This window comes from uncultured Alsobacter sp. (assembly GCF_945952055.1).
GTDB lineage: Bacteria > Pseudomonadota > Alphaproteobacteria > Rhizobiales > Beijerinckiaceae > Alsobacter.
The window spans coordinates 56,761-168,800 of sequence record NZ_CAMFHB010000007.1; the positions used below are offsets into that span (position 1 = coordinate 56,761).

The 112,040-nt window shown below is 68.2% G+C and carries 104 protein-coding genes and 2 tRNA genes (2 of these 106 only partly in view); 47 read left to right on the forward strand and 59 right to left on the reverse strand.

The genetic code is table 11. The features are described 5' to 3' along the window. Positions 1 to 899, reverse strand: partial view of a bifunctional acetate--CoA ligase family protein/GNAT family N-acetyltransferase gene (locus Q0Q47_RS07400; RefSeq protein ID WP_293856777.1) — the 5' end (the start) only. 1,810 nt of this gene lie to the left of the window's left edge; only the first 899 of its 2,709 coding nucleotides appear in the window; it begins with the start codon at positions 897 to 899; its stop codon lies beyond the left edge, outside the window. A gap of 126 nt (positions 900 to 1,025) precedes the next feature. Further along, positions 1,026 to 4,253 (reverse strand): ATP-binding protein, encoded by a 3,228-nt coding sequence (locus Q0Q47_RS07405; RefSeq protein ID WP_293856780.1) that lies wholly within the window; start codon positions 4,251 to 4,253, stop codon positions 1,026 to 1,028. Positions 4,254 to 4,508: 255 nt separating this feature from the next. On the opposite strand from Q0Q47_RS07405, the gene Q0Q47_RS07410 reads away from it, so the two are divergent. Beyond that, on the forward strand, positions 4,509 to 4,973 hold the full coding sequence (locus Q0Q47_RS07410) for a phasin (RefSeq protein ID WP_293856783.1): 465 nt from the start codon (positions 4,509 to 4,511) through the stop codon (positions 4,971 to 4,973). A 187-nt stretch (positions 4,974 to 5,160) separates the two neighbouring features. Continuing rightward, positions 5,161 to 5,916 (forward strand): phasin family protein, encoded by a 756-nt coding sequence (locus Q0Q47_RS07415; protein WP_293856786.1) that lies wholly within the window; start codon positions 5,161 to 5,163, stop codon positions 5,914 to 5,916. A gap of 107 nt (positions 5,917 to 6,023) precedes the next feature. On the opposite strand, the gene Q0Q47_RS07420 is transcribed toward Q0Q47_RS07415, so the two are convergent. Beyond that, positions 6,024 to 8,234 (reverse strand): CHASE2 domain-containing protein, encoded by a 2,211-nt coding sequence (locus Q0Q47_RS07420; protein WP_293856788.1) that lies wholly within the window; start codon positions 8,232 to 8,234, stop codon positions 6,024 to 6,026. A gap of 238 nt (positions 8,235 to 8,472) precedes the next feature. On the opposite strand from Q0Q47_RS07420, the gene Q0Q47_RS07425 reads away from it, so the two are divergent. Next, positions 8,473 to 9,249: an SDR family oxidoreductase gene (locus Q0Q47_RS07425; RefSeq protein WP_293856790.1), complete on the forward strand. Its 777-nt coding sequence runs from the start codon at positions 8,473 to 8,475 to the stop codon at positions 9,247 to 9,249. Between the two features lie 128 nt (positions 9,250 to 9,377). Here the strand turns inward: Q0Q47_RS07425 and Q0Q47_RS07430 are convergent, their stop codons facing one another. Further along, the gene (locus Q0Q47_RS07430; RefSeq protein WP_293856793.1) at positions 9,378 to 10,406 is read right to left on the reverse strand and encodes a glutamine synthetase beta-grasp domain-containing protein; all 1,029 of its coding nucleotides are present in this window, start codon (positions 10,404 to 10,406) and stop codon (positions 9,378 to 9,380) included. A 427-nt stretch (positions 10,407 to 10,833) separates the two neighbouring features. Between Q0Q47_RS07430 and Q0Q47_RS07435 the strand changes: the two genes are divergently transcribed. The 4 genes from Q0Q47_RS07435 (at position 10,834) to Q0Q47_RS07450 (ending at position 13,281) form a co-directional block, all read left to right on the forward strand. Continuing rightward, on the forward strand, positions 10,834 to 11,028 hold the full coding sequence (locus tag Q0Q47_RS07435; protein WP_293856796.1) for a DUF2735 domain-containing protein: 195 nt from the start codon (positions 10,834 to 10,836) through the stop codon (positions 11,026 to 11,028). 157 nt (positions 11,029 to 11,185) lie between these two features. Beyond that, the gene (locus tag Q0Q47_RS07440) at positions 11,186 to 11,782 is read left to right on the forward strand and encodes a hypothetical protein (RefSeq protein ID WP_293856799.1); all 597 of its coding nucleotides are present in this window, start codon (positions 11,186 to 11,188) and stop codon (positions 11,780 to 11,782) included. Between the two features lie 161 nt (positions 11,783 to 11,943). Continuing rightward, positions 11,944 to 12,555, forward strand: a complete 612-nt coding sequence (locus tag Q0Q47_RS07445; protein WP_293856802.1) for a hypothetical protein — start codon at positions 11,944 to 11,946, stop codon at positions 12,553 to 12,555. A 90-nt stretch (positions 12,556 to 12,645) separates the two neighbouring features. Continuing rightward, the gene (locus tag Q0Q47_RS07450; RefSeq protein WP_293856805.1) at positions 12,646 to 13,281 is read left to right on the forward strand and encodes a hypothetical protein; all 636 of its coding nucleotides are present in this window, start codon (positions 12,646 to 12,648) and stop codon (positions 13,279 to 13,281) included. On the opposite strand, the gene Q0Q47_RS07455 is transcribed toward Q0Q47_RS07450, so the two are convergent. The 9 genes from Q0Q47_RS07455 to Q0Q47_RS07495 all read right to left on the reverse strand — a co-directional run bounded on the left by Q0Q47_RS07455 (position 13,246) and on the right by Q0Q47_RS07495 (position 21,010). Continuing rightward, positions 13,246 to 14,196 carry a glutaminase gene (locus Q0Q47_RS07455; RefSeq protein WP_293856808.1) on the reverse strand — a complete coding sequence of 317 codons (951 nt, stop codon included), beginning with the start codon at positions 14,194 to 14,196 and terminating at the stop codon, positions 13,246 to 13,248. The genes Q0Q47_RS07450 and Q0Q47_RS07455 overlap by 36 nt on opposite strands. Positions 14,197 to 14,482: 286 nt before the next feature. After that, positions 14,483 to 15,322: a GntR family transcriptional regulator gene (locus tag Q0Q47_RS07460; protein WP_293856811.1), complete on the reverse strand. Its 840-nt coding sequence runs from the start codon at positions 15,320 to 15,322 to the stop codon at positions 14,483 to 14,485. Between the two features lie 4 nt (positions 15,323 to 15,326). Beyond that, positions 15,327 to 16,040 (reverse strand): ABC transporter ATP-binding protein, encoded by a 714-nt coding sequence (locus Q0Q47_RS07465; protein ID WP_293856814.1) that lies wholly within the window; start codon positions 16,038 to 16,040, stop codon positions 15,327 to 15,329. Continuing rightward, the gene (locus tag Q0Q47_RS07470; RefSeq protein ID WP_293856817.1) at positions 16,027 to 16,806 is read right to left on the reverse strand and encodes an ABC transporter ATP-binding protein; all 780 of its coding nucleotides are present in this window, start codon (positions 16,804 to 16,806) and stop codon (positions 16,027 to 16,029) included. The genes Q0Q47_RS07465 and Q0Q47_RS07470 overlap by 14 nt, the downstream gene beginning before the upstream one ends. Continuing rightward, positions 16,803 to 17,789: a branched-chain amino acid ABC transporter permease gene (locus tag Q0Q47_RS07475; protein ID WP_293856820.1), complete on the reverse strand. Its 987-nt coding sequence runs from the start codon at positions 17,787 to 17,789 to the stop codon at positions 16,803 to 16,805. The genes Q0Q47_RS07470 and Q0Q47_RS07475 overlap by 4 nt, the downstream gene beginning before the upstream one ends. Before the next feature lies 1 nt (position 17,790). After that, positions 17,791 to 18,666 (reverse strand): branched-chain amino acid ABC transporter permease, encoded by an 876-nt coding sequence (locus Q0Q47_RS07480; protein WP_293856823.1) that lies wholly within the window; start codon positions 18,664 to 18,666, stop codon positions 17,791 to 17,793. Positions 18,667 to 18,680: 14 nt separating this feature from the next. Further along, entirely contained in the window at positions 18,681 to 19,820 is a 1,140-nt protein-coding gene (locus tag Q0Q47_RS07485) for an ABC transporter substrate-binding protein (protein WP_293856826.1), read from the reverse strand. A 35-nt stretch (positions 19,821 to 19,855) separates the two neighbouring features. After that, positions 19,856 to 20,236 carry a hypothetical protein gene (locus tag Q0Q47_RS07490; protein ID WP_293856829.1) on the reverse strand — a complete coding sequence of 127 codons (381 nt, stop codon included), beginning with the start codon at positions 20,234 to 20,236 and terminating at the stop codon, positions 19,856 to 19,858. A gap of 27 nt (positions 20,237 to 20,263) precedes the next feature. Further along, positions 20,264 to 21,010, reverse strand: coding sequence for an SDR family NAD(P)-dependent oxidoreductase (locus tag Q0Q47_RS07495; protein ID WP_293856832.1), 747 nt, complete (start codon positions 21,008 to 21,010; stop codon positions 20,264 to 20,266). Between the two features lie 84 nt (positions 21,011 to 21,094). On the opposite strand from Q0Q47_RS07495, the gene Q0Q47_RS07500 reads away from it, so the two are divergent. From Q0Q47_RS07500 to Q0Q47_RS07540, 9 genes are all read left to right on the forward strand, one after another. Further along, the gene (locus tag Q0Q47_RS07500; RefSeq protein WP_293856835.1) at positions 21,095 to 22,300 is read left to right on the forward strand and encodes an alpha-hydroxy acid oxidase; all 1,206 of its coding nucleotides are present in this window, start codon (positions 21,095 to 21,097) and stop codon (positions 22,298 to 22,300) included. 320 nt (positions 22,301 to 22,620) lie between these two features. Continuing rightward, the gene (locus Q0Q47_RS07505) at positions 22,621 to 23,667 is read left to right on the forward strand and encodes a DUF2778 domain-containing protein (RefSeq protein ID WP_293856838.1); all 1,047 of its coding nucleotides are present in this window, start codon (positions 22,621 to 22,623) and stop codon (positions 23,665 to 23,667) included. Between the two features lie 74 nt (positions 23,668 to 23,741). Next, positions 23,742 to 24,629 (forward strand): LysR family transcriptional regulator, encoded by an 888-nt coding sequence (locus tag Q0Q47_RS07510; protein WP_293856841.1) that lies wholly within the window; start codon positions 23,742 to 23,744, stop codon positions 24,627 to 24,629. A gap of 246 nt (positions 24,630 to 24,875) precedes the next feature. Continuing rightward, positions 24,876 to 25,847: an ABC transporter permease gene (locus tag Q0Q47_RS07515; RefSeq protein WP_293856844.1), complete on the forward strand. Its 972-nt coding sequence runs from the start codon at positions 24,876 to 24,878 to the stop codon at positions 25,845 to 25,847. Then, positions 25,847 to 26,761 (forward strand): ABC transporter permease, encoded by a 915-nt coding sequence (locus Q0Q47_RS07520; RefSeq protein ID WP_293856847.1) that lies wholly within the window; start codon positions 25,847 to 25,849, stop codon positions 26,759 to 26,761. Before Q0Q47_RS07515 ends, Q0Q47_RS07520 begins: the two co-directional genes overlap by 1 nt. A 3-nt stretch (positions 26,762 to 26,764) precedes the next feature. Then, on the forward strand, positions 26,765 to 27,739 hold the full coding sequence (locus Q0Q47_RS07525; RefSeq protein ID WP_293856850.1) for an ABC transporter ATP-binding protein: 975 nt from the start codon (positions 26,765 to 26,767) through the stop codon (positions 27,737 to 27,739). Between the two features lie 115 nt (positions 27,740 to 27,854). Then, entirely contained in the window at positions 27,855 to 28,883 is a 1,029-nt protein-coding gene (locus tag Q0Q47_RS07530; protein ID WP_293856853.1) for an ABC transporter ATP-binding protein, read from the forward strand. 12 nt (positions 28,884 to 28,895) lie between these two features. Beyond that, complete coding sequence (locus Q0Q47_RS07535; RefSeq protein ID WP_293856856.1) at positions 28,896 to 30,467, forward strand: ABC transporter substrate-binding protein; 1,572 nt, start codon at positions 28,896 to 28,898, stop codon at positions 30,465 to 30,467. Positions 30,468 to 30,478: 11 nt separating this feature from the next. Next, complete coding sequence (locus tag Q0Q47_RS07540; protein ID WP_293856859.1) at positions 30,479 to 32,383, forward strand: CocE/NonD family hydrolase; 1,905 nt, start codon at positions 30,479 to 30,481, stop codon at positions 32,381 to 32,383. A 214-nt stretch (positions 32,384 to 32,597) separates the two neighbouring features. Here Q0Q47_RS07540 and Q0Q47_RS07545 read toward each other — a convergent pair whose 3' ends face one another. The 5 genes from Q0Q47_RS07545 to Q0Q47_RS07565 form a co-directional block, all read right to left on the reverse strand. Beyond that, positions 32,598 to 33,767: a CapA family protein gene (locus tag Q0Q47_RS07545; protein ID WP_293856862.1), complete on the reverse strand. Its 1,170-nt coding sequence runs from the start codon at positions 33,765 to 33,767 to the stop codon at positions 32,598 to 32,600. A gap of 14 nt (positions 33,768 to 33,781) precedes the next feature. Continuing rightward, positions 33,782 to 34,999, reverse strand: coding sequence for an FAD-dependent oxidoreductase (locus Q0Q47_RS07550; protein WP_293856865.1), 1,218 nt, complete (start codon positions 34,997 to 34,999; stop codon positions 33,782 to 33,784). 109 nt (positions 35,000 to 35,108) lie between these two features. Beyond that, complete coding sequence (locus tag Q0Q47_RS07555; RefSeq protein WP_293856868.1) at positions 35,109 to 36,593, reverse strand: tripartite tricarboxylate transporter permease; 1,485 nt, start codon at positions 36,591 to 36,593, stop codon at positions 35,109 to 35,111. Further along, on the reverse strand, positions 36,593 to 37,111 hold the full coding sequence (locus tag Q0Q47_RS07560) for a tripartite tricarboxylate transporter TctB family protein (protein ID WP_293856871.1): 519 nt from the start codon (positions 37,109 to 37,111) through the stop codon (positions 36,593 to 36,595). The genes Q0Q47_RS07555 and Q0Q47_RS07560 overlap by 1 nt, the downstream gene beginning before the upstream one ends. Further along, a complete protein-coding gene (locus Q0Q47_RS07565) occupies positions 37,108 to 38,058 on the reverse strand; it encodes a tripartite tricarboxylate transporter substrate binding protein (protein ID WP_293856874.1) in 951 nt (316 codons plus the stop codon). Before Q0Q47_RS07565 ends, Q0Q47_RS07560 begins: the two co-directional genes overlap by 4 nt. Before the next feature lie 116 nt (positions 38,059 to 38,174). Between Q0Q47_RS07565 and acnA the strand changes: the two genes are divergently transcribed. From acnA to prpB, 4 genes are read left to right on the forward strand one after another with little or no spacing between them, the layout of a single operon-like run. Further along, a complete protein-coding gene (gene acnA / locus Q0Q47_RS07570; RefSeq protein WP_293856877.1) occupies positions 38,175 to 40,835 on the forward strand; it encodes an aconitate hydratase AcnA in 2,661 nt (886 codons plus the stop codon). Then, the gene (locus tag Q0Q47_RS07575; protein WP_293856880.1) at positions 40,832 to 41,974 is read left to right on the forward strand and encodes a 2-methylaconitate cis-trans isomerase PrpF family protein; all 1,143 of its coding nucleotides are present in this window, start codon (positions 40,832 to 40,834) and stop codon (positions 41,972 to 41,974) included. The genes acnA and Q0Q47_RS07575 overlap by 4 nt, the downstream gene beginning before the upstream one ends. Positions 41,975 to 41,987: 13 nt before the next feature. Continuing rightward, on the forward strand, positions 41,988 to 42,899 hold the full coding sequence (locus Q0Q47_RS07580; protein ID WP_293856883.1) for a GntR family transcriptional regulator: 912 nt from the start codon (positions 41,988 to 41,990) through the stop codon (positions 42,897 to 42,899). Continuing rightward, entirely contained in the window at positions 42,896 to 43,795 is a 900-nt protein-coding gene (prpB, locus tag Q0Q47_RS07585; protein WP_293856886.1) for a methylisocitrate lyase, read from the forward strand. Before Q0Q47_RS07580 ends, prpB begins: the two co-directional genes overlap by 4 nt. Before the next feature lie 89 nt (positions 43,796 to 43,884). Here prpB and Q0Q47_RS07590 read toward each other — a convergent pair whose 3' ends face one another. Further along, on the reverse strand, positions 43,885 to 44,787 hold the full coding sequence (locus tag Q0Q47_RS07590) for a LysR family transcriptional regulator (RefSeq protein ID WP_293856889.1): 903 nt from the start codon (positions 44,785 to 44,787) through the stop codon (positions 43,885 to 43,887). A gap of 111 nt (positions 44,788 to 44,898) precedes the next feature. Here Q0Q47_RS07590 and Q0Q47_RS07595 point away from each other — a divergent pair, with 111 nt between their 5' ends. The 4 genes from Q0Q47_RS07595 to Q0Q47_RS07610 all read left to right on the forward strand — a co-directional run bounded on the left by Q0Q47_RS07595 (position 44,899) and on the right by Q0Q47_RS07610 (position 48,030). Beyond that, entirely contained in the window at positions 44,899 to 45,993 is a 1,095-nt protein-coding gene (locus Q0Q47_RS07595) for a 4-oxalomesaconate tautomerase (RefSeq protein ID WP_293856892.1), read from the forward strand. Between the two features lie 83 nt (positions 45,994 to 46,076). Continuing rightward, complete coding sequence (locus Q0Q47_RS07600; RefSeq protein ID WP_293856895.1) at positions 46,077 to 47,048, forward strand: tripartite tricarboxylate transporter substrate binding protein; 972 nt, start codon at positions 46,077 to 46,079, stop codon at positions 47,046 to 47,048. Positions 47,049 to 47,202: 154 nt separating this feature from the next. Then, complete coding sequence (locus Q0Q47_RS07605; protein WP_293856898.1) at positions 47,203 to 47,529, forward strand: polyhydroxyalkanoic acid system family protein; 327 nt, start codon at positions 47,203 to 47,205, stop codon at positions 47,527 to 47,529. 114 nt (positions 47,530 to 47,643) lie between these two features. Next, positions 47,644 to 48,030 carry a PRC-barrel domain-containing protein gene (locus tag Q0Q47_RS07610; RefSeq protein WP_293856901.1) on the forward strand — a complete coding sequence of 129 codons (387 nt, stop codon included), beginning with the start codon at positions 47,644 to 47,646 and terminating at the stop codon, positions 48,028 to 48,030. Between the two features lie 43 nt (positions 48,031 to 48,073). On the opposite strand, the gene Q0Q47_RS07615 is transcribed toward Q0Q47_RS07610, so the two are convergent. Then, positions 48,074 to 48,150, reverse strand: a tRNA-His gene (locus Q0Q47_RS07615). An 86-nt stretch (positions 48,151 to 48,236) separates the two neighbouring features. After that, positions 48,237 to 48,521: a Spy/CpxP family protein refolding chaperone gene (locus Q0Q47_RS07620; RefSeq protein WP_293857112.1), complete on the reverse strand. Its 285-nt coding sequence runs from the start codon at positions 48,519 to 48,521 to the stop codon at positions 48,237 to 48,239. Between the two features lie 665 nt (positions 48,522 to 49,186). On the opposite strand from Q0Q47_RS07620, the gene Q0Q47_RS07625 reads away from it, so the two are divergent. The 3 genes from Q0Q47_RS07625 to Q0Q47_RS07635 all read left to right on the forward strand — a co-directional run bounded on the left by Q0Q47_RS07625 (position 49,187) and on the right by Q0Q47_RS07635 (position 53,295). After that, a complete protein-coding gene (locus Q0Q47_RS07625) occupies positions 49,187 to 51,811 on the forward strand; it encodes an ABC transporter ATP-binding protein/permease (protein ID WP_293856904.1) in 2,625 nt (874 codons plus the stop codon). A 33-nt stretch (positions 51,812 to 51,844) separates the two neighbouring features. After that, positions 51,845 to 52,300: a Crp/Fnr family transcriptional regulator gene (locus tag Q0Q47_RS07630; RefSeq protein WP_293856907.1), complete on the forward strand. Its 456-nt coding sequence runs from the start codon at positions 51,845 to 51,847 to the stop codon at positions 52,298 to 52,300. A gap of 77 nt (positions 52,301 to 52,377) precedes the next feature. Next, positions 52,378 to 53,295: an MBL fold metallo-hydrolase gene (locus tag Q0Q47_RS07635; RefSeq protein WP_293856910.1), complete on the forward strand. Its 918-nt coding sequence runs from the start codon at positions 52,378 to 52,380 to the stop codon at positions 53,293 to 53,295. A gap of 13 nt (positions 53,296 to 53,308) precedes the next feature. On the opposite strand, the gene Q0Q47_RS07640 is transcribed toward Q0Q47_RS07635, so the two are convergent. From Q0Q47_RS07640 to Q0Q47_RS07685, 10 genes are all read right to left on the reverse strand, one after another. Continuing rightward, positions 53,309 to 54,022: a DUF1028 domain-containing protein gene (locus Q0Q47_RS07640; RefSeq protein WP_293856913.1), complete on the reverse strand. Its 714-nt coding sequence runs from the start codon at positions 54,020 to 54,022 to the stop codon at positions 53,309 to 53,311. A 10-nt stretch (positions 54,023 to 54,032) separates the two neighbouring features. Next, a complete protein-coding gene (locus tag Q0Q47_RS07645) occupies positions 54,033 to 55,826 on the reverse strand; it encodes a gamma-glutamyltransferase family protein (protein WP_293856916.1) in 1,794 nt (597 codons plus the stop codon). 42 nt (positions 55,827 to 55,868) lie between these two features. Continuing rightward, positions 55,869 to 56,744 carry an ABC transporter permease gene (locus Q0Q47_RS07650; RefSeq protein WP_293856919.1) on the reverse strand — a complete coding sequence of 292 codons (876 nt, stop codon included), beginning with the start codon at positions 56,742 to 56,744 and terminating at the stop codon, positions 55,869 to 55,871. After that, complete coding sequence (locus Q0Q47_RS07655) at positions 56,744 to 57,688, reverse strand: ABC transporter permease (protein ID WP_293856922.1); 945 nt, start codon at positions 57,686 to 57,688, stop codon at positions 56,744 to 56,746. The genes Q0Q47_RS07650 and Q0Q47_RS07655 overlap by 1 nt, the downstream gene beginning before the upstream one ends. Positions 57,689 to 57,965: 277 nt before the next feature. Further along, positions 57,966 to 59,504, reverse strand: coding sequence for an ABC transporter substrate-binding protein (locus Q0Q47_RS07660; RefSeq protein ID WP_293856924.1), 1,539 nt, complete (start codon positions 59,502 to 59,504; stop codon positions 57,966 to 57,968). A 24-nt stretch (positions 59,505 to 59,528) separates the two neighbouring features. Further along, complete coding sequence (locus Q0Q47_RS07665; protein ID WP_293856926.1) at positions 59,529 to 60,653, reverse strand: ABC transporter ATP-binding protein; 1,125 nt, start codon at positions 60,651 to 60,653, stop codon at positions 59,529 to 59,531. Then, a complete protein-coding gene (locus Q0Q47_RS07670; RefSeq protein WP_293856928.1) occupies positions 60,653 to 61,681 on the reverse strand; it encodes an ABC transporter ATP-binding protein in 1,029 nt (342 codons plus the stop codon). Before Q0Q47_RS07670 ends, Q0Q47_RS07665 begins: the two co-directional genes overlap by 1 nt. A gap of 193 nt (positions 61,682 to 61,874) precedes the next feature. Further along, positions 61,875 to 62,558, reverse strand: a complete 684-nt coding sequence (locus Q0Q47_RS07675; RefSeq protein ID WP_293856931.1) for a TerC family protein — start codon at positions 62,556 to 62,558, stop codon at positions 61,875 to 61,877. A gap of 33 nt (positions 62,559 to 62,591) precedes the next feature. Beyond that, positions 62,592 to 63,272: a TerC family protein gene (locus Q0Q47_RS07680; protein WP_293856934.1), complete on the reverse strand. Its 681-nt coding sequence runs from the start codon at positions 63,270 to 63,272 to the stop codon at positions 62,592 to 62,594. A 31-nt stretch (positions 63,273 to 63,303) separates the two neighbouring features. Continuing rightward, positions 63,304 to 64,383: a tartrate dehydrogenase gene (locus Q0Q47_RS07685; RefSeq protein WP_293856937.1), complete on the reverse strand. Its 1,080-nt coding sequence runs from the start codon at positions 64,381 to 64,383 to the stop codon at positions 63,304 to 63,306. 146 nt (positions 64,384 to 64,529) lie between these two features. On the opposite strand from Q0Q47_RS07685, the gene Q0Q47_RS07690 reads away from it, so the two are divergent. The 3 genes from Q0Q47_RS07690 (at position 64,530) to Q0Q47_RS07700 (ending at position 67,584) form a co-directional block, all read left to right on the forward strand. After that, entirely contained in the window at positions 64,530 to 65,012 is a 483-nt protein-coding gene (locus Q0Q47_RS07690) for a tripartite tricarboxylate transporter TctB family protein (RefSeq protein ID WP_293856940.1), read from the forward strand. Positions 65,013 to 65,024: 12 nt separating this feature from the next. Beyond that, positions 65,025 to 66,524 carry a tripartite tricarboxylate transporter permease gene (locus Q0Q47_RS07695; RefSeq protein WP_293856943.1) on the forward strand — a complete coding sequence of 500 codons (1,500 nt, stop codon included), beginning with the start codon at positions 65,025 to 65,027 and terminating at the stop codon, positions 66,522 to 66,524. Between the two features lie 85 nt (positions 66,525 to 66,609). Next, positions 66,610 to 67,584: a tripartite tricarboxylate transporter substrate-binding protein gene (locus Q0Q47_RS07700; RefSeq protein ID WP_293856946.1), complete on the forward strand. Its 975-nt coding sequence runs from the start codon at positions 66,610 to 66,612 to the stop codon at positions 67,582 to 67,584. 466 nt (positions 67,585 to 68,050) lie between these two features. Here the strand turns inward: Q0Q47_RS07700 and Q0Q47_RS07705 are convergent, their stop codons facing one another. From Q0Q47_RS07705 to Q0Q47_RS07720, 4 genes are read right to left on the reverse strand one after another with little or no spacing between them, the layout of a single operon-like run. Next, positions 68,051 to 68,527, reverse strand: a complete 477-nt coding sequence (locus Q0Q47_RS07705) for a low molecular weight phosphatase family protein (RefSeq protein ID WP_293856949.1) — start codon at positions 68,525 to 68,527, stop codon at positions 68,051 to 68,053. Positions 68,528 to 68,529: 2 nt separating this feature from the next. Beyond that, positions 68,530 to 69,024 carry a UPF0262 family protein gene (locus Q0Q47_RS07710; RefSeq protein WP_293856952.1) on the reverse strand — a complete coding sequence of 165 codons (495 nt, stop codon included), beginning with the start codon at positions 69,022 to 69,024 and terminating at the stop codon, positions 68,530 to 68,532. A gap of 3 nt (positions 69,025 to 69,027) precedes the next feature. Then, positions 69,028 to 70,323, reverse strand: coding sequence for a histidinol dehydrogenase (hisD, locus tag Q0Q47_RS07715; protein WP_293856955.1), 1,296 nt, complete (start codon positions 70,321 to 70,323; stop codon positions 69,028 to 69,030). A 28-nt stretch (positions 70,324 to 70,351) separates the two neighbouring features. After that, positions 70,352 to 70,783: a DUF2948 family protein gene (locus Q0Q47_RS07720; RefSeq protein ID WP_293856958.1), complete on the reverse strand. Its 432-nt coding sequence runs from the start codon at positions 70,781 to 70,783 to the stop codon at positions 70,352 to 70,354. 186 nt (positions 70,784 to 70,969) lie between these two features. On the opposite strand from Q0Q47_RS07720, the gene Q0Q47_RS07725 reads away from it, so the two are divergent. Further along, entirely contained in the window at positions 70,970 to 71,305 is a 336-nt protein-coding gene (locus Q0Q47_RS07725; RefSeq protein WP_293856961.1) for a hypothetical protein, read from the forward strand. Positions 71,306 to 71,487: 182 nt separating this feature from the next. Here the strand turns inward: Q0Q47_RS07725 and murA are convergent, their stop codons facing one another. After that, a complete protein-coding gene (gene murA / locus Q0Q47_RS07730) occupies positions 71,488 to 72,783 on the reverse strand; it encodes a UDP-N-acetylglucosamine 1-carboxyvinyltransferase (RefSeq protein WP_293856964.1) in 1,296 nt (431 codons plus the stop codon). A 266-nt stretch (positions 72,784 to 73,049) separates the two neighbouring features. Next, positions 73,050 to 73,220, reverse strand: coding sequence for a hypothetical protein (locus Q0Q47_RS07735; RefSeq protein ID WP_293856966.1), 171 nt, complete (start codon positions 73,218 to 73,220; stop codon positions 73,050 to 73,052). A gap of 114 nt (positions 73,221 to 73,334) precedes the next feature. Between Q0Q47_RS07735 and hemA the strand changes: the two genes are divergently transcribed. From hemA to Q0Q47_RS07750, 3 genes are all read left to right on the forward strand, one after another. After that, positions 73,335 to 74,570 carry a 5-aminolevulinate synthase gene (gene hemA / locus Q0Q47_RS07740; RefSeq protein ID WP_293856969.1) on the forward strand — a complete coding sequence of 412 codons (1,236 nt, stop codon included), beginning with the start codon at positions 73,335 to 73,337 and terminating at the stop codon, positions 74,568 to 74,570. Between the two features lie 109 nt (positions 74,571 to 74,679). Continuing rightward, positions 74,680 to 74,754 (forward strand) — tRNA-Thr (locus Q0Q47_RS07745). 201 nt (positions 74,755 to 74,955) lie between these two features. Then, complete coding sequence (locus Q0Q47_RS07750; protein WP_293856972.1) at positions 74,956 to 75,303, forward strand: hypothetical protein; 348 nt, start codon at positions 74,956 to 74,958, stop codon at positions 75,301 to 75,303. 340 nt (positions 75,304 to 75,643) lie between these two features. Here the strand turns inward: Q0Q47_RS07750 and Q0Q47_RS07755 are convergent, their stop codons facing one another. From Q0Q47_RS07755 to Q0Q47_RS31130, 4 genes are all read right to left on the reverse strand, one after another. After that, on the reverse strand, positions 75,644 to 76,168 hold the full coding sequence (locus Q0Q47_RS07755; protein ID WP_293856975.1) for a hypothetical protein: 525 nt from the start codon (positions 76,166 to 76,168) through the stop codon (positions 75,644 to 75,646). 600 nt (positions 76,169 to 76,768) lie between these two features. Further along, positions 76,769 to 77,251: a GAF domain-containing protein gene (locus Q0Q47_RS07760; RefSeq protein ID WP_293856978.1), complete on the reverse strand. Its 483-nt coding sequence runs from the start codon at positions 77,249 to 77,251 to the stop codon at positions 76,769 to 76,771. 388 nt (positions 77,252 to 77,639) lie between these two features. Next, positions 77,640 to 78,038 carry a hypothetical protein gene (locus Q0Q47_RS07765; protein WP_293856981.1) on the reverse strand — a complete coding sequence of 133 codons (399 nt, stop codon included), beginning with the start codon at positions 78,036 to 78,038 and terminating at the stop codon, positions 77,640 to 77,642. Positions 78,039 to 78,824: 786 nt separating this feature from the next. Beyond that, the gene (locus Q0Q47_RS31130; protein WP_367278217.1) at positions 78,825 to 78,953 is read right to left on the reverse strand and encodes an MYXO-CTERM sorting domain-containing protein; all 129 of its coding nucleotides are present in this window, start codon (positions 78,951 to 78,953) and stop codon (positions 78,825 to 78,827) included. Between the two features lie 210 nt (positions 78,954 to 79,163). Between Q0Q47_RS31130 and Q0Q47_RS07770 the strand changes: the two genes are divergently transcribed. Continuing rightward, on the forward strand, positions 79,164 to 79,850 hold the full coding sequence (locus tag Q0Q47_RS07770; protein ID WP_293856984.1) for a recombinase family protein: 687 nt from the start codon (positions 79,164 to 79,166) through the stop codon (positions 79,848 to 79,850). A 147-nt stretch (positions 79,851 to 79,997) separates the two neighbouring features. On the opposite strand, the gene Q0Q47_RS07775 is transcribed toward Q0Q47_RS07770, so the two are convergent. The 7 genes from Q0Q47_RS07775 to Q0Q47_RS07805 form a co-directional block, all read right to left on the reverse strand. Continuing rightward, positions 79,998 to 80,309, reverse strand: coding sequence for a hypothetical protein (locus tag Q0Q47_RS07775; protein WP_293856987.1), 312 nt, complete (start codon positions 80,307 to 80,309; stop codon positions 79,998 to 80,000). Then, positions 80,299 to 80,898: an HGGxSTG domain-containing protein gene (locus Q0Q47_RS07780; RefSeq protein WP_293857115.1), complete on the reverse strand. Its 600-nt coding sequence runs from the start codon at positions 80,896 to 80,898 to the stop codon at positions 80,299 to 80,301. Before Q0Q47_RS07780 ends, Q0Q47_RS07775 begins: the two co-directional genes overlap by 11 nt. Before the next feature lie 236 nt (positions 80,899 to 81,134). Next, on the reverse strand, positions 81,135 to 83,582 hold the full coding sequence (locus tag Q0Q47_RS07785; protein ID WP_293856990.1) for an AAA family ATPase: 2,448 nt from the start codon (positions 83,580 to 83,582) through the stop codon (positions 81,135 to 81,137). 59 nt (positions 83,583 to 83,641) lie between these two features. Further along, positions 83,642 to 83,914, reverse strand: coding sequence for a hypothetical protein (locus Q0Q47_RS07790; protein WP_293856993.1), 273 nt, complete (start codon positions 83,912 to 83,914; stop codon positions 83,642 to 83,644). A gap of 76 nt (positions 83,915 to 83,990) precedes the next feature. Further along, positions 83,991 to 84,575: a hypothetical protein gene (locus Q0Q47_RS07795; protein WP_293856996.1), complete on the reverse strand. Its 585-nt coding sequence runs from the start codon at positions 84,573 to 84,575 to the stop codon at positions 83,991 to 83,993. After that, positions 84,568 to 84,870 carry a helix-turn-helix domain-containing protein gene (locus Q0Q47_RS07800; RefSeq protein ID WP_293856998.1) on the reverse strand — a complete coding sequence of 101 codons (303 nt, stop codon included), beginning with the start codon at positions 84,868 to 84,870 and terminating at the stop codon, positions 84,568 to 84,570. The genes Q0Q47_RS07795 and Q0Q47_RS07800 overlap by 8 nt, the downstream gene beginning before the upstream one ends. Positions 84,871 to 85,077: 207 nt before the next feature. After that, entirely contained in the window at positions 85,078 to 86,334 is a 1,257-nt protein-coding gene (locus Q0Q47_RS07805) for a site-specific integrase (protein WP_293857000.1), read from the reverse strand. Between the two features lie 659 nt (positions 86,335 to 86,993). Here Q0Q47_RS07805 and Q0Q47_RS07810 point away from each other — a divergent pair. After that, positions 86,994 to 87,572, forward strand: coding sequence for a hypothetical protein (locus tag Q0Q47_RS07810; protein ID WP_293857003.1), 579 nt, complete (start codon positions 86,994 to 86,996; stop codon positions 87,570 to 87,572). Between the two features lie 307 nt (positions 87,573 to 87,879). Further along, entirely contained in the window at positions 87,880 to 88,431 is a 552-nt protein-coding gene (locus tag Q0Q47_RS07815; RefSeq protein WP_293857006.1) for a hypothetical protein, read from the forward strand. 71 nt (positions 88,432 to 88,502) lie between these two features. On the opposite strand, the gene Q0Q47_RS07820 is transcribed toward Q0Q47_RS07815, so the two are convergent. Next, on the reverse strand, positions 88,503 to 88,874 hold the full coding sequence (locus Q0Q47_RS07820; RefSeq protein WP_293857009.1) for a hypothetical protein: 372 nt from the start codon (positions 88,872 to 88,874) through the stop codon (positions 88,503 to 88,505). 171 nt (positions 88,875 to 89,045) lie between these two features. After that, complete coding sequence (locus tag Q0Q47_RS07825) at positions 89,046 to 90,233, reverse strand: AIPR family protein (RefSeq protein WP_293857013.1); 1,188 nt, start codon at positions 90,231 to 90,233, stop codon at positions 89,046 to 89,048. Positions 90,234 to 90,788: 555 nt separating this feature from the next. Between Q0Q47_RS07825 and Q0Q47_RS07830 the strand changes: the two genes are divergently transcribed. Beyond that, a complete protein-coding gene (locus Q0Q47_RS07830; protein ID WP_293857016.1) occupies positions 90,789 to 91,283 on the forward strand; it encodes a TRAP transporter small permease subunit in 495 nt (164 codons plus the stop codon). After that, positions 91,283 to 92,737, forward strand: coding sequence for a TRAP transporter large permease subunit (locus Q0Q47_RS07835; RefSeq protein ID WP_293857019.1), 1,455 nt, complete (start codon positions 91,283 to 91,285; stop codon positions 92,735 to 92,737). Before Q0Q47_RS07830 ends, Q0Q47_RS07835 begins: the two co-directional genes overlap by 1 nt. A 326-nt stretch (positions 92,738 to 93,063) precedes the next feature. Here Q0Q47_RS07835 and Q0Q47_RS07840 read toward each other — a convergent pair whose 3' ends face one another. Next, positions 93,064 to 94,809, reverse strand: coding sequence for an ABC transporter ATP-binding protein (locus Q0Q47_RS07840; RefSeq protein ID WP_293857118.1), 1,746 nt, complete (start codon positions 94,807 to 94,809; stop codon positions 93,064 to 93,066). Positions 94,810 to 95,115: 306 nt separating this feature from the next. Beyond that, the gene (locus tag Q0Q47_RS07845) at positions 95,116 to 96,054 is read right to left on the reverse strand and encodes a LysR family transcriptional regulator (protein WP_293857022.1); all 939 of its coding nucleotides are present in this window, start codon (positions 96,052 to 96,054) and stop codon (positions 95,116 to 95,118) included. A gap of 122 nt (positions 96,055 to 96,176) precedes the next feature. Here Q0Q47_RS07845 and Q0Q47_RS07850 point away from each other — a divergent pair, with 122 nt between their 5' ends. The 8 genes from Q0Q47_RS07850 (at position 96,177) to Q0Q47_RS07885 (ending at position 105,718) form a co-directional block, all read left to right on the forward strand. Continuing rightward, on the forward strand, positions 96,177 to 96,938 hold the full coding sequence (locus tag Q0Q47_RS07850) for an SDR family NAD(P)-dependent oxidoreductase (protein WP_293857025.1): 762 nt from the start codon (positions 96,177 to 96,179) through the stop codon (positions 96,936 to 96,938). After that, a complete protein-coding gene (gene rhmD, locus Q0Q47_RS07855) occupies positions 96,938 to 98,134 on the forward strand; it encodes an L-rhamnonate dehydratase (protein ID WP_293857028.1) in 1,197 nt (398 codons plus the stop codon). Before Q0Q47_RS07850 ends, rhmD begins: the two co-directional genes overlap by 1 nt. 37 nt (positions 98,135 to 98,171) lie before the next feature. Continuing rightward, positions 98,172 to 99,179, forward strand: coding sequence for a TRAP transporter substrate-binding protein (locus Q0Q47_RS07860; RefSeq protein WP_293857031.1), 1,008 nt, complete (start codon positions 98,172 to 98,174; stop codon positions 99,177 to 99,179). Positions 99,180 to 99,194: 15 nt separating this feature from the next. Continuing rightward, a complete protein-coding gene (locus Q0Q47_RS07865; RefSeq protein WP_293857034.1) occupies positions 99,195 to 99,662 on the forward strand; it encodes a TRAP transporter small permease in 468 nt (155 codons plus the stop codon). Continuing rightward, positions 99,662 to 100,933 carry a TRAP transporter large permease gene (locus Q0Q47_RS07870; protein WP_293857037.1) on the forward strand — a complete coding sequence of 424 codons (1,272 nt, stop codon included), beginning with the start codon at positions 99,662 to 99,664 and terminating at the stop codon, positions 100,931 to 100,933. The genes Q0Q47_RS07865 and Q0Q47_RS07870 overlap by 1 nt, the downstream gene beginning before the upstream one ends. Before the next feature lie 172 nt (positions 100,934 to 101,105). Next, positions 101,106 to 102,668 (forward strand): proton-conducting transporter membrane subunit, encoded by a 1,563-nt coding sequence (locus Q0Q47_RS07875; RefSeq protein ID WP_293857040.1) that lies wholly within the window; start codon positions 101,106 to 101,108, stop codon positions 102,666 to 102,668. Between the two features lie 43 nt (positions 102,669 to 102,711). Continuing rightward, a complete protein-coding gene (locus Q0Q47_RS07880) occupies positions 102,712 to 105,090 on the forward strand; it encodes a YbcC family protein (protein WP_293857043.1) in 2,379 nt (792 codons plus the stop codon). A 184-nt stretch (positions 105,091 to 105,274) separates the two neighbouring features. Next, positions 105,275 to 105,718 (forward strand): VOC family protein, encoded by a 444-nt coding sequence (locus tag Q0Q47_RS07885; RefSeq protein ID WP_293857046.1) that lies wholly within the window; start codon positions 105,275 to 105,277, stop codon positions 105,716 to 105,718. A 31-nt stretch (positions 105,719 to 105,749) separates the two neighbouring features. Here Q0Q47_RS07885 and Q0Q47_RS07890 read toward each other — a convergent pair whose 3' ends face one another. From Q0Q47_RS07890 to Q0Q47_RS07920, 7 genes are all read right to left on the reverse strand, one after another. After that, entirely contained in the window at positions 105,750 to 106,496 is a 747-nt protein-coding gene (locus Q0Q47_RS07890) for a glycerophosphodiester phosphodiesterase family protein (protein ID WP_293857049.1), read from the reverse strand. A 36-nt stretch (positions 106,497 to 106,532) separates the two neighbouring features. Further along, positions 106,533 to 107,423 (reverse strand): ABC transporter permease subunit, encoded by an 891-nt coding sequence (locus Q0Q47_RS07895; RefSeq protein WP_293857052.1) that lies wholly within the window; start codon positions 107,421 to 107,423, stop codon positions 106,533 to 106,535. Positions 107,424 to 107,429: 6 nt separating this feature from the next. Next, positions 107,430 to 108,422 carry an ABC transporter permease subunit gene (locus Q0Q47_RS07900; RefSeq protein ID WP_293857055.1) on the reverse strand — a complete coding sequence of 331 codons (993 nt, stop codon included), beginning with the start codon at positions 108,420 to 108,422 and terminating at the stop codon, positions 107,430 to 107,432. Further along, positions 108,406 to 109,719: an extracellular solute-binding protein gene (locus Q0Q47_RS07905; protein ID WP_293857058.1), complete on the reverse strand. Its 1,314-nt coding sequence runs from the start codon at positions 109,717 to 109,719 to the stop codon at positions 108,406 to 108,408. Before Q0Q47_RS07905 ends, Q0Q47_RS07900 begins: the two co-directional genes overlap by 17 nt. 141 nt (positions 109,720 to 109,860) lie before the next feature. After that, the gene (locus Q0Q47_RS07910; protein ID WP_293857061.1) at positions 109,861 to 110,808 is read right to left on the reverse strand and encodes a sugar-binding transcriptional regulator; all 948 of its coding nucleotides are present in this window, start codon (positions 110,806 to 110,808) and stop codon (positions 109,861 to 109,863) included. 7 nt (positions 110,809 to 110,815) lie between these two features. Further along, a complete protein-coding gene (locus Q0Q47_RS07915; RefSeq protein ID WP_293857064.1) occupies positions 110,816 to 111,478 on the reverse strand; it encodes an HAD family phosphatase in 663 nt (220 codons plus the stop codon). Positions 111,479 to 111,831: 353 nt separating this feature from the next. Beyond that, positions 111,832 to 112,040 carry the end of a YdcF family protein gene (locus Q0Q47_RS07920; protein ID WP_293857067.1) on the reverse strand. The gene runs 532 nt beyond the window's last position, so 209 of the gene's 741 nt are visible here — the last part of the coding sequence; the start codon falls outside the window, past its right edge — the gene reads right to left on this strand; the stop codon is at positions 111,832 to 111,834.

Consider the following 112,040-nt stretch of genomic DNA (forward strand, 5'->3'; position numbering starts at 1 on the left):
ATCCGTTCCCCCTGGAACGGCGCCACGCGCGACAGCGTCTCGGCCGCGGCGAAGAGTTCGTCGAGATCGTTCACCCGCAGCAGGCCCGCGCGCCGCACGGCGGCCTCGAACACGGCGTCGGCGCCGGCGAGCGCGCCGGTGTGGGAGCGGGCGGCCGTCGCCCCCGCCTTGTGACGACCGGCCTTGACCACCACGACCGGCTTGGCGCGGGCCGCGGCCCGCGCGGCGGACATGAACTTGCGCGGATCGTTGACGGATTCGACGTAAAGCAGGATCGCCCGCGTCCCACGGTCCTGGGCGAAGTGGTCGAGGCAGTCGCCGAAATCGACGTCGATCTTGTCGCCGAGCGAGACGATGCCCGAGAAGCCGATCCCGCGCGGCTCGGCCCAGGCGATCAGGGCCGTAGCGATCGCGCCGGACTGCGAGATCACCGCCAGGTCCCCGGCGCGCGTGGGCGTCGCCGCGAAGCTGGCGTCGAACCGCACCTTGGGAGCCAGCACGCCCAGGCAGTTCGGCCCGACGATGCGCAGGCCGTAGCGCCGCGCGGCCTGGGCCATCCGCTCCTCGGTGGACCCCGGCCCGCGGTCGAAACCGGCCGTGATCACGATTGCGACCTGGACGCCCCGCTTGCCAGCCTCCTCGAGGATGGCGGGAACCGTCGCCGGCGGCGTCGCCACGACGACGACGTCGGGGACGCCCGGAACGTCGGCCAGCGAGGCGAAGCACGGCAGGCCGTCGATCTCGGCATGCTTGGGGTTGATCGGCCAGATCGCGCCCGGAAATCCGGCCCGGCGGATGTTGCGCATCAGCGCATGGCCCATCGACCCTTCGCGCGGACTGGCGCCGAAGACCGCCACGGAGGACGGCGCGAAGAGAGTGTCGAGGCGGTAGGTGCTCATGCGGATGCTCCAGGCGATTCGTCCGGCGCGTGCCGAAGTCGTCGCTGATAGGACGTCACCCGCCATGCTGCACTGCGATATCGCAATGCACAATGCGGGAGGATCCGGAGGTCCGGATCCGTCGCGTCACTCCGCCAGAACGCGCGTGGTCGGAAAAAGCACCTCGACGAGCGTTCCGCTGTCGCGGGCACTGCGGATGGTGAGCGCCGCGCGGTTGGCCTCCACGAGCGCCTTGGTGAGCGGGAGACCGAGGCCGGTGCCGCCGGCCCGGCGGGCGGTCGCGACCTGCCGGAAGGGCTCCAGCGCGGTCTCGATCTCCTTCTCGGTCATGCCGATGCCGGTGTCGCGCACGCGGATCGCCACCTCGCCACGATCGGTCATCGCGGTCGAGACGATCACCTGGCCGCCCGGATCGGTGAACTTCACCGCGTTCGACAGCAGGTTGAGCACGATCTGGCGCAGCGACCGCTCGTCGGCCACGACCCGGGGCAGACGCTGGGCCAGGGCGGTGCGCACGACCACGCGGCCGGACCCGGCCTGCGGCTGGATGAGGGCGACGGAGCGCGCGACGCTTTCGTTCACGTCGACGCTGACGAAGGCGAGGTCGAACCGCCCGGCCTCGATCTTGGACAGGTCAAGGAGGTCGTTGACCAGGCTGATGACGTGCCCGCCGGAGGCATGGATGTCGCGCAGGTACTCCAGGTAGCGCTCGTTGCCGACGGGGCCGAAGCGCTCCTCCATCATCACCTCGGCGAAGCCGATGATGGCCGACAGCGGCGTGCGGATCTCGTGGCTCATCTTGGCGAGGAAGTCGGACTTCTGCGCGCTCGCCTCCTCGGCGGCCCGCTTGGCCTCCAGGAGATCGGCCTCGGCCTTCTTCCACGGCGTGATGTCGCGCAGCACCGCGCAGAACTTGCGCTCCGGCGGATCGGAGATCGCGCCCAGCGTCATGAACAGCGGGATGCGCCCGCCCTGGCGCACGCGGCCGACCACCTCGCGCCCATCATTGAGCACGCTGGCGACCCCGTTGGACTTCAGGCCCTCCAGGTAGTCGAGCGCGGTGGCGTGGCTATCCGGGGCGAACAGGGAGATGAAGGTCTCGCCGGCGACCTCGTTCTGGTCGTAGCCGAAAAGCGCCTCACCCGACCGGTTGATCGACAGGATGCGCCCGGCCTCGTCGAGGACGATGACCCCGTCCGTCGCCGTGTCGAGCATGGCCCGCAGCTCGCGAACCTCGCCTTCTCGGCGCCGCAGGTCGAGTTCCGTTGCCTTGAGCTTGGGGCCGAACTCGACATCGACGGCCCGCCGGAAGGTCATCAGCGTCGCGGGAAGATCGTCCCACGGCACGGTCTGCAGCCGCGCGTCCACGCCGATGATGTCGCCATCGCGCGTCGAGAGCGCCACGGTGCCACCCTCGGCGCCGATCAGCGTCGGCGTGCCGCGCCCGCGGAACAGGCGCTGCATCCCGCCCTCGCGGTGGAAGCTGTCCATGTCCTCCCAGCCCAGCAGGTCGAGCAGGGTGCGGTTCATGGTGATCGGCACGTCGCCCCGGCTGACGAGGACGCCCACCGGAAGCCGGTCGAAGATCGCGTCGGCATGCCGGGCCAGGTCGGAGAGACCGGGCTCCGCCTCCGCCGCCGCCACGGCCGCCGTGTCGTCGTGCTCGGCCCCCTGCTGCTCGGGGGCGGTGAGGTGCGCGGGCGCGGCAGGCTCGACACGATCGACGGGGACCGGCGTCGCGCCGTCGGTCGAGGACACCTCGCCGCCGTCGGTTGCCTCGTCGGCCGGCGTGGGCTCGGCGGGCGTGGCCTCGCTCGTCCGCACCGGAGCTTCGGACAGCATCGGCACGGGCTGCGCGGGCGCCTCCAGATCGCCTTCGAGGCGCGCGCCGAGGGCCCGGGCGATCTCGCGGAAGGCATGCCGCTCGCTGCGGCTGAGACCGGACCGGCCGTCGTCGGGCATGTCGGCCCGCACTCCGGTTCCCGCACGGATCGGCACGACCTTCGAGTCGGCGAGCGTGGCACGAACGGCCCCGCGCACCTGTGAGAACGGCACGACCGACGTCTCGGGCGGACGCGGCTCGATGCTCGCGGCCGGCCGCTCAGGCTGGTCGGCGGGCGCCTCCGGCTCGCGCCATTCGACGTCGATCTCCGGCGCCGCGTCGGCCGTGTCCTCCTCCTGGGCTTCGACCGGCGTCACCGCGACGGGCTCCGTCGGGACCGCCGCCTCGGCGCTGGCGTGCGGTTTGTCTTCGGGCGTCTCCTGCACGGGATCCGCCGCAGCCGTCTCGCCGGCGGAGCCTTCGACCTCCGGCCCATCCGTCATGACGGCATCGTCGGCATCCGCGACGACGGCGTTCGCCACGGGCGGCACGTCCTGGGCCTCGTCCGGGGACGGGTCCTGCGCGGGAGCCTCGACGGGATGATCCGGCTCCACCGGCTCGGCGGCCTCTTCGGTCTCGATGTCCGCTTCCGGAGCGACGGCATCGAGCGCGCGGGCGGACAGGCCCTCGATCCGCACCAGCCCGAAGCCGCGCATGCCGGGGGACACACCCTGGCGCATCGGGTCGGGGACGCCGGACAGCGCCACGGGGACGGACTGGCTGCCATCCCCCACCGGCCAGCTGACGTCGATGTTGGTGAAGGTCGTCGCCGCGTCCAGCGCCGCGCCGACGAGCCCGTCGTCCTGCACGCCGCGGGCGAAGACATCGCCCCACGTCTCTCCGGCGCGAATCGCCCAGGCGGGTCCCACCAGCTTTTCGAGAGCGGGCGCGGGCGCCACGAAGCGGCCTTCGCCGTCCGTCTGCCAGACGAAGCGCAGGAGCGGCCGACCGCCTGCCGCCGCGCGCAGGCTCTCGACCGTCGGCTGGGACGATCCCACCGGTGCGGCATCCGCCGGCAGCTCCGCCGCGAGCGGGGGCGCGGGCGGATCGAGGAGTGCGGGAAACGGCGCGGGCTCCGCCCCGGCGCGGGGCAGTCTCCGAGGCCCGGGAACGACCAGCAGGAGCAGAGGATCCTGCCCGTCCAGGAGGACGCGGCGGACGGAGAACGTCACCGTCTCCACCCGACGGCCGTTCAGCACCCGCAGCCGCTCGAGCCGTTGTCCCTGCAGGGGCGCGGCACCGGCAGCCAGTTCGGCGAAGCGGTCGACGGGCAGGCGATCGGGATGCAGGTCGGTCCCGGCCAGTTGGGCGGCGGGCACGGCGCCGACGAGATCGGCCCCCGCGGGCGTCGCCCAGACGACGCGTCGACCGTCCGCCGCCACGAGCAGCGCTGCCGCCCCCGCGGCGCCGAGGGCAGAGAGATCGGAACGGAGTCGCTCGGCAGTGGCAGACGGACGCGACGTGTCGGACACGAGAACTCCCGGCGGGCGGACTGGCCCATCATGGATAACGAACGCTTAATTCTAGGCGGGTGAACGCCGCGCGTCCATGAAGGGTCCCCCTCCCCACGGCGGCCTCTGGGGTTTACCTTAACGCCCGTTCGGAGCGCCTCTTGACCATTGTGCATCGCAACATTATGTTGCAGCGCACAATGACGCAGCACGCCGTGCCCGGGAGCCACGCCGGCGAGGTGCTTCCCACGCTGGCTCCAAGCAGGACACACGACCATGGCCAAGAGCCCGATGAACTACGAGATCCCGTCCGAGTTGCGCGACTTCGCCGAGAAGAGCGTCGAGCAGGCCAAGAAGGCCTTCGACGGCTTCCTGGGCGCGGCGAGCAAGGCCGCTTCCGCGGCCGAGACGCAGACGGTCGCCGTGCAGACGAACTCGAAGGAACTCGCCACGAAGGCCTTCGGCTACGCCGAGCAGAACGTGGGCGCCGCTTTCGAGCATGCTCAGAAGCTGGTCCGCGCCAAGGACATCCAGGAGGTCTTCCACCTCCAGCAGGAGTACCTGAAGGCCCAGGCTGCGGCGCTGCAGGTGCAGATGAAGGAACTCGGCACGCATGTGCAGAGCTCCGTCCAGAAGGCCGCCACCGAGGCCCAGGCGACCCTGCAGAAGGCGACTGTCGAAGTGCAGGAAGCTGCTGCCAAGGTGCAGAAGGCCGCCACCGACGCGACCAAGCGCAAGTAACCCGCGCATCCGCCCGTGCGGCACCGCTGCACGGGCCGGTTTGCACGACCCATTGGTCCGGACAGGCACGATCCTGCCCGGACGATCCATCGGGGCGGCTCGCGGGGCCACTCCACCTCGCCGCCGGCCCTCCCTTCCGCGCCCGTCCGGGTGACGGCCGCGAAGCCGTGTGACGAGAGGTCCGACCATGCCCACGAAGGAAAAGTCCACCCCGCCGCGCGCCGTCGCGGCGAAGCCCACCCGCAAGGCGCTCCCGAAGGCCGCGGCGCTGAAGACCGCCGCCGTGAAGCCCATCGCGGCGGTGAGCCCGGCGGCCGCCAAGGCCGCGCCGGCCGTCAAGGTCGCCCCCGCATCGAAGGCTGCCCCGGTCGTCAAGGCCTCGGCACCGGTTGTCGCCGTCGCGGCGCCCACGCCGCTAAAGCCCGCTCCGGCCAGCATCGCACCGGCCAAGATCGACGCTCCGAAGCCCGCCGTCGCCGCCAAGGTGGACATCCCCGCGAAGGCCGAAGCCCCTGCAAAGCCCGCCGCGCCCCTGGCGATCCCCGGTGCGCAGGCTCTTCCCAGGGCGCTGAAGGGCGCCGCGGACACCCCTGTCGCCAAGGCGCGTGACGCCTTCTCCGCGGCCCGCCAGTCGACCGAGGCGCTGGCCGCCGGCTTCGGCACCAGCGGCGAGGCGGCCGCCAAGGGCCTCAAGTCCTTCCAGGCCGCGCTGATGGAAGCCGTGCAGGCCAACACCGACGCGACGCTGGGCTACTTCCGCTCCCTCGGAGAGGTGAAGACCCTGTCGGACGCCATCGAGCTGCAGGTCCACACGGCCCGCAGGCAGTTCGAGGCCTTCAGCACCCAGGCCAAGACCCTCGCCGGCATCGCCAGCCGCACCGCCCAGGAAGCGACCGCTCCCGTCCGCAAGGTCCTGGATTCGTCCCTGCGCCCGGGCTCCTGAGCTCCGGTCGGCACGCGGGCCATCCGTTTCGCCAGACGCTCGCGGTCACGGCCCGCCAAGGCGGCCCGACTGCGAGTCGCCATTCGCCCGTATCGCAGCCGCCAGGCTCAGGCCACCCGTTCCACGTCGTCCGGCTGATCCTCCCAGCCGGACTTCGCCTGCGTCTCCCACACGGCATAGGTCTGGCGGAAACGCTCGGCCCATTTCGGCGAGGCACTGGCCACGCGTTCCAGCCAGCCCCCGGTCTCGCGCCCCGTGAGCGCGGCCTGAAGGGCGCGCTCATGCGCCGCGAGGAAGCCGGCGAACGCATTGCCCAGGGTGTTCGTCTCGCCCACCAGCGCGTAGATGCGCGTCGCGCGGGCCTGTCCCTTGAGCCGCAGCACGTCGAGCGGCACGAACGCAAATCCCTTGGCGGCCTCCACGATCTCCTCTGACACGACGATGGGCACCCCATATCGCTTGGTCAGCGGCTCGAGCCGCGCCGCGGTGTTCACCGCGTCGCCCACGATCGAGTAGTCGAAGCGCAGCGCCGAGCCCATGTTGCCCACGCAGGCCATCCCGGTGTGAAGACCGATGCCGAGCGTCACCGGATCGTCGTCGCACGCCGCTTCCCCGATCTCCGCGTGGAGCGCCGCAGCAATCTGGGGCAGACAGTCCTGCATGCGCAGGGCGGCGGCGCAGGCCTTGACCGCATGGTCGGGCACGTCGAGCGGCGCGTTCCAGAACGCCATCAGCCCGTCGCCGATGTACTTGTCGATGGTGCCCCTCTCGGCCAGCACCGCATCGGTCAGCGGCGTGTGCATGCCGTTGAGGAAGCGGATGACGCTTTCGGCGCTCATGCTCTCCGAACGCGAGGTGAAGCCGCGCAGGTCGCAGAACAGGATGGACAACGGCTTCGTCTCGCCGCCCAAGCGCAGGGCCGAGGGGTCCTGTGCGATCGCCTCGACGATCTCGGGCGCCACGTACTTGGCGAAGGCGTCGCGGATGCGCTGGCGTTCGTTCTCGGTGCGGCGATGTCCGCCGACCGTGGCCGCCAGGAGCGTGGCGAGCATCCCCGCGCTGGGAAACACCGGATCGAGAAGGACGCCCGCATGGCTGAACGCCAGCCAGCTCGATGCCCAGACGGCGCCCACCAGCACGAGAGACGCGGCCGCGGCCGTCAGCGGACGAAGGCTGCGCACGAGGCCGGCCGTGACGAAGCACCCGATGACGACGATCACGAGTTCCAGGCCACGGACATAGTCGGGGCGCACCAGGACCTCGCCGGAGAGGACCTGCTCGAGCAGCTCGGCATGGATGTGGATGCCCGCCACGCTGCCGTCGAGCGGGGTGGCCCGAATGTCGCCGAGGGCGGATGCGCCGGCCCCGATCAGCACGATGCGGCCCTCGATGGCTTCGCGGCTGACGAGGGCGGGGTCGAGCAGGCGCCAGGCGGGGATGGTGCGGCTGCGGTGGCCGCCGGAGAAGTGCACCCGGACCGCGCCGTCCGGGTCGGCGGGGATGATCAGCCCTCCGGCGCGCACGGCCTCGATGCCGCTTTGCTGGCCGAACGCGGCGACGGCGTTGGCATTGGAGGAGCGCACCGCGAGCGAGGGCGATGCCTGCGCCACGCGGAGCGTTTCGAGCGCCAGCGACGGCACGAGGCGGCCGCCCGCCGAGAAGAGCAGCGGGACCCGGCGGATCACCTGGTCGCGGTCGGGCCGCCAGTTGACGGCCCCGATGCCGGTGGCCGCTTCGGCGAGCTGCGACAGGGGCGGCACCGCGCCCCGGAAACGCGGGACGAAGGCGGACGCCGGATCGCCGAGTTCGGCGACGCCGGCCTTGGCGGACGGCACGCCCCCCACCGCGTCATCCGACAAGGCCAGCCCCAGCACGGACGGCAAGCGGCGCAGCGACTGGGCGAGCACGAGGTCGTGGGACTTTTCGCCGGCGGCCTTCACGATCCGGTCGCGATCCGGCCCGGGCGGCAGGCTGGCGGCGATCTCCTCTGGAGACGTCCGGTCCGGCTCGGACAGGATCACGTCGATAGCGACCGCAGCGGCGCCGAGCTCGGACAGCCTGTCGAGCATGGCGGCGAGCCGATGGCGCGGCCAGGGCCACTGGCCGAGCCTGCGCAGCGACTCGTCGTCGACGTCGATCACCCGGACCTCCCGGGACGGATCGCGCTGGCGGGGCTCGACCCGCTGGTAGGCATCGAACACGAGGTCGCGAAGTCCGTCCGACACGGAGCTGGGCGCAAGCACGAAGAGGCCGGCCACCGCGGCCGGGATGGCCGCGGATGCCAGCGCCGCGATCATGTCGGCGAGTTTTCGCGCCATCGTCCGCACCTGCCTCCACGCACTGTGAAGGCTAGCACGCACACATTCACGGAAAATGAGCGCAAACGCACAGGGCAAGTGCCATGGCGGATCGAAAGTCCTGCGAAAAACTTACCAATACATGCAAATTTTGATCTTTACGTCTTTAGGTTGCTGATGCACGTGCAGGTCCACCGGCGGCTTGACCCGCCGCGCGACAGTCTGTTCAAGCCACGCACGCGCAACGACGGAGAGAGCCATGGATCTCGGATTGAAGGGCAGGACGGTTCTGGTCACGGGCGGATCGAAGGGGATCGGCCTCGCCTGCGCGGCGCTCTTCGCGGCGGAGGGAGCGCGCGTCGCCATCTGCTCCCGCACGAAGGCCAATCTCGAAGCGGCCGCGGGGACGCTCGCTGGGGTCGTCGGCATCGCCGCCGATCTGCGCGACGAGGCGGAGGCCTTGCGGGCCGTCGACGAGGCCGAGGCCGCGCTGGGGCCGCTCGACATCCTCGTCAACTCGGCCGGGGCCGCCGCCCGCACGGTGCCCGCCGAGCTCACCCCGGCACGCTGGCGGGCCGCGTTCGATGCGAAGTTCTTCTCCTACGTCAACGTCATCGATCCGCTGGTGAAGCGCATGGGGGCGCGCGGACGCGGGGTGATCGTCAACGTCATCGGCAACGGTGGCAAGATCGCCTCGCCGACCCACATCGCCGGCGGATCGGCCAATGCGGCGCTGATGCTGGCGACGGCGGGCCTCGCCAACGCCTATGCCGCGAAGGGGGTGCGCGTGGTGGGCGTCAACCCGGGGACCACCGCGACCGACCGCGTTCGGCAGGGCCTGGAAGCCGAAGCGGCCCTTCAGAAGACGACCGTCGCGGCGGCGGAAGCCACCGCGGTGGCGCGAATTCCCCTCGGCCGCTTCGCGGCGCCGGACGAGGTCGCGCGGGCCGTCGTGTTCCTGGCCAGCGATGCCGCGTCCTACATCACCGGCGTGAACATCTCGATGGACGGCGGCACCGTTCCCTCCATCCTGTGAGAGCGCGTCGGCCCGCCGACCCCAGCGCCGAGAGGTCGCACCAGGCGTGACGGTCCCTCGACAACGGAAAAGGCGGCGGGAGACATCCCCCGCCGCCTGAAAGCGTCGTCGCGTCGGTCAAGCCTGGATCAGGCGGCCTTGGCGAGCGGAACGGTCGCGATCGTCTTCAGGATCTGCGAGGCGATCTGGTAGGGGTCGCCCTGGGAGTTCGGGCGGCGATCCTCGAGATAGCCCTTCCAGCCGTTGTTCGCGAAGCTGTGCGGCACGCGGATCGAAGCACCACGGTCCGCGATGCCCCACGAGAAGGTGTGGATCGAGGCCGTCTCGTGCTTGCCGGTGAGGCGCATGTGGTTGTCGGGGCCGTAGACCGCGATGTGGTCGGCGCGGGCCGCGCCGAAAGCCGCCATCAGGGACTCGAAGTAATCCTTGCCGCCCACCTCACGCATGTGAGTGGTCGAGAAGTTGCAGTGCATGCCCGAGCCGTTCCAGTCGGTGTCGCCGAGCGGCTTGCAGTGCCACTCCACGTCCACGCCGTACTTCTCGGTCAGGCGCTCGAGGATGTAGCGGGCGAGCCACATCTCGTCGGCGGCACGCTTGGAGCCCTTGCCGAAGATCTGGAATTCCCACTGGCCCTTGGCCACCTCGGCGTTGATGCCCTCATGGTTGAGGCCAGCCGCGAGGCAGATGTCGAGATGCTCCTCGACGATCTGGCGGGCGACGTCGCCGACGTTCTTGTAGCCGACGGCGGTGTAGTACGGGCCCTGCGGCGCCGGGTACCCGAAGTCCGGGAAGCCGAGCGGACGGCCGTTCTTGTACAGGAAGTACTCCTGCTCGAAGCCGAACCACGCGCCCTCGTCGTCGAGGATGGTGGCGCGCTTGTTCGACGGATGCGGGGTCTTGCCGTCCGGCATCATCACTTCGCACAGCACCAGGGCGCCGTTCTTGCGGGTGACGTCGGGAACGATGCGCACGGGCTTCAGCACGCAGTCGGAGCTGTGGCCCTCGGCCTGCAGGGTCGACGAGCCGTCGAAGCCCCAGTACGGCAACTGCTCCAACGTCGGGAAGCTGTCGAATTCCTTGATCTGCGTCTTGCCACGCAGGTTCGGCGTCGGGGTGTACCCGTCCAGCCAGATGTATTCGAGCTTGTACTTGGTCATCGGTCGTCTCTCACGCTTTGACGGGTCGTCGCGCCCTCGCGGTGGGTCTCGAAAACCCCGGTGACGCGCACGGTCCCCCAGTGCAAAGCAGAGAACGTGCCAGAGCTGACGATACGCCGCGCGCCATCGTCATCCTCGGAGCATCTGCATCTTGAGCCGGCCCGGGTTGCCTCACTCTCGACGCATCATGGCCGGGCCTTGGCCCGGCCACCCACGACGGGAGAATGGCGCCGGCCAAGTCGCGGGTCCCGGGCCCGAGCCCGGGGATGACGGCTGGGTGGCGGGCTTCGAACGCTATGATCACAAAATAGCCTGACAGCCTAAAAAATAGGCGCGCTCGAACTTAATAAAGATGCAATCTGGGAACCTTATGCTTGTCCGGACGTTGCCGACAGGGTCACCGATCCAGTCCGGAAGGGAGGCACACATGCCTGAGCATCCCGAGCGCAAGTCAGCCGTCATCTACCCGTTCCCGAGCCGCCCGCGCGTGGCGGGAGGTGATCTTCGCCAGAAGCTCCGCGACCCGGCCACCCCCGGGACCGGCTATCCGGCGACGACTTTCGGCAGCGGCTGGTACCACGACGCCGCCATCCGCGAGAGCGCGCCCGACCGCAAGCCCTGAACGCCGGGCCAAGCCTGACGGCGCGCCTCGAGCCGCGCCGGCCGCCGGTCCGTGTCGACGACCGTGTAAACGCATGGGCAACCGTCCCGACGGGATGAGCTTGCCGCCACCTCTGATTGCGGGTTCCGTGGAGCCGTTTCAGTAGGTGTTGTTCGTGATGTCGTCTATTGCCGATTACCTGGACAAGTGTACCTCCCCATCCTCACGCGACCCGATGGGCAGGCTCGACTACGCGCTGTTCGCGACGCTGAATCTCGCCGGATGGGTCCTGCTGGACCAGTGGCTGGGTCCGTACGGGCCGCAACGCCAGGCTGACGCCGTCACGCTCATCGAGACCTTCTGGCCGGTCGCGCTGGTCCTCGAATGGACGTTCCTGTGCGCGACCCTCAACCGCGCCGCCGAGGCGCGACTGCTGCCGAAGGAGATCCTGCCGTTCTATCTGCCGGGCCGGTTGCTGGCGCTGGTCCACGTGGTCGTGTTCGCCCAGGGCTTCCAGCTCGCTCTGATCGCCTGCGTCGCAGCCGCTCCCATCGTCTTCCTCCTGATCTGCCCGGCTCCCAGCTGGTCCCTCGATCCGCAGCGCCCTGCCTCTCCCGCCCCTCCGGAGCGGCGCAGCAAGCGCCGGGACGACGACGACGACAGCGGCTCAGGCTGGTCGGGCAGTTACGGCGGGGACGGCTCGTCCTGCAGCCGGGAACCCTCGTCCTGCGACATCGGCTCCTCCTGCTCCGATGGCGGATCGTCGGGAGACTGAGGGCGCAACACGAAGGCCGGGGAAGCCTCATGCCCACTGCGCTCGATAGACGGTTGCGTCGCACCAGAATTGAACATCCAGAAACCGTATCGATTGATACGATTTGAATTTGCATCAATATTCGATTTGGATGGCGATGCTTTCATATCGCGAATATTGTCATGAGCTCTCTTCAAGACTATTGCATCAAGGTGACGAGGCCGTGGTCAGACCTCACGATGACCAGGGTCGACTTCGCCCTGTTCACGGCTCTCAACCTGGCGGGGTGGGCCCTGCTGAACGTCATCCTCGGTCCCTACGGTCCGGACAGACAGGCCCATGCCTGGGCCCTGCTGCAGAAGGGCGGGTTCATCGCCTTCGCGCTCGAATGGACCTACCTGTCCGCGAGCTTCAACCGCGCTGCCGATGCAGGGATCGAGAAGCACAAGTTCTTCCTCGGCTATTGCCCCGGGCGCATGCTCGCGCTGACGCACGTCATCGTCGTGCCCGATCCGCTGACGGCCGTGATCACCGTGATCCTGGCGGCTGGCCCCGTCCTCGTCCTCTTGCTCTGCGGAACCGGCAGGTGGCTGCCCGGGATGATCCTGCCCACCGCGCTGGTCATCATGGACGCAGCCGATACCCCGAACTACCCCACGAACGACGGGGGGGCCGGCTCGTTCTTCGCCCAACGCTTTTTCGATGCAACGGGCGAGCGGCATCGGCGCGAAGCCGCCCGCAAGCGTTCCACGAACGGTTCAACGGCCGGGCCAGCGAGCAACGGCCCTGGATGAGGCCGCTCTCCTGACCAAACGACGCCGGACCTGCCATGCAGAGGGCGCCCGGGCGTCGCGTGAGCGGCCACTTCCTCAGGTGCTAGTTCCGTGGGCTCCATTCGCGACTTTTCGATCCTGATCACCCGTCCGTGGTCCGACCTGCCGATGGGAAGGATCGACTACATTCTTTTCGCCATCCTGAACCTCGCCGTCTGGGCCCTGCTCAACATCGTTGCGGGTCCGTACGGGCCTGCGCGGGAGCTCATGGCCCAGGCCCTGGTCGCCCGCTACGGCCTCCTCGCGGCAGCGATCGAATGGACCTTTCTGTCGGCCAGCCTGAACCGCGCGCACGACACCGGCTGCCCCAGGCTCAAGTTTCTCTGCGTCTACGCGCCGGGGCGGATGCTGGCCCTGTACCACATGCTGGTCGTGCCGACGCCGTTCATGGCCTGCGTCACCCTCGTCGCGGTCGCCGTGCCGTTGGGCTTCCTCATGATCTGCGGACCGGAGCGTTGGCTGTCGGGACTGACGTGGCCGACGATCGACCTCATCTTCAACACGATCATCTACATGCTGTTCTTCGGCCGGGACCATACGGGCCTCGGCTACAGGCCTCACCACGAGTTCCTGGAACACGTGGCGGCGTCCGACTATGAGCGCCGCCAGCGTGCGCTCGCCAGGATGGACCCGCGAGACCGGCTGCCCTGGTCACCCGAAGACCGACCAGCCCATCCGGGTCGCTAGCGCCTCGAGCGCGATCCGTCCCAGGTGCGAGTTGCCGGAGGCGTCCAGACCGGGGGACCAGACGGCGATGGATGCCTGACCGGGAACGATGGCGAGGATCCCTCCCCCCACCCCGCTCTTGCCGGGCAGGCCGACGCGATAGGCGAACTCGCCCGAGCCGTCGTAGTGGCCGCACATCATCATCAGCGAGTTGATGCGCCGCGCCCGCTCGGGCTTCACCACGAAGAGCCCCGTGGAGGGATTGCGGCCCTTGTAGGCGAGGAAGCGGCCGGCCATGGCGAGCTGGCGGCACGACATCGCCAGGGCGCAGTGGTGGAAGTAGACGCCCAGCGTGTACTCGACCGGGTTCTCGATGATCCCGAACGACTTCATGTAATTGGCCAGCGCCGCGTTGCGGAAGCCGGTGCGCTGCTCCGAGGCCGCCACCTCGCGGTCGATGTGGATCGTCTGGTCGTCGGCCAGGAACTGCATGAAGCGCAGGATCTCGCCCAGCGCCTCCTTGGGCTTGTGGCCGGAGAGGATGACGTCCGTCGTGGCGATGGCGCCGGCGTTGATGAAGGGATTGCGGGGAACGCCCTTCTCGAACTCGAGCTGCACGATCGAGTTGAAGGCGCTGCCCGAGGGTTCGCGGCCCACCCGCTTCCACAGCCTGTCGCCGACCATGCCGAGCGCCAGGGTCAGCGTGAACACCTTGGAGATGCTCTGGATGGAGAACGGCACCTCCGCGTCACCCCCCATGAACACCTCGCCGTCCGCATCCACGACGCACAGTCCAAAGCGCGCGGGATCGACCGTGGCGAGCTCGGGGATGTAGCTCGCGACGGTCCCCCGGTCCGGACGCGCGGCCATGACCTCGGCGATGTCGGACACGGCGGTCCGCAGGAGCGACTTGTCGGTGGTGGCGGCGATGCTCATGGGCGTGCGCGGGTTCCGGACGGGCCAGCGGTGTGCATCGCTTGGGCCGCCGAGGCAAGCCTATGTTCCGGGCAGTTCCGGGGGATTGGCCCCGCGGGGCGTTATCGGCGGCTGTCTCCGGAAAGGGTCGCTGCACTCCCGCCGCGCGTCATGGCGGGGCTTGGCCCGGGCACCCACGACGTCAGGATGGCCCCGGAAAAGTCGTGGATGGCCGGGCCAGGCCCGGCCAGGACGGCGGAGAGGTCCGAGCTGACAAGGGGCATTGGGGGCGGATGGCCCGAAGGGGCTACCCGCCCTCCGCGGCGCGCAGTCTTCTGTGCCTCAGCATGCGGCCGGACGAGCGTTGCCAGGCGTCTTCCATGAGGGCCATGCGCCAGTCGAGCACGGCGTTGATGGCGGCCGGGTCGCCGGACTTCAGCGCCGCCAGGGTCTCGTCCTGCGCCCGCATCGACAGCTCGCCGCTGGCACGCTCCACGAGCGACTCGATGCGCAGCGGTTCCAGCCAGTCGAGCAGGGTGCGCATCACCTGCACCAGCAGCCGGTTGCCCGTGGACTGCGCCACCGCCAGGTCGAAGCGGATGCAGGAGATGTTGAGCTGGAGCTTGGACCGATGGTCCAGCGCCTTGCGGTCCGCAGCGAGCACGGCGCGACCGAAGGCGATCGCCTCGCGCATGCGGTCGAAATCGTCGTCGCGAGCGTAGAGGGCCGCCGTCTCGCAGATACGCGGCATGAACAGGCGACGCGCCTCCAGGATCTCGTCCATCTCGCCGGGCCGCAGCGCCATCGGGCGAACCGGCACCAGCTCGTCGGCCACGAACATGCCTCCGCCGGCGCCGGGCTTCACGACCAGGATGCCGCCCTCGACGAGGTGGCGGACGGCCTCGCGAATGGTCGGACGGCTCGACTGGAACTGCCCCACCAGCGCGCGCTCGGAAGGGAGCTTGTCGCCGAGCCGCAGGGCGCCCTCGCGGATGGCGGCGGAGATGCGGTCCGCCACCTCGCCGCTCTGGCTCGGCACGTCGAGGGGCGCGAACCAGATCGAGCGTGGCCCGCCGCCGGTGGGCACGGACCAGCCGACGATGTCGGAGGTGAGCCGGTCGAGAAAGGCGCCGGGCGCGGGATTCACGGGTTCAGGTCCCGAGATAGGCGCGGACGATCTCGGGATCGGATCCGATGGCGACCGGGTCCCCGGAGGCCACGATTCGCCCGAGCTCCATGATGTGCACCTCGTCCGAGATGCGCAGGGCCTGTTCCGCGTTCTGCTCGACGACGAGCACGGTGATGCCCTCGCGCCGCCGGATCTCCTGGATGGCGTCGAACATCGCCTCGACCAGCAGGGGGGCGATGCCGAGCGAAGGCTCGTCGAGCAGGATCACCTTCGGCCGGGCGACCAGCGCGCGGGCCACCGCCAGCATCTGCTGCTCGCCGCCCGAGAGCGACCAGCCGAGCTGGTCCTTGCGTTCGGCGAGGCGCGGGAAGAGGTCGTGGATGGTGTCCAGCACCGCGGGAAAGCCGCCCGGCGCCCGGGACGTGGCCTTGGTGCGGGCCACCATCAGGTTCTCCCGCACGGTGAGGCCCGGGAAGATGCGCCGCCCCTGCGGCACGTGGCTCATGCCGAGCCCGACGATGGTTTCCGCCGGCAGCCCCTGGACGGGCTTGCCGTCGAGCATCACGCGCCCCGCCGTCGGCGCGATGAGCCCAGACAACGCCGCCATCAAAGTCGTCTTGCCGGCACCGTTGGCGCCCAGCACGCCGACGATGCGGCCGGCCGCCACGCTGAACGACACGTCGCGCAGCACCGGCAGCTCGCCGTAGCCGGCATGGAGCCCCTCAACCGTGAGCATGGCGCTGCTTCCCGAGATAGGCGGCGACGACATCGGCATTATCGCGGATCTCGCGCGGCGTGCCCTCGGCGATCTTGCGGCCGAAGTTGAGCACCACCATCCGGTCCACGAGCCCCATGACGAAGCGCATGTTGTGCTCGATGACGATCACCGACATGCCGCCGGTGGCCATCTCGCGCACCAGCGCGGCAAGCTGGTCGGCCTCGCCGTGGGAGAGGCCCGCGCAGGGCTCGTCGAGCATCAGGATCCTCGGCCGCGTGGCGAGCGCCCGGGCCACTTCGAGCAGACGCCGCTGGCCGTAGGAGAGCGTGGAGGGAGGATCGTCCTCCCGCCCGCCGAGACCCACCCGCACCAGCAGCGCCGCGGCTTCGTCCCGGGCAGCACGTTCGGCGGCGCGGGCGCCCGGCAGGCCGAACACCGTGGGCAGCACCCCTCCCCGCTGCCGGTGATGGGCCCCGGTGAGCACGTTCTCCAGGATCGAGAGGCCCTGGAAGATCTGCAGGTTCTGGAAGGTCCGTCCGAGCCCCGCCTGGGCGATCCGGTTGGGCTTGCGCCCGTCGATGCGCTCGCCGTTGAAGGCGACTTCTCCGTCGTCCGGCACGTAGACGCCGGAAAGCACGTTGAGCATCGTCGACTTGCCGGAGCCGTTGGGACCGACGAGGCCCATGACCTGCGCCGGCGCGACCTGGAAGCTCACGTCGTCGAGCGCCTTCAGGCCTCCGAACCGCACCCCGATGCCGCGAACGTCGAGCAGCGGCGCGGTCATGACGCGCGTCCCTGGCGGGCCGGCCGCAGCCGCGCGACGAGGCGGCCGAGGCTGCCCGCGAGACCGTCCGGCAGGTAGAGCGTGCTGAGCCAGATCACCAGGCCGAAGCCGATCAGGTAGTACTCCTTGGCGAAGCGCAGCGCCTCCGGGGCGATGGTCAGCATCGTGGCGCCGATCACCGGGCCGAGGATCAGACCCCTCCCGCCGATCAGGATCATCGCGAGCAGGGTGATGGTGAGGCCGAGGCTGAAGAACTCGGGACTCACGAAGCGCAGCGTGTGGGCGTAGAGGCTGCCCGCGATGCCGGCGTAGACGGCGCTGATGGCGAAGGACAGAACCTTCATGCGGTTGGTGTCGATGCCGATCACCTCCGCGCCGATCTCGCTGTCGCGGATGGCCTTGAAGGCGCGGCCGAAGCGCGAGCGCTCGAGGCGCCATGCGAACAGCACGCCCGCCGCGGCGATGAACAGCAGCAGCCAGTAGAGGTCGGGCGCGGTACGGAACGGAACGCCGAAGATGGTGGGCCGCGAGATCCCGCCGATGCCGCTGGAGCCGTGCGTCAGCCAGTCGAAATTGCGGATCAGCAGGCGGATCACCTCGCCAAGCGCCAGCGTCAGCAGGGTCAGGTAGTGGCCCTTGATGCGCAGCGCCGGGATGGCGATGGCCGTCCCGAAGGCGCCCGTCACGACGGCGGCCGCGATCAGGCAGGCGAGGAACGGCCAATCCAGCGAGGTCTGCAGGATGGCGCTGGTGTAGGCGCCGATGGCGAACAGCGCCACGTGGCCCAGCGACACCATGCCGGTGAAGCCGAGCAGGATGTTGTAGCCCGTCGCCAGCACCACGTAGATCAGCGCCTGGTGCGCCACGCCGTAGTGGTAGTTGCCGGAGATGACCAGCGGCGCCGCGAGGAAGGGCACCAGGGCCGCGGCGAGCCACCAGGGCGAGCGCATGGCCGGCGGCGCGTTGGAGGGAGGGGCGGCCATCTCAGAGCTTCTCGGCGATGCGCTCGGGGAACAGTCCCCGCGGCCGCAGGACGAGGACGGCGACGATCAGTCCGAAGGCGATCACGTCCTTGTAGTCGGAGGAGATGTAGGCGGCGCCCAGCGCCTCGATCAGCCCCACCATGACCCCGCCGAACACGGCGCCTTTCAGGCTGCCCCAGCCGCCCAGCACGGTGGCCGCGAAGCCCTTGAGCATCAGCACGAAGCCCATGCTGGTCGTCACCACGGCGATCGGCGCCACCAGGAACCCGGCGAAGCCCGCCAACGCCGCCGACAGGCAATAGGCCAGCGTGCGCATGCGCTTCACGGGGATGCCCATGAGCCGCGCGGCGGGCACGTCCTGGGCGGTCGCCTGCAGGCGCAACCCGATGTCGGTGCGCGTCAGCGCGAGCTGCAGGCCGGTGATCAGGATCGCGGTGGCGGCGATGGTGATCACCGCGTGCGGGAACACCACGAGGCCACCGACGTCGATGCCGCCGATGCCGAAGAAGGGCGGCAGCACGAGCGGATAGGGCCCCCAGATCACCGTGGCCGCATTGGCCATGGCGATGCCCACGCCGATGGTCCCGGCGACGATCGTCAGGAAGTGTCGGCCTTCCAGCGGGTTGAAGACCGCCAGCTGGAACAGGTAGCCGATGGCGGCGGTCGACAGCACGGTGGCGATGAGGGCGAGCCACAGCGGCAGGCCCAGCACCACGGCGAACGTGACGCCGAGATAGGCGCCGTAGGTGACGATCTCGCCGTAGCCGAAGTTGACGATGCCGGCGGCGGCGATGGTCAGCGTGAAGCCGAGCGCGACGAGGGCGTAGATCGCCCCCATCGTCAGCCCGCTGAACACCACCTGTGCGAAGGTGATCATGGCGCGGTCGAGGATCAGCGGATGTTCGTGACGAACTCCACGCCGCTGCCCTTGATCTGCACGATCGCGACGCTCTCGCCGCCATCGCCGTCATTGGCGTAGGTGTAGGTGTTGCCCATGCCGGGTGCCTTGGCGAGCGTGCGGAGCTGGGCCACGAGCGCCTTCTTGTCCGTGCCCTTGGCCGCGATGGCGGCCGCCAGCATCATCACGCCATCGTAGTACTCGGCGGCCGAGTAGTCGGACTCCAGGTTGAACATCGCCTTGTAGCGGGCCGCCCACTCCTTCGATGCCGGATCGCCCGACGGCAGGCTGTCGACGGTGCCGTAGACGCCTTCGCCGGCACCCTGCTGGTAGAGGCGGATGGTGGTGGGCAGCACGCCGGCATTCGACAGGATCAGCTTGGCGGGCAGCGCGAGCTGCTTGGCCTGCTGCACGCCGACGACGAAGTTCGGCGGATTGCCGGCCATGATCACGACGTCGGGGCCGGCGTTCTTGATGCGCAGGAGCTGGGCCGTGAGGTCGCGGTCGGCGTCCTCGTAGCTCTCGTTGGCGACGAGCTGCACGCCCTTCTGCTTGCAGACCTCCTCGACCTCGGTGCGCCAGCCGTTGCCGTACTCGTTGTTGATGCGCAGCAGCGCGACCTTCTTGGCGCCGAGCGTCTCGGCGGCGAAGCGCGCCGCACCCGAGGGAACCTTCGTGTCGCTGGTGCGGATGCGGAAGAGGTTCGCTGCGCCACGCTTGCTGGGCGCGAGCTGGGCGGACGCCGCGCCGGTGAACACGGGCAGGCCCTCGTCCTTGATGGTGCCCATCATGGCGAGCACGAAGGGCGAGAGCGTCGTGTTCATGATCGCGACCGGATCCTTCGACAGCATCCGGTTGAAGGCGTTGATGGCGCCGGTCTGCTCGGAGCCGGTGTCCTCGATCACGAGGTTCACCTTCTTGCCGGCGATGCCACCCTTCGCGTTGAGGTCCTCGACGGCCATCTTCACGCCGTTGAGGAGCGGCGCCTCGCCGCTGGCGAAGGCACCGGTGGTGCCCACCACCATGCCGAGCGTGAGACCGGCACCCTGGGCACCGACGCGCGATGCCACGAGGACCGCGGGAGCTGCGGCGAGGAACGCGCGGCGATTGAGGCCGGACGGAACGCGGGTCATGGAGGTCTCCACGGATGGTCGTTGAGGGACGGGGCTCAGTGGCCGCCTTCGAGCAGGAAGAAGGGACGGCCCAGCCGGCCCTCGATGCGGATGTAGCGATCGAGGCGAACCCCATCGACCGTGGTGCGGACGCGGTGGATCATCGCCGCGAGCACGTCGATCGAGGGCACCTCGAAGATGAGGTACCACGTGAAATCGGGAGCGCCCGGCTCACCGACCATGAACAGGTCGTCGTCGACCGTGGCGAGCACCTTGGCTCCCATGTCCGACCACTCCTGGATCATCTGCTTGAAGCGGGGCAGGACCTGCTGGCGCCGCTCCTCGTCCGAGGCGTTGAACCAGCCCTGGGTCGCGGCCCCGAGCAGCACGGCCCGCAACGGCGTGGGCACCTTCGGGACCTGGAATTCGACGGCCATGGAGTCTGCTCCCCTTGTGTCGCGCCTTCAGCGCATGAAGATCCCACCGTTCACGTCGAGCGTCGTGCCGGTCACGAAAGCCGCGGCGTCGGAGGCGAGGTAGACGGCCGCGGCGCCGATCTCGCGATCGTCCCCGAGCCGGCCGACCGGAATGGTCTTGGCCATCGCCTCGACCTTCTCGGGCGGCATCTCGTCGGTGATGGGCCCGCGGATGGCCGCGGGCGCGATGGCGTTCACGGTGACGCCGGCGCCGGCGAGCTCCTGCGCGAACACCTTGGTGAGCACGATGATGCCGGCCTTCGACGACGAGTAATGGGCCCCGGCGACGACCCCGCCGCGCTGGCCGGCGAGCGAGCTGAGATTGAGGATGCGCCCCCGCTTGCGCTCGCGCATGGCCTTGCCGGCGAGACGGCAGCCGAAGAACACGCCCCGCAGGTTGACGGCGAGCACGTCGTCCCACTCCTGCGCGCTGATGTCCCAGACCGAACGCGACACGGTGCGCGCGGCGTTGTTGACCATGATGTCGAGGCCGGGTCCGGCATCCGCCAGCGCGATGGCGGCGGCGAAAGCCTTCTCGTCGCGGACGTCGAGCACCACGCCCTGGGCGCGGCCGCCCGCGTCGAGCGATTTCGCGACGTCGACCACGTCGGTGGAGACGTCGGCGAACCAGACGCGCGCCGTGCCTGCATCCAGGAAGGCCTTGCCGATGGCCAGGCCGAGCCCCCTCGCCGCCCCCGTGACGAACGCCGTCTTACCCGCGAGTGTATCGGCCAATGCGGCCTCCCCTGACCATTTTTGGTATGCTAGCATGACCAAGATCGCCGTCAATCGGGCGCTTGCCAAACCTCGCGTGCACCCATGTCTTTTCTCCCCAGGGATGTTCCCTCCCAGCCGCCCCGTCGCCTCTATGCGGGACGCGACGTCAGCCGGGCCCTCACCATCGCCGAGTTGCGGGCCATGGCGTTGGCCCGCCTGCCTCGCTTCAGCGCCGAGTACCTGGAGGGCGGCGCGGAGGAGGAACTGACGCTGGCCGACAATCGGCGGGCGTTCGACGACCACGTCTTCGCCCCGCGCGTCCTCGTGTCGGTGGACCGTCGCAGCAAGAGCCGCATGATCTTCGGCCGCCCCTCGGCCCTGCCGATCGGCAGCGCGCCCACGGGGCTCAACGGCCTGCTCTGGCCCGGCGCGGATGCCGCCCTGGCCCGTGCGACCGCCGCCGCCGGCATCCCGTTCGGCCAGAGCACCGTGTCGAACGCGCTCGTCGCCGACCTCGCGGCCCTGCCCGGGGTCCGGCACTGGTTCCAGCTCTACGTCTTCGGCACGGACGACATCTGGGAGACCCTGGTGGACAACGCCCACCGGGCGGGCAGCGAGGTGCTGCTGCTCACCGTGGACGGCGCCGTGATGGGCAATCGCGAGTGGGATATCCGCAACTACGCGCGCCCGCTGGAACTGACGCTGTCGGCGAAGCTCGATGTCCTCGCCCACCCGCGCTGGCTGCTCGATCTGTGGCGCGCGGGCTACCCGCGCTTTTCGAACCTCGAGCCCTTCGTTCCCGCGGCCGACCGGACGTTCTTCGGCGTGTCGAACTGGTCGAAGTCGAGCCTGCGCGCGGCGCTGGACTGGAGCTTCGTGGACCGGCTGCGCAGGCGCTGGCCGGGCAAGCTCGTCATCAAGGGCGTGCAGACCGTCGAGGACGTCCTGGAGGCCCGCCGCCATGGCGCCGACGGCGTGGTGCTGTCGAACCACGGCGGCCGACAGCTGGACCGCACGACCTCGCCGCTGCGCCTGATCGCCCCCGCGCGCGCCGCCGTGGGCAAGGACTACACGCTGCTGGTCGACTCGGGGTTCCGCCGCGGCACGGAGATCGTCATGGCCCTGGCGCTCGGCGCCGACGCCGTGCTGCTCGGCCGGGCCCTGCTCTACGGGCTGGCGGCCGGAGGCGAGCGGGGCGCCAAGCGCGCGATCGACATCCTGGCCACCGAGATCGACCGGACGCTCGCCTTGCTGGGCGTGGATTCGGTGGATGAGCTGACGCCTGACGTGCTGAGGCCGGCGCCTTAGCGCTCCACGTCTCCGCGTCATGGCCGGGCTTGGCCCGGCCACCCACGACTTGAAGATGGTCCCGGCAAAGTCGTGGATGCCCGGGCCGGGCCCGTGCAGGACGTGGAAAGAGAGAGGCCAGGACTCTCGGTCCCCATTTCCTCAAAAATTCTGCCGTCGCTTCACCGCCGGTTAACCATGCGGGCGCCTCATGGAGGGAGCAGCGCTGGCCGCGGTCCACCCCCGGGCACGGCGCCGGGAAAGACCGTGGCAGGGCCGCGGCGTCGCGCAGAAGCGCATCGGGGTGTGTGTCAGTTGCCTTGAGTGCGAAAGCGTAGCGCATGTCTGAGTATTTCGGCCGACGTCACCAGAAGTCCGTCCGTCCGCTCTCTCCCCGCCGGTCCGCACCGCTCTGGTTCCTGCTGCTGCCCGCCATCCCCGTCGGCGTGGGACTGTGGGCGAGCCTGCCGCTCCAGCCCGTCCCCGACGCGCCGCGCATCGACCTGAGCCGCCTGCTGCCCGGCAGCGCCGAACCCGCCAAGGCTCCAGGCCCCCATGAGGAGATGATCCGGCTGGGCTTCGCGCACCAGTCCACCGGACAGGCCGCGCCGCTGGCCTCCACCTGGCAGCCCGTCGCGCCGCCGGCCCCGCCGATCGTGGCAGCGGCGCCGGCCCTTCCCGAACCGGCGAAGACGGCGGCCCTCCCGCTCCCGCCCCCGCCCACCGAGGCACGGCCCGTGCCGGCGCCGCGCCCTGCGGAGCTCGTCCAGCAGACGCCCGTGCCCGAGCGCCCGCGCGTGGCCAACGCCTCGATCCAGCGCCGCGCCCGGATGAGCGTGGCCAGCGCGCCCGCGGCCCCGGCGCAGGACAACCGCAGCTTCTTCGAACGGCTCTTCGGCGGAACGGCGAAGCCGGCCGGCGACGCCATGGCCTATGCGCCCTCCCAGGACGACGGCGCCGACCTGAACCGCTCGCGACGGCTCGGCCGCGTCACGCCTTCCGCCGGCGAACTGACCGCCGTGTACGACATCTCAGCAAAGGCCGTTTACCTGCCCAGCGGCGAGAAGCTGGAGGCCCATTCCGGCCTCGGCGATCACCTCGACGATCCGCGCTACGTCCACGTGCGGATGAAGGGCGCCACGCCGCCGCACGTCTACGACCTCACCCTGCGGGAAGCGCTGTTCCACGGCGTGCGGGCGATCCGCCTGACCCCGATCGGCGGAAGTGGGGCGATCCACGGCCGGGACGGCCTGCTGGCCCACACCTACATGCTCGGGCCCAACGGTGACAGCAACGGCTGTGTCTCGATCCGCAACTACGAGCGGTTCCTGCAGGCTTATCTGAAGGGCGAGATCCGCAAGCTCGTCGTCGTGGCCAGCGCGAACTGAGCGCCGCGGCCTTTGACAGGCCCGGTGAGCCGGCCGATGCTCGTTCATCCGTCGGCTCCCGGTATCCTCCTCACTTGAAACTGCGACAGATCGAGATCTTCCGTGCCGTCATGAGCGGCGGCTCCACGACGGCGGCGGCCGGCGCGCTGGGCCTCTCCCAGTCGGCCGTGAGCCGCCAGCTCACACAGCTGGAGGACGAGCTCGGCTTCGAGCTCTTCGAGCGCAGCAAGGGCCGGCTCCTGCCCCGCCCCGAAGCCCACGCGCTGCTGGAAGAGGTGGGCGAACTCAGCGGCCTGCTGATGCGGCTGCGCCGCTACACCGAGGACCTGAAGGCCGGCACCGTCGGGCAGCGCTTCCTGAAGGTCGCGGTGCCGCACTCCTTCATCGGATCGGTCATGCCCGCCGTGGTCGAGACCTGGCTGTCGGCCCGCCCGGATGCCTCGCTCGAGATCCTGGGCGGACACTACGACGCCATCGAACACATGGTGATGACACGGGTCGCGGACATCGGCTTTGTCAGCCTGCCGCCGCGCGACAAGGGCTTCGACGTCCGGCCCATGCTGCGCTCCGGGTCCGTCTGCATCATGCCGGCCGGCCACGCGCTGACCCGCCGCCAGGTGGTGCGCGCCGGCGACCTCGCCGGCCACCCGCTGATCCTGCTGGGCCGCCAGCGCCCGGCCCGCCGCGACTTCGAGCGCATGCTGCGCCGGGCCGGCGTGCACCCGTCCGCGCGCGTCGAGGTGCACTCGGTGGAGGCCACCTGCTCGCTCGTGGCCCGCGGGCTCGGCATCGGCGTGGTGACCGAATTCATCGCCCGGCTCTTCGCCCACCTGCCGATCGAGCGCCGGCCGTTCGAGCCCGGCACCCAGGGGGACTACGGGATCATCTCGCTCAAGGGCCAGCCCATGTCCCGGGCCGGCGAAGCCTTCGCCGCGATCCTGCAGGAGCACCTGACCGCCTAGGATGACGCCGCTTCAAGCATTCTTGAGATCGGCACGACCCTCTCCGCGTCTTGGCCGGGCCTGGCCCGGGCAGGACGAGCGGAGGGGTTGGCGCCATGGCAAGAGCCGGAGACGATCCGCCAAGACGGCGATGGCCCAGGACGGGCGCATAGATCGATGCGCTTTGCTCATAAGGTTGCGTGACGCTCCCGGGCACCCCCATTCTGCACGAACCGCGCATCGTGCCGGGAGGGAGACACCAGCCCCATGACGGTCTTCGTCATCCGGCGCCTGCTGCAGAGCCTCGTCGTCCTGGCGGCGACGGCTGTGATCGTGTTCCTCGGCGTCTATGCCATCGGCGATCCCGCCGAGATGCTAATCGCGCCCGACGCCACGCCGGCCGAGCGCGCCCAGGTGGAACGCTCGCTGGGCCTCGACAGGCCGCTGCCGGTGCAGTTCCTGGCCTTCCTCGGCAACGCGCTGCACGGCGACCTCGGCCGCTCCTTCGTCTTCGACCAGCCTTCTATCTCGCTGATCCTGGGCCGGCTGCCGGCCACCCTCGAACTCGCCTTCGTGGCGCTGGCGATCTCCCTCGTCCTCGGCATCCCGCTCGGCCTCGTCGCCGGGCTGAAACCGCGCTCGGCGGTGGACGAGACGATCATGACCGGTTCGATCCTCGGCTTCAGCCTGCCGAACTTCTGGCAGGGCATGATGCTGATCATGATCTTTTCCGTGTGGCTCGGCTGGCTGCCCTCCACGGGGCGCGGCGCGACCGGCACGATCCTGGGAATCGAGACCAGCCTCGCCACCTGGGACGGGCTGAAGCACCTGATCCTGCCGGCCGTGAATCTCGCGCTCTTCAAGCTCTCCCTGGTGATCCGCCTGACGCGCACCGGCGTGCGCGAGACGATGCCGCTCGACTTTGTGAAGTTCGCGCGGGCCAAGGGCCTCACCGAGCGGCGCATCGTGCTCGTGCACGTGCTGAAGACCATCATGATCCCGCTCGTCACCGTCATCGGCATGGAGATCGGCTCGCTCATCGCCTTCGGCGTCGTGACCGAGACGATCTTCGCCTGGCCCGGCATCGGCAAGCTTCTGATCGACTCGATCATGCGCCTCGACCGGCCGGTCGTCGTCGCCTACCTGCTGGTCGTCGTCAGCCTGTTCATCGTCCTCAACTTCCTGGTGGACGTGCTTTACTCGCTGCTCGACCCGCGCATCCGACTGGGGCGCAGCTGATGAGCGACGCCGCCCTCCCCGCTCCCGCCATCCCGCCCGCCGACAAGCTCGGCGCGCGCGCCCTGCGTGGCCTGCTGGCCAGCCCCAAGGCGACACTCGCCGCCATCGTCTGCGTCCTGCTGCTGGCGGCCGCCGTCGCGGCCCCCTGGCTCGCCCCGCAGAACCCCTACGACCTCGCCGCCCTCGACATCATGGATTCGAAGCTGCCGCCGGGCGCCGAGAGCATGGACGGCACGCGCTTCTGGCTCGGCACCGACGGCCAGGGCCGCGACATGCTGTCGGCCATGCTCTACGGGCTGCGCACCTCGCTGTTCGTGGGCGTCTTCGCCGGCCTGGTGGCCCTCGCGGTGGGAACCACGCTCGGGCTCGCCGCGGCCTTCTTCGGCGGCCGCGTCGACAGCCTGATCATGCGCCTCGTCGACCTGATGCTCGGCTTCCCGACCCTGCTCGTGGCGCTGATGCTGCTGGCCCTCCTCGGACAGGGAACCGGCAAAGTGATCTTCGCGCTCGTCCTCGTGCAGTGGGCCATGTTCGCGCGCGCCGTGCGGGGCGCGGCCCTGGTCGAGAAGAACAAGGACTACATGGAGGCCGCGGTGATGCTGGGGCTTTCGCGCCCGCGCATCCTCTTCGGCCACCTGCTGCCGAACTGCCTGTCGCCGCTCATCGTCATCGGCACGCTGCAGGTGGCCAACGCCATCTCCGCCGAGGCCACGCTCTCCTTCCTCGGCATCGGCCTGCCGATCACGCAGCCCTCCCTCGGGCTGCTCATCGCCAACGGCTACCAGGTGCTGCTGGCGGGCCTGTACTGGATGAGCGTCTATCCCGGCCTGCTGCTGCTCGCGCTCGTCTTCAGCATCAACATCGTCGGGGACCGGCTGCGCGAGGTGCTCAACCCGCGGCTGGCGGAGCGCTGAACCATGGCGCCGGTGCTCACCGTCGAAAACCTCCACACCACCTTCGGCACGGGCGCGAAGGCCGTGCGCGCGGTCGACGGCGTCTCGTTCTCCGTCGCCCGCGGCGAGATCCTCGGCCTCGTCGGTGAGTCCGGCTCCGGCAAATCGATCACCGGCTTCTCGATCCTCGGCCTCGTCGACCCGCCGGGTCGGGTGACTCAGGGAAGGATCCTGTTCCAGGGCGAGGACCTCGTCGGCGCGGGCCACGAGACCATGCGCCGGTTGCGCGGCAAGCGCATCGCCATGGTCTTCCAGGACCCGATGATGACGCTGAACCCGGTCCTCTCCATCGAGACCCAGATGGTGGAGGCCGTGTTGGCGCACGACGACGTGTCGCGCCGCGAAGCCCGGGACAGGTCCCGCGACGCGCTGGGCCTCGTCGGCATCCCCTCGCCCGAGGAGCGGCTCGCCGCCTATCCGCACCAGTTCTCGGGCGGCATGCGCCAGCGCGTCGCCATCGCCATCGCGCTCCTGCACCGCCCCGAGCTCGTCATCGCCGACGAACCCACGACCGCGCTCGACGTCACCATCCAGTCGCAGATCCTCTACGAGGTCCGCCGCCTCGCCGATGCCATGGGCATGGCGCTGATCTGGATCAGCCACGATCTCGGCGTCGTCGCCGGCCTCGCCGACCGCGTGGCGGTGATGTATGCCGGCCGCATCGTCGAGAGCGGCAGCGTCGACGACGTGCTCGACCGACCCCGCCACCCCTACACGCGCGGCCTGATGGACGCGCTGCCGGGCTCGGCGAAGCGCGGCGAGCCGCTGCATCCCATCCCGGGTCTCGCGCCGCCACCCACCGCACGACCGTCCGGCTGCGCGTTCCGCACACGATGCGCGTTCGCGACGACCGCCTGCGCCGCCGATCCGCCCGAGGGGCGAGATGGCGGACAGGCCTGGTGGTGCCACCACCCGCTGCTGATCAGGGGCGCGGCATGAGGGGCGGTTGGATCACAAGGAGCTCCTTCTGGACCCTCAATCTTTCCACCGTCATGGCCGGGCCAAGCCCGGGCATGACGTGCGGAGAGATGGAGCCAGAGCAGGAGCTCACCTCATGAGCACGCCCCTCATCGAAGGCCGCGGGCTCGTGCGGCGGTTCAGCAAGGGTCTCGACATCGCCGAGAAGCTTGCCCGCTCGCTCGGCGCCACCGTGAAGGACGAGATCGTCCACGCGGTCGAGAGCGTCGACGTCGCCGTGCATCCCGGCGAGGTGCTGGGCGTGGTCGGCGAATCCGGCTGCGGCAAGTCCACGCTGGGGCGCATGCTCGCGGGTCTGCTGCCGCCGACGGATGGCACGCTGCTCTGGCGCGGCAAGGACGTCCGCGATCTCTCCGCGGCCGAGCGCATGGAGATGCGCCTCGCCGTGCAGATGATCTTCCAGGATCCGATGTCGTCGCTGAACCCGCGCAAGCGTATCCTCGACCTCGTCGGCGAGGCGCCCCGCGTGCACGGCCTGATCCGCGCCGGCGAGCAGGAGGACTATGTCGCGGGCCTGCTGGCGCGCGTCGGCCTGGATCCTGCCTATCTGCGGCGCTACCCGCACCAGGTGTCCGGGGGCCAGCGCCAGCGCATCGGCATCGCCCGCGCGCTCGCCGTGAAGCCGCGCCTCATCGTCTGCGACGAGAGCGTCTCGGCCCTCGACGTCTCGGTGCAGGCGCAGGTGATCAACCTGTTCATGGACCTCAAGCGCGACCTCGACCTCACCTATGTCTTCATCAGCCACGACCTCGGCGTGGTGAAGCATGTGAGCGACCGGGTCGCGATCATGTATCTGGGCCGCGTCGTCGAGACCGCGGGGGCCGACGGCTTCTTCGCCGCGCCCAACCACCCCTACACGACGGCGCTGCTGTCCGAGCTCCCGTCGATCCACGAGCGGCGGCGCCGTTTCGCGCCGATCCGCGGCGAGATCCCCTCCCCGCTCGATCCGCCGCCGGGCTGCGCCTTCCATCCGCGCTGCCCGAGCGCGATGGAGCGCTGTCGCTCGGTGCTGCCGGCCCTGCGTCCCATCGCACCCGGCCACGACAGTGCCTGCCATCTCAACGACGACGCGCCCGCGATGGCGCGCCCCGGAAACGCCGCCTGACGGAGAAAAACCATGAAGCATCGCCTCACGCTCGCTCCCATCGCCCTGCTGCTCGCGCTGAACGCGCCGGCGCTGGCCGCCGACCTCGTCATCGGCACGGCGACCGAACCCTCCGCGATGGATCCACTGTTCTCGCGCACGGGCCCAAACCAGAACATCGCCCAGCAGATCTTCGACCGCCTGGTCGAGCCCGACGCGAAGCTCGGCATGCATCCGGGGCTGGCGGAGAGCTGGACGGTGGTGAACCCCACGACGTGGCGCATCAAGCTGCGGGCGGACGCCAAGTTCCACGACGGCAAGCCGGTGACCGCCGACGACGTCGTGTTCTCGCTGGAGCGCGCCCGCAACGTGCCGAACAGCCCGGCGCCGTTTTCCAACAACGTCTCGGGCGTGACGGGCCTCACCGCCGTCGACGCCACGACGCTCGAGGTGAAGACCGAGGCGCCGACGCCCGATCTCATGGAGCGCATCGGCTTCGTCTACATCCTCCAGCGCGCCGCCGCGCAGGGGAAGAGCCTGCAGGACTACAACAAGGGTGACGGGACGATCGGCTCGGGCCCCTACAAGTTCAAGGAGTGGGTGCCGGGCGACCGCGTCGTGCTGACCCGCAACGATGCCTACTGGGGCAAGAAGCCCGACTTCGAGAACGTCACCATCAAGTTCATCTCCAACGACGCGGCGCGCGTCGCGGCGCTGCGCTCGGGCGCGGTCGATCTCATCGACGGCGTGCCGCCGGCCGACCTGCCGACGCTGGAGAAGACCGCCGGCATCAAGGTGCACACGACGCCGTCCGCGCGGCTCATCTACCTCGCGCTCGACGGGACGCGGGACGAGTCGCCTTTCGTCACGGACAAGGACGGCAAGCCGCTCGTCCCCAACCCGCTGAAGGACGTCCGCGTCCGCACCGCCATCGCCAAGATGATCAACACGCCGGCCATCGTGGAGCGCATCCTCAATGGCGCCGGCGTGCCGGGCGCGCAGCTCGTGCCCGACGGCGTGCAGGGCAGCGACCCCACGATCAAGCCGATCGCCTTCGACCTGAACGGCGCCAAGGCGCTGCTCGCCGAGGCGGGCCTGAAGGACGGCTTCGGCATCACCATCCACTCGTCCAACGACCGCTTCGCCGGCGACAAGGACATCGCCCAGGCCATCGGCCAGATGCTGACCCGCGGCGGGCTGAAGGTGAACGGCGTCGTCACGCAGCCCTACAACGTCTATGCCGGCAACGCGACGAAGCAGAGCTTCTCGGCCTTCATCTTCTCGCTCGGCAACACGACCCCGACCTCGGGGCCGGGCCTGCGCAACCTGTTCATGACCAACGACCCGAAGGCCGGCACGGGCGGGTTCAACCGGACGCGATACTCCAACCCCGCCTTCGACAAGGCCCTCACCGAGGCGCTGTCGAAGTTCGACGAGAAGGAGCGCATCACCGGCATCCAGGCGGCGACCCGCATGGTGTTCAAGGACATGCCGATCGTGCCGCTCTACTGGCAGACCGTGTCCTGGGCGTCGAAGGCGACCATCGCCTACGAGGCGAACATGTCCGAGGACACCGCCGCCAACCTCGCAAGGCTCGCGAAGTGAGCGCGGCGACCATGACCAAGGGAGCCGATGCGATCGCCGACGACGTCGCCCTGCTGCGCGACACGATGGTGACGGTCCGCGACGGCATCCGGCTCGCCACCGACATCTACCTGCCGGCGCGCGACGGCGTGCCGCTGGAGGGTCCCTTCCCGGTGGTCATGGAGCGCACGCCCTACGGCAAGGCCGCGAGGTCCCGCTCGGAGATCGAGCGGGGCATGGCGACGCCGATGACGCGCGGCGAACTCGCCGCGCAGTTCGTGCGGGCCGGCTTCGCCGTCGTGGTGCAGGACTGCCGCGGGCGCTACGGCTCCGAAGGCGAGTTCGTGAAGTACCTGTCGGACGCGCAGGACGGCTACGACACCTGCGCCTGGATCGTCGGGCAGCCCTGGTGCAACGGCAAGATCGGCACCATGGGGCTGTCCTATGCCGCCCATACGCAGGCGGCGCTCGCCTCGCTCGCCCCGCCCGGCCTCGCCTGCATGGTGCTCGACTCCGGCGGCTTCTCGAACGCCTATCTGTGCGGCATCCGGCAGGGCGGCGCCTTCGAGCTGAAGCAGGCCACCTGGGCCTACAACCGCGCCCACGAGGCGCCCATCGCCCAGGCCGATCCGCTCGTCGCCGCCTCCCTCGAGGCCGAGGACCTGCATGCCTGGTTCCGGGCCATGCCCTGGAGCGAAGGCCGGTCGCCGGTGCGGTGGGTGCCGGAGTACGAGGACTACCTGCTCGAGCAGTGGCGCGCCGGGACCTTCGACGACAGCTGGAAGAAGCCGGGCCTCTGGCTGGAGGGCCACTACGACCAGGTGCCCGACATCCCCATCCTGCTGATGTCGAGCTGGTACGACGTCTACGTGAAGACGACGTTCGACAACTTCGCCGGGCTGCGCAACGGCCGCCGCCCGCTCCAGGTCATCATGGGCGCGAACCTTCACGGCGACCGCCAGAAGGACCACGCCGGCGACGGCAATTTCGGCCCGCAGGCGCCCTTCGGCGGCAATGTCGGCGACACGTGGGTCGGCTTCCGCCTGCGCTGGTTTGATCGCTGGTTGCGCGGCTTCGACAATGGCGCCGACCGCGACCCGGTGGCGCGGCTCTTCGTCATGGGCGGCGGCCCGGGCGACCGTGGCGAGGACGGCCGCATTCGCCTCGGCGGACGCTGGATCGAGGCCGCGGACTGGCCGCTGCCCGGGACAGAAACGCAGGCCTGGCACATCCACGCGAACGGCCGGCTCGCGCCCGAGCCCCCGGCCGAGGGCGCCGAGCCCTTCACCTACGATTTCGATCCGGCCGATCCGGTGCCCACCATCGGCGGCGCGCTCACCAGCGGCCAGCCGATCTTCGAGGGCGGCGTCTTCGACCAGCGCGAGGCGGAGCGCTTCTTCGGCAGCAAGGCCCCCGGCATGCCGTTGACCGCGCGCCGCGACGTGCTCGCCTTCGAGAGCGCACCGCTCGACCACGACCTGCATCTCGTGGGCCCGGTCACCGTCGACCTGTGGGTGGCGTCGGACGCCCCGGACACCGACTTCACCGCCAAGCTCGTCGACGTCCATCCCCCGTCGAAGGACTACCCGACGGGGTATTCGGTGCTCCTCACCGACGGCATCTTCCGCTGCCGCTACCGCAAGGGCTGGGACCGGCCGGAGCCGATCGAGCCGGGCGTGCCGTTCCGCATCACCATCGAGCCCTTCGCCACGGCCGCGCTGATCAAGGCGGGGCACAGGCTTCGCCTCGACATCTCGTCCTCGAACTTCCCCAAGTTCGACGTGAACCCGAACACCGGCGCCCCCGAGGGCCGCGGCCGTACCCGAGGCATCGCGCGCAACACGGTGTTCTGCGATGCGACGAGGCCGACGCGGGTGTTGTTGCCGGTCGTGCCGGGCGAGAGCCTGAAACCGATGAAGAAGGTCGCGACGGGGTAGTTCGCTATGACGCGACGGCTCCCTCTCAGCCGTCCTGCCCGGGCTTGGCCCGGGCATCCACGACTTTGCGGGGGCCATCCTCCAGTCGTGGATGGCCGGGCCAAGCCCGGCCAGGACGCGGAGAGGGAGGTGCAGGCTGGACTGGCGGATCGTTTCGCAGGCGCGGAGTCACGACCGCAGGCGGCGCATTGAAGAACGCGCAATCGTTGCGGGCTTAAGCCTGGATCCGCTCGACAAGAGCCCGCTCGCCGGCGCTCAGCCCCCCGGCCAGCCGCTCCATGATCGCATCGGCATCGTCCCCACCAAGCGGTACCGGCGGCGGGCTCGGGCCCTCCCTAGCCTCCTCCGGCACCGCGACCGGCAGCACGGAAAGCTTCTCGAACGTCCCATCCCCGGCGAAGCACGCGCGCACCACCGCGCCGCGAAACACGTCGACGCCTTCACGACGGTAGGTGTCCCCGCGCCGCGTGTGGAACACGAGGTTGCCGAGGCCCGAGAGGATCGGCTTGCCGGCATGGAAGGAGACGCCCTGCAGGACCGGCGCCCCGTGCCCCACGATCATGTCCGCGCCCGCGTCGATCAGGCGCCGACCGAGCCCGGTGAGCCAGGCCGGCGTGACGGTCCAGTCGGAATCCCAGTGGTGGGAATGCAGGCTCACGGCCACCAGGGCTGCCCCGGCCGCCCTCGCCGCGGCGATGGCCTGCGCCGCGCGCGCCATGTCGGTGGGGTCGGCCTCGCGCCCGTCGCCGAGCGCGTCGCCGGAGCGGATCCGCGTGCCGAAAAGATCGAACCCCTCCGTCGGTCCGGCCGCGCCATACCCGACGGCCGCCCGTGCCGCGGTGCGGCGACGGTCGCCGAGCGCGTCCTCGAACCCGGCAAGCGTCGCGAAGAGATCCGGCGGCACCGCAACGACACGCTGCGTGGCCACCCGGGCGATGCCGGCCCGCGAGGGCGCCGCGTAGACGATGTCGGGCTGCGGGCCGAGATCGAAGGCGATTACCGCGACCTGTCGACCCGCGATGCCGACCAGCGCCGGAGCCCACGCCGCGTCGAGCGTGGCGCCGCTGCCGGCGAAGGCCAGCCCGGCCGCGAGCGCCGTGTCGCGGGTGCGGGCGAGGCCCGGCGGACCGAGATCGAAGGCGTGGTTGTTGGCATGCGTGACGGCCGAGAAGCCCAGCGCGCGCAGGCTCCCCATGGCGCCGGGCGCTGCGAGGTGCAGCGTCTTGGCCTTGGTCGGCCAGGCGCCCTCGGTCTCGACGCAGGCCTCGAAATTGGAGAACGCCACCGCATCGGCGAGGGCACGCCGAAGGGGAGCAGCGGCGTCGCCGCCGTCGAGCGGTCCGTGGACGAGCAGTTGGCCGCCGGTGGCGATGGTGAGCGACACGACGGCCGTCCTCCTCAGATTCCGGCCAACTTCCGCAGGTCGACGGTCGGATCCCCCACCTGCTCGGGATCGATCGAGCCGCCCTTCTCGAGCACGCGCCGGCCGATCATGTAGCCGCGCCCGTCGTTGAGCGCGTCGACGGCGAGGAGCCGGTCGCCGTCGTAGGACCAGAACGAGAGGGCCGTGCCGGATTGCCGCCGCACCACGCGCGTGGCGCCTTGCGACAGGCCGGCGATCTGCAGCTTCACGTCGAACTGGTCCGACCAGAACCAGGGCACGGGATCGTAGGGCTTGTCGGCCCCCATGATGTTGTCGGCGACGCGCTCGGCCTGCTCGACGGCGTTCTGGACGCTTTCGAGACGGATGCGGCGACCGCGCCAGGGGAACGAGGCGCAGTCGCCGGCCGACCAGACGTGCGGATCGCTGGTGCGGCCGCGGTCGTCGACGGCGATGCCGTTGTCCAGCGCGAGGCCGGCTGCGGCCGCGAGTTCGGTGGCGGGCACCACGCCGATGCCGACGAGCACGACGTCGACGGGGATCTCCGCCCCGCCCTCCAGGCGGACGCGCACCGCGCGGCCGTGCTGGTCGGCCTCGATCGCCTGGAGGCGCGCGCGCTCGAGGATCTCGACCCCGTGACTTGCGTGCAGCGCCCGGATCTCCGCGGCGGTGTCCGGTCCGACGGCCCGCTTCAGGATGCGATCCTCGGCCTCGATCACGGTGACCTGCATCCCCGCCTTGCGGCCGGAGGCGGCCGCCTCGAGACCGATGAAGCCGGCGCCCACGATCAGGATGCGTGCCCCTTCGACGAAGGAGGAGGCCATCGCGTCCACGTCCGCCAGGCTGCGCAGCACGAAGACGTTCGACAGCGCACCGCCGATGGCGGCCGGCAGCCGCCGCGCATGCGCGCCGGTGCACAGCACCAGGTGATCGTAGGGCACGCTGCCTCCGGCGGTGGCCACGGTGCGCGCCGCGCGATCGATGGCCGTGACCTTCGTTGCGGTGAGCACCACGATGTCGCGCTCGGTGTAGAAGGCTTCGGCGCGCAGATGGAGCCGCGTCCTGTCACGCGCGCCGAGCAGGTAGCCCTTCGACAGCGGAGGCCGCTCGTAGGGGATGTCCGCTTCGTCGCCGATCAGCGTGATCGGACCCTCGTGGCCGATCGTCCGCAACCGGGCCGCGAGACTCGCGGCGGCCTGTCCGGCGCCGATGGCAACGATGCGGGAGCTTCTCATGGCGGTCTTCCTCAGGGCCGGAAACGCAGCCGCCCGGCGGTTGCGCCGGGCGGAGTGTCGCGCCAAAGCTCGGGAATGAAAAGATCGATCTCGATATAGTGGCGGCCGATCAGGCGGCGGCCTTCGCGCGGCGCAGCAACGGGACCAGCAGCACGGCGGTGGACACGAGCAGGAGCCCCGCGGCCACCGGCGTCGAGACCAGCGTCATGGGATCGCCCTGGCTGATGGCCAGCGCCCGGCGCAACTGCAGTTCCGCCATGGGCCCGAGGATCAACCCGATCAGCGCCGGCGCGATGGGCACCGAGTAGCGTCGGAACAGGTATCCCGTCGCACCCAGCGCGCACAGCATGAGCAGGTCGACCCACGACCGCGACACGCCCCACACGCCCACCAGCGAGAACACCAGGATGCCGCCGTAGAGCTGCGGTGCCGGAACCGACAGCAGCTTCACCCAGACCTTCGCCATCGGCAGGTTCAGGATCAGCAGCATGAAGTTGCCGATGTAGAGCGAGGCGATGACGCCCCACACGAGCTCGGTGTTGGTGGTGAACAGCGTGGGACCGGGATTGAGGCCGTAGTTCTGGAAGGCCGCCAGCATGACGGCCGCCGTCGCCGACGTCGGCAGGCCGAGCGTCAGCAGGGGCACCATGACGCCGGCCACGGCAGCGTTGTTGGCGGCTTCCGGCCCGGCGACACCCTCGATCGCGCCGTGGCCGAATTCCTCCGGCTTCTTCGCCAGGCGGCGCTCGACGGTGTAGGACAGGAGCGTCGGGATCTCGGATCCGCCGGCCGGCATCACGCCGATCGGGAAGCCGATGAGCGAGCCGCGCAGCCACGGCTTCCACGAGCGGGACCAGTCTTCCCGCGACATGGCGATCGGGCCCTTGATCTCGATGACCTTCTGCGGCGTGCTCGACAGGCGCCCGGCCACGTAGAGGAGTTCGCCCACGGCGAACATGGCCACGAGCACGATGGTGATGCCGACGCCGTCGAGCAGTTGTGGGATGTCGAACGCGAGCCGTGGCTGGCCGGTCTGGTAGTCGACGCCCACGAGAGCCATTCCCAGGCCCACGAGAAGCGACAACAGCCCGCGCGACACCGATCCGCCGAGCACGACCGACACCGACGTGAAGGACAGGATCGCGAGCGCGAAATACTCGGCCGGGCCGAAGATGAAGGCGATCTCGGAGATCGCCGGGGCGGCGACGGTGAGCAGCATCGTGCCGATGGTGCCGGCGACGAAGGAGCCGATCGCGGCGGTCGCCAGCGCGGCGGCGCCGCGCCCGCGCTTGGCCATCTTGTTCCCCTCGAGCGCCGTGATCATCGACCCGGATTCGCCCGGCGTGTTGATCAGGATCGAGGTGGTCGAGCCGCCGTACATGGCGCCGTAGAAGATGCCGGCGAAGATGATGAAGGCCGCCGTCGGCGACAGCGACACCGTGACGGGAAGCAGCAGCGTGATGGTCAGGGCCGGGCCGATGCCGGGCAGCACGCCGATGGCGGTGCCGAGCGCGCAGCCCACGAGTGCCCAGAACAGGTTGAGAGGCTGCAGCGCGACCAGGAAGCCCTGGAGAAGTGCGTCGAGAACACCCATCAGCGGGCCCCGAAGGAAAGGAAGGGCCCGAGCTGGACACCGAGCTTGGTGAAAGCGAACCACGCGGCCGCCGAGAGCAGGCCGCCGAAGACGAGGTCGAGCAGCGGCTTCTTCGAGCCGAAGGCGCGCGCCACCAGCGTGAAGGCCAGCGTGGCGCCCAGCGGAAAGCCGAGCTGCGGGAAGGTCACCACGGGCGAGAAGACGCCGGCGGCCGCAAGCCCCAGCCGCGGCAGCGAGACGGGCGCCGAAGCGTCCGCCCCCTCCGCTTCTTCCGGCATGAAGCGCTCACCCTGGAGAACCTGCCAGACGAGGCTGGCGGCGACCCCCAGCAGGCCGAGCCCCACGGCCATGGGCATGAAACCCGGCCCGAGCCCGGTGTACTGCTCGAACAGCGGCAGGCGGGTGCCCTCCAGGACGAGGAGAGCACCGCAGATGCCGGCGAAGGCCGGCAGCACCCAGTCGGCAAAGCGGGGCGCAGAGCGCCCCGCATCGTCGTTCGCGACGTCGTCGCGATTCACTTCACCAGACCCATGTCGGTCAGGATGGGCAGCATGCGCGCATGCTCGTCGTTGAGGAACTTGCCGAAGGCGGCGCCGCCGAGGAAGGCGTTCTCGAGGCCCTGCTTCTTGAGCTCCTCCTGCCACTCCTTGGTCTGCGACATCTTCTCGAAGCGCTCGACCCAGGTCTTGGTGGCCTCGGCCGACATGCCGTTGGCGCCGACGATGCCGCGCCAGTTGCCCATCACGATGTCGACGCCCTGCTCCTTCAGGGTGGGGACGTCGATGCCCGGGATGCGCTGCTCGGAGCTCACCGCGATCAGGCGGATGCGGCCGGCGTCGTGCAGCTGCTTCATCTCCGAGGCGCCCTGGATGAGCACCTGCAGCTTGCCGCCGGCGAGCTGCGTCACGGCTTCGGCACCGGAGGCGAACGGGATGTAGTTGAGGCGTGGCACCTCGGCGCCCGACGACCGGGCGATCAGGCCCGCCATGATGTGGTCGACGCCACCGGCCGAGCCGCCGCCGAACGGCACCGCGCCGATGTTGGCCTTCAGCGCCGCCTGCAGGTCCTTCATGGTCTTGATGTTGGAGGACGCCGGCACGCCGATGCCGCTGAACTCGAAGGTGAGGCGCGCGATCGGGGTCACCTCGGAGAAGGGCAGCGAGCCCTTGGTCACGATCTGCGAGCCGACGAGGATAACGCCCATCGCCATCAGGGCGTTGTTGTCGCCCTTGTTGTTGCGGATGAACTCGCCCATGCCGAGCGTGCCGCCGGCGCCGGGCTTGTTGGTGAACACCGCGCCGTCCTTGAAGATGCCGGCCGAGTCCAGGACCTTCATGGCCAGGCGGCCGGTCGTGTCGTAGCCGCCGCCGGCGCCCGCGGGCACCATCACCTTGGCGGGCTCGGCCCAGGCGCCGACGGTCATCCCGGCGAGCGTGGCGGCAGCGAGCAGCGTTTTCTTGATCATGTGTTTTCCTCCGAGTGGATTTTGCGATTGTATTTTGATTGCCTGTAGCACTTGTTTTTGGTGCTCACAACCGGTAGGCACGGCCCTCGTGCAGGATCGTGCAGGGACGCCATACGATGGACGTGACGACGCTCAATCTGGCCGATGAATCATCGGACATCGTCCCGATCCACGCGGTCCCCGGCATCGAACGCCTCCCGTACAGCCTGCGGATCGTGCTCGAAAACCTGCTGCGACAGCAAGCCCTCCGCGGCGAGAGTTTGTCGCAACAGGTGCAGGACCTGCTCGATCGCAAGGTCGGGGCGGCCTTGAGCTTCATGCCCAGCCGTATTTTTGGGCAGGATATCCTGGGCAAAGTGATGATGGTGGACATGGCGGCGCTGCGCGGTTCGCTGGCCCGCAACGGCCGCGACCCGGCGGTCGTCAACCCTGCCGTGCCGGTCGACATCATCATCGACCACTCCTTGCAGGTGGACGTCTACGGCACCCGCGAGGCGTCGCGCGTCAATCTCGAGATGGAGTACCGGCGCAACGCCGAGCGGTTCGCCTTCCTGCGCTGGTGCGCGGAAAGCTTCAAGCAGGTGCGCGTGGTGCCGCCCGGCAAGGGCATCATGCACCAGCTCCACATCGAGAAGATCGCGCAGGTCGTCCGGGCCGACGAACGCGACGGTCGCCGACTGCTCTCGCCCGACACCTGCGTCGGCACGGACAGCCACACGCCGATGGTGAACGGCGTCGGCGTGCTGGGCTGGGGCGTGGGCGGCATCGAGGCCGAGGCCGTCATGCTCGGCAAGCCGGTGGCGATGGCCCTGCCGCGCGTCGTCGGCGTCGAGGTGACCGGCAGCCTGCCCGAAGGCGCCATGCCCACCGACCTGGTGCTCGCGATCACGCAGATGCTGCGCCGCGTCGGCGTCGTCGCCGACTTCGTGGAGTTCTTCGGTCCCAGCCTCGACGCGCTCGACGTCGGCGACCGCGCCACCATCGCCAACATGGCGCCCGAATACGGGGCCACGGCCGTGTACTTCCCCATCGATCGGCGCACCATCGACTACCTCCGGATGACGGGGCGCGAGCCCGCCGACGTCGCCCGGATCGAGGCCTATGCCCGCGTGCAGACGCTGTGGCGCGACGACGCGGCGCCCATCCCCGTCTTCGACCAGGTCGTCCGGCTCGACCTCTCCACGATCCGGCCGAGCATCGCCGGCCCCAAGAACCCCGAGGACCGCATCGACCTGGACAAGGCCGCCGCCGCCTTCACGGTGCACAACGGCGAGATCGCCGGGCGCACGCCGTCGCCGGAGCCTTCGCCGGTGGCGGGCACGGACTACGGCCTGCGGGACGGCGACGTGGTGATCGCCGCCATCACGAGTTGCACGAACACCTCGAACCCGACCGGCATGATCGCGGCCGGCCTCGTGGCCCGCAAGGCCGCGGCGCTGGGGCTGCGCTCCCGCCCCTGGGTGAAGACCTCGCTCGCACCGGGCAGCCACGTCGTCTCCGCCATCCTCGAGCGCTGCGGCCTCCAGGCGGATCTCGACAGGCTCGGTTTCAACGTCGTGGGCTTCGGCTGCACCACCTGCAATGGCGGCTCGGGACCGCTGCGCCGCGAGATCGCGGAGGCCATCGAGGCGCGCAAGGTGGTGGCGACCGCGGTGCTCTCGGGCAACCGCAACTTCCAGGGACGCATCCATCCCAACGTGCGGGCGGCCTACCTCGCCTCGCCGGCCCTCGTCGTGGCCTATGCCATCGCCGGAACGCTGACGCGCGACATAACCCGCGAGCCGATCGGCGAGACGCCGGACGGCAGGCCCGTGTACCTTCGCGACGTCTGGCCCACCTCCGCCGAGATCGCGGCGCTCGTCGCTACCGCCTACACGCCCGACGTGTTCAAGGAAAAATACGCCGATCTCTTCGACGGCGGTCCGATGTGGGACGACCTGCTGCGCAGCCCCTCGGCGCTGTTCGACTGGCAGCCCGACAGCACCTATGTCCGCGAGCCGCCCTATTTCGAGGGCCTCTCGGCAAAGCCCGCCGCGCGGTTCGACATCGCCGACGCCCGGGCGCTCGCCATCCTGGGGGATTCGATCACGACCGACGACATCTCGCCCTCCGGCGCGATCAGCCTCGGCACCCCCTCGGCCGATCTCCTGCTGTCGCTCGGCGTCAAGCAGGCCGACTTCAACAACTACACGACGCGGCGCAGCAACCACGAGGTCGCAGTCCGGGCGACCTTCGCCAACATCCGGCTGCGCAACCGCATCGTGCCCGGCGTGGAGGGCGGCTACACCGCCGTCCAGCCGGAGGGCACGACGATGCGCATCTTCGAGGCGGCCGAGGAGTACGGCCGCCGCGGCACGCCGCTCGTCGTGGTCGCCGGCCGCAACTATGGCTGCGGCTCGTCGCGCGACTGGGCGGCCAAGGGCGTGGCCCTGCTGGGCGTGAAGGCGGTGATCGCCGAAGGCTTCGAGCGCATCCACCGCACCAATCTCGTGGGCATGGGCGTGCTGCCGCTGCAGTTCCGCGACGGCACGACGGCGCAGGCGCTGGGCCTCGACGGCACCGAGCTCTACGAGGTCACGGGTCTCGACGAGGACTTCCCCGTGAGAGGCACCGCCCACCTCACGATCCTGCGTCGCGACGGCCGGCGGGAGCAGGTGCCGCTGACCATCCGGCTGGATACGCCGGAGGACATCGCCTACTGGCGCAACGGAGGCATTTTGCCCTTCGTCTGGCGCGACTACATGGGCGCCCGCCGCGCCTCCGGGAGGCCGTCATGACCCAGCGCTTCATCCCCTGCGTCTTCTACCGCGGCGGCACGTCGAAGGGCATGTTCTTCCATCCCCATGACCTGCCGGCGGAACGCTCCGCCATCGACAGGATCCTTCTCGCCGCCATCGGCAGCCCGGACCCCTACGGTCGCCAGCTCGACGGCATGGGCGGCGGCATCTCGTCCCTGTCCAAGGCCGTGATCATCGGCCCTTCGACGCACCCCGAGGCCGACGTCGACTACACCTTCGTGCAGCTCGCGGTGGACGAGCCGGTCGCCGACTGGACCAACAACTGCGGCAACCTCTCCTCGGCCGTCGGACACTTCGCCGTGGACGAGGGCCTGGTGCCAGCCACCGACGGCGAGGTGCTGGTGCGCATCCACCAGACCAACACCCGCAAGCTCATCCATTCACGCTTCACCGTGAAGGGCGGCAAGGCCGAGACCCGGGGCGACTTCGTGATCGCCGGGGTCGCCGGCACCGGCTCGCGGGTGCGGCTCGATTTCCTCGATCCGGCGGGCGCCGTCACCGGCAGGCTGCTGCCCTCGGGCCGGCCCGTCGACACGCTGACCATCGGCCCCGGCGAGACGGTCGAGGCGACGCTGATCGATGCCACGTCCCCGATCGTCTATGTCGAGGCCTCGGTCGTCGGCCTCGACGGCACGGAATCCCCCGACGCCATCGAAGCGACGCCCGGCGTCATGGAGAGGCTGGAGCGCATCCGCCGCGCCGGCGGCGTGGCCATGGGGCTGGGCGCGACGCCGGCCGAGATCGGCCTGCAGACACCGCGCGTCGGCATCGTCGCGGCGCCACGTGATTTCACGAGCCTCGACGGAGCCCGCGTCTCGGCCGCGGATTTCGACATCGCGACGCGCATGCTGTCGATGGGGCGCGCCCACCGCGCCATTCCGGGGACGGCGGGGCTCAATCTCGGTGTCGCGACCCAGGTCCCCGGCACGATCCCGCACCGGGTCTCGCGTCCGGCGAGCGTCGCGGGGGAGGTCCGGGTCGCCAACCCGTCCGGCCTCGTGTCGGTGGGCGCCGTCGTGCGCGAGGGCGTCGCGGGCTGGACGGCCGACAGCGCCGTCCTGTTCCGCACGGCACGCCGCCTGATGCAGGGCGCGGTCGCGGTCCCCGACGACCTGTGAGGCGCAAGGTCCCATGGCAGGCCCGACCGACCTCCAGTCGAGCATCGCGGCGCGGATCGTCTCCCACGCCCGGCAGATGAACTGGCCCGTCGGTCATCACGTCACCGAGGGGTCGCTGGAGCCCGTGCTGGGCACGTCGCGGTCGCCGATCCGGGCCGCCCTCGCCCTGCTCGAGGCCGACGGCGTGCTGGAGCGCCGGCCGAACCGCGGGTTCTTCATCAAGACGCTGCCGACCGCGTCTCCCGACGGTCCCGCGCCCAGCGTGGAGACCGGCGACGGCGAGCGCGTCTACCTCGCCATCGCGATGGACCGGCTGGCGCGCCGGCTCCCGGAGGTCGTCAGCGAGAACGAGCTGATGCGCCGCTACGACCTGACCCGCGCGCAACTGCGGCTGGTGCTGACGCGGATCGCGAGCGAGGGCTGGGTGACCCGCCGCCCCGGCCGCGGCTGGATCTTCCCCGCCCTGATCGACACGCTCGAGGCCTACCGCGAGAACTACAGCTTCCGGCAGATGGTCGAGCCCGCCTCCCTCCTCGCACCCGAGTTCCGCATCGATCCGGCCACGATCGAGCGGCTTCGGTCCCAGCAGCGGGCGATCCGGGACGACGGATACCTGCGACTGGGACAGGTGGAGCTGTATGCCATCAACGCCGACTTCCACGAGTCGCTGGCGGCCATGGGCCACAACCGCTTCGTCGGCCAGGCGCTCGCCCGCGTGAACCACGCGCGGCGCCTCATGGAATACGCGCGCCCGCTCGACAGGCTGCGCGTGCGTCGCGTCTGCGAGGAGCATCTCGGCATCCTCGACGCGCTGGCGGCGGGCGACACGGGCGAAGCCGCCCGACGCCTCGCGGCACACCTCACGGAAGCCGCCGACGAAAAGACGGCGGACGCCACCATCTTGGACAGCAAGGAGCCGACGTGACCTATCTCAGCGATCCCCAGCAGGCGCCCGCCGGCCAGCGCTTCCGCCAGCTCGTCGAGCGGCAAGGCATCCTGCAGATGCCCGGCACCCACAACGGCCTCGCCGCGCTGCAGGCCCAGCGCGCCGGTTTCGAGGCGCACTACCTGTCGGGTGCGGCGATGACCGCCTCCATGGGATTGCCCGACCTCGGCATCATCACGGTGGACGAGGTCTGCTTCTTCATCCGCCAGATCGTCCGCGCCACCGGGCTGCCGCTGCTGGTCGACGGCGACACCGGCTACGGCGAGGCGCTCAACGCCATGCACATGGTGCGGGCCTTCGAGGACGCGGGCGCCGGCGCGGTCCACATGGAGGACCAGGTGCTGCCGAAGAAGTGCGGGCATCTCAACGACAAGAAGCTCGTCAGCGCCGACGACATGGCCGCGAAGGTCGCCGCCGCAGCCCGCGCGCGCCGCCACCTCTACATCGTCGCCCGCACCGACGCGGCGGCGAGCGAGGGCATGGACGGCGCGGTGGAGCGCGCCAAGCGCTACCTCGCGGCCGGTGCCGACGCCATCTTCCCCGAGGCGCTGACCACGGCCGAGATGTTCCGCGAGTTCGCCAGCCGCGTGAAGGCGCCGCTGCTCGCCAACATGACCGAGTTCGGCCGCACCCCGAACTTCACCGCGGGCGAGTTCGAGGCCATGGGCTACAAGATGGTGATCTGGCCCGTGAGCTCGCTGCGCGTCGCCGCCAAGGCCCAGGAGGAGCTCTACGCCACCATCCGCAAGGACGGCGGCCCCGCCGCGATGATCCCGCGCATGCAGACCCGCGCCGAGCTCTACGAGACCATCCGCTACGCCGACTACGAGGAGCTCGACCGCACCATCGTCAAGACGGTTCTGCCGGGGGCGTGAGCGTCTGCTGCGCAGGCGCCCGAGCCGTGATGTTGATCAGGGCCGGGACGACGTCGGCCCCGGCGCCGCACGACGGCTGGACGGGCACGTCACTCGGCCCGTGACTGCCCCTCGACCAGCATGTCGCGGAAGCGCTGCGCGGCCGGCGACAGCCTCGCCATCCGGCGCTCCACCAGGCCGATGGTCCGCGTGATGTCCGGCGAACCGATCGCCTTGGTGACGATCAGCGGGTGCTTGCCGGGCGGCGTGGCCAGCTTCGGCAGGACCGAAATGCCGAGACCGCGCTCGACCAGGCCGAGCGACGTCGTCAGGTGGTTGACCTCATACTGGAAGGTCAGCCGGACACCGGTCTTGCCCAGCGCGCTCTCCAGGATCATGCGGTTGCCGCTGGCCCGGCTGACGCCGATGAGCTTCTCGCCCTGCAGATCCTTCCAGGTGATCGACCCCGCCCGCGCGATCGGGTGGTCGTTGCGGCAGGCCAGGACGTAGGGGTCCTCGAGCAGGGGCGTGAACACGAGATCGGGATCAGAACTCCCCATCAGGTTGATGCCGAACTCGGCCTCGCCCCGTGACACGCTCTGCAGGCCCTCGTTGGCCGACAGGTCGAGGATGCGAAAGCGGATGCGCGGGAAGCGCGCGTTGAACGCCTCGATGGCGCGGGGCAGGAAATAGAACGCCGCGGTCGGAACACAGGCCAGCGTGACCTGCCCGGTCTGGGCTTCGCCGACGCCGGTCATCTCCAGCAGCGAGCCCTCGAACTCGTCGAGCAGGCGCCGGGCGAGAGGCGCGAGCGTCGCGCCGACGGTGGTCGCGGCCACCCTGCGCGTGGTGCGCTCGAGGAGGGGCGCACCGACGGCCGCCTCGAGGGACTGGATCCGGCGTGACAGGGCCGGCTGCGACATGTGCAGCGCTTCCGCGGCGCGATGGAAGCCGCCCAGATCGAGGACGGTCAGGAAAGCCCGGAGATCCTGAAGTTCGAAATTGATCCGCATATCGGATCAATAGAGTGAATCTTTGCATTTCACAACATCACTCCATCTCAATAGCACATCGGTCAGGCGCATTGATGCCCGTTCGGGATGAAACGCTTGGTGGTGTGACCGATGCCGACCCTGAAAATTCCCTGCGTGCTGATGCGTGGCGGCACCTCGCGCGGAGCCTTCTTCCTCGCCGGCGACCTGCCCCGCGACCCGACCCGGCGTGACGCCGTGCTGGTCTCGGCCATGGGAGCCGGGCACGCGCTCCAGGTCGACGGCATCGGCGGCGGCAACGCGCTCACGAGCAAGGTCGCCATCGTCGGCCCCTCCTCGGTGCCCGGCGCGGACGTGGACTACCTCTTCGCCCAGGTCAGCGTCCTCGAGCGCCGCGTCGACACGTCCCCGAACTGCGGCAACATGCTGGCCGGTGTCGGTCCGTTCGCCATCGAGCAGGGCCTGGTGCGGGGCCAGGACGGCGTCACGCGCGTCCGCATCCACAACGTCAACACGCGCAAGATCATCGAGGCGCGCATCCCGACTCCGGGCGGCGTCGTCGCCGACGAGGGCATGACCGCGATCGACGGCGTTCCCGGCACCGCCGCGGCCATCCACCTCGCCTTCGTCGATGCGGCGGGCTCGCGCACCGGCGCGCTGCTGCCCACCGGCGCCGCGCGGGACGTGATCGACGGCATCGAGGTGACTTGCGTGGACGCCGCCATGCCGCTCGTCGTGATCCCGGCCTCGAGCCTGGGCAAGACAGCGGCCGAACGTCCCGACGAACTCGACGCGGACGAGGCCTTCCTGGCCCGCCTCGAGGCGATCCGTCGTGAGGCCGGCCGCCGGATGGGGCTCGGCGACGTCAGCGGCAAGGTGATCCCCAAGCCTGTCATCGTCGGCCCGGCCCGGGACGGAGGCGCCTTCACCGCCCGCTACTTCATGCCGGCGTCCTGCCACAAGGCCCTCGCCGTGACCGGCGGCGTCGCCCTCGCCAGTGCCGCCACGCAGCCCGGGACGGTCTTGCAGGATCTCGTCGAACCGCCGTCGCTGCCCTGCGACCTCGTCGTGGAGCACCCCTCGGGGCGGCTGCTCCTGAACGTCTCGCAGGCGGCCCCGTCGGCGGCGCCCGTCGTCTCGGTGGTCCGGACGGCGCGGCGGATCTTCGAGGGAATCCTGCACGTGCCCGATCCCGCAGCGGCCGTCACCGCCGCGGCCGCCGCCTGAGCCGACCCCGGTCCGCGCCGGCCCTCGCGCCGGCGCCGGTGACCACGACCACAACAAGCCATAACCTGAACCGGAGGAAACCCATGTCCCTGCTGAAATCCGTCATCATAGGCGCCGCAGTCGCCCTCATCGCCGGCACGGCCGCCGCCCAGACCGCCTACCCGATGCGGCCGATCAAGCTCGTCGTGCCCTATGCCGCCGGCGGCGGCACGGACGCCATCGCGCGGCTGGTCGCGCAGGGCGTCGGGGAGCGCCTCGGGCAGACGATGGTGGTCGAGAACAACGGCGCGGCGGGAGGCAACATCGCCACCCAGCAGGCCGCGGGAGCCGCGCCCGACGGCTACACGGTCCTGATGGCCAACCAGGGACCGATGGTCGTCAATCCGCACATGTTCAAGTCGGTGAAGATCGATCCCCTCGCGGCGTTCGATCCCGTGACGATGATCGCCTCCGCCCCGCTCGTCCTGGTCGTTCCGAAGGCGTCGCCCCTCGCCTCGTTCGAGGATTTCGTCACGTTCGCCAAGAAGAACCCCGGCAAGCTGAGCTACGGTTCGGCTGGCAACGGCTCGGCCAGCCATCTCGCGGCGCTGCTGCTCGGCCAGGTCGCCAGGCTCGACATGGTCCACGTGCCGTATCGTGGCGCCGGTCCCGCCCTCAACGACCTGGTCGGCGGCCAGACCAACTTCATGATCACCACCCTTCCCTCGGTGGCCGGCCTCGTCGAGGGCGGGCAGCTGCGCGCCCTCGCGGTGACGGGCAAGTCCCGCGTCGCCAGCCTGCCGGCGATCCCGGCCGTGGCCGAGAAGGGCTATCCGGATTACGAGGCGTCCGCCTGGTACGGCTTCGCCGTTCCCAAGGGCACGCCCAAGGACATCGTGAAGGCCCTGCGCGAAGCCACCATCGCCGCCATCACCGGATCGGTCCTGAAGGAGCGGCTCGCATCCGAAGGGGCGGTGCCGGTCGGCAACTCGGCGGAAGCCTTCGGCGACATGATGCGCCAGGAATCGACGCGCTGGGCGTCGGTGATCAAGGAGTCGGGTTTCAAGCTGGATTGATGAACCGACGGCGGGCACGGGCACGGGGCCGCCGGACCGAAGGTCCCGGCGGCCATCGACCGGCTCGGGCTGGAAGCGACGGGCACCCGCGCTGCAACCTTTTGCCGCGACACGGCTTTGTCCGAGGCAACCGCCTGGATCGGACGAAAGACGCATGCCAAAGCCCGTCGTCGTGACCATTTCCCACACCATGGGTCGCGCCCAAGCCGCAGCCACCTTGCGCGAGCGGATCGGTGCGGCGCGCGGGATGCTCGACGCCTATCGCGTCGCCATGGTCAAGGAAGAGTGGGAAGGCGACCGCCTGCGTCTCCAGCTGGGCGCCCTCGGGCAGACCGCCCTGGCCATGGTCGACGTGACGGACGACCAGTTCCGGGTCGAAATCCAGCTGCCATGGCTTCTGGCGGCCTTCGCGGAGAAGGTGCGAACGGTCGTGGAGCAAAAGGCCCCGGCCCTGCTGGCTCCCCCCGGACGCCGCGAGTGAAGGCCACGGGGCGCGAACCCGGACGCGAGGGGCGGCTCGCCCCTGGCCACACCGCAGGAACGCCCCCCGGACGGCGACGTTGTCGGACATTCATCCAGCAACGGGAGATCGGCCATGTCTGCCTTTTCCGCCTCCGCCAGCACCTCCGGAAATCCTCTCATCGCGAGTGACAGGGTCGAGGGAACGGACGTCTATGGCGCCTCCGGCGACAGCATCGGCTCACTGAAGCGGCTGATGATCGAGAAGGTCAGCGGCAAGGTGTCCTACGCCGTGGTGTCTTTCGGCGGATTCCTCGGCCTCGGCGCGGACGAGTACACCATCCCCTGGGGCAAGCTGAACTACGACACGAGCCTGGGCGGGTACCGCACCGACATCACCGAGACGCAGCTCAAGGGCTCACCGTCGTTCTATCGCGGCTCGGACTACGAGTGGCGCGACCGCGAACGCGAGCGTGAGCTCCACGACTACTGGATGGTCCCGTACTACTGGGGCGGAATGTGATGGTGCGGGGCCGCGGACAAACCGCAGGATTCCGACGTCGAAGTGGTACAGCTGCCCCGGCTCGAACGGGGGACCTCTAGATCCACAATCTAGCGCTCTAACCAACTGAGCTACAGCTGCACTCGCTTGCGAGGGCTGTCACTTACGGCCATTGGCCGCCGTTTTCAAGCCGAAAACGACGGCCAAGGGTCAACGGGGAGACGCGCTCAGCGGTGAGGCCCGCCACCCCAGTCGCCGCGGCCCGACCAGCGCAGCGCGTCGCGCTGCTTGTCGTCGAGCTTGGCGTAGAGCGTGTCGAAGGGACCGCGCACCGTCTTCAGCGCTTCGAGCCCGGCGGTCATGCGCTTCTCGGCCAGGGCGAGGCGGGCCGGGGGCGCGCGGTCGGCGCGCTCGGCCTCGGTCGGGCAGGACGCCTTGAGGGTCTGCTCGGCCTTGGTCATGGCGGCCTTCAGGGCCTCGAAATCGACCCGCTGAGCCTCCGTGGGCTTCAGGCTCCAGCCGGGTGGCGATCAGCGGGGCCAGCGGGTCTTTGGCCGAGCAGAGGCGCTCGCCCATGCGGCCGCCCATCATGCCGGGTCCCATGCCCGGGCCCATGCGCATCATTCCGTCGCCGTGCCGGCCTTCGGCCAGCGCCACGCCACCGGCAGCCACCAGAGCCGCGATCCCGGCCACAATCACAGTCTTGCCAACAGCCATGTCGTGTCTCCTTCGAATGAGCCGAACTGCCTCGGCCTTTGCCATGTAAGCAGGGCTCACCTCTCCGCGATCTGGCCGCCACATGAACAAACCGCAATGTTCGGAGTTCTACGAAGGCGTTGATTTCAGTCGTGCCGCGCCGGGAACGGGCGTATGATTGTCAACGATCGGTTAACCATCCTGGCTGCGGGAGCCGGACATGACCCTCGATCGTATCGGAACCTTCGTTTTCGCCCTGATGCTCGCGCTGTCACTCGGCGCCGTATCCCTCCTGCCGATCTGACGCGCAGGCCACGGCCGACCGCACGAGAAGCCCTGCCATTCGGCAGATACTTCGCTATAGTTGCGTCGCGGAATGCCAGTTCCGCCACGGACGGCGCTTAGGCCGGGGGGACCTCGTCCCTCTCCGGCCCCACTGCTGCCCGCGAGGGGTCCCAGTCAGCGCCGGTTGCCGAAAGACATGGATCGCAGCCTTTTTCGTTACGTCTGGCAGACCAGCCGGCGCGAGCAGATGCTCATCCTGGGCGTGGTGCTGGTGTCGCTGCCCTTCTATTTCATCTCGCTGGACCTGCCGAAGTACATCGTCAACGACGCCATCCAGGGCCGGTCCTTTTCGGGCGGCAAGACGGAAGCGGTGTTCATGCCGATCGCGATCCACGCCCCGGCGTGGCTCGGCGGCTTCCAACTCAAGATCTTCGACGGGATCCCGCTGGAGCGGATCCCCTATCTGTTCGGGCTCAGCGGCCTGTTCCTGATCCTCGTCCTGATCAACGGGGCGTTCAAATACTGGATCAACGTGCGCAAGGGTGCGCTGGGCGAGCGGCTGTTGCAGCGCCTGCGCTACGACCTCTTCTCGACGCTGGTGCGCTTCACGCCGGAGAGCTTCCGCAACGTGAAGCCCTCCGAGATGGCCACCGTCATCAACAACGAGGTCGAGCCCATCGGCGGCTTCGTCGCCGATGCCTTCATCGCTCCCGTGTTCCTGGGCGGCCAGGCGATCACCGCCCTGGTGTTCATCATCGTCCAGAGCCCCAGCCTGGGCGCCATCGCGGCCATCATCGTGGTCGGCCAGGCCCTGCTGATCCCGCGCCTGCGGCGCGAGCAGCTGCGCCTGGGCAAGGAACGCCAGATGGCGGCCCGGGCGCTCGCGGGCCAGATCGGCGAGGTCGTGGAAGGGATTTCCGCGATCCACAGTCACGGCACCGCGCCCTACGAGCTCGCGCGCGTCGACCGCCGGTTGAACCAGCTCTTCACCATCCGGTTCAAGCTATACAACCGGAAGTTTATGGTGAAGTTCATCAACAACCTGATGGCACAACTCACCCCGTTCATTTTCTATTCGCTGGGCGGATACCTGGCCTTGACGGGAAGACTTGACATCGGTCAGTTGGTTGCTGTCATTGCGGCCTATCGCGAGTTGCCGCCCCCGGTGAAGGAACTCATCGACTGGGACCAGCAGCGGCTCGACGTCCAGGTGAAGTACGACCAGGTGATCGAGCAGTTCGCCAACAGCCCGCAGATCGCGCCGCCCGGACCGGCGCCGGCCGCTCCCGCCTTCGGCGTGAGTGGGCTGGAGGTCAGCCAGGTGAAGGTCGCCGACAGCCGGGGCCACGTGCTCCTGGACAATCTCAGCCTGTCGCTGCCCCTGCCGGCCCACGTCGCGTTGACCGCCGACGGCGGCGACGGGCCGGACATCCTCGCCCGCATCATGGGCCGGCAGCTCCTGGCGTTCTCGGGCAAGGTGCGCGTGGACGGCGAGGACGTGACGACCTTGCCGGCCGACTTCGTCGGCCGGACGATCGCCTATGTCGGGCCGGAGTCGGTCATCTTCCAGGGCACGATCCGCGACAACATCGCCTACGGTCTGCATCTGCGCACGCCCGAGGCGGGGCTGGCGGCCAGCGACACCGACTGGCTCGACTACGAGGTCGCCGCGGCCAGCGGGCCCGAGGACCTCGACAAGCGGATCATCGAGACGTTGCGCATCGTCGGCCTCGACGAGACGGTGTACCGGTTCGGCCTGTCGGGGCTCGTCAAGAAGAAGCGCTTCCCCGGCCTGGCGGAGCGCGTCGTCGAGGCCCGCCACGCGGTGGTCAAGGCCCTGGAGGCCAGCGGCTCCAGCCAGCTGATCGAGCCCTTCGATCCATCGCGCTACAACCGCAACGCCACGGTCTCGGAGAACCTGCTGTTCGGCATCCCGATCGGCCAGACGTTGGCCGGAGACGGGTTCATCGATCATCCCTTCGTGCGCGGCACGCTGGCCAAGAGCGGCCTGACCGCGGACCTGGAAGACATGGGCGCCGCCATCGCGTCGACCATGCTCGACATCTTCGCCGACCTGCCGTCCGACCACTTCCTGTTCCAGCAGTTCTCGTTCATCCGGTCGGAGGACCTGCCGGACTTCGCCGCGATCATGACCAAGCGCGGCCGCGGGGACGTCCTGGCGGAAGGCGACAAGGCGCGCCTCATCGGCCTCACGCTGGGCTATGCCGAGCCGCGGCATCGCCTGGGCCTGATCGACGACGAGCGCGAGAGGCGCCTGGTGGAGGCGCGCCACCTGATCCGCTCGACGATCCCGGCGGATCTGGCGCGGGCCATCGAGTTCTACGACCCGGATACGTTCTGCAAGGCCGCGCCCCTGCGCGACAACCTGCTGTTCGGCCGCATCACCTACGGGGTGGCAGGCGCCGAGGCGCGCGTGCTGTCGGTGGTGCGCGACGTGATCGCCCAACTCGGCCTGGACGACGACGTCTACCGGCTCGGCCTCGACTTCCATGCGGGAGCCGGCGGTCGGTCGCTGACGCCCGCGCAGAGGGCGGCGGTGTCCCTGGCCCGCGTCCTGGTCAAACGTCCGTCGATCCTCGTCATCAACGACGCGCTGGTCCAGTTCGGCGATGCCGAGCGCAAGGCCATCTTCGAGCGCATCGTCGAGGCCACGGCCGGCCGGACGCTGCTCTTCGTCCTGCGCGGCAAGGACGACGCGGCCGTCTTCGACCACGTCGTCGCCTTCGCCGGACCGCGCCTGCGCGGCGTGACCGACCAACGCCATTCGACCGGATCCGCTCCCCTGGCGGCCTCGGCATGACTTCTCCAGTGACGGGTACGGGACCACACAACCATGGCGCTTGAAGCCGAAGTCGAGACCTTGCGGGCCGTCCCGATCTTTCGTGGGCTTGATCCGCGCCGGCTGAAGCTGATCGCCTTCACCAGCCAGCGCCTGTCGTTCCGCAGCGGCGACGTGATGTTTCGCCAGGGCGACGACAGCGATTGCGCCTATGTCGTGCTGGTCGGGGCCGCGGACGTGGTCATCGACACGCCGGCCGGCCCCCTCGTCGTGTCCCGCATCGGGTCGCACTCGATCGTCGGCGAGATGGGCGTGATCACCGGCGCGCCGCGCTCCGCCACCGTCGTCGCCCAGACGGAGGTGACGGTGCTGCGCCTTCCGAAAGATCATTTTTTAAGTCTGCTGGAAGAGTTTCCACAACTATCGCTTGCAGTGATGCGCGATCTCGCACATCGCCTCGAAGCGACAAACCGTCTACTGGCGGCTCGCGCCGAGCCGGCAAAGCACTGAATCGAACTCGGGATCGCACCTCGAGCAGGACGAACGACGCCGGGGACCGTACCGGCAGCGTGGCAGGACCAAAGACGATGTCACCATCCGGCCGCTCCGGCCTCGACATGACCGGCACCAACCCGGCCGACACCCCCCAGCCCGGGATCTCGGTTCGGTTCTGGGGCGTGCGCGGGTCGTTCACCGTGGCCGATGCCCGGGCCCGCCGCTACGGCGGCAACACCGCCTGCGTCGAGGTTCGCCTGGGCGAAGAGGTGTTCGTGATCGATGCGGGCTCCGGCATCATCGGGCTGGGGCAGGAACTGGCCCGCGAGGGACACGCCTTCACCAACCTGCTGATGAGCCACCTGCACCACGACCATATCGCCGGCCTGGCCTTCTTCGAGCCGCTGTTCCACCCGGGCCGCACGGTACGCATCCATTGCGGCCACCTGGGCGGCGCCACGGCCAAGGCGGCCCTCGACCGCATGTTCGACCAGCCGCTGTTCCCGCTGCGCCTCGCCGACCTGCCGGGCGCCATCGAGCATGTCGGGTTCAAGGCGGGCGAAACGCTCACCTTCTCCTCGGGCACGCAGGTGCGCACCTGCCGCCTGGACCATCCCGGCGGCGCCACCGCCTACAGGTTCGATCATGCCGGCCGGAGCCTGTGCTACGTCAGCGACGTCGAGCACCCGACCGAGGGCCCCGATCCCGACCTGGCGGCCTTCGTGGCGGGCGCCGATCTGGTGATCTACGACACCACCTACACCGAGCAGGAATACGAGGGCCACGTCGGCTGGGGCCATTCCACGTGGCAGTCGGGCGTGGCGCTGTGCAAGGTCGCCGGAGCCAAGGCGCTGGCCGCCTTCCACCACCATCCCTTCCGCGACGACGCCCAGCTCGATGCCATCGAGGCCGAGCTCGCGGAAGCGCTGCCGGGCTCGTTCGTCGCCCGCGAGGTCCAGACCCTGACGCTGGCCACGCCCGCGGACTATCCCTACATGATCGGCGTGTGACCGGCCCGGGCCGTCAGCCCGCCTGCCGCCTGGCGTAGCTCTCGATCATCGCGTCGAGCTTCGCGCGGTCGTGGATTCCGGCCGGGTCCGCCGTCGTCGCGAAGGCCTGCGAGAAGGGGATGAAGCGCTCGTGCGCCACGCCCCACAGGCGACGCAGCTCCACCAGCGGATCGGCATGGTCGTCGACCCGCATGTCCAGGATCGGATAGCTCTCGGTCGACCAGATGCGCAGCGCGGCGGACTGCTTGCCGCGCTTGTCGCCGCCGGCCGCCTCTCCCGCCTCCAGCGCCAGGATCAGCCGCTCGGCCAGGGGCTTGCCGGCGCTGGCCTTGTAGGTGGCCAGGGTGTCGGCGACGACGCGCGGCCCGGCCAGCATGTTGCCCGCCACCGAGACGTTCTCGTCCACCAGGTGCCCGCACCAGTCCACGCAGGAGGGGCCGGTCCAGGCGGCGTTGCGGCCCTCCCGGTCGATGACGTGGAGTTGCCGGCTGTCGCGGCCCTCGTCGGCACCGGTCAACGCGTCGACCACGGTCTGCGCCGGGAAGCCGCGGTCCAGCATCGCGATCCCGCGCGGACCGTAGAGGGGGTTGATCAGGGCCTGGGTGGCGAGCGCACCCACGCCCCCCGCGCCGTTGGGGCACAGCCCCCCGACGGCGAAGAAGCGGGTGGCCACCGCCACGGCGAAATGGCCGGTGGCTGGGTCGCGCGCGACGATCGACCAGGTCATGGCGCCGCCCTCAGCGCCCGACCGCGTAGGCCTGCATCAGGCGCGGCGTCGCCGCGGCGCGCAGGATCCCGTCCGGGCCCTTCTCGGCGGCCGTGAGTCGGCCCACCGTCCAGGCCGGAGCCACCTCGACCGCGTGCCCGCGCCGCCGCAGGTCCGCCAGCGTCGCCTCGCCGAAGCTCTCCTCGGCCATGAGGTGCCCGGCGCGGGACTCGCGCGGGAAGAAGGACGAGGGGAAGTGGTTGGTGTGGAACAGCGGCAGGTCGATCGCTTCCTGCAGGTTGAACCCGTGGTGCACCTTCCGCAGGAACAGGGAGAGCTGCCACTGGTCCTGCTGGTCGCCGCCCGGCGTGCCGAAGACCATGCGCGGAACGCCGTCGTAGAGGGCCAGCGACGGGGTCAGCGTCGTGCGCGGCCGCTTGCCGGGCGCCAGGCTCGAGGGCAGGCCGGGCGTCAGCCAGAACATCTGCGCCCGCGAATTCAGGGGGAAGCCGAGCTCCGGCACCACGGGCGAGGACTGCAGCCAGCCACCCGACGGCGTCGACGAGATCATGTTGCCCCAGCGGTCGATCACGTCGATGTGGACCGTGTCGCCGCGCCGGGCCGTGCGCAGATGCGCCATGGTCGGCTCGCCGACGCCCGCCCCGCCCTGCGGCTTGCCGATGCTGGCGAGCTGCGCCAGGCCGGCCTCCACCTGGGCTTCGAACCCGGGAAGGATGCTGGGCCGCATCTCGAGCGAGGCCGCTTCGCCGATGAGCGCGCGGCGCTGGGCCGCATTCTCCTCCGACAGCAGCGCGTCGATCGGAACGTCGACGACGTCCGGGTCGCCGTAGTAGGCCTCGCGGTCGGCGAAGGCGAGCTTCATGGACTCGATGACGAGGTGCACGAAGTCGGCGCCCTTCGGGTCGAGCTTGCCGATATCGAAGCCCTTGAGGATCGACAGCGTCTGCAGGAAGGCCGGCCCCTGACCCCAGGGGCGCTGCTTGGCCACCGTCCAGCCGTGATAGTCGTAGGTCTGCGGCGCCTCGAAGGACGCCTGCCAGGTGGCCATGTCATGGCCGGTGAGCACGCCGCCATTCTTGTGTCCCGAGGCGTCCATCACCTCGGTGGTGCGGCAGAAGCGGTCGATGGCCTCGGCCACGAAGCCCTTCATCCATGCGGCGCGAGCGGCCTCGATCTGCGCCTCGCGATCGCCGCCCGCCGCCTCGGCCTCACGCACGATGCGCTCGTAGGTGTCGGCCAGAACGAGGTTGCGGAACAGGGCGTTGGGCTTGGGGACCTCGCCGCCCGGCATCCAGGTCGCCGCGGAGGTCGGCCATTCCTTGCGGAAGAACTCGGCCTGCCCCTCGATCGTCTCGCTCACCCGCGGCAGCATCGGATGGCCTTCGCGGGCGTAGTAGATCGCCGGTTCCAGCACGTCGCGCGGGCGCATGCTGCCGTGCTCCTTCAGGAGCAGCATCCAGCCGTCGAAGGCACCGGGAACCACGGTCGCCAGCAGGCCGGAGCCCGGAATGACGGAGAGGCCGCGGGCCTTGTAGGCCTCGATGGTGGCGCCGGCCGGGGCCGGGCCCTGGGCGCAGAGCACCTCGACCTTGTTCGTGCGGCTGGAATAGAACACCGCCGGCATGTCGCCGCCCGGCCCGACAAGATGCGGCTCCACGATCTGCAGGACGAAGGCCGTCGCGGCGCAGGCGTCGAAGGCGTTCCCGCCCTTCTCCAGAATGGCCATGCCCACGGCCGACGCGATCCAATGCGTCGAGGTGACGACACCGAAGGTGCCCTTGATCTCGGGACGGGTGGTGAACACGGCAGACACTCCCAGGCTACGTTTCTTGGTGGTTCGACGGGATCAGCTTTCGCGCGGATCGAGAGCGTCGCGCAAGCCGTCTCCCAGAAGATTGAAGCCGAGCACGGTGAAGAAGATCGCGACGCCGGGGAAGACCGACATCCACCATTGCCCCTGCTGGACGAAGTTCTTGCCCGTGTTGAGCATGGCGCCCCAGCTCGGGGCCGGCGGCTGCTGTCCGAGCCCGAGGAACGAGAGGCTCGCCTCCGCGATGATCGCCTGCGCCACGATGAGCGTCGCCTGGACGAGGATGGGCGCGAAGATGTTGGGCAGGATGTAGCGGATGATGATCCACCGGTGCGGCAGACCGACCGCACGGGCCCCTTCCACGAAGTCCTCCGTCTTCACGGCCAGCGTCTGGCCGCGCGTCAGGCGGATGAAGAGCGGCGCCGCCGCGATGCCGATGGCGATCATCGCGTTGACGAGGCTGGCGCCCAGCACGCTGCCCAGCGCGATCGCCAGGATCAGGAACGGACAGGCCAGCAGCGCCTCCGTGCAGCGCGAGATGATGCTGTCGGTCCAGCCGCCGAAATACCCGGCCGCGATGCCGAGCGGTCCGCCGATGGCGATGGCGATGCTCACGGACACGACGCCGGCCAGGAGCGAGGCGCGGGCACCGGACAGCACGCGGGCCAGGACGTCGCGGCCCAGTTCGTCGGTGCCGAACCAGTGGGCGGCCGAGGGCGCCTTGCGCACCGCGCTCCACGAGGTCTGGACGGGATCCCACGGCAGGACCCAGGGCCCCAAGATCGCGGCCAGCGCGAACAGCACGACGAGGCCGCCGCCGAAAGCGGCCGTCCGGTTGCGGAGGAGCTTGCCCCAGAAGCGACTGCGCGGAGCCGCGGCGGCCGGGGAGGCCGTGTCGAGCGCGAGCGTCATCAGCCGGTCCTCAGGCGCGGGTTGAGCACGACGTAGAGCACGTCGGCCAGCAGGTTGAGCCCGATATAGCCGATCGCCGTACACAGCACGACGCCCTGGACGACCGCATAGTCGCGGTTGAACACGGCATCGACGATCAGCTTGCCGAAGCCCGGAATGGTGAAGATCTGTTCGGTGAGCACGGCCCCGGCGAGGAGTTCGCCGAACAGCAGGGTGCCCACGGTGACGACCGGAACCAGCGCGTTGCGCAGGGCATGGCGCAGGATCACGCGCGGCTCGAGCAGGCCCTTGGCCCTGGCCGTGCGGATGTAGTCCTGGCGCAGGACGCCCAGCATGGCGCTGCGCGTGTGGCGCATCATGCTGGCCGCCAGCGCGTTGCCGAGCACGAAGGCGGGCATGATCATCGTGCGCAGGTTCTGCGACACGCTCTCGGTCAGCGACACGTAGCCGGAGGCCGGCAGCCAGTTGAACTGCACCGACACCAGGAAGATCAACATGATCCCGAGGAAGAAGTTCGGGATCGACAGGCCCCACAGGGCGATCCCCGTGGCCGCGTAGTCCCAGGCGGTCCCCTTGCGGACCGCCGCCATCACGCCGGCGGGAATGCCGATCAGGAGCGCGAAGGTCATCGCCATGGCGGCGAGCTGCAGGGTCACCGGCAGCTTTTCGGCGATGAGATCGAGCACCGGCGCATTGGTGCGCAGCGAGATCCCGAGATTGCCGTGCAGCGCCTGCCAGGCCCACGCGATGTACTGGAGCGGCAGCGGATCGTTGAGCCGGTACTTCTCGCGAAGGGCGGCGATGACCACCGGGTCGCGCTCCTCGCCGGCGAGCACGAGGATGGGGTCGCCGGGCAGCAGCTTCTGCAGCGTGAACACGAAGATCGAGACGAGGATGATCGTCGGGATCGCGATCAGCAGGCGCCGCGCGATGAAGCTCAACATGGCAGGACTCTCGGGATGTTCGCGGAGGCACCGCGAGCACGCGAACCGGCGACGGAAAAGCTCCGTCCCTCCCCTGCAGGGGAGGGTCCCGGAGCGAAGCGAAGGGGGGTGGGGACTACGGTGCCGGAGATGATGAGACGCCCGGGACGGCCCCGACATGGCACCTCTCGCCCGGCGCACGCCCCACCCGTCAGCCGCTCCGCGGCTGCCACCCTCCCCTGCAGGGGAGGGAGGGGGCGATCCCCCGTGGCATCCGCGCGAACGACTTGGTGCATCGTCAGCCCTTGACGTTCTCGAGGCGGATCATCCCGTCGGGATGGGCCACGAAGCCGTCGATCTTCTTCTTCATCCCCCAGATCCAGCTCTCATGGTAGAGATAGATGTTGGGCAGGTCCTGCAAGAGGATCTGGGTCGCGGCGGTGTACTTGGCCTTGCGCGCGGCCGGATCGGCGAGCGTGCGCGCCTCGTCGAGGATCTTGTCGACCTCCGGATTGCAGTACTTCCAGTCGTTCAGCCCGCCCTTGCAGGTGACGAAGGCGTGGATGTTGCCATCCGGATCGGGACGCCCGGACCAGCCGTACTGGTTGGCCTGGAAGTCGCCCTTGGTGCCCTCGTTCAGCATGGTCGCGAACTCGGTGGCCTTCAGCTTGATGGCGAAGCCGGTCTCCTGCGCCATCGACTGGATCACCTGCATGATCGCCTGCGACCGCGGCGCGTTGGACATGGTCACCTCGACCTGGATCGGGGTGGCGACGCCGGCCTCCTTGATGAGCGCCTTGGCCTTGTCGACGTTGCGCGCCGGAATCGGGATTTCCTTGGAATTGTAGGGATTGGCCGGCGGGAAAGGCTGGTTGCCCGGCGCGAACTGCCCTTCGAACACGACCTGGTTGATCGCGTCGCGGTCCAGCGAGAGCTCGAAGGCCTGGCGGATGCGCTTGTCCTGGCCGAGCGGGTTCTTGGAGCGGTCCCCGTTGGCGACGTTGATGTTCAGGCTCTGGAAGCCGAGGCCGACGGCCGCCGCCGACTTCAGGTTGGCGTCGCCCTTGACGATCTTCACGTCGGTGGGCTCGACGCGCTCGATGATGTCGAGATCACCCGACCGCAGGTTGGCGAGCCGCACCGTCGAATCCGGGATCGGCAGGTAGGTGATCTTGTCGAAGGAATAGGCCGCCTTGTTCCAGTGGTCGGCGAACCGCTCGAGGACGATGCGATCGTTCTGCACGCGCTCGGCGAACTTGTAGGGGCCGGAGCAGACGGGCTTGGCGCCGTAGTTGGCGCCGGCCGCCGCTGCGGCCTTCGGCGACACCATCATGCCCGAGCGATCGGAGAGCTGGGCGAGCACGGTCACGTCGGCGACCGAGAGGTTGAGCCGGACCGTCAGCGGATCGACCACGTCGACGCTGGCGACCGAGGTGATCTCGCTCTTGCGGCGGGATTCCGGCAGCGTCTTGGCGCGTTCGATGTTGTACTTCACCGCCTCGGCGTTGAAGGGCTCGCCGTCATGGAACTTGACGCCGTCGCGCAGCTTGAAGGTGAGCGACTTGCCGTCCGCGCCCCATTCCCAGGAGGTGGCGAGCCGCGGCACGAACTTCAGCTCGGGCGTCACGTCGATGAGCTTGTCGCACAGCGCGGTGAACACGATGCGCCCGACGAAGGTGCGGGCCTGGTGCGGATCCAGGACGTCCGGATCCTCGGCGAGCCCGATGCGCAGCGACTGGGCGGCCGCCGGGGCGGCGAAGCCCGCGAGCAGCACCGCCGCCGCCACGCCGCGCAGCAGGGCGGCGGACGGACGGAACGAATGGCCTGTCGAACTCATGAGTGGTGATCTCCCCTCGGTTGCTTACTGTTCGGTGCTTGGCGTCGCGCCCGCGGCACCCTTGTCCTGGCGCTCGCGATGCGCGCGGTACAGGGCCATGCGCCGGGCCTTGGCGCTCGTGTCTGCGGGAACGGCCAGCCTGGCGGCCTCGTCCCCGGGCAGATCCTCGTAGAAGTGACAGGCGACCTGCCGGCCGCCGGCATCGCGCAGGGCCGGCTCCTCGGCGCTGCAGCGCGCCTGCGCGTAGGGGCAGCGGGTGTGGAAGCGGCACCCGGACGGCGGCGCCGCCGGGCTCGGAATGTCGCCTTCCAGCAGGCGCCGCTCGCCGCGCACTCCCGGCGCCGGGACCGGAATGGCGGCCAGGAGGGCCCGCGTGTAGGGATGCAGCGGTTCCTTGTAGAGCGAGGCGGTGGGCGCGACCTCGACCACCTTGCCGAGGTACATGACGACGACACGGTCGCTCATGTGCCGGATCACGGCGAGATCGTGCGCCACGACGATCAGCGTCAGGCCGAAGCGCTCCTTCAGGTCCTCCAGCAGGTTGATCACTTGCGCCTGGATCGACACGTCGAGCGCCGACACGGGTTCGTCGCCGATGACCAGGCGCGGCTTGCAGGCCAGCGCCCGGGCGATGCCGATGCGCTGGCGCTGGCCGCCGGAGAACTCGTGGGGGTAGCGGCCGGCGTGGTCCGGGCGAAGCCCGACCGTGGCCAGGAGGTCGAGCGTCGTCTCGCGCTGCTCCCGGGCGGTGCCCATGCCGTGCAGCCACAGGGGCTCGCCGACGATCTCGGCGACCGTCATGCGCGGGTTCAGGGACGCGAACGGATCCTGGAAGACCATCTGCATGTCGCGCCGCATGCGCCGCAGGCCGGCCTCGTCGAGGGCGCCCAGGTCCCGCCCCTCGAATCGCACGTGGCCCGACGTCGGCTCCAGCAGGCGCAGCGCGAGGCGGCCCACCGTGGACTTGCCGCAGCCCGATTCCCCGACGATGGCCAGGGTCTCGCCGGTCGCCACCGACAACGTCACGCCGTCGACCGCCCGCACGATCGTGGGCTTCTGGAACAGCCCGCCGCCGCTACGGAAATGTTTCCTCACATCGTCGAGTTCGAGGATCGGCGTGGCGACGCTGGTCCCGGGGCCGGAGGTCATCAGGCGGCCTCCCCGACATGGGCTTCGAGCGGCGCCCTGATGCAGGCCACGGAGTGCCCTCCCCCGAGATCCGCCAAGGGCGGCGGCGCGGCCGAGCAGGCGGCGATGGCGAAGGGGCATCGCGGGGCGAAACGGCAGCCGGCCGGCATCCGGTCGGCCGGCGGCACGCTGCCCGGGATGGTGGCGAGGCGCTCGCGGCCCCCCTCCCCGCCGGACAGCGACGGCAGCGAGCCCATCAGCCCGAGGGTATAGGGGTGCTGAGGATCATCGAAGACGTCGCGGACGCTGCCCCGCTCGACGATGCGGCCCGCATACATCACGGCCACCTCGTCGGCGACCTCGGCCACGACGCCCAGGTCGTGGGTGATGAGGAGCAGCGCCGTCCCGGTTTCCTTCTGCAGCGCGCGCACCAGCGCCAGGATCTGGGCCTGGATGGTGACGTCCAGCGCCGTGGTGGGCTCGTCGGCGATGAGCAGCCGCGGCCCGTTGGCCAGCGCCATGGCGATCATCACGCGCTGCCGCATGCCCCCCGACAGCTGGTGCGGGTAGTCGTCGAGCCGCTTCTCCGCCGCCGGGATGCGCACGCGCTTGAGCATGTCGAGGGCGACCGCGCGCGCCTTGGCCTTGTCGACACCGCGATGGCGCACGACCACCTCGGCGATCTGGTCGCCGATGGTGAAGGCCGGATTGAGCGAGGTCATCGGCTCCTGGAAGATCATGGTCATCCGGTCGCCGCGCAGGTCCGCGCGCTGGCGCTCGTCGAGCCGCAGCAGGTCGATGTCCTCGAACCGCACGCGACCGGAGGTGACGCGCAGCGGCGGTGTCGCCAGGAGCCCCATCACGGCGAGCGACGTGACGCTCTTGCCGCAGCCCGATTCACCCACCAGGCACAAGGTTCGTCCGGAATGGATGGTGAAGCTGACGTCGTCCACGAGCGTCGTGGCGGTGCCGCGGCCCTCCACGGCGATCGTCAGGCCTTCCACGGTCAGCGTGGGCTGGGCGATTGGAGACGTGGCGACTTCGGACATGGACACGCAATCGAACCGGGAGTGACGCCGGGATCGTAGTCCTCACCTTCGGCCCTGCAAGGCCTCATCGCCGATATTTTACGCATTAAACATCGCGAGATCGTGTGCCGCCCGAAATGAAGGCGGCTTGCCGCGATTTCGCGCTCCCGCGGCAGCGCTCGGCTGCATTCTTGTGCATGCGTGCCGGCCGGCCTCACGCGGCCGGGGTCGCATGCCGCCTTTTGAGGAGCCAGCCCAGGGCGAGCACGATGAGGGTCCCCGCGATCGCGAGGGGCAGTTCGAGGCGGTGGAGGAGTTCCTCCCCGAACCGTTGCACCAGCCAGGGGTCGGCATCGAGCATCTCGCCCGCCACCCAGCCCAGGAGGCCCGCGCCGGCCCAGACCAGGATCGGAAACCGCGCCAGCAGGCTCATGATCAAGGTGGCGCCGGCGACGATGAGCGGGATGGAGATCAGGAGTCCGAACACCAGCATGGCCATGTTGTCCTTGGCCACGGCGGCGATCGCGAGCACGTTGTCGAGGCTCATCACCATGTCCGCCACGGCCACCGTCCAGACGGCATGCAGCAGCTTGTCGCTGGCCTTGATGTCGTCGCCCTCGTCACCGTCCTCGGCGACGAGCTTCACCGCCACCCAGAGCAGCAGGACGCTCCCGGCGATGCGCAGGAACGGGGTCTGCAGCAGCTTCACGACGATGAGCGTGAACACGACGCGCAGCAGGACGGCCACCGCGGAGCCCAGGACGATCCCCATGCGGCGCTGCTTCGGCGGCAGGCCGCGGCACGCCATGGCGATCACGACGGCATTGTCGCCCGACAGGATGATGTTGACCCACACGACCTCGAGGACCGCGAGTGCGGATTGCAGTGTGAGGTCCATGAGTCTCCCCGGGCTCGGTTCGGACGGTCGCGTTCAGACGGGATGCTGGGCGCGGCGCGACCTGCGCAGCGTCCAGGCGATGGCGAGCACCAGGGCGGCCCCGACGCTGGCGCCGATCAGGTGCCATTCCCCCGCGCCGTGGCCCAGGCGGGCGACGATCCACGGGTCCGTGACGATCATCTCGCCGCCGATCCAGCCCAGCAGGCCGGCGCCGGCCCACACGAACAGCGGAAAGCGCGCGATCAGCGACATGATCAGGGTCGAGCCCATGATGATGAGCGGGATGGAGACCACCAGGCCGAAGGTGAACAGGGCGACGTTGCCGTCGGACGCGGCGGCGATCGCCACCACGTTGTCGAGGCTCATGACCGCGTCGGCGATCGCGATGGTCTTGACCGCCTGCCAGAGCGTCTCGCTCTCGGAGACGTGCGCCTCCTCGTCCTCGCCGACCACGAGCTTCACGGCGATCCAGAACAGCAGCAGGCCGCCGATGGCGCCCAGCAGCGGGATCTCGAGCAGCCAGCTGATGATGACGGCGAAGAGGATGCGCAGGCCGACGGCGGTGCCCGCCCCCAGGACGATACCCATGCGCCGCTGGTGGGCCGGCAGCTTCCGGCAGGCGAGCGCGATCACCACCGCGTTGTCGCCCGACAGCAGCAGGTCGATCCAGATGATCTGGGCGATGGCGATCAGGGTCTGGGGGCTGAACTCCAAGGCGTCACCTCTTGTTCTGGTTTGACCGGCGTCAGCCGTCGAGATGATCCGCGACGGCGCGGCCGCAGGTGGTCGTGTCCGCCGCGCCGCCGAGATCCCTGGTGCGCAGCTTCGGCTCGGCGAGAACCCGTTCGATCGCGGCCTCGATGGCCCGGGCCGCCTCGGGCTCGCCGAGATGGTCGAGCATCATGGCCGCCGACCAGATCTGGGCGATCGGGTTGGCGAGGTTCTTTCCCGCGATGTCCGGCGCCGAGCCGTGGACGGGCTCGAACAGCGAGGGGAACTCCCGGCTCGGATTGATGTTTCCGGACGGAGCGATGCCGATGGTGCCGGTGCAGGCGGGCCCGAGATCGGACAGGATGTCACCGAACAGGTTGGAGGCGACGACGACGTCGAACCAGTCCGGGTGGAGCACGAAATGGGCGGTCAGGATGTCGATGTGGTACTGGTCCCAGCGAACGTCGGGATAGGCCTTCGCCATCTCGCTGACCCGCTCGTCCCAGTACGGCATCGTGATCGAGATGCCGTTCGATTTGGTGGCTGAGGTCAGGTGCTTCCTGGGGCGCTTCTGGGCGAGCTCGAAGGCGAAGCGCAGGATCCGGTCGACGCCGGTCCGCGTCATCACCGTCTCCTGGATCACCACCTCGCGGTCCGTCCCCGGGAACATGCGGCCGCCCACCGAGGAATATTCTCCCTCCGTGTTCTCGCGCACGACGTAGAAGTCGATGTCTCCGGGCTTGCGGCCGGCCAGCGGCGACGGCACGCCCGGCATCAGGCGCACGGGGCGCAGATTGACGTATTGCTCGAATTCACGCCGGAACAGCAGCAGGGAGCCCCACAGGGACACGTGGTCGGGCACCGTCGCCGGCCAGCCCACGGCGCCGAAGAAGAGGGCGTCGTGGTTGCCGACGCGATCCTTCCAGTCCTCCGGCATCATACGGCCGTGCCGTGCGTAATAGTCGCAGGACGCGAAGTCGAAGTGGTCGAACTGCAGCGTGAAGCCGAAGCGCCGGCTCGCGGCCTCCAGAACGCGGAGGCCTTCAGGCACGACCTCCTTGCCGATGCCGTCGCCCGGGATCACGGCCAGACGATACACGCGGTTGCTCGCCATGTGTCAGGACACTCTCGAGTTGCTGTCAGGGCTCTAACGGGCGGCCCCTGCTTGACGATTGCTGCGCCTTCTCTATTGCAACATGGAGAGGACAACAACAGCGGGACACCGCGGTTTCCGACGACAGGTCAGGGGAGAGGGTCACGATGACGACGATGGACAAGGGCGCCCCCAGGGCGGGCGGCGCCGTTCGTGCGCCACAGGATTTCGCAGCCGGCCTCTTTCTGATGGCCGTGGCCGCTCTGGCGCTGTGGCTCTCATCCGACCTCCCCCTGGGCACGATGCGCGCGATGGGGCCGGGCATGCTGCCCCGCGCCATTGCCGTCCTGGTCGGGCTTTCCGGGCTGGTGCTGGCGGCTTCGGCCTTCGTCTCGGACGGGGAGGCGCTGACGCGCTGGCACCTGCGCGGCCCGATCCTGATCCTGGGCGCGGTGGCGGTCTTCGCCCTGACGATCCGCACAGCCGGCCTGATCGTGGCCGGTCCGGCCTCGATGATCATCGCGTCCTTCGCCACCGACGAGGTGCGCTGGAAGGAGGCGGTGATCTTCTCCGTGGCCATGACCGCCGGCTGCATCCTTCTGTTCAAGGTGGCCCTCAAGCTGCCGATCCCCGTCATCGCCTTCATGTGAGCGGAGGCGGAGATGGACCTCTTTTCAAACCTCGCGCTGGGCTTTGCGACGGCGCTGTCGCTTCAGAACCTCGCACTCTGTTTCGTGGGCTGCATGGTGGGCACGCTGATCGGCGTCCTGCCGGGCGTCGGCCCAATCGCCACGATCGCCATCCTGCTGCCGATCACCTTCGGCCTGGATCCCACCGGCGCGCTGATCATGCTGGCGGGCATCTACTACGGCGCCCAGTACGGCGGCTCGACCACCGCCATCCTGGTCAACATCCCGGGTGAGGCGACCTCGGTCGTGACCGTTCTAGACGGTCACCAGATGGCCCGCCAGGGCCGCGCCGGCGCGGCGCTGGGCATGGCCGCCATCGGGTCCTTCATCGCGGGCTGCGTGGCGACGGTCGTGATCGCGGCGCTCGGCGCACCGCTCACCAAGCTCGCCCTCCTGTTCGGACCGGCCGAGTACTTCTCCCTGATGGTCATGGGCCTGGTGTTCGCCGTGGTCCTCGCCCGCGGCTCGATCGTGAAGGCCATCGCCATGATCCTGGCGGGCCTGCTCCTGTCGACCGTCGGCACGGACCTGGAGACCGGCCAGGAGCGCATGACCCTCGGGATCCAGGATCTCTCGGACGGCATCGACTTCGCGGTGCTCGCCATGGGCCTCTTCGGTTTCGCGGAAATCCTGCGCAATCTGGAGAGCCCCGAGGCGCGCGACGTGGTGAAGGGGTCGATCGGACGCCTGCTGCCGACAGCCGCCGAATTCCGCCAGTCCTTCTGGCCGATCGTGCGCGGCACAGGCCTGGGGGCCCTCCTGGGGATCCTGCCGGGCAACGGGGCCGTGCTCGGACCGTTCGCCTCCTACACCCTAGAAAAGAAGATCGCGAAGGATCCCCGTCGCTTCGGGCGGGGTGCCATCGAGGGCGTGGCGGGACCGGAATCGGCCAACAACGCGGGCGCCCAGACCGCCTTCATTCCCCTGCTGACCCTGGGCATCCCGCCGAACGCCGTCATGGCGCTGATGGTGGGCGCCATGACCATCCATGGGATCATCCCCGGCCCGCAGGTCATGGAGAAGAACCCGACCCTGTTCTGGGGCATGGTCGCCTCGATGTGGATCGGCAACCTGATGCTGCTGGTGATCAACCTGCCGTTGATCGGCCTGTGGGTGCGGCTCCTGAAGGTACCCTACCGGCTCATGTTCCCGGCCATCCTGATCTTCTGCTGCATCGGCATCTACTCCATCAACAACAACCCGACCGACGTCATGGCCACGGCCGTGTTCGGCCTGGTGGGCTACGTGCTGTTCAAGCTCGGCTTCGAGCCCGCGCCCCTGCTGCTCGGCTTCGTGCTGGGCAAGCTGATGGAGGAGAAGCTTCGCCAGGCGCTCATCCTGTCCCGCGGCAGCTTCTCCACCTTCATCGAGCGGCCGGTGTCGGGGACACTCCTCGCGGTTGCAGTCGTGATGCTCGTGCTCGCGCTTCTTCCCTCTATCCGGAAGGGTAGGGATGAAGTGTTCACGGAATGAGGATAGAAAAGCGTCCGAAGGCGCCTATCTAGAGTGACCAGAGCCCGGCTCGACCCGGGCTTTTCTCCAACAGGGAAGCAACGCCATGACCTTGCGTATCGCTGCCGCGCTTGCGGCTGTGCTCGCTGCCGCCACACCCGCGGCAGCACAGACCTATCCGGCCAAGCCGATCACCATGATCGTGCCGTTCGCGGCCGGCGGCCCCACAGATATCATCGCCCGCATCGTCGGCGAGCACATGGGCCGTACGCTGGGCCAGCAGATCGTCATCGAGAACGTCGCCGGCGCCGGCGGCACGACCGGCACGACCCGCACCGCCCAGGCCGCGCCCGACGGCTACACCATCATGATGGGCCACATGGGGACGCACGGCGCCGCCCCGGCGCTCTATCCCAAGCTCAAATACGACCCGACCAAGGACTTCGAGCCGATCGGCATGGCGGCCGGCACGCCGATCCTGATCGTCGCGAAGAAGGGGCTCGCGCCCAAGGATCTCAAAGAGTTCGTGGCCTTCGCCAAGCAGGGCGGCGACAAGCTGAACCTGGCCCATGCCGGCATCGGCAGCGTCTCGCACGCCACCGCGCTGCTGTTCAACGCGTCGATCGGCACCAAGCCGACCTCCGTCCCCTACAAGGGCACGGGACCGGCCATGAACGACCTCGTCTCCGGCCAGGTCGACTACATGTGCGACCAGATCGTCAACGTGGTCGAGCAGGTGAAGGCGGGCTCCATCAAGGCCTACGCCATCGCCACGCCCGATCGTTCGCCGGCCCTGCCCGACGTGCCGACCACCAAGGAAGCCGGACTGCCTGACTACCAGGTTAGCGCCTGGAACGCGATGTTCGCCCCCAAGGGCACCTCGCCCGAGATCGTGGCCAAGCTCAGCGATGCCTTGAACAAGGCTCTCGCAGACCCCAACACCGCCAAGCGGCTCACGGACCTCGGCGGCGTGCTGCCCGAACCCGCCAACCGCAATCCGGCCTGGCTCAAGGGCTACGTGGCCCAGGAAGTCGCCCGCTGGACTCCGGTGATCAAGGCCGCCGGCGAAACTGCGGAGTGACGCGGCGCCGGCCGCTGTGGAACTCAGGCCCCCCGGGCTCACACCCGGGGGCTTTTGTTTCTTGAGACCTCTGCCACCATCTCCACAGCCGAGGACCGTGCAAATCGATTTCGTGCGCTGTTCCAGGGCTCCCCGATCAACTCCGCGACCATCTCTTCGCCGTCCTGCCCGGGCTTGGCCCGGGCATCCACGACTTTGCCTGGGCCATCCTGAAGTCGTGGGTGGCCGGGCCAGGCCCGGCCATGACGCGGAGAGGAAGGTGCTTTCAGGACGGTCGGACGATGCACAAGCTCTGAACAGACCGCGCAGCGGGCGTGTCGAAGGATGCAGGATGGCACAGCGTCGAGATTGTGCGTCCTTCGACACACGGCCTACGGCCGCTGCTCAAGATGAGGACTTTGGGGCAGCTGCGGGAGGTCGTGCTGCTCAGGATCGAACCCCGGAGAAGTGAGACGCGGCCTGCCTCCTACCGGCTCAGCCGCTCCTTGATCCGCCGCGTCAGAAGGTCGCGGACGCTGCGATAGGCGTCGAGCACCTGGTCGCGCGAGCCCTGGACGAGCGTTGGATCGGGCGTGGGCCAGTACTCGACTTCCACCGCGCTGGTGCGCGTGAGTTCGAGGGCCTTGTGGTGGGCCTCGGGGCTCAGGGAGACGATCAGGTCGAAGTTGAGCCCCTCCCAGTCCTCCAGCTCCTCGAGCGTGCGCGGACGGTGCCGGCTGGCATCGATGCCGATCTCGTCGAGGACGGCGACCATGAAGGGGTCGACCTCGCCCTTCCGCGCCCCGGCCGACTGCACGTAGACGGACTTGCCGAAGAAGTGTCGCGCGATGGCTTCCGCCATGGGCGAGCGGACGGCGTTGAAGGCGCAGGCGAACAGCACCGCGCCGACGCGCCGGGCGCCGGGTGCCGCTGCGCCGGAGCCCGGCCCGCCCCCCTCGGCCATGCTCAGCCTTTCCAGTGCAAGGCCGTGATCAGGGTGAACAGGCGCCGGGCGGTGTCGAAGTCGATCTCGATCTTGCCGGCCAGGCGCTCGACGAGGATGTTGGCGGCCTCGTTGTGCAGGCCGCGGCGACCCATGTCGATCGCCTCGATCTGGGCGGCGCTCGCGGTGCGGATGGCCGCGTAGTAGCTCTCGCACACCAGGAAATAGTCTTTCACGACGCTGCGGAACGGCGCCAGCGACAGGATGTGCGTGATCAGCGGCGAGCCGGCGGAGTCCCGGACGTCGAAGGACAGCTTGTTCGCGGTCAGCGAGAGATGCAGGGCGTAGGGGCCGCCCTCGTGCCCCGGCAGGCCGAAGCTGTTGCTCTCGATCAGGTCGTAGATGGCGACGGCCCGCTCGTGCTCCTGCTCCGGCATGCCGCGCCCGATCGACACCTCGTCGAGCGTGACCGCCATCAGGCGGCGGGCGGGGCTCCTGGCGGGCGGCGCGTCGGCCATGGCCTATCCCTGGTTGATCCGGATGGCGACCGAACGGGCGTGGGCGTCCAGGCCCTCGGCCTTTCCGAGCGTGATCGCCGCCGGCGCCAAGGCCCTCAGCGCGTCGGGCGAGCATTTCAGGATCGAGCTGCGCTTCATGAAGTCGAGCACGTTGAGGCCGGAGGAGAAACGCGCCGACCGCGCCGTGGGCAGCACGTGGTTGGGGCCGCCGACATAGTCGCCGATGGCCTCTGGCGTGTGGCTTCCCAGGAAGATGGAGCCGGCATTGCGCACCTTGAGGGCCAGGTCTTCGGCGCCCTCGCACTCGATTTCCAGGTGCTCGGGAGCCAGCCGGTCGACCAGCGGCACCGCGGCCTCGAGGCTCGGCACAACGACGATGGCCCCGTGGTCACGCCAGCTCGCCCCCGCGATCTCCGCGCGTGGCAGGGTGCGCAGCTGCCGCTCGACGGCCGCCGCGACCGCGTCGGCCAGGGCCTCGCTGTCCGTCACGAGGATGGATTGCGCCGCTGTGTCGTGCTCCGCCTGCGCGAGCAGGTCCGCGGCCACCCAGTCCGGATTGGCGCCGTCGTCCGCCAGGACCACGACTTCCGAGGGTCCCGCGATCATGTCGATCCCGACCTGCCCGAACACGCGCCGCTTGGCGGCGGCGACATAGGCGTTGCCGGGACCCACGATCTTGGCGACAGGAGCGATGGTGGCCGTGCCGTAGGCGAGCGCCGCGACGGCCTGGGCCCCCCCGATGCGATAGATCTCGGTGACGCCGGCGATCCGGGCGGCGGCCAGCACGAGCGGGTTGAGGACCCCGTCCGGGGAGGGCACCACCATGACGACGCGCGGAACCCCGGCCACGCGCGCCGGCACGGCGTTCATCAGCACCGACGACGGATAGCTCGCCGTGCCGCCCGGCACGTAGAGCCCGACGGCCTCGATCGCGGTCCAGCGATGGCCCATCTCCACGCCCAGGGCATCGGTGAAGCGGTCGTCGGACGGCTTCTGCCGGACGTGATAGGCCTCGATCCGCCGGTGCGCCGTCTCGAGCGCGGCGACGGTGTCGGGATCGCACCGGGCCACGGCCGCGTCGATCTCGGCCGCCGCGATGCGCAGGCCCGAAGCGTCGAGCGAAAGCCGGTCGAAGCGGCGGGTGTACTCCACCACCGCCGCGTCGCCGCGCGCCACCACGTCGTCGACGATGGCCTTCGCCGCCTGGTCCACGTCTTCGGAGACCTCGCGCTTCATGGCGAGCAGGCTGTCGAAGGCCGCCGGAAAATCCTTGTCGCGTGCGTCGAGCCGCAAGGGCATGAAAAAGTCCTCTCGAAGGCGTGCGGCCTCAGGCCGCGCCGGCGTCGTGCTTGGGGGTGCTGGGGGTCTCCCACATGGGACCGAGATCCCGCATCTCGCATTCGAGGCACTCGACCTCGAGGCGCAGGGCTCCGCCGCCCGAGAACACCAGCGTCACGGCTCCGGAGGGCGCCTCCCCCTCCTCGAAGGTGACGGCCAGCAGGTTCAGCACGGCGTCGGGACCCGCCTCCTGGAGGCGATGCTGGACCTTCAGCACCCGGCCGAACTGCAGGCCGGTCCGGCGGCGCCGGCGCTGGCCCGCCTCGGCGCTCTCCCAGTCGAAACGGTTGCACACCAGGGCGAAGCGCTTTTCCCTGGCGAGCCAGGCCATGTCCGCAACCTTCACCACCGCGTCCTGCAGATGCGCGGACACGACGGCGAGATCCTCGGAATCGAGCGCGACGAGCTTCAGCTTGTCCATGACGCGGGCGGCTCCTGTTCTGGCTCCCTGTAGCGGTCCCGTCCCGGCGGCGCAACGCCCCCCGCCGTCACGGGTCACGATGTGGCGAAGCCGTCCACCCCAGGATGACCTTTTTGCCGCCTTAAAAGTTGTAGATTGCCAATTAAGCTCGTGATCGGTGAGATTGTGTCGACGGAGGTAACGTCTATGCGGAAGATTCTATCGCTCGCCCTGCTCGCCGTGACGGCGGGGCTCGCCGCGCCCTCGGGCGCCCAAGCCCAGTATTACGGCGGAGGTGGCGGCTACTATCCGGCGCCGCCCCCGCCTCCGCCGGGCTACTACCGGCCGCGCCCCGACTACGGCCCGCCCCCCGGCTACTACGGCGGTGGCGGCTACGGCGGGGGCTACGGCCGCGTCCGGTTCGGCACGATCTGCGTGACCTCGCGCGGGCAGTGCAGCGTCGGCCGTCCGCTGCCGCTCCAGACCGGCTGCAGCTGCTACATCCCCGGGTTCGGCCAGAAGCGCGGCGCCGTCGGCTACTGAGACGCCTGACGGCAAGGTCACCGGCCTTCCGGAGGCCGGGACCCGAGACTCAGCACGTCCTGTCCGGGCCCTGCCCGGCCAGGGCGGCCGGGGCGCCTGGCTCCGAAAGCGGGCCACCTGCCATGCCGGAGGAGACGGGCTTCTCCCGTCCGGCCATGCGCCTTGCCCGCGAGGGCCGGCGCCTAGCGCTCGCCCGAGATCCTCTCCACCACCGCCCCGCAGGCCCCGAGCTTCTTTTCCAGGGCCTCGAAGCCGCGATCGAGATGGTAGACGCGGTGGATGGTGGATTCGCCTTCCGCCGCGAGCGCCGCGATGACCAGCGACACCGAGGCGCGCAGGTCCGTCGCCATCACCGGGGCGCCCTTGAGCGTGCGCACGCCCTCGACCACCGCCAGATCGCCGTCGAGCCGGATCCTGGCACCGAACCGGGCCAGTTCCTGCACGTGCATGAAGCGGTTCTCGAAGATCGTCTCGCGGATGCGCGACGTGCCCTTCGCCTTCGTCATCAGCGCCATGAACTGGGCCTGCAGGTCGGTCGGGAAGCCCGGGAACGGCTCCGTCGTGATGTCGACCGGGTCGATGCCGTGGCCGTTGCGCTTGACCCGGATGCCGTCATTGGTGGTCGAGATCTCGGCCCCGGTCTGGACCAGCACGTCGAGGGCGGCCTGCAACAGGTCCGGCCGCGTGCCTTCCAGGTGCACGTCGCCGCCGGTCATGGCGACCGCCATGGCGTAGGTGCCCGTCTCGATGCGGTCGGGCAGCACGCGGTGCCGGGTGCCGCCGAGCGAGGCGACGCCCTCCACGACGATACGCGACGTGCCGGCGCCGGAGATGCGGGCGCCCATCTTCACCAGGCAGTCGGCGAGGTCGACGACCTCCGGTTCGCGGGCCGCGTTCTCGATGACGCTGGTGCCGCGCGCCAGAACGGCGGCCATGAGCGCCGTATGGGTGCCACCCACCGTGACCTTCGGGAAGACGATCTCGCCGCCCTTCAGGCCTCCGGGAGCGCGGGCCACCGCATAGCCGCCGTCGATGTCGATGACGGCGCCGAGCCGCTCCAGCGCCATGAGCAGGAGATCCACGGGCCGCGTGCCGATGGCGCAGCCGCCCGGCAGCGAGACGCGGGCCTCGCCCATGCGGGCCACGAGCGGCGCGATGACCCAGAAGCTGGCGCGCATGCGCGACACGAGCTCGTAGGGCGCCGTGGTGTCGACCACGGAGGCGGCATTGAGGCGGATGGTGTCGCCGGTGGTCTCGGTCTGGCCGACCCGCTTGCCGTCGATGGAGGCGTCGACGCCGTGGTTGCCGAGGATGCGCATGAGCTGGCGCACGTCCGACAGGCGCGGCACGTTCTCCAGGATCACCGTGTCCGACGTCAGCAGGCTCGCGATCATGAGCGGCAGGGCGGCGTTCTTGGCCCCGGAGATCGGAATGCTGCCGGTGAGCTGCTGGCCCCCCACGATGCGGATGCGATCCATGACGTCTCCTGCGGCCGAGCGGGCCTGATGATGCCTCGGAGCCGGACGCGACACGCGGTCGCGCCCATGGTGCGCCGCACGGGCGCTGCCGCGTGCATGCCGGTCCCCGCGGGCGCGGTCAAGCCGGCCGCGGCCGGCGGGCGGAATCAACTGCCCGTTCAACGGCTCGTACCGTTTCGGCACAGCTCTGGCGGGAGACGCCTTGGGGGCCGGAACGCGGCTCGGGCGGGCGATTCGCGCTGAATCCTGTGAAAATGAAGGGCCTGTCAGGAGCCTTCGGGCGGTTCCCCGGCCGGTCGGGGGGGCTTCCCCTCGGTCGGCGGGTCCTGCGCGCGGCGGGCGCGATCCTGCGCCTTGCGCCGTTTCAGGTTGTCGCGCAGGGCGGCGGCCAGGCGCTTGCGGCGCTCCTCCTCGCTCCGGTCTCGCTCATTCGGCATGGGTCATCTCCCCGGCGGACACGCCCCTTGAGAAGCGGCAAGCGACGAAAAGCGTCAAGGCTTCCGCAGGAATGCGGATTGAAGCACGCCGGGTGCCGTGCCATGTCACGGCGCATGACGTATCAGCGCTTTTTCGCCGAGGCCGTCGAGGCCCTCAAGGCCGAACGCCGCTACCGGGTCTTCGCGGATCTGGAGCGGGTTGTGGGCCGTTTCCCGCACGCGATCCGGCACACGCCCGAGGGCGAGACGCCGGTCGTGATCTGGTGTTCCAACGACTATCTCGGCATGGGCCAGCATGCCGACGTGGTCGAGGCCATGGCTACCACGGCACGGCGCATGGGCGCCGGCGCCGGCGGCACGCGCAACATCTCCGGCACGCACCATCCCATCGTGCAGCTGGAAGGCGAACTCGCCGACCTGCACCGCAAGGATGCCGCGCTGGTCTTCACCTCCGGCTACGTGTCGAACGCCACCGGCATCTCGACCATCGCCCGCCTCATCCCCGACTGCCTGATCCTATCGGACGCGCTGAACCACAACTCGATGATCGAGGGCGTGCGGGCGGCGGGCCGCGACAAGGCGATCTTCCGCCACAACGACCTCGAGCACCTCGAAGACCTGCTACGCCGGGCCGGCAAGGAGCGCCCCAAGCTCATCGTCTTCGAGAGCGTCTACTCGATGGACGGCGACATCGCCCCCATCGGCCGGATCTGCGACCTCGCCGAGCGCTGGGGCGCCATGACCTATATCGACGAGGTCCACGCCGTGGGCCTCTACGGTCCGCGCGGCGCCGGCGTGGCCGAGCGCGACGGCGAGATGGGCCGCATCGACGTGATCGAGGGCACGCTGGCCAAGGCCTTTGGCTGCCTCGGCGGCTACATCGCGGCCGACGGCGCCATCGTCGACGCCGTGCGCTCCCACGCCCCCGGCTTCATCTTCACCACCACCCTGCCCCCGGCGATCGCCGCCGCCGCCGCCACCTCCGTGCGCCACCTCAAGGCCTCGCGCGCCGAGCGCGAGCGCCACCAGCATCAGGTCGCCGCCACCAAGGACGCCCTGATCGCCGCCGGCCTGCCGATTCTCGACACGCCGACCCACATCGTGCCGCTGATGGTGCGCGACCCCGAGCTGTGCAAGGCGGCCTCCGACCGGCTGCTGGACGTGCACGGGCTCTACATCCAGCCCATCAACTACCCCACGGTCCCCCGCGGCACGGAGCGGCTGCGCATCACCCCGACGCCGTTCCACGACGCCGACCTGATCGCCGGCCTTGCCGACGCGCTCGTCGAAGTGTGGACGCATCTCGGCCTCCCCTTCACCGCCACCCAGGCCCGGGAAGCCGCCGAGTAACCCTTTTCACACCCCCTTCGCTTTCGCGAAAAAAGGCCTCCCCGCGCGCTTGCGCCGCCACACCCCTTGTGGCAGTAGTGGCGCCGCTTCGGACCCCCGGGTCCGACCTGCTGCCGTAGCTCAGTGGTAGAGCACTCCCTTGGTAAGGGAGAGGTCGAGAGTTCAATCCTCTCCGGCAGCACCAGTAAAATCAATGACTTACAGCCGATTTTGGGTGCCTGTTTTTCCCGTCGCTTGTCCTTGGCGCCACCATGGCACCACCGGTCGTATCGCTGCCGTCTGCAATCCGGGAGTAACCAGCGCCGGGCGACACACCCCGGCTGGAGGATTGCCGAAGACGTAGATCGCTGCCACGTTGGTGGCCCGGATTCAGGAATGGACCCAGATGCGCGGATATGCGATTGCGGCCCTGGGATCGTTGCTCGTCACGCCTCAGGCCGATGCGGCAACAATGGCGTGGATCTGCCAATTTCCGACGTTCGACGAGCCCATCACGTTCGTTTGGGAGGTAGGCAAGCCGATGGCAACGATGATCGGGAATGCGGGAACCGCGCCGGTAAGGATCCACGGTAGCGACCGGATTATCTCGTTCGTCGAGTTCGTTGACAGCGGCGCTGTGATGTCGACCACCATCGTGCTGGCAAATGGCAGCGCAGTGCATAGTCGCAACACTGTGTTGCGCGGCAATTTCGTTGTCTCCCAAGCGAAGGGCACCTGCCAGCAGCGCGACTGATGGCGCCCGCTCCAGTGGCGGGACAGAGAGTAGGCACTATTTGCCGGTCGCCAGGAGCCTAGAAGGGGCCACGGCTTCAAAACAAAACCCCCGCGGACTGCGCGGGGGCGTTAACCTTAGGCCTTAGCTAACAGCTATGCCTTCGCTTTGGGAACATCGGCGCACGGGATATTTTCCGCGCCACTGTACTCGAGCACACGCGCACGCTGCTCATTGCTCAGCTGAGCGAACAGGCCATTCATCGGCCGCGGGGCGCCGTATACAGGCTCCGGCGCAGCCAACGGCTTATCGGCGAGCTTCACGCTCCCCAACATCCGCCTTACTGCTCGTGCCAACATGGTCAGATCTCCCGTACTAAATACCCTAGTCCGCGGGGCTCGGAAAATCCATACCCCTCAACATAGAGTTTTTTGAGGTCGTCGTTAACGGGCGACACTCGGATCGAGCGCTTACCAAGCGCCTGCGCGTAACATGCCGCTGCTTCCATAACAATTAACGCGCGGCGCCCGCGAAGGGGGCAGTCGGGCCGCGGATCGCCTTCCACGCACTTCACTGTCACATAGTCCGAGCCCGTTTCGACAAGAGCGACGCCTGCTAGGCGCTGGTCGATCCAGATCGCCACGGAAAACACATCAGGGTTACGCTTGTTCCGTCGAAACCACTCCGGCCAGTCGAATCCGCCGTCAGGGTGCCGGTCTGCCGTCGCCCACTGCCGCTGGATCGCCTCGGCAACCCGACCGCTCCATTCTCCCAAGTTGAAGGTCACGCCCAGCGTAGCCTGCAGGTTGAGCGCAGCTTTCCGGCGAGCGGCAAATGCCGCCTCTCTGTAACGCGCCTGGGCTGCTTGAAGGGAACTGCCGGTCAATTCGGACATCCTCAGCGAATCAGTCTCACCCGAGACAGTTACTGCGGCGCCGGCCTAACCGCGAATCCAGATCGCCATTTTCCACGCTAAGCGAGGGCGAAAGCCACATAAACACAACAAGAACGCTTCGGAATCGCGCTTACTCAATCTGTCAACCCACATTCCTGCCACCACTTCCTCCGCCCGAAGCCATCCAGGAGGCCCAGGGTGTGACGTCGGTTGGTGCAGGCCGGCCGCCGCACCGCGAGCACCGGAGGCGGCCTACGATGGCCGGGAAGGGCGTCTCCGGGGTTACAGGGAGCAGGTTCCAGGGCACCGCGGTGACGATGCTGCAGCACGCGATCCGCACGTGCGTGACGCGGCGGGCTTCAAGTTGGGCGAGGGTCTCGGTGGTCATGGCCGAGAAGTGCCACCACGGGGCGTCGGTTCCTGTCGCCCTCTCCAGCAACGGTTTCGAAACGGGCGACCTCTACAGTGTAATCACAGGGGCGCGGCTCCCCGCCTCCGGGGGCGTCGCCCCGGATCGCCGCGCCTAAGGTCCGGACGCCCGTCGTGTCACCACGGCGGGCGTCTGGCGTTTCAGCTTGCCCGCAGGTTTCGTCACCCGCGAGTGGCAATCTCCGACATGGCTATCGTGGCCAATTGCTTGAGGACGATCCTTTGGCCGAACGACAAGGTGCGCGGCACCCTGTCGATGATGCACACGGTGCCAAGCCTTATACCGTTCCGCAGCACCAAAGGTGCGCCTGCATAGAACCTGATGAAGGGATCACCCGTCACCAATGGGTTCGAGACGAACCGGGCGTCCCGCTTAGCGTCCTCCACGACCATCACCTCGTCGGACAGGATCGTGTAACGGCAGAAAGCTTGGCTCCGGTGGGTTCCGGCAACGCCTAGTCCTTGGCAACCGACGAAGCATTGCGCCGTCTCGTCGACGAGGCTAACCAAGGCGATCGGCACTTTGAAGTGATCTACCGCCACCCTGGCGACATGATCGAGAGCCGCGACGCGCTCGCCCGGCATGTACTTGAGGTCGTGAAGAGCCCGGATCCTCTCCGGCTCGTTGGCGTCGCGGACGTGCATCGATGCCCCAGGATATCGGCGGAGGCCCATACCCCGGCGCGCAAAAATTCTATAGGCACCGATTAATGAACCAGCGATTACCTAACCGGATAATTTCAAGTAGTTCGTGCATGTTAAGCGAGCAGCGCTTCCTCGATTGGCTGCGGCAAATTGTCATTCTGCAAACGTCGAATTCAAACACAGCGACCGCCGATATAAGTGGTGATTGCCTGCTTTGGGCAGGAGTGCAGAGCCGCCAACGACGCCGGTTCTCATGCTGGCTGGCGGCCGGGCCCGGAAGCGCATCGGGGCCCGGCCGTTTAGCAGCCGACTGAGGGCCGAACGAGACGGATCACGCCCTCGATCTACTTTATCGTGACTTATCGCTCGCTCGATCGATCCCAAATGCTCAGCTTCGGGCCTTGGCCCACGCCGGGCGCACCGCCATTCGCACGTCTTTGAAGATCACCCCCGTAGCGTGGAAATCGTCCTGCGGCGGGCGTCTGCCCAACTCATCCTCGAGCGCCAGGTTGTGCACCTGATTGGCGAGGACCCGCGCGCGCTTCGTGGCTGACGCGATTTTGCCAGGCGCCCAATCCAATTCGTAGAAGCCCATTTCAGACCAGGCGATTGCGAGGTCTATCGCTGCCTTGAACCCCCGATTCATGGCGCAAGCATCAACGCCGGGAAGCTGGCGGGGAGCGGCGTGCCAGGCCAAGTTCAGCGCCTGCACTAGTTCAAAGCGCTGGCCAGTCGTGATCCGATCCTTGGCCGACGACAACTCTAGTGAATGGAGCGCGAGAACCAAGTGATGAGGCGCCCGCGGTTCGACAGCGAACTTCCTTAGACGGTCGGAAGTCATCGCGGCGCTTAGATCACACCCGCCCAACATCGAAATATCCCTTCTGAATTGCCACAGGAAGGGCAGTTTTCCGCATATTCGACTCTGCTTAAACGAAGCGAAACGGGCGAATATGTCGAAGCGCTGAAGTGGGTTTCTTGAGCCTTTCGCCGGTCGGTTGCTCTGCGCCGGCCGCGGCAAGGCTTGGCGTGCGGGAGAGCTTCAACTGCTAGGATGCCCACGCGCCGGACAGTGGCGCCCAAAAGTTGGGGCGGCGCGAAATTTTGTATCGGCGTCAGCCGAAGATTCTGCCGCGCGGCCCGGACTGTGGGCGGGGGGTAGGCCGCGTGTTCGCCAGCCATGCCGGCGGCTTGGCAACGCTTGCGCGGGAGCGCCGGGCGCGGCAGCAATATTGCACTTGCTCCATTGCTGCCGACGCAATGTGCGCGGTCTGTGGCGAAGCCGGCAGGGCGACCTCGCGCCGCATGCAAATTCTCACCCCCGGGGGTGGCATCGGCCGATCGTTCGAAATTGCCCCTGCCGTGCGCGGGGACGGCCTCACCAAGGCGCAGCGAGGCCTGCCCATCGCCATCGATCGCTCGCCGCCAGGTTGCCAGCGGTCGGATAGCTCTCGCGCTCGGCAGGCGCGGCGTGGGTCAAATCATCCCAAGGACTTCCCTGCCGTGCGCGATAGCCTTGGCGGCCGCCACGCGGACACGCGCACTATCGCTGTGAAGCGCAAGCGCTTCTAGCTCATCCAACGTTTCCACCGCTCCCTCTGCGTCTCCGCTGGCCAGCTGAGAAAGCATACATGAGCAGAAACGCCAGAATGCCTGCGTCTCCATGGCCCGCGTCAATATAACTTCCATTTCTGATCTCCATTTCTAGGCGTTTGATAGTACGGAACGCGGGATATGTCTGGCAACAACGAATGATTCGTGCGACATCTGCCAACAATTCCAAACAACAACAACAACAACAACGACTTTCACTTTCAGACGCGAAGCCGCGCTAAGCCGCTTGCTGCTCGGCTCATAGGCTGTTACATATCATCGCAACGCACGTAGCGATGATATGTAACGGAAGCGGCAAATGGCTCAGGGACGGTTCGTCAGCTACCTGCGGGTGTCCACTGACAAGCAGGGTCGCTCAGGCCTGGGCCTCGATGCCCAGCGCGAAGCCGTGATGCGCTACCTGAACGGCGGCTCGTGGAGCCTAATCGAGGAATTCGTGGAGACGGAGAGCGGCCGGAAGAACAACCGGGTGCAGTTGGCGGCAGCGCTGGCAGCGTGCCGCGTTCACCGCGCCACTCTCGTGATTGCCAAGCTCGACCGCCTTGCCCGCAACGCATCGTTCCTCATGGGACTGATCGACAGCAACGTGGATGTCGTTTTCTGCGACCTGCCGGAAGTTCCGGCCGGCTCGACCGGTCGGTTCATGCTGCAGCAGATGGCGGCGGTGGCAGAACTCGAAGCCGGGCTGATCAGCGAGCGGACTAAGGCCGCGCTAAGGGCGAAGGTCGCCCGCGATGGCCAGTGGGACCGGAAGGCCTCGCACCACCTAGTGGCAGGCGCTGGACAGGCCGCAGCCGTAGCAGCGCGGAAAGCCAGCGCAGACCAACGAGCAGCCGACTTGGCGCCCTACCTCAAAGCGCTGCAGTCGGAAGGTGCCGCAAGTCTTCGGCAGTTGGCGGCAGCCCTGAACGCTCGCGACGTGCCGTCGCCCTCGGGTGGCCAATGGTCGGCCGTGGGCGTGAAGCGGGTACTGGACCGGCTCTAAGCCTCGCACAGTCCGGGCCATTGCCGAAGACCTGCCAATACCCTCTAGGAAGGCCAGCGGAGCCCATGGGCTCGTGTGTGGCCGCGACGCTGGCTCCGCACGTCATCGGCGCCACGATCGCCGCTGGCGTGCAGCCCTGCCCCCGCCTCAATCGAATAGGTCTGCGCCTTCGTGCACTTCGCTCGCCGCGGCATTGTCACCAATTGCACGGAGTGACTTCGCAACCGCCCGGCTCAACTGTTCCGCGGTCATCTCGTGCGGTTGCAGCTCATCTTCACTTTCGGCATCGAACATGCCCGACACCTTCAACACAGCGTTCATTGCCGTTGCTCGTGCCGCGGCAGGCGTGCCCGTGTCCCGAAGCATGTCGATAGCCGCTTGGGTGGCCGCGTCGAGGCCTTCCGTCTGAAGCCTGCGCAGGTTTCGGGCGAAAGCATCCTGCGGGGTATCAGCGCTCATCGTTCCACTCTCCACCTGATTGAACATCCGCCGCGTTCGTAGCGGCCTCGCGCCGCTTCCTGCGCGCCTCGAGTAGGTCAATTACCCGCTGCAGCTCCACAGCCTCGCCGGTTGGTTCGGCAGCGCGTGGCACCGTGCCCTCGATCACGGCGCGGGCCTCCCTGTTGCGGCGAGCGACTTCGCGCTTGCCGCCCGGCCCATGGGTCGCCTGCCATTCCCGGTGGCGCTGTAGCTCATCCGGCGACATGGCATTGACGCGCGCTTCCCTCTTCGCCTTACGCCTTGCCAGGTCGCCCAGCTTGCGGTGAGCTTTCTCCACAGACCCGCTTTGGTTCGCCACCTGGGCAACGTGCCAATGCTTGCCGGCTGGCGTCTTCCCGCCATGCATGTGGCATCGGCCGTTCGGAAGCGCCGGCTTCTGACAAGGCTCGCCAGTTGTCTTCGCTCGCGCTCCACAGTGAGGAAGTGTGGCCGTCTTCCGGAATGCCTTCGCAAGCGCCGATGCTCTCTGCTCTCGAGAGGCCGCGGAGCCGTAGTAGGCAATCTGCTTTTTCGACAGCGGCGGACGTGGCCCACGCTTGCGAGGCATCTTAGCGCGCTCCCCTTGAACTATGATCTTCCACAGCCTGGTTTGATTGTGGACGCTCCGGCCCGATACGAGGGAGGCGGCGGCTTCGCAGCCGCGAAGCCTCCCCGTAGGGGTGCGATGCCTGCGATCTGCGAAGCATTGATATCGTTGGGTTTTTTCGAGCTTCGCAGCCAAACAAAAATGCGAAGCTGCGAAGCTGGCCAAAAATCCCGAATTGTTGAACGATTTCAAGCTTCTCAAACATCGCAGCCGCCTTCACCTGCGATGCTGCGAACCTCACGGCCAATAAGGGTCTGCGACTTAGCCGTCTTGCTCTTCGGCCGCCTGTAGATGAGGACAAGTTGTCCGCCTTCCTCGATTTCCACGCCCGATGCCGAGATGTGCTCGCGAGCCAATTTATCGATTGCGGACACTGAGACACCGCCCGTGTAACCGCGGGCCACCAACTCAGCGCCGACCCTCTCTTTGACGCTCGCCTTGAATTCCATTTCGGCTTCTTCGCCGAGCACGTTGCTGATTGCGCGCGCGAGCATGGCCGGGAGAGCAGCGCCATCTTCAACGCCCCCTGTGGACTGCTTTCCCCGTTTGCCTGGGCCGCGTGCCCCGAACTTAAAGGCGCCGATGTAGCGGAGCACCGCGGCCTTGTCGGACGGCGCACGGTGAAAGACCGAAGCAGCATCGCGCGGCCTCGAGCCCTCTTCCTCTCCGTTGCCCACGTCTCCGCCGTACACCGAAAATACCTGGGCCTTGTCATCCTTGGCGCTGTAGTTGCCGCCGCTGTCGTCCAGCCGGACGTGATGCCCGGGCGGAAGTTGCGCCGCCTCGGCATCCTCTTCCGATACCGGCATCAGGGTCAGCCCGGCCCGAACAGCGCCGTAAAGGGCTCCAGCTCCGCGGGCCGCCGTCTGGTCGCCTGCGCTTCCGGCTTTGCTCTTGCTCGTGTGGTGGATAATGAGCGCCGTAGCTCGGGACAATGCGGCGATCTCCGCGAGGGTGCGAACCAGCAAATCCATCTCGGCATTGTCATTTTCCGAAAGTCCGATCGACATACTGGCGAGGCTGTCGAAAACGATCAGGTTCGGCTGGAAGTGGCTGGCAAGGGATCGGAGTTGATCGTAGCCGGCCCCTGGCGTCAGTCGCCCTTGCTCGCGCTGCAGCACCCGCAAGGGTTGCCTGCCGGCGTCGCCGCCTGCCCACACCTTCAGCTTCCCTGTGGCCGGCGCACGGCCGGCGGCATTGGTTATGGCGGCAAGGCGCCGCAAGATTTCATCCCGGGTGTCCTCGTTGTTCACGATGAGCACGCGGCCGGCTTTGAAGCGGCAGAATTGCGCACCCGCCTGGCCGAAGAGGTAGACCGGATCGCCAGAAGCTACGCTCAGCGCAAGGCCGTTCACGAAGGCCGACTTCGACACCTTCGGCGGGCCGGCGAGCAAGACGGGTTCGCCGTCGGGGATGTTGAGGGTGGCACCGCTGGCGAGCCACTCCCGGCGCTTGATGCTCTTCACGTCGATCGGGAACGTGATGTCGAGATGATCCCAATCTGCGGGCGCGGGAGCCATTTGCGGCGCCTGCAGAGCCGCTTGGCTTTCGTCGGAGAACACATCCTTCGTCAGGCGAGGCTTTGCCGTCTGCAGCGCCCTCGAGACCGTATACAATGCGTATTGCTCACCCCGCCCTGCCTCCTCTTTCTCGAGCAGCTTCGCGGGCGATAGGGAGAACGTGACCTGGCCAATCTCTGTGGCTTCGGACAGGCCGCGCTCGACGCACAAGCACGCAATGTGGAAGTCACGCTTCGACCGATCCGCGTCGCCCGCCAGCATGACGGCAACCGACTTGATCCGGCGCAGGTCCGCGGCGATGACCTTGAGGTGCTCCGGCATCGTCTCCGGCGCTTCCGCCGCGTCCAGGACCGCGATGAAGTCGAAGTCGTGGCGATCGATCGCGGGGCTTACCTCGGGTGCTTCTAACGGCTGCACGAAGCGCGAGAGGCCGGCGAGCGTGTACCGGCTCCCCGGGTCGGCGTGGATGAGCCTGGCGGCGGTCGCGGTGCGGCCCTTCGCAATCTTTCCAGCATTCGGGATGTTGACGGTGAACGGGATCCGGAACAGGTGCTCGACGCTTTGCACCTTGTCAGCCCCCGGCCCGAAAAGCTCTTGCAGCCCGCGCGCCTGCGCCTTCACCGCGGCTCGATTGGTGACTGTGTTCGGCAGCGGTTCCTCAAACCGCCAATGCATTTGGATGCCTGCGCCGCTGTCTACGATGAACGTAGGAGACAGCACGAAGTGCTCGCGCCATTCATCGGCAATGGTGTGCAGCCTTGCCCGCTCTCGCTCCAGCCCGCCCGGCGTTGCCTCTACAGAAGCGATTGGATCCAGATCCACACTGATGGCCCTGATGAGGCTTATATCATCCTCATTGCAGCACCCCCGTGCGCCTGTCTGTTCAGCCACAGGCTTGGGCTCATTGGTGCGAAAATAAAGATTGTGTGTCCCGTTGTGACGAGACAGCCATTTGCGCAATTTCGGGCGCTCAAACGGGAGTGTAAAAGTCTCCCCAGAAGTCCTATTGATGCCGCTCGGATCAATGCAAGCAACGGCTATTCTGCCAACGCACTCGACGCTTTCAAGAAATTCAACAGCCCCGTCAATATTGACTTCGGGAGCATCCGCCCTTACGTTTTCCATCGTCTGATTATCCTACATTGGCGCCGCTGGCTGGCAGGCCTTCGCGGCGCCTTTTCTTTTCAACCGTTGTCGATGACGAGCTTCAGCATCGGCCGGCCGCGGCGGAATCCGGGGCGGTCTATCGGCCGTGCTGCGGCGGCAAGGCGCTTCACGTCAGCCACGGCAATCACCCTGGGGCCACCTGTGGCAGGCTCGTGAAGCTCGATCTTCCCGCTGATCCACGCATTTTGGATCCGGCAGCGTGAGCACCCAAGGATGTCCTGGGCTTCGCGGATCGTGACGAACTCGCGTTGTTCCCAGCGGACACCCTCGCCAACGTTTTTCGTATCCATTTTGTCAGCCTCCGGCGCGTGTCGATCGGAGAATCGCCGTTGCCGTTCTCGGCTTAAACGGGCCGGGGCGCGGCATTTAATGACGACGCCGGAGCCGGCGGCGCTGCGTGTGGTCGTCAAATTTTTCGATTGTGTCGCGGAAGCAGATGATCGCTAGCAGCAGTGCTTCGCTCCACTTTTCATCAATGCTTCCGAGGAGCCGGGAGAATTTTCGAGCAATAGGCCGAACATGATGTGCTGCAACGCCAGGCCCCAGCGCTTGGGCTGTAGCTTCCGACAGTCGGTTGCGGCTTGATCCACGCGGCAACTCTTCAATCTGACGAGTGTATTCCGCAAATATGATCAGTTCAGTTGTAGAGTTACCCCCGGGATTGCCCCGCTTCGGGGGCTTCTGGGGACCCCGCAGGTAGTCCAGCGTCACCAACCGAAACTCTCTCGCCACAAAGGGCTTGATCGCTTCCATATCGGGGCTGCCAGGGGCCACGTTGTGCCGGATCAGAAAATCTTCGGCATTTCGATCCGCCCCTTGCAGCATGAGTTCATAAAGCTCGGGTTCCCCCTCGGCCATGAGCTTGTCGAAGTGGTCAGCGAGATTTGCCAACCGCGAGCCGGCTGGCGGGTTGGCCGCAGGCCTCACAAGGCTGTGCCGTGCCTCACCCATGACGAGCGTCCGCAGGTTCATCGGCAAAGAGGTCGGCCCGGGATGCGTCGCCGGCCATCCAGGCCCGTACGTCCTGCACCCGATAGCGCGGGCAACCCTCTACCTTCGTCAGCTTTGGACCGCGGCCCACAAAGCCCCACTTCCGAACGGTCTGTTCGCTGAAGCCGCTGACCTGAGCAACCTGCTTTGTCGTGAGGAAGGCTTCCGGCGGGAGCGCCGCAAGATTGGGAATAGGTTTCGGCTTGTGCAGCCGGCGCATGCTGACCGAAGTTGACTGGATTGTTGCGGAAGCCATAGCTGAACCTCACAGTGTGTACCGTGATGTAGCTATTGGCTTTTGCAAAAGGTGTCGCAAGGGGTCTCCGAATGGACACCATATCTAGTGAACGCCTGTTGCGCCCAACTCGAGTCCTGAAGCCAGCCGAACTCAACAAAAGGCGCAATTAGATTTCGGCCTGGGGCGAACGATTATTTCTCTGGCCTCAAATTCTCAGCGCCCGCGCTATCCGGCTTGTTGGCACGTCGCTCCGCTCTTGGCGGCAACCAATGAGCTGACGTGCTTTGCCCACTTTGCGAAGGCCGGCCGCAACCGGTCGAGGCCATCGTCGTGATTGTAGATTGCCTCGAGCCCCTGTCGTGCATGGCCCTGTGCCAGTTCGGCGGTGTCCGGATCGATGCCAAGGCGTGAGAGGCCGGAGCGGAAGGTGTGCCGCAAGTCGTGGAGCGTGAAAGTCACTCCGCTGGCTTTGCACGGGCCAGCCACGAGCTTCGTCCAGCCTTTCATGACGCCCCCCGACCGGGGCGACGGGAACACCAGTTCCGGGCTCCGGGCGTCCATAGTGCAGGCCTTCAGCAGCGCTGCCAAAGTCGGCTCGATCGGGACGACATGGCCCCTCCCCTGCTTCGTGAAAACGGCCGGCAGTCGGATCACCTTCGCCTTTGCGTCGATCATGTCACGCCGCAGCCCGGCTGCCTCTCCTCGGCGACAGCCCGTCAGGATCAGGAAGCGGATGAGCCGGCCGAACACCGTCGCCGGGTCGGCGGCATTCCACACCTTGGCGAGGTCGACCGCTGACAGCTCCCGTTCACGCCCGACCCGCTCGACGGCCTCGGCGCGGGTCGCGCGCTCCTTCCGGTAGCCCAGCATGGGGTGAGCAGGGATGGCGTGCGCCTTGGCATGGCAGAACGACAGGAAGGCCCTGCAGCGTGATCGGAAGTCCTGTGCCGCGCCGGCTTTGCCCTGAGCCTCCAGCCGCTCGACAATGGCCGCAATGTCGGCGCCGGTCAGCTCGGATACATCGCGCTGGGCGAAGGCTGCGAGGCGCGTCCTGAGGCCGCTCATGACAGTTGTGCGGTTCACGTAGGCCCGGCGCTCCAGATCCTTTTCGTAGCGGTCGAGCAGGTCTGTCACCTTCGCCCCGCCGCGCCGCTTCTCGCGGGCGCGCTCGGCGGCAGGATCTTTCCCATCCGCCACCTTGCCGAGCACCGCCAGCGCTAGCCTCCGGGCCTCCTGTGCCGTCTTGATCGTGTGCGGGTTGCCAAGCTTGACCCGGCGCTTCGTCGCTGCCCTGCCGCCACCCTGGGGCCGATAGCTGACGATGTAGGTCTTTGCGCCCGCGGTGACACGAAGCCCGAAGCCGGTCACTTCGGTATCCCACAAGACTGCTTCTGTGGCATCCTCAGGTAGGCTGGCCTTCGCAACGACAGCGTCGGTAAGCTTGGCTTTCGGCATATCCGGTCCCTGCGTTTTCGTCTCCATGGCACCACCGGGGCACCACCACTCCGCGGATCAACGCAAACCGACGGTAGCACGACGTAGCGCACAGTGACGAGAAAAGACCCGATTATTCAATGGGTGTGCGTTCGCTCGCTACACATGCGTAGCGCTCCGAAGCGTTGGAAAGGCATCTTTGGTAAGGGAGAGGTCGAGAGTTCAATCCTCTCCGGCAGCACCAGCAAGATCAATGACTTACCTCCGATTTCGGGCGCCAGCGGTTACCGCTGCTTTTCGGGGGACCATCAGGGCACCATGCGCGATAAGTTTAGGCCAAGTGTCGGACATCGGGCATGTTGCCTGAGCCTTGTGGCACCGGTCACACCGCGAATCCATGCCAGGTAGAGTAGGCAGGCTCGCATACGGCAATCGGCCCTGCTGCCGGAACTGCACGGGGCATCGCTGCTCCTGGCATCGCAAGGATAGGCCGGACCCGAGTGCGCGGACCCGGCATAGTTGGCGGCCATCTCGGCAACCACGGCCCAGCCTACTGGGGAGAGGAAGGCGCAGGCATTTAAGAATTAGCACGCGTCGAGCGCGACTAGGTCGCTAGGGATGCGCCAGCAAATGAAAAGCCCGATGGGATGCCCGAAGTCGGCAATCCAATGCAGATGTGTCAGGCTGGCTCATCAGCGAGCTAACCGGTGTCAGGAGCAGGCGCAGCCTTCGGAGGCGCAGCGGCCGGAGGCGGGGACCTGTCTGCCAATCCAGGTGCAGTCGAGCACGAAGGGCAAGCCGAGAAGGGCGTCGTCAAAGGCCGTGCTGTGGCCCCCTTCAACAAGCCGCACTTCGCCACGCTCAACCTCAACCCCACCGTCGAAGCCCAAGCGAAAGCCGACCCGGCCGGCTTCCTCGATCACAACCGTCGGAACCTGGCAAAGGCCTTCAAAAAGAACTTTGGTTATGTTCCCGATTTCCTGATTGTCGCAGGCGACGAGCACAGGCGGCTCCACCAGCACATTATCATCATCATGGACGACAACGAGCTTCTTCGCGCACGCGAGGCGTTCCTCGCCGCTGGCGGCACTTGGTCGCACAAGCGCGGCGCCGGCCGGCAGCTCGACATTCAGGCTCTGCCCACGCCCGCGGACGTGGACACCGTCGCAAACTACCTGGCCAAGAACATGAACCAGGCGAGCGCCCAGCTCGGCGACAAGAAGCTCTATGTCTCCCGGCCGGCCCGCGCCGTCGCCGAGCGCCTCTACGAAGCCGAGCGCGCCTAGATCAGCGACTACCTGCATAAGCACCGCGCCGTGGACTCAGAGCGGCCCGTGGAAGCTGCCAAGCCCGATCCCGCACCCAGGATGGCGCCGAGGCGAGCGCCTGCCGCAGGAGGCTCTCTGAACGGCTTCCGGAGCCACGCAGAGCGGATGCTTTTTGAGGTCTGGAAAGGCGGGGTTCCGCCAAGCTTAAAACCGGATCATACGGCCTCATACGGTATTAAATGATTCCATACGCTTCGACACTTGACATAGCCCTATACGACCATACGATGGCGCCATCGTAACAGAGCCCAGGGAGGGCAACTCGATGACACCCGGAACAGATCTTTCCGCCACAACCCTCAAGCGTCTGGCGGTTTACGCCGAGCCGTTCGTGGACACCGTCGACTCCGTCGTGAATCGCATCCTCGACCACTACGAAGCCGCTCAGAACGCGACAGCGGCCCAGCCCGACGCGATGCCAGGCGTTCCCCTGGTCAGCGCAGCATCTCCGCCGAACCTGTCCTACACGACGCCGAAATCGATCGAGATCGACGGCGAGATCATGCCGCCGGCGCAGGCCTATTGGAACCTTGCATTCTTGAAGGTCGTCGAGATCGCGGCGAAGAAGGGCAAGACGGCGAAGGAACTGAAGAACATGATCTCCGCTAACTCGTACGTCGGCGAGAAGGTGGACAACGGCTACAAGTTCCTGCCGGAGGTTGGCTTGTCCATCCAAGGCCTCGACGCCAATTCGGCCTGGAAAGCGACCTACAATCTCGCTCGCACGATGAGGATCAAGGTCGATGTGGTGTTCGCCTGGCAGAACACCGAAAAGGCAGCGCGGCCGAACGAGGTGGCTCGCATGACGGTCGGCTGATGGGATGCGCAGAAAGCGGGGCACTTGTGCAGCCCCGCTTCCTCCCGCCCGCTACGGACTACCGGAAGAGTTCACGCAGATTTCGCTTCAATACGGCAACCGGAACCTCGGCTATAACCAGGGCGATGTGGGGCTATGGCGAGCCGCCCCACACGCACCAACTTGCTCTTGAACTCCCGGCCGGCGAGACCCGCCAGCGTGCGGAAGAACCAGTAGAACGGCGAGTTGCGGATCAAGATCCAGATCAGGATCGCCAAGTCCGACGGCGACAACGACACGCGCGTCTTGTAGTCGCCCTTCAGGCCCTGCGGGACGCTCATGCAGAAGACGATCTCGAGGTGCCCGTTACCCTTGAGGTAGATCTCCGACTTGGATTTGGCCTCGATTGGCGAGAGACTTTCATGTGCAGGCAGCGTGATCAACGCGAGCTTGCGGGATCCCATATCGTGACCTCAGCCCGATGCTTCTATGCTCATTGAATTATCCTCAGTTGTTGAGGATACCTATTAGACAAACGGAAGTTCCACGATCAAGTAATAGGCTTCTAATACCTTGCGCATACTCTCGAAGACTTAGAAATTGAAAGGGCCGGTCAAAGCCGGCCCTTCCGTCAACTAGCTGGCAAGCGCCGCCTGGTTCGCCATGAGGTCGCGGAAGGCGACCGACTGGTGGAGTGTCTCCCAGTGCGTCCGGCTCTTCCCGATCGCGTTCGAGTTGCCGCCCAGCTCCTTGCTGCGCTCGATCGTCTTGCGGACGAGATCCGGCCCGACGTCCTTCCAACGCTTCAGCACTGCGTCGAATCCGCCGCGCCAACGATAGTTGCCGTCGTCGCCCTCCTCGACCATCCAGCGGAACGCAGCCAGGATCGGGTAGAGCGCCCCGGTCTGCAGGCGCATCTTCGCCTTCTTGCCCGTAAAGTAGAAGGGGAATTCCGTCTTCGCCTTCTCGTCCTTCGTGTTCATGATCTTGAGGTGGCCAGCCTTGCCACCGTTCTTGTTATGAACGACTGCGAAGTCCTGGCGAATGATGTCATGGAGCCGCAGGATCTCCTTGAGAAGCGGACGCAGCTTCATGAACTCGTCGTCACCGCTCTCATGGTCATCGCGGAAAGCGTCGAGTGCCTTCGACTTCTTCTCGTAAGCCTCAACCGGGTGGCTGCCGCTGGTCGAGTTCGGGTAGAGGCCGATGTTCATGCAGGTCAGCAGGCTCACGATGTCACGGGCATCGTAGGTTCCGCTGTCGTTCTCGCTCCAAGCGATGTCCTTGTAGTAGGGCTCGCCGCGCAACTCGTCCTTGATCCAGTCGAAAGCACCGGCAAGGTCATCCAGCGACATGTCTTCGACCTGCAGCGCGGTGTTCAGACCGCCCGCAATCTCGGCGAGCCACGCGGCGGGCACACCGGTCCGAACCTCGATCTTCACGAACTGGCCCTTGATGGCCTGTTCGTTAAGGTTCTTGACGATGAGGTCGAGCGTGTGCCCGCCGTTGAGCACTCCGTGCTGCTCCTCGTCGGGCAACTCGACATGATATTCGTTGTCGTTGATGCGCTTGACCGAGGCCGCATTGATGACAATGCCGAGGTTCTTCAGGTGGAAGGTGTTCGGGAGACAGTCCTCGTTCCGCAGGCTGTCGTCGACGCGCTTGTAGACCTGCTTCTTCGTATTCGGCCGGCGCGCGTTCGGTCCATACGAGATGCCGTCAACGAGCGTGTGCGCCGGAACGTAGAAGATGTGGTGGACGATCTCGGGGTTCGCGTGGAAGACCGGATCGGGGATGCGCCGCGCAAACAGCGGGCGCAGCACGAGCGTGCTGAGCGTCATGTTTTTCGTCTCCGTAGGTGTCGCTATCCAGCGACCCTGTTGCTGATCGTCGTACGGTCATCCAACCGCCGACCCTGCATTTGAATTGCGAATCGCGGACATGTGTCAAGGACTTAGTGGCGAGACAGCCGAGTTGACGCCAGCGGCCAGGCAGAGAAGATTGTGAAGATCCCGCTTCCACTTCAGCCTAGTCTTGCAACATCGAGCGCCACGCTACATTGCTACACATTCACAAAGATTGACAATAATTCTGTTGGCTTTTCAAGAACTTATTGATATAGACGAGTTCAATCCTCTCCGGCAGCACCAGAAGAACCAATAATGTGTCGATGACGTCGCTCCGCGACTGTCTCCTGCATCGGTTCTTCGCACCGGCTGGACAACGCCGGTTCAGTGTCGCGTCTCGCCGCACCCAATGTTCAGGACTGACTGCGAGGCGAATGCCCCTTCGGTGGGTTGAGAGATTACGAAGAAGATATCGTTCGGGCCTAGCGGAGCCGTTGCCGTCGCGTTGATGATGGCGTGTCATGCTGTCTCGTGACGGAGGGCGGTGCGCTGGACAGAATCGACTCGATCATCGAGCGGGTGGTCCGCGCGGCGGCGTGGCTGGCTCTACCCATTTCCGTACTGCTGTTCCTCCAGTGGCCGCTGCGCGATCTGGTTCGCGGCTATGCCCGCGAGGCGAACGACGTGGGGCAGGTGCTGTTCGCGCTTTATGTGGCGGTCGCGGTCACCGCCGCGACGCGGCGTGGAACCCATCTCGCGGCGGAGTCTCTCGCGCAGCGCTATTCTGCACGAGCGAGGATCTGGCTGCTGCGTGCAGGTCTCCTCCTGGCGTTGCTACCGTGGTCAGTGTTCGTGCTCATCGCGGGTTGGCCGCTTTACGCCAGTTCGGTGTCGCAACTCGAGCGCTTCGCCGACACGGGCAACCCTGGCTACGTGATCGTGAAGCTCTCGGCTGCCCTGATGGCCGCCCTCATGGTCCTGCAGGGCATTCGCGACCTTGTCCGTGGGACGAGAGGTCAGAGTTGATGGCCTTGTTCGGCCTGGGCCTTTTGCTGCTCGCCGCGCTGGGTCTCGTTCTCACAGGGCTGCCCGCATTCCTTGTCGTCTTCGCCGCGGCCGTCGTCGGCGCCTTGGGTGGTCTGCTGACGGGGCAGATCGCGCCTTCCATTCTCGCCGCCTTGCCAAGCCGGGTGGTGAACCTCCTGGAAAGCGACCTTCTGCAGGCTCTGCCGCTGTATGTTCTCATGGGCGCGCTCATGAATCGCCTGCCCGTCGGTTCGGCGCTGTTTCGCACGGCAGTGGGCCTGATGCCGAAGTCCGGCGCCGCCCCCGCCGTCGCGGGGATCGGATTCGGTGCGCTGCTGGGCCCCATGAACGGATCTGTGGGCGCCAGTGTCATGGCCCTGTCGCGCTCTGTCGTGCCCTTGCTCGAAGAGCGGGGCCTTCCGCCGGCCTTCATCTCCGCTCTCCTGGTGGTCTCCAGCACGCTCGGGGTGGTCATCCCGCCGTCCCTGGTCCTGATCCTCCTCGGGGACGCGATGATGGCGGCCCACACGATCGCATCCAACGCCATGGGTCGGTCTGAGCGGATCATGAACACTCAGGACCTGTTCCGAGGTGCTCTCGTGCCTGCCGCAATCTTTGTCCTGGCATCGCTCGCCATCGCCTGGGGTGCGGCCAGTCGGATAAAGGTCTCGGCGCCGCGATCCGACGTGATCACCTTGTCTGGTGGCGAGATCGTGCTCTCTTTGGCTACGGTTCTCGCCGTCGCCGGGTTGCTGGGCGGCGTGGCGACCGGCCTTTTCTATGCGGTTGAAGCCGCAGCTGCCGGTGTCGTCGTGCTGTTCATGGCCGCAGCACTTGGCGGCCGGCTACGCGGAGGCGCCATGGTCGGTCTCCTCGACGAGGTCATTGGCGGAACCGGTGCGCTGTTCGCCCTGCTCGTGGCTGCGACGACCCTGACGTTGGTCCTGAAGGTTCTCGGGTCGGACAAGCTCGTAGCCGACGCCGTTCGCAGCCTTCCCGGAGGTGCCCTCGCCGTCACCGCCGGCGTCCTCGCGTTGGTCGGCGCCAGCGCACTCATCCTCGACGCCTTCGAGATCGTGTTCGTCGTCGTCCCGATCGTGGCGCCTCCGCTTCTGGAGCGCGCGACTGACGCTGTCTGGGTGGGTGTCTTGTTCCTGCTCATTCTCCAGACGAGCTTCATGGCCCCGCCTTTCGGCTACGCGCTGATGTTGGCACAAGGTGTCCGACGCACCGCGGCCCTTCCCGTTTGGCGGGCCATCATGCCATACCTGGCCGCACAATTGGCCATCGTCATCCTCGTCCTGACGGTTCCTTCCCTCGTTCACCTGATGGATCCGCCGGCAGGCGGCGGCTTGTCGCCCGTCCTGACGGATGGCGAGGCCCGCAAAGCTCTGGAGACGCTGCCGCTGCCTGCGGACGACGATGCACCGCCACTGATTGCACCGAAGCCCTGAAGGGCTGGTCTCTCAGGCACCAATGCGCTGGTCGCGTCGTCGATCTGCGCCCGGGCCAGGCGGAAAACCCCGCCGGCCGGCAGGACGCATGGCGGGGTCCTCGTGTTAAGAGGACGTGCCTTCGGCCTGGATTCACTGGGGCTCTCGGGCCCGGATGTCAGAACGCCTTCTTCGCCTTCCGGGGCTTCTTCGTCGCCGTGTCGGCCGCCGGCTGAGGCGCCGGCTCCGGTCGCGGTGCAGCCGCCGGATCACGGGCGGGCGGATCGCGGTCGGCTTCGGTCTTCGGCTTGAACCTGATCATCGCGAATCCCCGTGCATTTCCCGGACTATAGCACGGCGTGGGAGGACAGGCGGCCGGGTGGCGAAGCCTGCGCCTCGTGCAACGCCTGGTACGGACCGCCCGCCCTGGCGAGGTCCGCGTGGCGTCCCTGTTCGGCGATCCCGGTTTCCGTGATCACGACGATCCGGTCCGCGTTGCGGATGGTGGCGAGGCGATGGGCGATGACGAGCGTGGTGCGGCCCACCGAGAGTTCGGCAAGAGACGCCTGGATCGCCGCCTCCGTCTCGGTGTCGAGCGCAGACGTCGCCTCGTCGAGAATCAGGATCGGCGGGTTCTTGAGAAAGATCCGCGCGATGGCGAGGCGCTGCTTCTGGCCGCCCGACAGCTTGACGCCGCGCTCGCCGACGACCGTGTCGAGCCCGGCCGGCAGGTCGGCGATCATGGCGTCGAGCCGGGCGCGCCGCGCCGCCTCCAGGATCTCGGCTTCCGACGCGTCGAGCCGGCCATAGGCGATGTTTTCGCGGATCGTCCCGGCGAACAGGAACACGTCCTGCGCCACGATCCCGATCTGCCGGCGAAGCGAGGCCAACGTCATGTCGCGGATATCGACGCCGTCGATGGTGATGGCGCCCGCGTCCACGTCGTAGAAGCGCGGTAGAAGCGAGAGCAAGGTGGTCTTGCCGGCGCCCGAGGGACCCACGAAGGCCACCGTCTCGCCGGCATCGATCGTCAGGTCAATACGCGACAGGACGGGCCGGTCCTTGGCATAGCCGAAGCCGACGCCCGCGAAGCGAATGTCGCCGCGAAGAGTGGGAACGTCGATCGCGCCCGGCTTGTCGACGATGTCGGGCTGGGTGGCGAGCAGTTCCTGATAGCGCCTGAAGCCGGCAATGCCCTTCGGATAGGTCTCGATGACGGCGGCGATCTTGTCGAGCGGGCGGTAGAACACGCCGACCAGCAGCAGGAAGCCGATGAAGCCGCCGATCGAGAGCGTGCCTTCGACGACGTAGTAGGTGCCCGCCAGCATCACCGCGACCTGGACCAGCCGCATGCCGAGATAGTTCAGCGCCTGGCTGGCGGCCATGATCGCGTACGCCTCGAGCTTGGTCGCCCGATAGCCCAGGTTGTCGCGGGCGAACAGGGTCTTCTCGTGCGCCTCGTTGGCGAAGGCCTGGACGACACGGATGCCGCCGATGTTTTCCTCGAGCCGGGCATTGAACGCACCGACCCTTCCAAACTGCGCCTGCCAGTTCTGCGTCATGCGCGCGCCATAGCGGGTGACGACGAAAACGGAGACGGGCACGATCAGGGCGGTCAGCAGGGCGAGTTGCACGTGCACCGTCAGCATCAGCGCGAAGGCGCCGACGAAGGTCATGATCGCGATGAAGAGATCCTCGGGCCCGTGATGGGCGACCTCGCCGATCTCCTCGAGGTCCTTGGTCACGCGGGCGACGAGATGGCCAGTCTTGCGCTCGTCGAAGTAGCGGAACGACAAGGTCTGCAGGTGCGCGAAAGCCTTGGCGCGCATCGCCGTTTCGATGTTGATGCCGAGCTTGTGACCCCAATAGGTCACGACGACGCTCAGGCCCGCATTCAGCGCGTAGATGGCCAGCAGGCCCGCCGCCGCGAGCAGGATCAGCGGCCAGTCATGCGCCGGCAGCAACACGTCGACGAACCCCTTCACCGCCAGCGGGTACGCCAGTTCGAGCAGCCCGGACAGAACGGCGCAGCCGAAATCGGCGAGGAACAGGGCCCGGTGCGGACGATAATAGGCAAAGAACGCGCGCAGCATGACGTGGTCATAGCAGGATCCGCGCGCCATGCACCGGTTTCGTCCGGGCCTGGACGGCTGGGCTGCGCGTCACCCCCAAGGACGCGAAGGCGTGCCCAGCCCCGGCATGTGCACTCCGGAAAACAGGGTGCGTTCGCCATCGGCGGCGCGAAGGAGACCGCCTCCGCGATCTTCGCCGCCCTCACGGACCCGACTGATGCTGGCTACAAGGGGATCCGTGCGGACGCCGACCAGCCTCCGGCTAGGTGCCCGGCGGCCCAACTTCGCACAAACCGACACCCGCCCTTTCAGCCCGCAGCCCCCACCTCACCCGAGCTGCATCTCGCGGATGATCGAGACGAACTCGTCGGCGTTTTCAGACAGCTGCTCGCCCTTTCGGCGGATGATGCCGTAGGGCGTGAGCGGGTTGTCGATGCTGATGGCCAGTCTGCACAGGCGGCCGATCCTCGTCTCCTCCTCGACGATCGAGCGCGGCAGGATCGCCACCATGCCGGCCCGGCGCACCAGATGGAGCGTCGCGAAAATCGAGGTGGTCTCGACGATGTTGACGAGGGGCGGCAGGCCCGAGGCGGCGATCGTTCCGTCGATCACCTGCCGCATCGGGCTCGACGATTGCTGCACCACCCAGGGGAACTGCATCATGTCGGCCCAGCTCACCGCACGCCGCCGCACGAGCGGGTGCTCCGGGGCTGCAAACGCCCAGAGTTCCTCGATCCCGAGCGGCTCGACCTCGAAGGCGGCCATGTGCCGCTGCTCGGTCGGGCGGCCGATCACGAGGTCGAGCTCCCCCTTCTCGAGAGCCTCGAGGAGACGGTCGCTCGTGACCGTCGAGACTTCGATGGTCATCAGGGGACGACGCCGCTTCAGCTCGGCGATGGCCAGCGGCAAGACGTCCGGGGCGGTGGCCATGATGGCGCCGATGGCGAGCATGCCGTAGCCGCCGTGCTTGAGGGTGCCCAGCGCCTTCTCGAACCGGTTGAGGCTTCGGATCGCCTCCTCGGCGAAGGCGATCACGAACAGCCCGATATCGTTGGGACGGGTGGCGCGCTGCGTTCGCTCGAACAGGCGCACGCCGAGGATGCTCTCGATCTCCTGCAGCATCTTGGTGGCCGCAGGCTGCGTGATGTTCATCTCTTCCGCGGCGCGATGCATGTTCCGGGTATGGCTGAGCGCGAGGATCAACCGCAGATGCCGGTAACGCAGTTGCCCCACGACAGGGCTGATGTCCGGAACATCGAAGGCCATCGATGCCTCTTTGGAATTGATCAAGTCGAAAATCTCATTATCCGGTTATCATAGGTCACGCTAGCGTCCCGCCCAATCGGGATGCGCGGGCCCTCACCGCGCACCAAAGCCCTGGGTGAGGAATGACCGGAAAAGCCACCATCGACCTGTCGTCGCGCGTTGCCATCGTCACCGGTGGCGCGCGGGGCATCGGCTACGCCGCCGCCGAGCGCCTGCTCTCCTCCGGCGCAACCGTGGTGCTGTGGGACATCGACGGCGAAGCGCTCGGCAAGGCCGCCGCCGCGCTGGCGGCCAGGGGTCGCGTGTCGACCGACGTCGTGGAACTGACCAGCGCGGAGGCCGTCGCCATGTCGACGGAGGCCGTGGTTGCGCGCCACGGTAAGATCGACATTCTCGTCAACAATGCCGGCATCACCGGCGGCAACGCCAAGCTCTGGGAACTCGATCCCGCCGTCTGGCGCAAGGTGGTCGAGGTCAACCTGGTCGGCCCCTTCCTGACCTGCCATGCGGTCGTGCCCAGGATGCTCGCCAACGGATATGGCCGCATCGTCAACGTCGCGTCCATCGCCGGCAAGGAAGGCAATCCCAACGCGTCGCACTACTCCGCGTCGAAGGCCGGTCTCATCGGCCTGACGAAGTCGCTGGGCAAGGAGTTGGCCACATCCAATATCCTGGTCAACTGCATCACGCCGGCCGCCGCCAAGACCGACATCTTCTCGCAGATGAAGCCCGAGTTCATCCAGTTCATGCTGTCGAAGATCCCGATGAACCGCTTCGTCGAGGTGGAGGAGATCGCCGCCATGATCGCGTGGCTGTCGAGCGAAGACCTGTCCTTCACCACGGGCGGCGTGTTCGACATCTCGGGTGGGCGGGCGGTTTACTGATGACGAAGGCCAAGGGAGTCCCCACGATCCGCCAGGTTCGTGCTTACACCGTGCGAGGCGGGGGCGCGGATTATCACGACCAGCCGGGCGGCCACTGGATCGATGCCCAGATCGCGACCCCCATGTCGCGCTACCCCGAGTACCGGCAGACACGCACGTCCTTCGGCATCAACGTGCTGGGCTCGCTCGTCGTGGAAATCGAGGCCAGCGATGGGACCGTCGGCTTCGCGGTGACCACGGGCGGCGAGATCGGCTGCTACATCGTGGAGAAGCATCTCGCCCGGTTCCTCGAGGGCCAGAAGGTCACCGACATCGAGAAGATGTGGGACCAGATGTATTTCTCGACGCAGTTCTACGGGCGCAAGGGCGTCGTGGTGAACACGATCTCGGGGGTCGACCTGGCCCTTTGGGATCTCCTGGCCAAGGTCCGGCAGGAACCGGTGCACCAGTTGCTCGGCGGCCCCGTCCGCGACGAACTCGTCTTCTACGCGACGGGTGCACGGCCCGACCTAGCCCGCAAGCTCGGCTTCATCGGCGGCAAGCTGCCCCTGAAGCATGGGCCGGCGGAAGGGGAGGAAGGCCTCAGGAAGAACGTCGAGGGGATCGCCGGATTGCGCGCGGAGGTCGGCCCGGACTTCTGGCTCATGCTCGACTGCTGGATGGCGCTCGACCTCGACTATGCGACGCGCCTGGCCGAGGCGACGCGTCCCTACGGCCTGAAATGGATCGAGGAGGCGCTCTCGCCGGACGACTACTGGGGCTACGCGGCGCTGCGCAAGGCCGTACCCAGGGGCATGCTGGTGACCACCGGCGAGCACGAGGCGACGCGGTGGGGCTTTCGGCTCCTCCTCGACATGGGTTGCTGCGACATCATCCAGCCCGACGTCGGCTGGTGCGGCGGGATCACCGAGTTGATCAGGATCTCGGCCCTGGCGGATGCCCACGGGGTCCCGGTCATCCCGCACGGGTCGAGCGTCTACAGCTACCACTTCGTCTGCACCAGGGCGAACAGCCCCTTCGCCGAATTCCTGATGATGTCGCCGCAAGCCGACGAAGTCGTCCCGATGTTCAATCCGCTCCTTCTGGACGAGCCGGTGCCCGAGAACGGACGCATGAAAGTCTCCGTTCTGGACAAGCCGGGGTTCGGGGTCCGGCTCAATCCCGCCTGTACGCTGCATCGACCGCACACGCACTGAGACAACTCAGGCCAACAAACCGAGGGAAGGACACGCCATGACGAGGTTTTCCAATCCAAGCCGCCGCACTCTGGGGCTGATGGCCGGGGCCGGCGCTTTGTCGCTGGCCATGCCCGGCATCGTCCGCGCACAGACCAAGCGCACCCTGCGCCTCGCCCACCATCTGCCGACCGCGTCGGAACAGCACCTCGCCGCCGAACTCTTCGCCAAGAAGGTGGCGGCCGCCTCCAATGGGACCATCACCATCCAGATCCTGCCCGCCGGGCAGGGCGGCGGCCAGCGCGAGGTGATCGAGTCCGTGTCGCTGGGCACGCTGGACATGGGCTACGGCGAGTCCGGGCTCTACGCCAACTACGTCCCGGAATTTTCGGTCCTGGCGCTCGCCTATCTCTACCGCGACATCGACCACTGGAAGAAGGTGGTGGACGGAGACGTCGGCTCCTCGCTCGCGGGGGCGCTCGAGAAGAAGTCCAACCTGAAGGTCTTGAACTGGATGGTCGGGGGCTACCGCTACTCGTTCCTGCGCAACAAGCCGATCAACACGCCGGACGACTTCAAGGGCGTGAAGATGCGCCTGCCGGAGGCCCCCGTGTTCGTGAAGACGTTCGCCGCACTGGGCGCGATCCCGACGCCGGTTCCCGCACCGGAGATGTACGCCGCGCTGCAGACGGGCGTCGTCGACGGCATGGAGGGCACGGCGGAGGTGGGCTACACCTTCAAGATCTTCCAGGTGACGAAATACCTGTCGAAGACCCGGCACATCCTGCTCGACGGTTCCTTCGCCATGAATGCCGCCAACCTCGCCAAGATGTCGAGCGAGGAGCAGGCCATCATCGTCAAGGCGGCCGTGGACACGGCGACCGAACAGCGCTCGGCCCACTTCGAGCGCGAAAAGCAGTGGATCGAGAAGCTCGTGTCCGAAGGCAAGATCACCGTGAACGAGCCGGACCTGAAGCCGTTCGCCGACAGGCTCGCCGCGCTCCAGAACGAGTTCGCGGCGGCCTCCAAGGCGAGCGACCTTCTCGACAAGATCCGCAAGCTCTGAACGGCCGACCCACCCATGTACACCGCGGTTGATGGTCTCATGCGGCTCGTCAAGGCCGTTGCGACGATGTGCTTCGCAGTCATGATCCTGATGACCCTCGTGCAGGTCATCAACCGCTACGCATTCAGTTTCCCCCTCTTCTGGACGGAGGAGTTCATCGTGCTCCTGCTCGTCTGGTCGATGCTGCTCGGCATGCCCGTTCAGCTGTGGACGCATGAGGAGATCGTGGTGGACGTCGTGCCGGCGACCACGCCCGTGATGGAAGAGGCGAAGCACTACCTCACGCTCGCCGCGTCGGTCGCGTTCTGCTGCGTCCTGGCCTGGTCGGGATGGGCTTACGCGCAGCGCGGCTTTCCCGTCCACTCGCCCGCTCTCGACCTCTCCCGGTTCTGGTTCTTCCTTCCCATTCCGCTGTCCGCGGCCCTGTCCGTCGTCGCGCTCCTGCTGCGGCCCAGAGCGCCATCGACCGGAGGCTTCGAGTGATGCTCTGGACCCTGGTACTGGCCCTGATGGCGTTCATCGCGCTGGGCATGCCGATCGCGTTCTCGATGGGCCTCGCGGCGGTGGTGGCGCTGGCCATCGACGGGACCGTGCCGCTCATCGTGCTGCCCCAGAAGATGTACTCGTCGCTGGACAGCTTCCCGCTCCTGGCCATCCCCCTCTTCATCCTGGCCGGCTCGGTGATGAACGTGGGCGGGATCACGGGCAGCCTGATCGGGCTGTCGCGGGTTCTCGTCGGCCATCTCAAAGGCGGACTCGGCCATGTCACGGTCCTGACGAACGTGCTGTTCTCCACCATCTCGGGATCGGCGGCGGCCTCCGCCGCCGCCGTCGGATCGATGCTGATCCCCGAGATGAAGAAGGACGGCTACAAGCCGGAGGATGCCGCGGTCATCAACGCCGCCGCGGCCATCCTCGGCCCTGTCATTCCACCATCGGTGGTGATGGTCATCTACGGGGCGATGACGGGCCTCTCGATCGGTACCCTGCTGCTCGCAGGCATCGGCCCCGGCATCCTCATCGCCCTCATCCTGATGTGCGCCGTCTGGCTGATGTCGCGCGCCAGCGACCTCAAGATCTATCCGCGCGCCACCCTGGCCGAGGCCCGCAAGGCGTTCGTCGAAGCGGTGCCGGCACTCATCATGCCCGGCATCATCGTCGGGGGGATCGTCTCCGGCCTGTTCACCGCGACCGAGGCCGGCGTCATCGCCGTCGCCTATGGCATGATCTACGCGCTGGCGTCGCGTCGCACGAGCCTCTCGGGGCTCATGAAGCAGATCACGGAGGCCACGGTCGTCTCCTCCTCCATCATGATCATCCTCGGCGGAGCGGCCCTCTTCGGCTGGATCGTCGCACGGCAGGGCGTGCCGGTCATGATCGCGGACTGGCTGCAGGCCATGACCGCGAGCCCGGCGATCGTCATGGTCCTGATCCTGGCCGTGCTGCTGATCGTGGGCATCTTCATCGAGCCCATTCCGGCGCTCGTCATGCTGGTTCCCGTCTTCCAGCCGATCGCCGCCGCCTACGGCTTCGATCCCTATCACTTCGCGATGGTCATGACCTTCGGCCTGCTGCTCGGGTCGCTGACCCCGCCGGTCGCCGTGCTCGTGCTGATCACGTGCAAGATCGCCCGCGTCGACGTGAACAGGGCCAATCGGCCGCTCGTGCCGATGTTCCTGTGCATGGTCGCCGCGCTGGTGCTGATCGCGTACATCCCCTGGATCTCGCTGGTCGGACCCAAGCTGCTGGATTGACCTGGCCGGTCGGTGCGACGCCGGCAATGACGACGCCACTGGAGCATGGACCGCGTTCCCCCTACACCCGCTTTCACTTCCAAAAAACAGAACGTTTTTGCCGAAAGAATGAATTTTCCAAAATAAGCGCGCCGCCCTATCTCCTCCGGACACACTGCTTCGGAGGTCACCCGTGTCGCTCGGCATCCCTGTCGCCCTGTTGTCTCCTCTCCTGTTCCTCATCGGCGCGGCGCTGGCTCTGCGCAGTCCGGGCCGGCGTCCCGGTTCGCTGCCGCGCGTGGCCGAAGGGCTGGCACTGGGCGCGTTGGGAGCAGCGGTGGCGGGGCTGGTGCAGTTCATGGCCGCGGGGACGACCGGCGTCTCCCTCGGCAGCGGAGCGCTCCAGGTCGCCCTGAAGCTCGACGTCATCGGCACCACCATGACGCTCCTCGTCGCATTCGTCGGCTGGGTCGTGGTGCGCTACGCCCGGACCTACCTCGACGGCGAGAGCCGGGAGGGCGCCTTCCACGGCCTCTTGATGGCGACGCTCGCCGCGGTGCTGGTGCTGGTGCAGGCCGGCAGCCTGCTCACGCTGGTCGCGGGTTTCGTCGCCGTGGGCCTCGGCCTGCGCAACCTGCTGCTGTTCTATCCCGAGAGGCCGGCGGCGCGGCGGGCGGCGGCGAAGTTCACCCTGGTGTGGAGCGCGGGCGACGTCGTGCTGATGCTGGGCTTCGTCCTGATCGGCTGGAGCCTGGGCACGGCGGACCTCGCGGGCCTCAAGACCTCGGCCGCGGACGGCCTCTCGGCCACCGCCCATGTGGGCGTGGCGCTGGTGGTGCTGGCGGCGGCGCTGAAGACCGCGACCTTCCCCGTCCATGGCTGGCTGACCGAGGTGATGGAAGCGCCCACGCCGGTCTCGGCGCTGCTGCACGCGGGCATCATCAACGCCGGCGGCCTGCTGCTCATTCGCCTGTCTGACCTCGTCCAGGCGAGCCCGGGCGCCATGGGCGCGCTGGTGATGCTCGGTGGTCTCACGGCCCTGTTCGGGGCGACGGTGATGCTCACGCAGAGCGCCGTGAAGACGGCGCTCGCCTGGTCCACCGTGGCGCAGATGGGCTTCATGCTGCTCCAGTGCGGCCTCGGCCTGTGGCCGCTGGCGCTGCTGCACATCGTCGCCCATGCGCTCTACAAGGCCCACGCCTTCCTGAGCTCGGGAGACGCGGTCGAGGCGGTCGCCGCACAGCGGCGGCCGGGCCCCGTCGCGGTGCCGGGCGGGGCCGCCGTCGCCCGCTCCTTCGCGGTGGCGGTGCTGCTCTACGCGGTGGTGGCGGGCGCCTTCGGCCTGCTCGTGGGGCCCAAGTCCGCGCAGGCGCTTGCGCTGGGCGTCATCCTGATCTTCGGCGTCGCCTACCTCGTGGCCCAAGGCCTGGCGGATGCCGCCCCCCGCGCCCTCACCCAGCGCACCGCCGTCGCGGCGGCGATGGCCGCGGTAGCCTACTTCGCCTTCCACATCCTGGCCGGCGCGCTGTGGGGCGGTGCCCTGCCCAAGGCGCCCTCCCCCGGTCCGCTGGAGTGGGCCCTGATCGTGCTCGCGCTCTTCTCCTTCGGCCTGGTGGCCGTCGCCCAGACGCTCTTCCCGCTCTGGGCCCACCACCCGGCCACCGTGGGGCTGCGCGTGCACCTCGCCAATGGGCTCTACCTCAATGCCGTCCTCGACCGGCTCATCGGCGGCTTCCGCATCGCCCGGACGCAGTGATCCGCCCGCCTCCCGCCAGACGCCCTGCTCCCAGGAGACCGCCATGTTCCTCAAGGACCTGACCATCGCCCCCACCCGGATCGCCGGCCTCCTCGATGCCGCCGAGGCCGCGGCGCGGGCCCTCCCGCCCGCGTTCCCCCTGTCGGCCACCGTCGCGGTGAACCCCTTCCTGGGCCAGTCGGGCGACGACCTCGCCACGACCTCCGCCCGGCTCACCCGGGTGGCGGGCATCAGGCTCACCCGCGCCCGGAAGGACCATGCGGCGCAGCTCGCCGCCGGCACGGTGAGCGACGAGGATCTCGCCGGCGCGCTCGAGGCCAGCCCGTCGCCGCTGAAGCCGCGAGACACCACCGCCCTCAAGGCCAGGCTGCGCACCGAGCGGGAGCTGCCGCAGGCGCTGCCGACGGTGGCGCACCTCGCCGCCACCGAGACGGGCATCGACTGGCCCGCGGTGATCGAGCGGACGATCGGCCTGTGGGCCGCCGGCCACTTCGACCGGGGCCAGGCGCTGTGGTCGCCGGCGCCGGGCAAGACCGCCTTCGCGGCATGGCGCGATTGGGCGACCCATGACCTGACGCCCGAGATCGCGGGGCTCAAGGGTTTCTGCGCCCATGTCAGCGCCGCGCCCGACACCGCGGAGCGGGCCATCCTGCGCGCCGCCGACCGGCTCGGCATCGGCGAGGCCGCGGCGAACACCGCCTTCCACCGGCTGCTGATGGATCTCGGCGGCTGGGCCCAGCACGCCCGCTGGCTCCTGTGGCAGGCCGAACTCGGCGGCGAGACCGACAGCACCGTGACCGACCTGCTGGCGATCCGGCTGGTGTTCGAGGAGGCGCTCCTCGCCCATGTGCCGGGCGTGGCCGCCGCCTGGCGGCAGGTCGTCGCGGCCCACGCCGAGCCTGTCGCACCCACGGCCGACGACGTGGTCGACGCGATCCTGCAGGACGCCAGCGAGCGGGCCCACCAGCGCCGGCTGGCCGGCGCGCTCGCCGGCACCGCACCGGTGGCCGGCCGGCCCGACCTGCAGGCCGCCTTCTGCATCGACGTGCGGTCGGAGGTCTACCGGCGGGCCCTCGAGACCCTGGCGTCCGGCATCCAGACCATCGGCTTCGCAGGCTTCTTCGGCCTGCCGCTGGCGCACCGGGCCCACGGGACGGACGAGGCCGAGGCACACCTGCCCGTGCTGCTGCGGCCGACCATGATCTCCTGCAGCCATGTGGGGCCGCAGGAGGAGCAGGACGCGCGGATCGCGGCCCGGGCGAAGCGCGCCTGGGGCCGGTTCCGGCAGGCCGCCGTCTCCTCCTTCGCCTTCGTCGAGTCGGCCGGCCCGGCTTATGGCTGGAAACTGGTGCGCGACAGCCTCGCGCTGGCGGGCGAAGCACCGGCGCCCCAGCCCAGGCCGCATTTCGAGACGACGGTTCCCGCGGAGACCAAGGCGGCCACCGCAGCCGCGGTGCTCAAGGCGATGAGCATGACCGAGGGCTTTGCCCGCCTGGTGCTGCTCCTCGGGCACGGCGCCAGGGTCACCAACAACCCGCACGCCAGCGCCTATCACTGCGGGGCCTGCGGAGGTCAGACGGGCGAGGTCTCCGCGCGCATCCTGGCCCAGCTCCTCAACGATCCCGAGACCAGGGCCGGCCTGCCGGCACACGGCATCGACATCCCGGCGGACACCCTGTTCGTCGCCGGCCTGCACGAGACCACGACGGACACGGTGACGCTCTACGAGGACGGCGAGGCCGCCACCCATACGGCCGACATGGGCCGCGCGCGGGTCTGGCTCGACAAGGCGGCCGTCTTCACCCGGGCCGAGCGGGCCAGGCGCCTGCCGGGGTCGTCGGGAGAGACGATCACGGCGCGGGCGATCAACTGGGCCGAGACCCGGCCCGAATGGGGCCTCGCCGGCTGTGCTGCCTTCATCGCCGCTCCCCGCGGCGCGACGGCGGGCGTCGACCTCGGCGGACGGGCCTTCCTGCACAGCTACGACTGGCGTCGGGACAAGGGCTACGGCACGCTCGAGCTCATCCTCACCGCGCCCGTCGTGGTCGCCAGCTGGATCAGCCTGCAATACTACGGCTCGTCGGTTGCGCCCGACGTGTTCGGCGGCGGCAACAAGCTCATCCACAACGTGGTCGGCGGGATCGGCGTGGTGCAGGGCAACGGCGGAAGCCTGCGGCCGGGCCTGCCCTGGCAGAGCGTGCACGACGGCGAGCGCCTGGTGCACGAGCCGATGCGGCTTTCGGTGATGATCGAGGCCCCGAAGGAGGAGATCGCCCGGATCCTCGATCGGCACCCCGCGGTGCGCGCCCTGTTCGACAATGGCTGGCTCCACCTGTTCGTGCTGGAGAACGGCCGGGTCTCCGCGCGCTACCGGAAGGGCTCCGACTGGCAGGGCCTGGACTCGCTGCAAGCAGCGGCATGATCGGGTGCCGGGAGGGTGTGGAGCCGGCCTCCACCCTCCCGATGCGTGCCGCGAAGGGGGGATGCGGTTTCACGCCAGAGGCCTCCGCTCGCACCGGGATCGAGAGCACGCTGCCTTTCCGGGGAAACCCGGCCTGTTCTAGGATCGCTCCCGGCGCCGCCACAGGACGCCCCGGGAGAACGCCATGAAGCTGACGAGGCTGGATCACAGCGCCCTGATCGTGCGCGACCTGGACAGGACGCGCCATTTCTATGGCACCGTGCTCGGTCTCGAGGAGGTGCCGCGCCCCTCGAGCTTCAAGTTCGGCGGATGCTGGTTCCGCGGTCCCAATTTCGAGCTGCACTTCATCCTGGAAAAGGACACGACCTCGCCGGCCGGATGGCTCGATGCCGGACCGGGGCTGAAATCGGGCCTGGCGCACCACCTCGCCTTCGCCGTCGACGACCTGGACGAGGCGACACGGACACTGGAAAAGCACGGCGTGCCCCTGTCGGCCGGCCCCTTCCAGCGCGGCGACGGGATCGTGCAGATGTATGTCGACGATCCCGACGGCCACTTCATCGAGCTCTTCGCCCGGGTCGACCGGCCCGACATCGCGGGCGGCGATCGCCCGGCCGTCACCCGGTGACGGGCCGGCCGTGACGCTCAGCCGGTGAGGTTCATCCCCTCGCCGCCTTGGCCTTCTGCAGCCGGAGCGCCAGGTCGGGCCGGTCACTGGTGATCTGGGCGATGGGCTGGTCGAGCCAATGGTCCAGGTCGCGCACCGTGTTCGGCACCCACACGCCCAGCCGGTCGCTGCCCACGATCCCGACGGCGCGGTCGAGCACCAGTCCCAGCAGCGATTGCTCGACGGCGATGATGCAGCCCAGATCCACGAAACGCCGAAGCGTCCGGTCGAGACCGCCGAAGGCCTCGCAGGAGCGGCGGTCCACCGAGGCGAGGCGGCGCCAGTCGGGCGCCTTGCCGCGGATCTCTTCCAGCACCTCCGGAACGAAGCAGGTGAGCACCACGCGCGACGCCATCCCGCGGGCCTCGACCAGGCGGATCACCTTGTCGATGGCCCCGGGATAGGGGCTGCCGGTCGCGTCCATCTTGAACTCGATCTCGAGCTCGATGCCGGTGGGCGCGAACACGTCGAGCACCTCGTCCAGGGTCGGGATCGTCTCGTCCAGCGTGTCGAGGAGCTTCACGCGGCGCAGGGCCTCCCGGCTCATGCGGCCCAGCGCCCCCTTGTGGTCGGTCGTGCGCTCGAGCAGCGGATCGTGGATGACCATCAGCTCGCCGTCGCTGGACAGGTGGACGTCGAGCTCGACGGCCTGCACGCCCAGCTCGCAGACGTTGCGGAAGCCGCCGAGGCTGTTCTCCGCCCAGATGTTGCGTGCGCCGCGATGTCCGATGATCCGCATGGGTCCAGCCCCGTCGTGTTGACTTGCCGATGATGTCTATTTGCCGCTGTCGACCAGTCCCTTCACGAACCACCGCTGGAGGGCGAGGATTACGATGATGGGCGGCAGCATGGTGAGGAAGGCCGCGTTCATGAGCAGGTGCCAGGTCGGCAGCGAGTCGCTCTGCGGCATCAGCTTCTTGAGGCCGATCACGGCCGTCGCCATGCTCTGGTCCGTGGTCAGCAGGAGAGGCCAGAGATACTGGTTCCAGCCGAGCAGGAAGAGGATGATCGCCAGCGCCACGAAGTTCGAGCGCGACAGCGGCAGCAGGATCAGCCGGAAGAACTGCATGGGGGTGGCCCCGTCGATCCGGGCCGCCTCGCACAGTTCGTCGGGCACGGTCAGGAAGAACTGCCGGAACAGGAAGGTCGCCGTGGCCGAGGCGATGAGCGGCAGGATCAGCCCCGGATAGGTGTTCACCATGTTCCAGTCGAGGTCGACCAGCGCCGTGATGCCGAGCCATTGCCCGACGAGGTTGAGCGGCAGGGCGACGTTGGCCGCCGACTCGTAGGTGGGCACGATGCGCACCTCGATGGGCAGCATCAGCGACATGAACACGAGCCAGAACGCCGCGATCCGGAACGGGAAGCGGAAGTAGGTGACGGCGAAGGCCGCGATGACGGAAACGCTCAGCTTGCCCACCGCGATGCCGACGGCGACGATGAAGGAGTTGAGCAGCAGCCGCCCGAAATCGGCGTTGGCGAAGACCGTCCGGACATTGGCGAAGAACTGGTTGCTGGGCAGCCACGAGATGGGCACCCGCATGATCTCCTGCTGCGACATCGACCCCGTGACGATGACGAAGTAGATCGGCAGGCACACCAGCAGCGCGCCCGCGAGCAGGATCAGGTGACAGACGGCGTCGAGGATGGGCGTGCGCTCGTTCATGGCCGCCTACACGCTGTAGTTCACGCGCCGTTCGACGAACTTGAACTGCGCATAGGTGAGCGCCAGCGCCAGGATCATCAGGACGACGGACTGGGCGGCCGAGGCGCCGAGATCGAGCGTGACGAAGCCGTCGAGATAGACCTTGTAGACGAGGATCGACGTCGCGCCCGCGGGGCCACCCCGAGTGGTGGCGTCCACGATGGCGAAGGTCTCGAAGAGCCCGTAGACGAAGTTGATCACCACCAGGAAGAACAGGGTGGGCGCGACCATCGGGATCTGGATCCTGAGGAAGCGCTGGATCGGTCCCGCGCCGTCCATGTAGGCGGACTCCAGGATCGAGTGCGGGACGGAGAGCAGGGCGGCGACGAGGAAGATGTAGTTGTAGCAGATGTGCTTCCACGACGCGGCCATGACGATCAGCGCCAGGGCGTGGCCGGAGGTCTTCGTCGGGTCCCAGTCGAAACCCGTGGCCTGCAGCATCTGCGCGACCGGACCGACCCGCGGGTTGAACAGGAAGGCCAGCATGATGCCCGCGATCGCCGGCGCGATGGCGTAGGGCAGCAGCAGGATGGTGCGGTAGGCGCCACGCCCACGGGCGATGTGGTTGGTGGCGAAGGCCAGCACCAGCGCCACGGACAGCGTCAGCGCGTTCTGGGCCAGCGTGAAGACCACCGTCACCTGCAGCGACGCCCAGTAGACACCGCTCTGGAACAGCTCGCGGAAATTCTGGAAGCCGACCCACTGCGTCGTGGCCCCGAAGGGGTCCGTCAGTTGGAAGGCCTGGATGAGGGCGCGGACGGAGGGAATGAAGAAGAACAGCAGCAGGACGAACATCTGCGGCGCGAGCAGCAGGTAGGCGACGCCCTTGTCGCGGAAATGGGCGCGCTTCAGCCCGCTCTCGGCCTCGCCGTCGAGGCGCCGGCCGACGAGCGGCAGGCGGAGACGCCGCGCGCCCCCGCCCGCCGCCGCGATGGCTTCGGTGCTACTGCTTGCTCGCATTGAGCTGCTCGAAGCGGCGCAGGCCCTGGTTGCCGCGGGTGACCGCGTCGTCGAGCGCCTGCTGCACCGGCTTTTTGCCGAGGAAGGCGGCCGAGACCTCCTCCATGATCGACACGTTGATCTGGTTGGAGTTGCCCACCCGGAACCCGGCCGAGTTCTCGGACGGCGTGCCGCGCATGAGCTGCGTGACCGCGATCTCGCGGGTCGGGTTCTTCTCGTAATAGCCCTGCGCCTTGGCCATGTCGTAGGCCGTCGTGGTCACCGGCACGTAGCCCGTGGCCTGGTGCCACCAGACCTGCGTCTCGGGCTGCGAAATGAAGTTGTAGAAGGCGGCGACCGCCTTGTACTTCTCGGGTGTCTGGCCCTTGATGGTCCACAGCGCGGCGCCGCCGATGACGCTGTTCTTCGGGGTGACGCCCTGCTCGTAGGGGATGCCCTGCGCGCTCCAGTCGAACTTGGCGGCGGCGATGATGGCGGCGTGCGTTGCCGTCGAGGCGATGATCGTGGAGCACTCGCCCGAGGTGAACAGCTGCACCGGGATGATGCCCTGGCCGGCGATCTGCATGACGCCCGAGCCGATGAGGCGCTTCATGCGCTCCACCTGGTCGACGAGCTTGCCCTTGTTGAAGACGAAGGTCGCGTCCAGCCCGTCGAGCCCGTTGCGCCGCGTGGCGTAGGGGATGTCGTTCACGGCGCTGTGGTTTTCCAGGAAGCTCCACTCATAGTCGCCCGGCAGCACCATGGCGCACTTGGAGACGCCCTTCTCCTTGATGGCGTTGAGCTGCGGCTCCAGCTCCTGCCAGGTGGCGCCGGGCTTGTTGAAGCCGGCCGCCTTGAAGTGATCCTTGTTGTAGAAAAGGATCGGCGTGGAGGAGTTGAACGGCATCGCCTGCATCTTGCCGTTCATGGAGAAGTGGTTCGCCACCGGCTTGATGAACTTCGTCCAGTCCACCGTGTAGCCCTGCTCGCGCATCAGCTCGTCGGTGGGGACGATCGCGCCGGAATTGACCATGGTCAGCATCGAGCGCTCGTTGGACTGCACGATCTCGGGCGCGCGCTTGGCGCGGTAGGCGGCGATCATGCCGTTCAGCACCTCGTCGTAGGTCCCCTTGAAGGTGGACTTCACGACGTAGTCCTTCTGCGAGTCGTTGAATTTCTTGACGAGCTCGTCGACGCGCTCCCCGAGCGCCCCGCCCATGGCATGCCACAGCTCGATTTCCGTGGCGGCCAGAGCAGGTGAAAGACCCGCCATGACCAAGGCGCTGGCACCGGCAAGCGCACGAAAGACCGTTCGCATCGTATCCTCCCTCGATCGGTTATGGCGAGCATATGCTCATTTGTAGAGCAGATGATCCCATGACCGCGTTCGTTATGTCAAGGATGGACGACGGTTCGATGACAGGCCGGACCCTGCGGGCCGACAAGCTGGAGCGGAGCTTCACGCCGCGAGCAGAGCCCGGGCCGTCTCCTCGTCCGTGATCAGGCCGTTGATGATCCGGCCCTTGAGGGCGGCGCGCATGGCGGCCACCTTGGGTTCGCCATAGGCGACGCAGATGCGTGGCCGGGAACTCCCCGGCTCGGGGGGAACGCTGGTCACCCGCAGGTTGGTTCCACGGTCGAGGAACTGGCCGTCCGCATCGAACACCCACCCCGTGACCTCGCCGACGCCGCCGAGCCGGACGAGCTCCACCAGCTCCGCGCGGCTCATGAACCCGTCGCGGTGGAGCACCGCGTCGTCGCCGATCTGGCTCATGCCCATGAGCCAGACGTCCGCCTCGCCCGCGATGGCGCGAATGCGACGAACGGACTCGATTTCCAGGAGCTGCGAGCGCTCTTCGGCACTGGAGACAAACAGCGGCAGGGGCATGGGGAAATGCTGCGCCCGGGTGATCTCGGCGAGCTTGACGAGCGTGTCATAGGGGCTTGCGGAGCCGTCCGGCGAGATGGTCCCGACCAGGGAGACGAGCCGGTGGAGCGGGCAGGACATGCGCGGGACGCGCTCGATGCTGCTGCGCATGGCCCGGCCCGTGCCGAGCGCCATGACGAGCGACTTGCGCGCCCGCAGCCAGCGCTCGATGAGGAGGCCGCCCAGCGATGCCACCCCGACCGCCGCCGTGTCCCCGGAGCCGTCGGAGGGCGCCACGTCGCAGTGCAGCAGCTCGAAGCGGTCGCGCAGGCGGGCCGCCAAATCCATGCACTGCGCGATCGGGTGGTTCATCTGGAAGCTGATCAGCCCCTCGGACCGGCACAGCGACACCAGGCGCTGCGCCGAGGGACGGGAGATGTTCAGGATCTGGGCGATGTCGTCCTGGGTCCGGCCGGCGATGTAGTAGAGCCAGCCGGCGCGTGCGGCGTCGTCCAGGCGGCTGTTGTCGCCCTCCGCCACGGCCGCCTCAGGAGGCCCGGGCCACGGGCAGCTCGTCCCACGAGCCGAGCAGCCTGTCGGCACCGGCCTCCAGCAGCGCATCGCGCTGGTCGAGGATGGCGTAGTGGCTGCCCGCGGTCAGGCCGAAGACGGTCATGCCGGCGGCCTTGCCGGCCTTAACCCCGCTGACGCTGTCCTCGATCACCAGGCAACGCCCGGGATCGGCGCCGCGCTCGCGCGCCGCGAGCAGGAACAGGTCCGGCGCGGGCTTGCCGTGCTTGACGCGCGTCGTGCTGAAGACGCGCCCATCGAACAGATCCCACAGCCCCGTCGTGCGCAGGCAATGCTCGATCCGCTCCTCGTCGCTGGACGACGCGACGCAGTAGTCGCAGTCCAAGCCCTCGACGGCCGTCCGGATGCCCGGCACGGCCTGGAGGTCCCGGGAGAAGGCCGCGAACAGGCGCTGGCGCCAGTCCCGGGCGAACCCCTCGCCCGCCGGCCGGCCCGTCAGGCGCTCGTAGTCCTCCAGCACCGCGGTGGCGGGCCGGCCGAGATAGCGCTTGATGACGAAGGGCACGTCGAAGGCTGGGTCGAGCGGCAGGAACATCTCGGACAGGGTCCCGCAACTGATCGTCTCGCTGTCCACGAGGACGCCGTCGCAGTCCAGGATGACGAGGTCGAAGCCAGGCAAGCGCAAGCTCATGCGTTCAGGGACAATCCGAGCATCTGCTCACCGATAGAGCAATCATCCGATTTTTGTCAATGCGGCGCCGGAGCGGTTCGGATTGTCGATCTCTGCCGCTCTCGTGCTGAGACGCTGAGAATGAGGTGTCGGTGCCGCTTTGCAAACGACCTTTCCATCCAGTCCGCGACCACCTCTCCGCCGTCCTGCCCGGGCCCGGCCCGGGCATCCACGACTTTGCCGGGGCCACTCTCACGTCGTGGATGGCCGGGCCAAGCCCGGCCAGGATACCGAGATGGACGTGCAAGCTGGACCGCCGGAGGCGTCGCGAACTCGTAACCGCAGAGTAGCAGAGTGCTGCGTCACCCCAACAGCCGCCAGGGCAGAATGCGGCCGGTGACGACGTAGCCCAGGATCGAGAGCAGTTCCCGGCGCCCGCGCGGCCAGCCGTTTTGCGCGGCCCACGCCGCGGCCGGCGGGGGCGCGCGGGAGGGATCCGCTTCGAAGTCGACCGGATAGCCCACCACGTCGAAGCCGGCGGAGCGAAACGTCGCCATGGCGCGGGGCATGT

What these genes read in the sequence shown, in the direction of transcription:
- Q0Q47_RS07565 (WP_293856874.1), bottom strand. Translation starts at nt 38,058, where the DNA reads ATGATCAAGAAAACGCTGCTCGCTGCCGCCACGCTCGCCGGGATGACC.
- Q0Q47_RS07835 (WP_293857019.1), top strand. Translation starts at nt 91,283, where the DNA reads ATGGCCTTGTTCGGCCTGGGCCTTTTGCTGCTCGCCGCGCTGGGTCTC.
- Q0Q47_RS07890 (WP_293857049.1), bottom strand. Translation starts at nt 106,496, where the DNA reads ATGCGGATCATCGGACATCGCGGCGCACGCAACATCTGGGCGGAGAAC.
- Q0Q47_RS07440 (WP_293856799.1), top strand. Translation starts at nt 11,186, where the DNA reads ATGTCGTCTATTGCCGATTACCTGGACAAGTGTACCTCCCCATCCTCA.
- Q0Q47_RS07435 (WP_293856796.1), top strand. Translation starts at nt 10,834, where the DNA reads ATGCCTGAGCATCCCGAGCGCAAGTCAGCCGTCATCTACCCGTTCCCG.
- Q0Q47_RS07840 (WP_293857118.1), bottom strand. Translation starts at nt 94,809, where the DNA reads ATGCTGCGCGCGTTCTTTGCCTATTATCGTCCGCACCGGGCCCTGTTC.
- Q0Q47_RS07535 (WP_293856856.1), top strand. Translation starts at nt 28,896, where the DNA reads ATGAAGCATCGCCTCACGCTCGCTCCCATCGCCCTGCTGCTCGCGCTG.
- Q0Q47_RS07905 (WP_293857058.1), bottom strand. Translation starts at nt 109,719, where the DNA reads ATGCGAACGGTCTTTCGTGCGCTTGCCGGTGCCAGCGCCTTGGTCATG.
- Q0Q47_RS07600 (WP_293856895.1), top strand. Translation starts at nt 46,077, where the DNA reads ATGTCCCTGCTGAAATCCGTCATCATAGGCGCCGCAGTCGCCCTCATC.
- hisD (WP_293856955.1), bottom strand. Translation starts at nt 70,323, where the DNA reads ATGCCCTTGCGGCTCGACGCACGCGACAAGGATTTTCCGGCGGCCTTC.
- Q0Q47_RS07860 (WP_293857031.1), top strand. Translation starts at nt 98,172, where the DNA reads ATGACGAGGTTTTCCAATCCAAGCCGCCGCACTCTGGGGCTGATGGCC.
- Q0Q47_RS31130 (WP_367278217.1), bottom strand. Translation starts at nt 78,953, where the DNA reads ATGGAGATCAGAAATGGAAGTTATATTGACGCGGGCCATGGAGACGCA.
- Q0Q47_RS07885 (WP_293857046.1), top strand. Translation starts at nt 105,275, where the DNA reads ATGAAGCTGACGAGGCTGGATCACAGCGCCCTGATCGTGCGCGACCTG.
- Q0Q47_RS07445 (WP_293856802.1), top strand. Translation starts at nt 11,944, where the DNA reads ATGAGCTCTCTTCAAGACTATTGCATCAAGGTGACGAGGCCGTGGTCA.
- Q0Q47_RS07660 (WP_293856924.1), bottom strand. Translation starts at nt 59,504, where the DNA reads ATGAGTTCGACAGGCCATTCGTTCCGTCCGTCCGCCGCCCTGCTGCGC.
- Q0Q47_RS07480 (WP_293856823.1), bottom strand. Translation starts at nt 18,666, where the DNA reads ATGATCACCTTCGCACAGGTGGTGTTCAGCGGGCTGACGATGGGGGCG.
- Q0Q47_RS07710 (WP_293856952.1), bottom strand. Translation starts at nt 69,024, where the DNA reads ATGGCCGACGCGCCGCCCGCCAGGAGCCCCGCCCGCCGCCTGATGGCG.
- Q0Q47_RS07780 (WP_293857115.1), bottom strand. Translation starts at nt 80,898, where the DNA reads ATGCCTCGCAAGCGTGGGCCACGTCCGCCGCTGTCGAAAAAGCAGATT.
- Q0Q47_RS07530 (WP_293856853.1), top strand. Translation starts at nt 27,855, where the DNA reads ATGAGCACGCCCCTCATCGAAGGCCGCGGGCTCGTGCGGCGGTTCAGC.
- Q0Q47_RS07540 (WP_293856859.1), top strand. Translation starts at nt 30,479, where the DNA reads ATGACCAAGGGAGCCGATGCGATCGCCGACGACGTCGCCCTGCTGCGC.
- Q0Q47_RS07485 (WP_293856826.1), bottom strand. Translation starts at nt 19,820, where the DNA reads ATGACCCGCGTTCCGTCCGGCCTCAATCGCCGCGCGTTCCTCGCCGCA.
- Q0Q47_RS07690 (WP_293856940.1), top strand. Translation starts at nt 64,530, where the DNA reads ATGACGACGATGGACAAGGGCGCCCCCAGGGCGGGCGGCGCCGTTCGT.
- Q0Q47_RS07800 (WP_293856998.1), bottom strand. Translation starts at nt 84,870, where the DNA reads ATGGCTTCCGCAACAATCCAGTCAACTTCGGTCAGCATGCGCCGGCTG.
- Q0Q47_RS07870 (WP_293857037.1), top strand. Translation starts at nt 99,662, where the DNA reads ATGCTCTGGACCCTGGTACTGGCCCTGATGGCGTTCATCGCGCTGGGC.
- Q0Q47_RS07790 (WP_293856993.1), bottom strand. Translation starts at nt 83,914, where the DNA reads ATGGATACGAAAAACGTTGGCGAGGGTGTCCGCTGGGAACAACGCGAG.
- Q0Q47_RS07805 (WP_293857000.1), bottom strand. Translation starts at nt 86,334, where the DNA reads ATGGAGACGAAAACGCAGGGACCGGATATGCCGAAAGCCAAGCTTACC.
- Q0Q47_RS07720 (WP_293856958.1), bottom strand. Translation starts at nt 70,783, where the DNA reads ATGGACAAGCTGAAGCTCGTCGCGCTCGATTCCGAGGATCTCGCCGTC.
- Q0Q47_RS07735 (WP_293856966.1), bottom strand. Translation starts at nt 73,220, where the DNA reads ATGCCGAATGAGCGAGACCGGAGCGAGGAGGAGCGCCGCAAGCGCCTG.
- Q0Q47_RS07725 (WP_293856961.1), top strand. Translation starts at nt 70,970, where the DNA reads ATGCGGAAGATTCTATCGCTCGCCCTGCTCGCCGTGACGGCGGGGCTC.
- Q0Q47_RS07525 (WP_293856850.1), top strand. Translation starts at nt 26,765, where the DNA reads ATGGCGCCGGTGCTCACCGTCGAAAACCTCCACACCACCTTCGGCACG.
- Q0Q47_RS07685 (WP_293856937.1), bottom strand. Translation starts at nt 64,383, where the DNA reads ATGGCGAGCAACCGCGTGTATCGTCTGGCCGTGATCCCGGGCGACGGC.
- Q0Q47_RS07695 (WP_293856943.1), top strand. Translation starts at nt 65,025, where the DNA reads ATGGACCTCTTTTCAAACCTCGCGCTGGGCTTTGCGACGGCGCTGTCG.
- Q0Q47_RS07515 (WP_293856844.1), top strand. Translation starts at nt 24,876, where the DNA reads ATGACGGTCTTCGTCATCCGGCGCCTGCTGCAGAGCCTCGTCGTCCTG.
- Q0Q47_RS07590 (WP_293856889.1), bottom strand. Translation starts at nt 44,787, where the DNA reads ATGCGGATCAATTTCGAACTTCAGGATCTCCGGGCTTTCCTGACCGTC.
- Q0Q47_RS07575 (WP_293856880.1), top strand. Translation starts at nt 40,832, where the DNA reads ATGACCCAGCGCTTCATCCCCTGCGTCTTCTACCGCGGCGGCACGTCG.
- Q0Q47_RS07555 (WP_293856868.1), bottom strand. Translation starts at nt 36,593, where the DNA reads ATGGGTGTTCTCGACGCACTTCTCCAGGGCTTCCTGGTCGCGCTGCAG.
- Q0Q47_RS07795 (WP_293856996.1), bottom strand. Translation starts at nt 84,575, where the DNA reads ATGGGTGAGGCACGGCACAGCCTTGTGAGGCCTGCGGCCAACCCGCCA.
- Q0Q47_RS07895 (WP_293857052.1), bottom strand. Translation starts at nt 107,423, where the DNA reads ATGAACGAGCGCACGCCCATCCTCGACGCCGTCTGTCACCTGATCCTG.
- Q0Q47_RS07750 (WP_293856972.1), top strand. Translation starts at nt 74,956, where the DNA reads ATGCGCGGATATGCGATTGCGGCCCTGGGATCGTTGCTCGTCACGCCT.
- Q0Q47_RS07845 (WP_293857022.1), bottom strand. Translation starts at nt 96,054, where the DNA reads ATGGCCTTCGATGTTCCGGACATCAGCCCTGTCGTGGGGCAACTGCGT.
- Q0Q47_RS07500 (WP_293856835.1), top strand. Translation starts at nt 21,095, where the DNA reads ATGTCTTTTCTCCCCAGGGATGTTCCCTCCCAGCCGCCCCGTCGCCTC.
- hemA (WP_293856969.1), top strand. Translation starts at nt 73,335, where the DNA reads ATGACGTATCAGCGCTTTTTCGCCGAGGCCGTCGAGGCCCTCAAGGCC.
- Q0Q47_RS07415 (WP_293856786.1), top strand. Translation starts at nt 5,161, where the DNA reads ATGCCCACGAAGGAAAAGTCCACCCCGCCGCGCGCCGTCGCGGCGAAG.
- Q0Q47_RS07770 (WP_293856984.1), top strand. Translation starts at nt 79,164, where the DNA reads ATGGCTCAGGGACGGTTCGTCAGCTACCTGCGGGTGTCCACTGACAAG.
- Q0Q47_RS07815 (WP_293857006.1), top strand. Translation starts at nt 87,880, where the DNA reads ATGACACCCGGAACAGATCTTTCCGCCACAACCCTCAAGCGTCTGGCG.
- Q0Q47_RS07820 (WP_293857009.1), bottom strand. Translation starts at nt 88,874, where the DNA reads ATGGGATCCCGCAAGCTCGCGTTGATCACGCTGCCTGCACATGAAAGT.
- Q0Q47_RS07605 (WP_293856898.1), top strand. Translation starts at nt 47,203, where the DNA reads ATGCCAAAGCCCGTCGTCGTGACCATTTCCCACACCATGGGTCGCGCC.
- Q0Q47_RS07635 (WP_293856910.1), top strand. Translation starts at nt 52,378, where the DNA reads ATGTCACCATCCGGCCGCTCCGGCCTCGACATGACCGGCACCAACCCG.
- Q0Q47_RS07465 (WP_293856814.1), bottom strand. Translation starts at nt 16,040, where the DNA reads ATGCTCACGGTTGAGGGGCTCCATGCCGGCTACGGCGAGCTGCCGGTG.
- Q0Q47_RS07410 (WP_293856783.1), top strand. Translation starts at nt 4,509, where the DNA reads ATGGCCAAGAGCCCGATGAACTACGAGATCCCGTCCGAGTTGCGCGAC.
- Q0Q47_RS07670 (WP_293856928.1), bottom strand. Translation starts at nt 61,681, where the DNA reads ATGTCCGAAGTCGCCACGTCTCCAATCGCCCAGCCCACGCTGACCGTG.
- Q0Q47_RS07610 (WP_293856901.1), top strand. Translation starts at nt 47,644, where the DNA reads ATGTCTGCCTTTTCCGCCTCCGCCAGCACCTCCGGAAATCCTCTCATC.
- Q0Q47_RS07420 (WP_293856788.1), bottom strand. Translation starts at nt 8,234, where the DNA reads ATGGCGCGAAAACTCGCCGACATGATCGCGGCGCTGGCATCCGCGGCC.
- murA (WP_293856964.1), bottom strand. Translation starts at nt 72,783, where the DNA reads ATGGATCGCATCCGCATCGTGGGGGGCCAGCAGCTCACCGGCAGCATT.
- Q0Q47_RS07850 (WP_293857025.1), top strand. Translation starts at nt 96,177, where the DNA reads ATGACCGGAAAAGCCACCATCGACCTGTCGTCGCGCGTTGCCATCGTC.
- Q0Q47_RS07505 (WP_293856838.1), top strand. Translation starts at nt 22,621, where the DNA reads ATGTCTGAGTATTTCGGCCGACGTCACCAGAAGTCCGTCCGTCCGCTC.
- Q0Q47_RS07470 (WP_293856817.1), bottom strand. Translation starts at nt 16,806, where the DNA reads ATGACCGCGCCGCTGCTCGACGTTCGCGGCATCGGGGTGCGGTTCGGA.
- Q0Q47_RS07705 (WP_293856949.1), bottom strand. Translation starts at nt 68,527, where the DNA reads ATGGCCGAGGGGGGCGGGCCGGGCTCCGGCGCAGCGGCACCCGGCGCC.
- Q0Q47_RS07550 (WP_293856865.1), bottom strand. Translation starts at nt 34,999, where the DNA reads ATGAGAAGCTCCCGCATCGTTGCCATCGGCGCCGGACAGGCCGCCGCG.
- Q0Q47_RS07630 (WP_293856907.1), top strand. Translation starts at nt 51,845, where the DNA reads ATGGCGCTTGAAGCCGAAGTCGAGACCTTGCGGGCCGTCCCGATCTTT.
- Q0Q47_RS07595 (WP_293856892.1), top strand. Translation starts at nt 44,899, where the DNA reads ATGCCGACCCTGAAAATTCCCTGCGTGCTGATGCGTGGCGGCACCTCG.
- Q0Q47_RS07775 (WP_293856987.1), bottom strand. Translation starts at nt 80,309, where the DNA reads ATGAGCGCTGATACCCCGCAGGATGCTTTCGCCCGAAACCTGCGCAGG.
- Q0Q47_RS07760 (WP_293856978.1), bottom strand. Translation starts at nt 77,251, where the DNA reads ATGCACGTCCGCGACGCCAACGAGCCGGAGAGGATCCGGGCTCTTCAC.
- Q0Q47_RS07625 (WP_293856904.1), top strand. Translation starts at nt 49,187, where the DNA reads ATGGATCGCAGCCTTTTTCGTTACGTCTGGCAGACCAGCCGGCGCGAG.
- Q0Q47_RS07675 (WP_293856931.1), bottom strand. Translation starts at nt 62,558, where the DNA reads ATGGACCTCACACTGCAATCCGCACTCGCGGTCCTCGAGGTCGTGTGG.
- Q0Q47_RS07655 (WP_293856922.1), bottom strand. Translation starts at nt 57,688, where the DNA reads ATGTTGAGCTTCATCGCGCGGCGCCTGCTGATCGCGATCCCGACGATC.
- Q0Q47_RS07580 (WP_293856883.1), top strand. Translation starts at nt 41,988, where the DNA reads ATGGCAGGCCCGACCGACCTCCAGTCGAGCATCGCGGCGCGGATCGTC.
- Q0Q47_RS07425 (WP_293856790.1), top strand. Translation starts at nt 8,473, where the DNA reads ATGGATCTCGGATTGAAGGGCAGGACGGTTCTGGTCACGGGCGGATCG.
- rhmD (WP_293857028.1), top strand. Translation starts at nt 96,938, where the DNA reads ATGACGAAGGCCAAGGGAGTCCCCACGATCCGCCAGGTTCGTGCTTAC.
- Q0Q47_RS07785 (WP_293856990.1), bottom strand. Translation starts at nt 83,582, where the DNA reads ATGGAAAACGTAAGGGCGGATGCTCCCGAAGTCAATATTGACGGGGCT.
- Q0Q47_RS07455 (WP_293856808.1), bottom strand. Translation starts at nt 14,196, where the DNA reads ATGAGCATCGCCGCCACCACCGACAAGTCGCTCCTGCGGACCGCCGTG.
- Q0Q47_RS07865 (WP_293857034.1), top strand. Translation starts at nt 99,195, where the DNA reads ATGTACACCGCGGTTGATGGTCTCATGCGGCTCGTCAAGGCCGTTGCG.
- Q0Q47_RS07490 (WP_293856829.1), bottom strand. Translation starts at nt 20,236, where the DNA reads ATGGCCGTCGAATTCCAGGTCCCGAAGGTGCCCACGCCGTTGCGGGCC.
- Q0Q47_RS07640 (WP_293856913.1), bottom strand. Translation starts at nt 54,022, where the DNA reads ATGACCTGGTCGATCGTCGCGCGCGACCCAGCCACCGGCCATTTCGCC.
- Q0Q47_RS07520 (WP_293856847.1), top strand. Translation starts at nt 25,847, where the DNA reads ATGAGCGACGCCGCCCTCCCCGCTCCCGCCATCCCGCCCGCCGACAAG.
- Q0Q47_RS07650 (WP_293856919.1), bottom strand. Translation starts at nt 56,744, where the DNA reads ATGACGCTCGCGCTCGACACGGCCTCCCCGGCCGCCGCGGCTCCGCGC.
- Q0Q47_RS07665 (WP_293856926.1), bottom strand. Translation starts at nt 60,653, where the DNA reads ATGACCTCCGGCCCCGGGACCAGCGTCGCCACGCCGATCCTCGAACTC.
- acnA (WP_293856877.1), top strand. Translation starts at nt 38,175, where the DNA reads ATGGACGTGACGACGCTCAATCTGGCCGATGAATCATCGGACATCGTC.
- Q0Q47_RS07900 (WP_293857055.1), bottom strand. Translation starts at nt 108,422, where the DNA reads ATGCGAGCAAGCAGTAGCACCGAAGCCATCGCGGCGGCGGGCGGGGGC.
- Q0Q47_RS07475 (WP_293856820.1), bottom strand. Translation starts at nt 17,789, where the DNA reads ATGGCCGCCCCTCCCTCCAACGCGCCGCCGGCCATGCGCTCGCCCTGG.
- Q0Q47_RS07880 (WP_293857043.1), top strand. Translation starts at nt 102,712, where the DNA reads ATGTTCCTCAAGGACCTGACCATCGCCCCCACCCGGATCGCCGGCCTC.
- Q0Q47_RS07700 (WP_293856946.1), top strand. Translation starts at nt 66,610, where the DNA reads ATGACCTTGCGTATCGCTGCCGCGCTTGCGGCTGTGCTCGCTGCCGCC.
- Q0Q47_RS07430 (WP_293856793.1), bottom strand. Translation starts at nt 10,406, where the DNA reads ATGACCAAGTACAAGCTCGAATACATCTGGCTGGACGGGTACACCCCG.